Raw genomic sequence first — 99,099 nt, 5'->3', positions numbered from 1 at the left:
ATACGCCTTTACGATCTTATGTTTAAATTCAAAACTATATTTTGCCATTAAAAAAGACCCCCAGAAGTTAGATTTTAGGTCTAACTTCTGGGGGTCGGCGCAATAAGGTTCTCAGCTTTTTTTATTAATCAAGTAGTGTATTGGATTTAACGACAACTTTATCATTTTCCATATAAACTCGAGGGATTCTTTTACCAATTCCACATAAGAGTTCATAATGAAAACTATCGGTCAATTCGGCCATAGTATAAAGTGAAGGATAATCAGCGGATGGATCTCCGAAAAAGACGATCTCATCTTCTTCTGATATAGAATCAATATCTGTTACATCGAGCATAATTTGATCCATACAAATTCTACCGACGATCGGTGCTTTTTCTCCGTTAGTCGTTAGATACCAGCGGTTAGACAATTGTCTTGGAATACCATCAGCGTAGCCTAACAAAATCGTAGCGATTGTACGCTTACTTTCAGCAGTGTAGGTACGTCCATATCCCACCGTATCTCCCTTAGAAATTGTTTTGATAAAAGCAGCGTGAGTTGTTAACTTCATAATGGGTTTCAAATCAATGGTACTTTCCATACTTTTGTCAGGATGGTATCCATAAACAGAGATACCTGTTCGGATCATGTCCAGGTGAAACTCAGGGTAGGATAAAGTCGCAGCGGTGTTGCAGCAATGTTTAAGATTAAATTTGATATCATTTTCTTCCAAAAAAGAAACGATAGCCATAAAGGTTTTAAATTGAGCTTTTGTAAAAGAAGGATCTTCCAGATTTTCAGCGTCGGCAAAGTGTGTGAAAATACCGTCAAACAGAACAAATTCTGACTTCATAGTATGCATAACTTTCAAAGCTTCTTGATTAGAACGCACACCAATACGAGACATCCCTGAATCTACTTTTAGATGAACGGTCGCGACTTTCCGAAGATTTTCAGCAGTTCTACGCACTTGTTCAGCAACAGATTCAGTGAAAACAGTCATGGTAATATCATTTACAATGGCGGTCGCAATGGTTTGTTCTTCGACAGGGCCAAACATTAAAATTGGAACCTTAACGCCAGCTTCTCTTAATTCAAGTGCTTCATCTAGTACAGCTACTGCAAGATAATCTGTACCAAGTTCTTCTAATTTTTTGCCGACTTCAACGGCTCCATGACCATACGCATCGGCTTTTACAACAGCCATAAATTTAGTTTGAGTATCCAATAGACTTTTCATTTGAGTATAGTTGTAAGCGATATGATCGAGGTTGATTTCTGCACGGGTAAAACGATAACTTCCATAATCCATTGTTCATCAACATCCTTATGATTTGGTATTGTTTATTTTAACATGAATCAAAGCAGACATCGAAGTTATAATGCGTTAGAATCGTTATTCTCACAAAGTGTTGTTACAATAACCTTAAATAAGTTAAATAGATAGGAGAGTTGAATATGAAAAAAGGATTGAAAGGCTTTTTTATTATCATGCTCAGCTTGTTCATGATGGCTTGTTCAAATCAATCAGCTCCTGAAATTGCGCCTGGAGCAGATCGGGATGTGACGGAAGAGTCAACTGAAGAAACGGATGCTACGGGTACAGATGAACAGATGGCAGCCTTAGATGTGGATCTTTATAATGGAGATTCTCAAAGAGCAGGTAATGCGATTTTTGACGAAAGTGATGGCAGTGTGATGCTTACATTGAATTTAGAAGACGTATCGGCAGCAGAATTAAGTATTCAAATTCATAGTAGAGGTGAGGCAACACCGCCAAGCTTTGAAGATGCTGGAGATGATTTCCAAGAGTTTGAATTACCAGATCTTGAAGCTTCAGAAGGCGGGGCAGTGAATCAAACCTTTGAATTAGAAGGGTTATCGCTTCTACCGGAGGCTGAAGGGACACTGGCTACAGAAGATGGATCTTCAATCATTATTTTAAACGGTTCGGGTAGTCCAATCATTGGTGGAATCATATTTCCCCCACAATAAACGAAATCGAGCTAGTTTGTCTATCCAAGGCAAACTAGTTTTTCTTTATGTAGAACCTTGTTCTTGGAAGCACTCTTCGGTATGATAAGAACAATTCTATTTAAAAGGGGATACTCAGATGACAATCAATGAAAAGCTGTTAACAGCTTACAAGGAAAAATTTGACGCAGAACCTGCCAACCATGCGGTCAAGCAGGCTATTGCAAAAGTAGGGATTGCGGATGCTTCTATCGATAATAACATGCTTAGAAGACATTCTTTTGTTTTCTCAAATGAAACAACCCGCGGTGAAATTACAAATCAGAAATCTAGTGGACGCTGCTGGATGTTTGCGGCTTTAAACACAGCTCGAGTAGATACTATGAAAAAACTAGATGTGAAAACTTTCGAATTTTCACAAAACTATACGTTGTTCTGGGATAAACTTGAAAAATCTAATTATCTATTGGAAAATATTATAGATACAGTTGATGAGCCATTAAACTCTAGACTCGTTCAACATTTATTATTTGATCCTATACAAGATGGTGGACAATGGGATATGTTTTCTGGACTTCTTGAAAAATACGGTGCTGTTCCAAAAGCTGTTATGCCCGAAACTTATCATTCTTCAAACACAAGAGAATTGAATACACTTTTAACAGCGAAATTGAGAGAATTTGCTGCTAAAATACGTGAAGCACATAAATCAGGCGCATCGATTGAAGAATTATTGGAAATAAAAGAGACATCGCTTTATTTTGTTTACAATTTACTAGTGAAAACACTTGGAGAAGTACCAGAAACGTTTACTTATGAATATAGAGACAACCAAAATGACTTCCACCGCATTAAAGACATTACACCTCAAGACTTTTTCAAAGAGTATGTTGAATGGGATTTGAACGACAGAGTTAGTCTGATCAACGCTCCTACTGAAGATAAACCTTACGGAAAAGCCTATACGGTCAAATATCTTGGGACTGTAAAAGAAGCGAAGCCAGTCACTTATATTAATGTACCGATTGATGTCCTTAAAAAAGCTGCTGTTGCAGCCATCAAAGATGGAGAACCTATTTGGTTTGGTTGCGATGTCGGCAAAATGTTAGATCGTAAAGCAGGGATTATGGATCACCATGCTTACGATTACGAGGCAACACTAGGAGAAACCGTTGAATTAACGAAAGCCCAGAGATTGGATTACGGAGAAAGTTTATTAACACATGCAATGGTATTCGTTGGAGTCGATCTAGATGAAGACGGGTCACCAATCAAGTGGAAAGTAGAAAATAGCTGGGGAGATACTTCAGGAGATAAAGGAATTTATTCAATGAGCGATCAATGGTTCGATGAATACAATTACCAAATCACTGTCAGCAAAAAATATGTAGAGGAACAATGGTTGAAAGCACTAGAAGAACCTGTTACCGAACTTGAGCCTTGGGACCCAATGGGCGCTCTCGCTATGATGCAGTAAGATTATTGAATCAACTTTATTGTTTAAATTAAAAGAGGCACGTTAAAATGTTCAAAACATTTAACGTGTCTCTTTTTTAGAAGAATGCTATATATAAATGAACGGAAGAACCAATTGCCCCACCAATTACAAAATACATAATCATTTGAATAGGAACAAACCATTTGATTTCGGTTAGGTCCGTTTTATTTTCCATGGAGACTCTTGATAGAAAAAAGTACCCGATACCAACAGTGATTCCAAGCAGCGGCAACATCATCTGAACTTGTTGCGGACGCCACAATCCAAAAGATATACCTATGACAAATCCCAATAACTGTAGTAATCTACGATTCTTTTTAGAAATCATTTCCCAACCTCCTCTATTTTAATATGCTCACAAATTGTATCACATAATGAAATAGAATAAAGGCATAGAAAAAATAAAGATATAAAGCTTGTAATTTCATACTATGTAATATATAGTATTGCGTATAAGGAGGTGTCGAGTTGGACACGCAGTTAAAAAAAGGGTTAATTGAATATTACATTTTAGCAAATTTGAATTATGGAGATTCCTACGGATACGAAATTGTAAAGACTGTTTCTTCTCATTTACCAATCACCGAGTCCACGCTATATCCTATTTTAAAAAGGTTAGAAAGTCAGGGGAAGGTAACTACCTATTCCAATGCATATAACGGGCGACTGAGAAAATACTATCAGATTCAGCCAGAAGGACTCAAAAGTATTCAGGGATTCTTAGATTCTTGGGAGAAAGTTCAAGCGATACATGAATATATTAAAAGGAGTGTAGAAGATGAATAGAATTGAATTTATTAAAACATTGAGCAGCCAGTTATCTTACATTATGAGGCCAGAAGAAGTTCGAGAATTAGTGGATTATTATGATGAAATGATCCTTGATCTTATGGAAGAAGGAATGACAGAAGAGCAAGCAGTCAGTCAACTAGACACACCTGAACAAATTATTGAGTCGGTTAAAGGTACACCTCTTGAATGGGATTTACCAGTATCTAAAAAGTTTAGTCCATATCTTGTGATTCTATTGATTTTAGGATTTCCGCTTTGGGGATCACTGGGGTTGGCAGGTGTCTTACTGGTATTTAGCTTTTATGTTGTGATTTGGTGTATTCCAGTTATGACTGGAGCCCTTGCCTTCGCAGGAATCGCGGGTGGATTGGCGAGTGCAATCTTAAGTCCACTAGCTTTAATGGATGGATTTCATATAGGATTGACGCAGCTTGGAATTGGTTTGATGCTATTTGGAGCAGGCTTATTGATTACATTAATAACAATAAGTATTAGTAAGCGGTTCGTTAGATACAGTCAGAAAACAACAAATTACTTTAAAGAAAAAGTATTTCGTCAAAGGGGTGCATTAAGTCTATGAAAATCGGGAAAACTTTTTTAACGAAACTAAGTGTTGCATTTATGGTTATTGGTTTATGTATTTCTTTTATAGGGTATGCAATAAGTGGATTTGATACTGAAAACTATATAGATAACCAAAATAGCTGGTATAGAGTCGTTCATTTCGAGTAAACGACTTGAAATCGTTGACAATAAAATAATGGTAAGGTATCCTATACACATCTTAAAAAAGATCGAGGTGTATTCTGGGCCAATGCGTAACTAATCCTATAACAAATCAATAAGACAAAAATAGGTTCTTTTAGAACTCTATTTAGCTATGTCTTTATTAGATGGAATGGGATCAGGCGATTGTGCATACAGAGGACCAGACTAAAAACAATTGAGTGTTTTTGGTCTTATAGATCTCTATCACAAATTCAAACCTCCCATTCCGAAACAGTGGAATAGGAGGTTTTTTTCATGTTTCTTAAATCCTAATGACGAAAACGAATGGATAAGAGAAAGGGCGAAATCAGCATGTCTTGGATAGAATTAAATCAAATCACATACTCGGTTAAAGATAGAACATTATTTAATATAGAAAACTTGAAAGTAGAACCAGGAGATAAAATAGGTTTAGTCGGAAAAAACGGTAGTGGGAAAACAACCTTACTAAATATTTTAAAAGGAACGCTCCAACCGGACACGGGTACGGTTAAACGCAATCAGGAAATCTCATTTATTCCGCAATTAAAAGAATCAATCGGGACAAAAAGTGGAGGGGAAATCACAGCTACTGCGATTGTTAAGAGTCTGAATGAAGCGTCCGGCGTGCTCTTTGCAGATGAACCTACGACACATCTCGATATTGAACATGTGGAGTGGTTAGAAAAACAAATCAAGGCTTATAAAGGTGCCTATATCATCATTTCGCATGATCGTGACTTTCTTGATCATACTTGTACTAAAATTTGGGAGCTCAATCACGAAAAAATCTCGGAGTATACCGGGAACTATTCAGAATATGAAGCATTGAAACAAAGTGAACTTCAACGTCAACAAGTGTCTTACGACGCCTATAAGAAAAAGGAAAAACAGTTAACAGAAGCTTTAGAAAGCAAAAAAGATAAAGCGGACCGTATAACAGATGAATCTAGCCATTTTTATTTCAGAAAAAAGGCACAGAAATTCTATAAATCTGCGAAGTCTATGGAAAAAAGAATTGAACAACTGGAAACAGTAGAGAGACCAGAAGAACAGGAAATCATCAAGATGAAGTTAACCAATGCTAGAGGATTCGTAAACAAAAAAATTATACGGGCAAACGACTTTGGATTGGCGTTTCCTCAAAAGGTTTTATTTAAACCGACAAGTTTCTTTATTAAAGGTGGAGAAAAAGTTGCCATTGTGGGAACGAATGGTAGTGGAAAGACAACGTTATTAAAAAGTATTCTATCAGAAGCAGAAGGTATTAAACGATCAGAAGCGATGAAGCTTGGTTATTTTGCTCAAAATCTTAGTGTACTCAAGGAACAGAAGACCATTTTAGAGAACGTTAAAGAAGGTTCGTTACAGACAGAAACTCTGATTCGAATCGTTTTAGCGCAATTACTATTCAAAAATGATGATGTCCATAAACCAATACACGTACTGAGTGGTGGAGAGCGCGTCAAAGTAGCGCTAGCCAAGTTGATTGTTGGAGATTACAATACCTTAATACTAGATGAACCAACAAATTTTTTAGATACGCAGGCAATTGAAGCGCTAGAAGTTTTACTGGCAGAGTACAAGGGGAGTATTTTATTCGTGTCTCATGACCGTCGGTTTATGCATAACTTAGCAGAGAGAGTGTTAATCATTGAAGACAAGACTCTTAAAGTGTTTGAAGGTAAGTATGACGACTATAGACAATCAAAAGATCAGATAGGACCAGATGCATTTGAAGAAGAAAGAATACGCCTAGAGAACGAAATCGTAACTGTCTTAAGCCAACTAAGTATCGAATCAACAACAGAACTTGAAAACCAATTTCAAGAGTTACTGAAATCAAAAAAACAGTTGATGGAACAAATCGATAAAAGTTAACGACAAAAAGCTTTTCTACTTCAAATCAAAGTGGAAAAAGCTTTTTAAGCTAGTAACGAGTTTTTTTCAATCTGCATAGTAGAGAGGATATTATCATGAAGAGTTATAATATGGTATACTTGATAAGGAAAACATTTAATATGAAGAAACACGTTCGAAAAATACTTTTAAGCAAGGGTATTTTTAAGAGAAAAAAGGCGATTTAAGTATGAACAGCAAACTGACTTTGAAAGTTCCTAAAGGTTCAATCGTAACGATAAGTGAAAAGGAGAGGGCTAGATGCACAATGAATATGAAACAGCTATGGAATTGATTGTCTGTATCACAATGCCGAATGAAGGCGATCATATTATTAAGCTAGCGAACGAAGCAGGCGTAGAAGGTGGTACGATTTTCTATGGGGAAGGAACCTCTGGGAAAGGTCTTTTAAAAGCCTTAGGACTGAATTCCATCAAACGGGAAATTGTACTGATGGTGACCTCTGAGACTAAAGCATCTCGTGCATTGAAGCATATCGCGAAAGCTAAGGTCATGAAGAAAAAAAGTAACGGAATTGGATTCAGAGTATCTTTAAGCGATGTTTTGGGGATACACGAGAATATTGAAGAAAAACTAACTGATTTTAATGAGGAGACTAAAAATATGCATCAAGCTATTTATGTAATTGTAAATAAAGGAGAAGCGGAAGATGTAATGGAGTATGCTCAAGATGCGGGGGCTCAAGGAGGGACGATCATTCAGGCAAGAGGTGCAGGTAACGCAGAATCCAGAACTGTCTTCCATATGGATATTGTTCCAGAAAAAGAAATCATCTTGATTATTGCTGAGAAATCAAAATCTCAAGAAATCATCGATACAATCAGTGAAAAGCTGCATATCGAAGAACCCAATAAAGGGATCTTATTCGTCACAGACTTAAATGAAACCATAGGACTTAATTAATTAAAACGAAAGGAGGTCTTTATTTAAGTGAATATTCTTAAAGAAAAATTCTTAGAAGTTATTCGCGCTGTTACACCCATCGTTGTTTTAGTGTTGATTATCCACTTCCTATTTGTTCCATTACCGACGAGCTCTCTGATAGGCTTTCTGTTCGGTGCAATCATCATTGTTATTGGACTTGCAATCTTTCTTATGGGGATTGATATTGCACTCGAACCTATAGGATCTCATATGGGGAAAGGTATAGCAAGGTCCAATAAAATCGTTGTAGTTATTATTGTCGGCCTGCTGCTCGGCTTCTTTATCTCATCTGCAGAGCCAAGTTTAACGGTACTAGGTAATCAGATAGGACTCGTAACAGGCGGAGATATCACCAGTTCCTTTATCGTTATTGTAGTCTCCCTCGGCATAGCTGTAATGGTGGTTGTTGGATTACTCAGAATTGTTTATAGTTTATCTATCATTCCTATACTCACAATCGCCTACGGGATAATCTTGTTACTTTCATTCTTTACCTCAACGGAGTTTCTATCGATATCCTTCGATGCTTCTGGAGCAACAACCGGTTCTATAACCGTGCCTTTTTTACTCGCCTTATCAACTGGGATTGCTTCCTTGAAAAAAAGCAGTAAAAACTCAGGAGAGGATAGTTTTGGACTAGTAGCGATTGCCTCCACGGGTGCCATCCTATCAGTTATGGTCGTTAATGTCTTTTCACCTACAGAACAATTATCCGGTTCCTTGGATATCGTAATGGGAACGGAAAATGGCTTTTTCCTTGATTTGATCAGAGAGATTTTCAATCAAGTTGGAGAAGTGATCATCGCGATATTACCTATTATCATTCTCTTCGGTCTATACCAAATATTTTGGCTTAGATTGCCTAAAAGAAAATTAAATAGAATTTTGATTGGTCTATTATATGTGTTTATTGGACTTGTATTATTTCTTTCAGGTGTGAATGCTGGATTTATGAGTGTAGGAAGCTTAATTGGATATACTTTAGCTGCTCAGGAGTCTTACGGTCTACTATTTATATTAGGTTTTTCGCTTGGCTTCTTATCAATCCTAGCAGAGCCAGCAGTAAGCGTTCTAACTAAACAAATTGGCACCGTAACTTCTGGGGCCATCAAACCAGTAGCGGTACTCTCGACCTTGTCTATTGGTGTAGGATTAGCTATCTTACTTTCTGCTATGAGACTGGTTATATTTGATTTAGAACTTTGGCATATCCTACTACCCGGATATATATTAGCCATTTCAATGAGCTATATCGTTCCGAAGAGATTTGTGGGTATGGCATTTGATGCAGGAGGCGTTGCTTCAGGTCCAATGACGGCGACCTTTATACTAGCCTTTATACAAGGAGCTGCGGAAGCTATTCCACACGCGAGTGTCTTGATTGATGGATTTGGTATGATTGCATTAGTTGCCTTAATGCCCATCCTCAGTTTACAGATCTTTGGATTGATTTATCATTTGAAAGCAAAACAAACTAAAAAAATTGTAAACTAAAAAAATCCCCTTTAAATCAACGGAAGTGTTGATTTAAAAGGGGATTTAATTTTACGCTTTTACAGTGTTGCTGGTGCCCCTGGTCCTAAAGGAAGTCCGAATACATACCAGATAACAAGTAAAACTGACCATGCAATCAAGAAAGCGATGGTATAGTAAATCATTGTTGAAATGATCGTTCCCAGGCCACTTTTCTTGTCGTATCTCTGAGCAAATACCAAGATCATAGCGAAATAACTCATCAATGGAGAAACAACGTTTGTGGAAGAATCCGCAATACGGTAAGCCATCAAAGTCATTTCAGGTGCAATATTCAAGTTGAACATCATAGGTGCAAAAATTGGCGCCATGATGGCCCATTTGGCACTTGCAGATCCCATGAAAAGATTGATAAATGCAGTGAACAAGATAAAGGCTAGAATCAGTGGTAAACCAACAAATCCGATATTTTCTAACAAGTTCGCTCCGTTACTAGCAATGATTGAACCAAGATTTGTATAAGCAAAGTAATTGATAAATTGAGCAGCAAAGAAGGCTAATACTAAGTATCCACCCATTGAGCTCATAGATTCAGACATACCTTTTACAAAATCATGAGAAGACTTGATCTTACCAATTGTGATTCCGTAAGCTAGACCAGGAAGAACAAATAGTAGGAAAATCATAAATAGCAAACCAGAAGATAAGAAGGTACTTAAAGTCATATCACCGTTTGCGTCTAGTGCTCTAAGCGCAGCGTCTTGTGGGACCATGAGAAAGGCCATAACAGCTAGAAAAGCAAGTAGCGTGATCAGAGCATAAATGAGACCTTTGTTTTCTTGTGACGATAAAGGTTCTTGTGTAGGTTTATAATCTCCATCGTAGACACCCAGTCGAGGTTCGACGAATTTGTCGGTAACGAAAGCCCCGACCCCAGTTAATACAAATGTAGAAACAAAGATAAAGTACCAGTTACCAGTTGTTTCAACTGAATAGTCAATATTAGCAGATGTTAGTGCATCGTTTGTAATTCCTGCAAGTAAAGCATCTGTTGGTCCAAAGATCAGATTGGCAGAGAAACCTGCGGATACACCGGCAAAAGCAGCAGCTAAACCAGCGATTGGATGTCGGCCAGCAGCAGCAAACATAATGGCACCTAGTGGAACAACCACTACATAACCGGCATCGGAAGCGATATTTGAAATAATACCGGCAAAGACGACCATGGCAGTCAGTAACCATGTAGGCACATTACTTAACAATTTCTTCAAAGCAGAAGAAATTAATCCAGTCCATTCTGCAACCCCAACACCAAGCATTGCTACCAGAACTGTACCTAATGGTGCAAATCCTGTGAAGTTGGAAACCGCATTGTTGAAAATATAGGCAATACCCTCTTTGTTCATTAAAGAGATTGCTTCAACAACACCAGGTTCTCCAGTTTCCGCATTGATCATTGGCGCGCTTAAGCCTAGACGAACCGAAATTTCTGAAATAAATATAATACCAACAGCAAAAATAATGAAAATGACAACGGGGTGAGGTAATTTATTTCCTACACGCTCAACCATGCCAAGCAAACCTTTATTTGTGTTCTTTTCAGAATCACTCATAAATTTAAATCCTCCTTAGTTGATTGTAAGCAATATCTAAATAAACGTAAAAGCTAAAATGATATCGTTACTCTATAGATTTTAATACAAATAGAAGAGAAAATTCAATATATTTTCATAATTAAGGTTATATTTTTAAAAATTTTACCCCAATTTTCTCATATTTAGAAAGTGCAGGCAATTGTAAGCGGATAACTTTTTAAATGATACAATGTACAGAACAATCTGTGCTAAAATCATTAACGTAGAACTAAATGAAAGTAGGAAAAATCCATGGTAGCAAAAAGATATCGTAATACAAAAGAAATTAGTTATTATATGTGCGATCGGACGCATACACTCACACTCCCTATGCTTATCAATCTGATATTAGAAGTTTCAGGAGAACAATCGGATCAGCTTGGTCTGGGAGAAAAAGTGATGGAGGAGAAGGGGTATTCGTGGATTATTTTACAATATGAATTCCATATCACTAAATTTCCAGAAAACAAAGAAAAAATAGAAATCGAAACTTACGCGACAGAATATAACAAGTTGTTTTGTTATCGAGATTTTATCGTCCGAGACGAAGCAGGAACAGAACTAATCAAAATACATTCGACATTTGCTTTGTTTGATCTTGAGAAGCGTAAAATGGCCAGACTTCCAGAAGAAATTGTGGCTCCTTACGAAGCGGAGTTCACTAAAAAAGTGAAAAGAAACCCGAAACCTACGGAATTGGATGAAGAAACGGCTCGTTCACAACCTTTCCACGTCAGATATTTTGATATTGATACCAATCAGCATGTAAACAATTCAAAATACCTGGATTGGACTTTAAACACTTTAGGTGGCGCGTTTTTAACTGAACACAAATTGGTTTATGCCAATGTGAAATATGATAAAGAAGTACATGAAAATCAGATGATTCAAAGTCTCGTCAGTATTGAAAAAACAAAGGACAAGACCATTACTGCGCACAAGATTAGAACTGAAGGCGTAGCGAACTGTAGTGCCAGTTTTGAATGGAAACTTCAATCCTAATCCTTTTTAGAAAGTAGTGAAATCAGTGGTCACCATCAAAGATATCGCTCAAAGAGCAGGGGTAGCTAAAAGCACGGTATCTAGGTATTTGAATAATGGATCCGTTAGCCAGAAGACTCGAACGAAACTAGATGAGATTGTGAAAGAGACAGGCTACACACCAAATACATTTGCAAGAAGTTTGAAAGCAAACAAAACGAATATGATTGGCGTCATCATTCCGCGTCTGAATTCTGCTTCTACTAATGAAGTGTTGAACGGTATCGATGAAAAGGCTAGAGAAAATGGATACGAGCTGATCATTACAAATGCGAATCAAGATAGAAATAGAGAATTAGGCAACATCCAAACGCTCGTTAAACAAAGAGTAGAAGGAATTATATTGCTTGCCAGAGAAATTACGGATAGCCACCAATCACTTATCCAAGAAGCCAATCTACCTTTTCTTGTACTGGGACAAAGAGCGGAATCGATTCATTCCATCGCTTATGCAGACTATGAAGCGGGACAAAAGATTGGTCGTTACGCGGTTGAATTAGGGCATAAATCGTTCTTGTTTTTTGGTGTATCAGAACAAGATAAGGCAGTAGGCTTAGAGAGAAAACAAGGATTTATGGATAGTCTTAAAGGAGAAGAGGAGACATCTGTTGAGATCATCGAAACAAGCTTCTCCAAACCAGTCGCCTATCAAGATGCCCTTAAAGTTCTTCCTAATACCAGTGCTTCCTATATTGTCTGTGCAACGGACAATATTGCAATTGCTGTACTGAAAGCAGCCATAGAATTGGATTATGCTGTTCCGGAAGACTTTTCTATCAGTGGATTTGGTGGATACGAAGAAACCGATTATGTTCAACCAAGTATTACGACAATGAGTTACCCTTATAAAGATATGGGTATCCAAGCAGTAGACTATTTAACGGAACTGATTAATGGAACGGAAATCCCTTACGAAACGTTACTGCAAAACGAATTAGTGGTTAAACATTCAACTAAAACAAGAAAGAAAGCCTAAAGAAAAGGGCTTTCTTTTTTTCGCTTGCAAAAGAAACCGGTTCCTGATATGATAGACTCAAATAAAAGGAACCGGTTCTGATTCTCTTCAAAAAACTTTTAGCATTCAGCACTTTTTTATTTATCTATTAATGGAACCGGTTGCCAAAAAGAAAAGGGGAATGAGAAATGAAATATGACGAGACGATTGATAAGTTAATTGAAGTTGTGGGTGGAGAAGACAATATTCGAAATTTTGAACATTGTGCAACGAGACTTCGAATTATTCTAAAAGATGACAGTAAATTAAATAAAGATAAAGTAGATGAGGTTCCAGAGAGCAAGGGATACTTTTTTAATACCGGTCAACACCAGTTTATATTCGGGACAGGAAAAGTGAATGCTGTTTATAGTGAAATGGAACAGAGGTTAGGAGACAAATCTTCTGAAAACTCTTCTGGAGGATTTAAAGATGATGTTTATCAGAATCTAAGTCCTTTACAAAAAGTTGTGCGTACATTGGCAGATATTCTAGTTCCTTTGATTCCGGTGCTTGTTACGACTGGTTTATTGATGGGGATTAGGGGCTTTATTCTCGAACTAGGCGTTGAAATGAGTCCGGACTGGTTAACGATGTTCCAAATGTTGACAGATACAGCTTTTGCGTTCTTACCGGTACTGATCGCTTTTAGTGCAACGCGTAAATTCGGTGGAAATCCGATTTTAGGGATTGTAGTAGGGTTAATGTTAGTTGCCCCGCAATTACCGAATGCTTATGCAGTAGCCGGGGGAGAAGCGGAGCCGTTGACCTTGTTAGGGATTGATATTATCGGCTATCAAGGATCTGTTATTCCAGCAATCTTAGCTGGTTGGATGATTTCTAGACTAGAGCGTTTGTTCAGAAGTTTTGTACCACAAATGATGGACTTGATTGTTACACCGTTTTTGACAATTACAATCACGATTGCAGTTATGCTGTTTCTACTAGGACCGATTGTTCAGATTGCTGAATCTGGGGTAATCAATAGTATTATTTATCTAATAGAAGCACCATTTGGAATCGGGTATATTATTTATGCTGGCTTCCAGCAAGTGATTACCATTACAGGTCTTCACCACTCCATCAGTATTATCGAAATCAGTTTATTGAATGATGGTGGGACAAATGTATTGAACACACTTGGAACTGCTAGTATGGCTGGACAATTCGGAGCAGCAGTGAGCGCGGCCTTACTGATGAGCAGCAAATTGAAACGCTCCAATGCCTTGAGTGCAAGTGCATCTACCTTATTTGGAATCACTGAACCACTCCTATTCGGTGTAAGCTTGAGATCCATGCGCGTATTTGGTTCTGGTATGGTCGGAGGAGCAGCTGGAGGACTCGTAACTTCTCTTTTAGGTCTTTCTGCGACAGGTATGGGCATCACTTTTATCCCAGGACTGTTACTGTATACAAATAGTATGAGTAGCATATTGCAATATCTACTCGTGATTGCTGTTTCATTTGCTGTAGGATTTGTATTGGTTAAAGTTCAAAGTCGACCAGTACAAGCAGAATTAAATGCAAAGTAAGATGCAAAAAGTTAAATAAGTCAAAAAGGATGGACAAATGAATCATATAAAAGAAACCCTACAAAAAGAGATAAAAGCAAAGCAACCGAATCTGGTTGAAAAAGTAGCAACGGATCCATGGAGACTTCATTTTCATCAGCAGCCACCTACTGGATGGCTCAATGATCCCAATGGTGTCTATCAAAAAGATGGATTGTACCATCTATACTATCAATACTCTCCGTTAGACCCAAAAGGTGGAGTGAAATATTGGGGGCATAAGACATCTACAGATCTTGTGCATTTCAAAGAAGAAGAAATCTTTTTGTATCCTGATCAGACCTTCGACAAAGATGGGGTTTACTCAGGTAGTGCATTTGAAAAAGATGGCGTAACCCATTTCTTTTATACTGGAAATGTAAAGCATTCTGGAACACACGACTATATTACCAGCGGTAGAGAACATAATACCGTTCATATGACAAGTCAAGATGGCTTCCACATTGATAGCCGAGAAGTGGTAATTGATTCCAGTGAATACCCAGATGGATTCACGCAACACATAAGAGATCCTAAAATTCTTGAAAAAGATGGTTTATTCTATATGGTTCTCGGTGGCCGTACAAGTGAAGATAAAGGTGCCATTTTGCTATACGCATCGAAGGATCTGTCTATTTGGGAGTATAAAGGAAATCTTTTGGAAAAAAGACCTGATTTAGGGTATATGTGGGAATGCCCAGATTTCTTCGAACTCAATGGACAAGATATTTTACTGATGTCTCCCCAAGGTGTAGAGCAGTCAGGACATGAATTTGAAAATGTCTATCAGTCTGGTTCAATTATTGGACGAACAGATTGGGATACTTTGAAGTTCGAACCGACAGCTGAGTTTGTAGAATTAGATAGAGGGTTTGATTTTTACGCACCGCAAACTTTTTTGGATGAGCAAGGACGTAGAATTCTCTGGGGATGGATGGGGCTTCCAGATATTGAGCCTGATTATTCAAATCCGACAATCGAAAGAGGCTGGCAACACGCTATGACCCTTCCGAGAGAACTCACAATTGAAGATGGAAAACTGAAGCAAAGACCTCTACCCGAATATCAAGTACTTCGAAAAGAAGTGCAAAGTAGGGGTGTTGAATTAAAAGAAGTAGTTGAAGTTTTAGAGGAAACAAGTGATACCTACGAAATGATCATTGAGGTTGAACAACCAACAAAAGCTTTAAAAATAAATCTTTCTCAAGACACTACCCTAGAATATACTGGGGAAGTTTTCACACTAAGTCTAGGCGCTTCTGGATTTGGGCGTTCAAAAAGAACGATCGAATTATCTAAATTGACCAGTATTCATTTGTTTTTAGATACATCGTCTCTTGAAATTTTCCTAAATGATGGAGAATATGTGCTAACGACTAGAGTGTATCCGACAAGTCAGTTAAATAGCATTGAATTTAGTGGCGATACAACTGTTCAAATTAGTAAATGGGATTTAAAAAAAGCATAAATAAAAGCCCGAGTTGGATCGTACACAAGTACAAATCAGCTCGGGCTTTTCCTTTGGTTAACTTGTCACTTAGACTTTTTCAAATACTTCCGTTATATAATCTAGATCAGTTGATTGTTCCAGTACAACAAGTAACTTTAGACGTGCTTTCGGTCCGCTGAGACCTGGAGCGAAAATGACACCAGCGTTTTTAAGCTGCTTGCCGCCGCCTTCATAATCATAAATGTCTTGAGCGATCCCATTAAAAGCTCGAGATGTCAAAACGATGGGGACACCTTTTTCAATCAAGGCGTGTAACCCTTTTAATGTAGCAGGAGGCATATTTCCAGCACCAAGTGCTTCAATAACCAGACCATCAATGGAACTTTCGACAAGAGACTCTATGAGGAAACCGTCCATTCCAGCATAAGCTTTCAGTAGAGGAACCACTTTGTTCACACTATCAATAGGGAAACATTCTTTTTTGATGAGTTTTTGAAAAAACATCACTTCTTTTTTAGAAACAATTCCGATAGGTCCAAAAGTTGGGGTTCTAAATGTCGCTACATTCGTCGTATGCGTTTTAGTAACATACCGCGCTGCATGGATCTCTTCGTTCATAACGACGAGTACACCTTTATCAGCAGCGTCGTCTGACATGGCTGTCCAGACCGCGTTCTGTAAATTTCTTACACCGTCAGATCCAATCTCATTGGTGGGTCTCATAGCACCCGTCATAACGATTGGAATCGAAGAGGGGACGGTTAAGTCTAAAAAATAAGCTGTTTCTTCTAATGTATCCGTTCCGTGTGTAATCACAACGCCATCAATGTCGCTTTCATGTATGGCTTCAAGAATGCGATTTTTAACAATCAGCATATCCGCAGGCGTCATGTGTGGAGAAGGTAATTGCAGGATATCTTCTTCGGTTAATTTAACTTCTTGATCAAATACATATTTGTATTCATTTAATGGATGTTCAGAACTTGGCTTGACGACTCCGGTACTCTGATCTGTACTCATGGAAATCGTACCACCAGTGTGCAATATGAGTATATGTTTCAAATTTTTGCCTCACAATCATTTAAAATAAGGATTTGTATGTTTTTCGTAACCAATCGTTGTATCCGGTCCATGGCCTGGATACACTGCGTAATCGTCAGCTAGTATAAACAAGTGTTTTCTGATGCCATCAAGTAGGACCGAAGGCTCGCTTCCGGGTAGATCCGTTCTTCCAACACTACCTTTAAATAGAGCATCGCCAGCAATAACAAATGCATCTTCATGGAAAATAAAACTGACACTACCAGGCGAATGGCCAGGAGTTGGTACAACATCAAAAGCAAAGCCTTCGATGGTCAGCGTTTCAATCGGATCAAATAGGTATTCAGCAGGACTAGCTGTTACACTGAAAGGTTTATGATTGGATAGATTCAATTCTGGATCTCCTAGCCATTCCTGTTCTTCGGGACTTACGTAAACTGGGATATCATAGTCTACTCGAATGGCTTCCAATGAACCAATATGATCAAAATGAGTGTGCGTTAAAAGGATGGCTACAGGTAACACACCTAATTCTTCAATCTCGTTTTTAATTTTGCTGGTTTCGTCACCGGGATCAACGATTAGGGCTTTGTCTCCCTGATAAATAATATAACAATTCTCTTCGATCGTTCCTGTAATGACTTGTTTGACTTGAATCAAAATAATGACCTCCGGATACTAGATTTTAAAAGTCTAACGCTTCTTATGTATTATAGCGAAATATAGACTGGCTGTCTAAGGAAGCCGAATTAGTAGACATGTAGTTATAGAAGTTCTATAGTTAGATTAGAATGATTATTAAATAGGAGGAAGATTTATGGTAAGTGAAAAATCAAAAGCATATTTAAATACATTGGTAGCTACACAAGGTTTATTCTATATCAAATTGCATCAGGCACACTGGTATATCAAAGGACCGAACTTTTTCTCTCTTCACCCTAAATTGGAAGAACTATATGATGATTTAACGGAACAAATGGATGAAACAGCAGAGAGACTACTAGCTCTCGGTGGGAAACCTTATTCAACGTTACAAGAATTTCTTGAGCATTCGCTGATTTCTGAATCCGTTGAAGAAAGAACCTTATCTGAAGAAGAAATGATCCATAATGTGATCACGGATTTTGAGGTTTTAAGAGATGAACTTTCAAACGGTATTAAACTAACAGATGAAGAACATGATGATGTATCAAATGACATGTTGATTGCTCAGAAAACACAAGTGGACAAAACCATCTGGATGATGCAAGCATACAGAGGACACACAGCACTAGACGATAAAAAATAAATACAAAGAGCCCTTCAAAGAGAAAAACTTTGAAGGGCTCTATTTTTAGATGAATTGTCCATCTAGTTCCATTTGTTGACCAATTTGTAAAAGAAGATACTCCTGACCTTTTGGTGCAGTCAATTGAATCCCGAGCGGAAGGCCTTCTGGTGTCAAGTGTGTAGGCAGGCTAATTGCAGGTTGCCCGGTTAAGTTAGCATGCTGCGTAAAAGGAGTAATATCCCAGCTCTGTGTAAACATATCCCATATGATCTGTTGAGCTTCGTCAGAAGAATGGTCTTGTGTGTATTCCATCCGACGTTTCAGTGAATCAGACCAATAGGGACGATCTACCTTTGGTGCAACATCAGCTGTGGCTGGCTCTAGCAAGATATCGTACTCTTGATGGAAATAGTGGTAACTTTCTGCAGCACTGTCCCATTCAGCAAGTGCACGAGCGTAAGTCGCGGCGGGGAGTTTCTTTCCAGCTTGCAGTATAGTCCAAGTCATTAATTCCATATCCGTTAAAGAAAAAGATGTTCCAAAACTTTGCTCCAATTCTTCAAAAACGGCGGCTGTCTCCCCAGCGTTCATGGCATAATAACTTTTCATCAGGCTAAGAGTATCGATATTGGGCTTGGCTTCAACAACTTGATGACCTTTGGCTTCAAACCAGTTTGCCGCAGCTTTAACAGCTTTTATGGCTTCTTCAGAAATTGCATGCTGGCTTGGAGCTGTTAGATTAACAGCGATTTTTAAAGGACTTGCGAACGAATCGTTCAAAACGGAACGATAACCTGCTTCAAATAAAGGAGTCTGAAAGGCTGCTTGTGGTTGAACAACTTGAACGGCATCTAGTAAAGCAGCTGTATCACGAACTGATTTCGTTAAGGCGAAACTAATAGAAGCTCCTTGCCAGCCACGACCGCTACCGGGACCGACTGCTGTACGTCCACGCGTTGGTTTCAAGCCGACTAGTCCGGTAAAAGAAGCTGGAATCCGAATCGATCCGCCGCCATCACTAGCACCAGCGACAGGAGTCATATTGGAAGCGACCGCCGCAGCTGCACCACCACTTGAACCACCAGGTGTTCGGTCCTTAGACCAAGGGTTTCTAGCTGGTCCATACAATTCAGGATTTGTGATATTCGTGAATCCGAATTCCGGTATGTTGGTATGTCCAATGGGAATAAAGCCAGCATTTTCCAGATCAGTAACGAAATGAGCCGTTCTTTTCGCCTTGACGTCTTTTAGAATACGCGCACCAGACGTAGCCGGCTCTCCCTCAAGGTTTTGTCCCAGTCCTTTTAAAAGAATCGGGACACCTCCAAAAGGTAAACCAGCGAACTTTCTAGAGCGTGCTTCTTTAAGCGCAGCTTCTTTTCTAGTTGAAATAACAGTATTTAAAGTGGGATTCTGTTGTTCAATTTGTTTGAAGCTTTCTTCAATAAGCTCCTCTGGAGAGGCGTGTCGTTTGCTTATAAAATCTGCGAAGTACAGTCCGTCTTGCGTACGGTCAAATGGTTTCGTCATAAGTCAACCTCTTTCTCTTGTCTATAAGTATGTCTAGCATACTGTACATATAGAAATTGTTAAAGAAATCCTGCAAAATTTTAACAACGAATCAGTACAGGTAACGTAGTCAAGCCAATTATTCAAAAAATTAAATACAACATTGTCTTTATATTGGAATAGGGGACAGGATAGGATTTCAGATATAGATATGGTAAAATAATTTCAAATTATGTAAAGGAAGAAGCGAAATCATGGAGACTGTCAGAACGAACAATGAAATCGAAACAAAAAAACTAGCTTCCACACTGGCTACTCTCGTGAAACCAGGGATGACAATTTTGCTAGAAGGTGAATTGGGTGCTGGTAAAACGACTTTCACAAAAGGCTTTGCAGAAGGTTTGGGAATTGATCGTGTCATCAAAAGTCCGACATACACTTTGATTAGAGAGTATACCCAAGGACGTCTACCCTTGTACCATATGGATTTGTATCGTTTAGAAGATACAGGAGCAGAAGAAATGGGACTAGATGAATATTTCGAGGGGAATGGCGTCTGTGTGATTGAATGGGGATCTGTTGTAAAAGAAGAATTACCAGAAGAACATTTGTTGATTCAGCTAAAGACATCATTGGAAGATATAAACAAAAGAGAACTGAAGCTGACTGCTGTTGGGCAGGCTTACGAAAGCTTATTAGAGGGGTTGAAACATGAGAGAAGAAATTGAAATCAGTATTAGAGAAGCTATTCCATCAGACGCAGAATCTTTACTGAACTGCCTTGAGAAAACAGCACTTCAAACGGGCTTTATGACAATGGGCGAGGAAGGATCTGGTCTTACAGTTGAAGAAGAAAGCCATCATATTGCTGAAATCTATGAATCAGATATCAACTGTTTGATTGTTGCGATACTTGGAGAAGAAATTATTGGTATGGCGACGATTCATGCTGTAGACAAACCCAAGATTAGACATATTGGAGAATTGGGTATTGTCGTAGATAAAGAGTATTGGGGATTTAAAATCGGAACAGAATTGTTAAGAGAAGTACTGAAATGGTCTGATGAGTCTGAAGTCATCAAACGAGTTGAATTAAAAGTTCAACAAAGAAATGAACGAGCAATCCATTTATATAAAAAATATGGATTTGAACTGGAAGGTGTTATGCAAAGAGGCGTGAAAGATAATGGAGAATTCCTTCCGGTTTGTATGATGGGGAAACTCGTATAGAAAAAGAACAATCGGTTAGAAGCTCAGCTTCTCCGATTGTTCTTTTTTATGCTAACTTAACGAGACTTCTTAATGAAGCCGTGCCGTATTCTTTTTCTTGATTGATTAGAATTTTTGCACTTGCTCTGGCATCATCCAATGCATGGTGATGATTCAAAGGAATATCGTAATGTGCTGCTACTGTATTCAATTTGTGATTAGGAAGTTGTTTAAGCAGTCTTCTAGAAGACTGAACCGTACATAAAGTTTGAAAACGCGGATGCTGAATCCCGTAATAATCTAGTGTGCCTAGGAGAATTCTTTTATCAAACGACATATTGTGTGCAACAACGAGCTGATCGTCTGTAAAATAAGCAGACATTTTTTCCCATACTTCCGGAAAATAGGGAGCATCTATAACGTCATGTTCTCTTATACCATGGACGCGAATATTTCCAGCATCAAACCAAGTATCCGGATTGATTAAAGTATAAAATTCATCAACAATTTGATTGTTTCTAACAACAGTAAGGGCCACAGAACAGGCGCTATGGGTCTTGCGATTGGCTGTTTCAAAATCTAATGCAGTAAAATTCATGATAAGCCTACTTTCTTTTAAGAAATCATTTCGAAAAACGAACGTGTATTCTTATAAAGTATACCATGAAATAAACGGTATTCAATGATAGAGATTGGATATTGTCTGATTTATTGAAGATTGTTTCAGAAATTTGACGAGACTTTCTATACACGAATAATTGGATATTTTATAAAAGGAATTTCAAAGATCATGCGTTTGTTCGGCTTGAGCTGTGCTATACTCTTTCTATACCAAAGTAGTTAGAGGAGTTGTATGCAGTGAGTTTTGACCAAGAGGTATTTGATGCAATAGAACAAGAAAAAACAAGACAAGAAGAAAATATTGAATTGATCGCTTCCGAAAACTTTGTATCTGAAGAAGTTATGCAAGCACAGGGAAGCGTACTGACAAATAAATATGCAGAAGGTTACCCTGGGAAAAGATACTACGGCGGCTGTGAATTCGTCGATATCGTCGAAAATTTAGCCATTGATAGAGTGAAAGAATTGTTTGGCGCAGAATATGCTAACGTTCAACCGCATTCTGGTTCACAAGCGAATATGGCGATTTTTCAGACATTCTTAGAGCCTGGCGATACGTATATGGGAATGGATCTGAATCATGGTGGACACTTGACTCATGGGTCACAAGTGAATTTCAGTGGAAAACTCTATAATGTTGTCCCTTATGGCGTAGACAAAGAAACTGAGACGATTGATTTTGAACAAGTTCGCGCGTTGGCACTAGAACACAAACCTAAATTGATCATTACAGGCTACAGTGCTTATCCAAGAGAAATCGACTTCCAGAAATTCAGAGAAATCGCTGATGAAGTAGGCGCAATCTTGATGGTCGATATGGCGCATATCGCTGGTTTGATTGCTACCGGAGAACATCCAAATCCCGTGCCTTATGCAGATGTTGTAACGAGTACAACGCACAAAACACTTAGAGGCCCACGAGGTGGATTAATTCTGGCAAAAGAGGCATATGCAAAACGCTTGAATAGCGCAATTTTCCCTGGCATTCAAGGTGGACCCCTTGAACATGTGATTGCTGCAAAAGCGGTTGCCTTCAAAGAAGCCTTACAACCAAAATTCAAAGACTATACAAAACAAATCATTAAAAACGCCAAAGCAATGGCCGAAGTCTTTAATGACTCTAAAGGTCGCGTGATTAGTGGTGGAACAGATAACCATTTATTATTAGTAGAAGTAACGGATTTTGAGATGAACGGGAAACAAGCTGAAGCTTTACTGGATAGTGTGGGTATCACTGTAAATAAAAACACGATTCCTTTTGAAACGCTTAGCCCATTTAAAACAAGTGGTATTCGTATTGGTACGCCAGCTATTACAACTAGAGGTTTCGATGAAGCAGCGAGCAAGAAAGTAGCGGAATTGATTGTTCAAACCCTAGAAAACAAAGAAGATGAAGTACAATTAAGTGAAATTAAAAAAGCTGTTCGTGAATTAACAAAACAATATCCTTTATACCGTTAATCATAACTAAAAACACTCTTCATACAGTAAAAAGTAGGTGCTTGATAATCTACTCCTGTAGGAAGAGTGTTTTTTATAAAATAAAATTTTAGGCGAATCTTTCTGTACGTATTTTATTCTTCTATTGAAGTCATCATTTTTAGTGCACTGAGTGGTACTTCGGATGTCGTCATTTGATAAACCATCTCTTGGACCTGCCATCTTATATCTATTCCGACTTCATCTGAACCTAATGGATAATCAATATAGACCAAACCTGTGTCGTCCGGCGCAGGCAGATAATGCTGTTCTAAATATTCTACAATCTGCTTAGCAATATTAGGGAGATCCAACTGGTCTACACTAGAAGCTTGGATTAAGAACTGCCAGTTTCCTTCTGACCAGCCAAAATAATGAGTCCCCGCCGCACCTTCAGCGTAACCTTTGATACCATAACCTAAGTCCGTTTGATTTTCCTCAATTTTGCTGATGGTTTTTCCTTCAATAAAGGAAGTTATATCTTCGTGAGCCAATTGAGCTTCTGGATACAGTGTTCCTGAAATTTCTGCAAGTAATTGATTTTGATACGTCAAATAGTCTACCGTATACTGATTTGATTCGTTTTTTTTGATATTAGTAGATACCGAAGCGTTCTCTTTATTCGGGAACCTAGTCGGCACCAGTACCTTATCAGTATCCATTTTTAATTTGGAAATATCTGAGGACGGGTTATTAGAAGTAGGGGACTCATAATTTTTTGAACTTTCTTCCGTTGAATTGTCTACTTCTCCTGAAGAGTCCGCAGTTGAATCCTCTCCAGAATCTTTTGATTGGTCAGCTTTTTCGTTACCAGAGGTTCTCTTGTCTACTATTTCTGAAGATATATCTTCGCTTGCTTGCGAATCAGATGCACAGCTTGCTAATACCCCTCCGATTATACTAATAGCCATTATTCTACATACATATTTTTTATACAAATCAATCTTCTCCTTTCGATAAATTAATAATAACAAAAGTTATATAAAAAAATAATAATTTGATCTCGATAACCCTAAAAGATTGCACACAGTAAAAAGTGATATTTACACCTAAAGATAAACACATTCCATTAAGAAAGTGTAAAATTTATTTTCTTTTAATAAAACGCTTGCATGTAAACCATTACATAGAATAAGGTTAGAGATGTAAAAAGATGAAAGCGTTATATTAACAAAAGAGCCTAGGAGGAAGAAAAACATGTCAAAAGATGGATTGAAGATCGTAACCATTGGTGGAGGATCAAGTTATACACCAGAACTAATTGAAGGATACATTTTACGTAAAGATGAATTACCGATTAGCGAGATTGTATTGGTTGATATTGAAGATGGTAAAGAAAAACTGGATATCGTAGGTGCAATGGCAAAACGAATGGTCAAAGCTGCTGGTCTTGACTGGAAAGTTACTTTAACCCTCGACCGTAAAACAGCTTTAAAAGACGCTGACTTTGTAACGACTCAATTCCGTGTTGGCTTGTTGAATGCTCGTGTAAAAGATGAGCGTATTCCTTTATCTCATGGTATTCTTGGTCAAGAAACCAATGGAGCGGGCGGAATTTTGAAAGCGTTTCGTACAATTCCAGTTATATTAGATATTATCGAAGATATGAAAGTACAGTGTCCAGATGCTTGGTTGGTCAACTTCACAAACCCAGCAGGTATGGTGACAGAAGCAGCTATCAAACACGGCGGCTGGGAAAGAACCGTTGGATTATGTAATGTACCGATTGGTCACGTTAAAACAGCTACAGAAAAACTGAATTTACCAGCGGATGAGTTGTTTTTCAAATTTGCTGGAATCAACCACTTCCACTGGCACAGAGTTTGGGATAAATCAGGAAAAGAGCGTACAGATGAGCTAATCGATTTGATTTATGGGCCGAACCAAAATGAAGATGATAATCACTTGAAAAACATTCACAGTGCCTTATTCCACTACGAACAAATTCAAGATTTACACATGTTACCTTGTGGATATCACCGTTATTATTATATCGAAGATGAAATGCTTGAGCATTCTATTGAAGAATTTAAAAACGGCGAAACAAGAGCTCAAGTTGTTAAAGAAACAGAAGCTCGCCTATTTGAAATGTATAAAGACCCGAATCTGGACCACAAACCAGAAGAATTGTCACAACGCGGGGGAACGCATTATAGTGATGCAGCCTGTGAAATTATTGCTTCAATTCAAAACGACAAGCACACAGAAATGGTTGTTTCCACTAAAAATAATGGAACCATCACTGATTTACCATATGACTGTGCGGTAGAAGTTTCAGGTGTGGTTACAGCACATGGTTTTGAACCATACAACTGGGGAACCTTCGAAAACGATGGCGCTAGAGGTGTCATTCAAAATATGAAAGGCATGGAAGAAAGTGTCATTCGTGCAGCCATTGAAGGAAATTACGGAGCTGCTTTACAAGCCTTCACGGTAAACCCGTTAATTCCAGGTGGACGAATAGCGAAAACGGTCTTGGATGAATTACTTTATGCACACAAAGAATATTTACCTCAATTTGCAGAGAAAATCAAAGATATCGAAGAAAACCAACCAGAAACCGTTCAGTATGTTGATGAACTGATGAAAACAAATATAAAAGAAACGGTCTAGTCTATAAGCGTTAAAGATCAGAGATCAATAGATTTCTGATCTTTTTCTATGCAAAGAAATAAGACTATACTTTAAAAAAACATGTGTTAAACTATAGTCAAACATAAAAGTATGACCGTTGCGCTAACGTTTGAATTGATTATGGAGGGATTAACATGACAAAAGCATCGCAAGTAATTGTTCCTAGTCTCTGGTTTGACACGGAAGCATTTGAAGCCGCTGAGTTTTATACATCTATATTTCCCAATTCAAAAATCACCAACAAAATGACTTTACCGGATACACCTTCGGGGGATGCTGATCTAGTGTCTTTTCAATTATGTGGGTATGACTTTACAGCTATTAGTGGAGGGCCATATTTTACAGCAAATTCACTGATCTCCTTCATGGTTCGGTTCAAGTTATCAGAAGATCCTAAAGCGCAGAAAATCAGTGAGCTATGGGACGCATTAAAAAAGGGTGGAAAAGTAGAAACGCCTTTAGAAACGACTTCTTTCAGTGAAAAGTATGGGGTCGTTCAAGACCGTTATGGATTTACTTGGCAATTAATACTGGTAGATGAAGAGGAAGTAGAAGAAGAGAAACCAGCAATGATACCTTCCATTTTATTCTCAGGTGAACAATTTGGTAAGGCAGAAGAAGCCATGCGCTTATATACTTCTATATTTAAAAATAGTCAAATAGGAGAAGTATCACACTTTCCAGTTGAAGGTAAAGCTGGAGAAGTAAATGGAGTATATGCAGAATTTAAAATAGAGAATCAGTGGTTTGCAGTGATGGACGACGAAGAAGAACATGATTACAAATTCAACGAAGCCATTTCTTTAATGGTCAAATGTGAAGATCAAAATGAACTGGATGATTATTGGGATAAACTGTCTGCCTTTCCAGAGTCTGAACAATGTGGTTGGTTGCAAGATAAGTTCGGATTATCTTGGCAGATTATTGCAAAAGACATGGACAAAATGGAATCTGAAACGAGTAGTCCAGAACAAATCAAAAGATACATGGAAGCCTTGCTAAAAATGAAAAAACTGGATATCGCTAAATTGTGGGCGGCTTACAATAACGAATAAAAAATAGTGAAATGAATTCAGAAGCTATTACTCCGTAATTGAAACCCAATTTCTCCTTGTAGACTTAATTGGTTAAGTGTCAATAAGAATAAACGATTAACACATATCGGAGGAAGCTTAATGGTTATTCAGGATATTGAAAATATGGACGACAGTCCTATGAATTTAGAAACCTTAATGCATTGCTTGGAATGGGGAAGAGAAGTACAATTCGATTACCTTGGAAAAGAATACTTTCTCGATAGTCACTATGAAGATAAGCATGTGTTATGGAAAGAAACAACTCAGATAGGTGATGAATTTACTGAAGTTAGTGAAGAAACCTTAAGCAAATTATTTATAGAAGGTAAAAGTATTGCAGATATTTTTAAGGATGGCGAAGCCGAAGTAACACTCATTTTTTAATCATACTTAGAGGTATGATTAAAATAAAGTTGTAGACTTCAATCAGCAATCACCACTAAACGACAAAAAGAGTGGAATCTATTTAAAGAGTCCACTCTTTTTCGATTTATCTGTATTTGTACGCAATTTTTTATCTCAAGAATCAGTGATTACATTTGGATAAAATCTAGTAAAGCATTATTCAACTCTTCTGGTTGATCGTGGAAAATACCATGACCACTTTCTTCAAAAGTCTTCAATGTACTATTTGGAATTGCTTTGTCCATTAAATCGGCAAAGTCGTAAGGGCATATTTGGTCTTCTTTACCATGGCCAATCAAAGTAGGAACTGAAATTTTGGTCAGATCTTCAGAAAGATCTTCATCTCTTAACGCGATTGCTGAAAGAATCGTTCCGTAAGAAGAGGCTGTAAAGGCTAAACTTGCAACCCAATCTGCATAAGCATCACTTGGTTTTTTATTGAACAATTGTGATCCGAACTCAGTAACCATTTTAGGGCGATCAACTTTAGCTTGCTCAATCAGTTCATCTACGCCTGATTTTTCCATTCCGTATGGATAGTCAGGACCTTGCGTGAATCTTGGAGCCGCAGCACCTAATAGGACTAATTTTTTAACCCCAAATCCGTTATGACGTGACATGTATCTAACTGCAGCAGCACCACCCATTGAAAATCCAACAAGTGTAGCATCTGTTACGTTTAATTCCTCAATAACGGCTTTAACATCATCTGCAAAAGTATCATAACCATAACCTTCAACGCCTAAATCTGATTCTCCATAACCTCGTAAATCAATTCCAATCACACGATATCCATGTTCCAGTAAATGGTTGTATTGATATTCAAACATTAAATTATTTAATGGCCAACCATGAAGAAATACGACAGGTGAACCTGAACCCATATCCTTTACAGCGATTGAAACATCATTTTTACCTTTAATTATTTTATTCAACTTGCTTCCTCCTAAAGTTCAATTTACTACGATTTCATAGTAACGCTTTAAAAAGAATATCGAAAATAATATGCTTAAGGAGCAAAACCGTAAAAAGAAAGCATGAAAGGAGCGTATCCTAAAACACCCATTCCAATTAAGAGAACGCTAGGACTTAGAACCGCGATACTTCTTGTCACTAATGAAAAATCGCTTAACTTGAGTACCCAACGAACAAGTAGAAAAATCAAGGTAGCTAATAAAAGGACAACTAACAACAAATACAAAGCAGCCAAGCCCTCAAAATAGAGACCATAATTTTCATAGTCTATGGAAGTACTGAAGTAAATAGAAAATCCAAATAAAAAGGCTATAAAAAGTAAGCTGGTAAAAATTGAATAGAATCGGAACTTATTTTTATATAGTGCAGGTAATTTGAGACTAAAAGATATAGTAACATGTATTAAAGCGATGATAACAGCAACCACAACATTTAATGGAAAAGACAGTTCAATCAACTCCTTGCTATTTTTTTAACCTAAGGTACAATTGATTTTACCATACAAATTAAGAAAGAAGTTGTAAACATGACACTTAGTTTATTCGTTATGATAGTGGCACTACTATTGTTAAATATGAGCAAACAAAAAGAAATCACCCGATTGAAAAGCTTGTTTCAGTTTGATCGAAAAGAACTGGAAGACTTTGCAAAAGAAACGTTTAAAATTGAAAATGATCAGATAAAAACAATCAAATTACTTAGAAAAAAGTATTATCCTTTAGATTTACTGACCGCAAAAAGAATTGTAGATAAAGTAAAACAATAGTATGATGGTTTATGGATTATCGATATTATAAAGGTAACAAAACGAATTATTTACAAAAAAAGAGATCAGGAATTTTCTCCTGATCTCTTTTTGGTTTATGATAGTTAATTTAATCCGCTAATTTAGAAGGGAAGACAAGCTTTCTAATTTCTAGAATTGCAGTTGTAGCAAGTGCTAGTCCGGCAGCGATTCCCCAGTGTTCTAGTCCAAATTCTGCTGGGATATCAAATATTGGGCGAACAAACGGTAATATTGTGATGGCATATAACATCATACATACAGCAAATGCACCGACAACATATTTATTTGAGAAGAATCCTGCTTGGAAGACGGTTTGAGAATTCGAACGAGCAGGGAATACCTGTAACGTTCTAGCAAGGATCAAAGTTGTAAAAGCCATCGCTACACTAATTTCATCAGAATACCCTAAACCAATATACTGAGAAATAATAACAGCTACACCAATCGTCAAACCTCTGAAGATAACAGACTGTAGTGTCTGACCAGAGAAAATGCCTTCATTAGGATCTCTTGGTTTTTGTTTCATAATGTGCGGTTCACCTGGTTCCATTCCTAACGCAATTGCAGGAATAGAATCATTTACCAAGTTGATAAACAGTAACTGTAAGGCAGTGAATGGGTTGACCCAGTTCATAAGAAGCGCTGCAATAATCGCAGTAACAGCACCTAAGTTACCTGAGAAAAGATAAGCAATCGCTTTTTTAATATTACTATAAACAACACGGCCAACAGATACAGCACTAACAATCGAAACAAAATTATCATCTGTCAAAATCATTGCAGCGGCATCTTTTGAAACGTCCGTCCCACTCCCCATAGCAATACCAATATCCGCTTGTTTCAAAGCAGGCGCATCATTGACACCGTCACCGGTCATGGCAGTAATTTGATCTTTATCTTGCCATGCATCAACGATTCGAATTTTATTTTCAGGCGTAACACGCGCATATACAGTGATATGCTCAAGCTGATCCATCAATTCTGCATCAGATAGCGCATCAAGTTCCTGACCAGTCAAGGCAATATCGCCTTCCTTGAAAATCTCTAAATCTCTAGCAATTGCTCGTGCGGTTGTTTTGTGGTCACCGGTGATCATAACAGTACGAATACCCGCTTCAGCAGCTTCTTTGATGGCGTGATAAACTTCCTCTCTTGGAGGATCAATCATGGCAAGTAGTCCCGCAAAAATCAAATCATTTTCATCATCTAAATCAAGATCTGCTTTATCTAAAGGCTTATAGGCAAATGCCAGTACACGCATGGCTTGGTCAGAGAAATGTTCATTTTTTTCATTCAGCTCTTTTAAATGAGCTTCTGTCAGTTCTTCCACTTGTCCATTGATCAAAATGTGCGAACAACGGTTGAACACAACATCGGGACCACCTTTCGTCAGCATGAGCTGTTCGCCGTCGATATCGTGTAAAGTAGACATCAGCTTACGAGTGGAATCGAATGGCAATTCCGCTTTCCTAGGATAAGAAGCTCTTAAGTTTGAGAAAGGAAGATCTTGTTTATTGCTGTAGTCAATTAATGCAATCTCAGTAGGATCACCACTAGATTCACCAGCTTCATTGATAGAAGAGTCGTTTGCAAGAACGGCAATCTGCATTAGACGATTCTCGCCGAAGGACCATTGATCTGGTTGGTTGGAATAAGCTGTTTCTTGTTGACCAGCTAAAAAGGTATCAACAACAGTCATTTTGTTTTGTGTTAATGTACCGGTTTTATCTGTACAGATGACACTGGTAGATCCCAATGTCTCAACCGCTGGTAGTTTACGAATAATTGCGTGACGTTTCGCCATTTTGTTGGTCCCAACAGATAATACAATCGTTACGATAGACTGCAACGCCTCTGGAATAGCCGCAACTGCAACCGCGACCGCAAACATAAAGGCATTAAGTAGTGGAATTTGGATATCTTCTGTTCCACCTAAAAAAATGCGCGCAGCTTGTATTCCGAAAATCAAAATAGATAAACCAAGAATTACAAAGCCTAATTTTTTACTGAACACTTCTAGTTTACGTTGAAGTGGGGTTTGCTTAGAGGTTGCATTTTGAATCAATTTAGCGACTTTCCCCATTTCAGTTTCTGATCCGATTCCAGTAACAACGTATTTTGCACGACCATAAGTGACAAGTGTGCCGCTGTAAACCATATTTAATCGATCAGCTAATCCAGTTTCTTCTGAGATAGTAGAAGTATTTTTGTCTGATGGAACAGACTCCCCAGTTAAAGCACCTTCTTCAACTTGTAGTGACTCTGCTTCAAATAAGCGACCATCGGCTGGAATGTTATTTCCTGCTTCTAAAACAACGATATCTCCAGCAACAACTTCTCTTGCAGGTATACTTTGCGTACTATTGTTTCGAATAACCGTTGCGGTTGGAGCAGCCATATTTCTAAGGGATGCTAACGAATCTTCTGCTTTTCTGGTTTGTACAACACTAAGGATAGAGTTGATGACAAGTACAGCGAATATAATGATAGACTCAACGGTCTCGCCTAGTAGAACTTGAACGACCGCTACAATTAAAAGAACAATAACCATTGGATCTTTGAAGCTTTCTAAAAATAAAGATAGAGTAGACTGACGATCTTTTTGTTCAAGTTCATTTAAGCCATTTTCTTCTTGCCTCTTTTTTACTTCTGAGGAAGTTAATCCTTCTTCTGTAGTATCGAGCGAAGATAACACTTCTTCGGTATTCTGCTGATAATGTTGCATGTTTTTTCATCCTTTCTAAGATGAAGGAACTCTCAATAGAAAAAAAGAGACGTATACGGAGGCAAAAAGCTCCGCATACGTCTCACTATTTAATACAGCACCAGCAGATAAACAAGTATCTACGGTTGGTGGCACTGTAACAGCTTTCGCTGCAAGTTACTCCCGTAAGCTATTTTGTTGTCGAACTCATTATATAAAAGTAATGAAAGGATTGCAAGAAAATCATTTTTTATCTTTACCAATTCAATCCATCCAAAAATTTGAGAAGATCATATTGTTTTTCTTCAGGTAGAGATTGAATAATGGTGATTAGTCTTTTTTCAATCGGACTCGTCTCTTCATTGAAGAACTCAGCTAGACTAACGTCCAATACGTCACATATATGAGAAAGTGTTTTTAAAGATAGCTTTGTTGAATTATGTTCAATTGCTGAAATAAAAGAAGGAGAAATGTCTATCTTCTGTGCAAGTTCTTTGGCAGTCATTCCTGCAGCGATTCTTAAAGCTTTGATTTTAGGACCAAATTCCATAACGGCACCTCAGTGATTTTTTTATTACAAGAGTATCATAGCATGTTGAATGATTAAAAAAAAGGAGAATTTTAAAAATGAAAACACTTTAAAGTGCATAAATTAACTTATAGGTAAATTTTATATTGTAATATATTATTTATATGTTAATATATTTAATTGTGACTGCTAGTACAGGCAGGTAAAGAAGGAGAGAATAAAATGAGAAATAAAGAACAGTCGAAACAGGAGAAGTTTCGACCGATGCAATTTTTAAAAGACAAAAAAGGTGCGATCCGAGGAGATGTACTGTCAGGCTTAACAGTAGCGCTGGCGCTGATACCTGAATCTATCGCATTTGCATTTGTTGCAGGCGTTAGTCCGATATTAAGTTTACAGACAGCTTTTATGATTGGATTGATTGCGGCGATTTTTACTGGAAGACCTGGTATGATCAGTTCATCTACGGCTGCAATTGCAGTGGTTATTGCTTCACTGGTCGCAACACATGGACTAGAGTACCTTTTTGCAATGGTTGTACTTATGGGGATTATACAAGTCGCTATTGGGCTATTGAAATTAGGGAAATATGCTAGAATCATCCCTTATCCAGTTATGCTTGGCTTTTTAAATGGATTATCCATACTGATTTTTATAGCGCAATTGGATCAGTTCAAAATCAATCAAGTAGTAGAAGTAAATGGGAACATGGTTACACAGTCTGCGTGGATGCCGTGGACAGATTTAGCCGTTATGATTGGATTCGTCTTATTTACCATGGCGATGATTCACATCATTCCTAAATTCACTAAGTTGATTCCGTCTAGTTTAATTGCTATCGTTGTGATGACACTGATTGCTGTTGGGCTTGGAAGTTTTGGAATTCACTTAAGAAATGTTCAAGACTTTGCAGGAATGGAAATTGTTGGGGGACTACCAGAATTCCACATTCCTCAAGTTCCGTTAAACTTTGAAACGCTTAGAATCATTACACCTTATGCCTTTATAGGTGGGCTAGTCGGATTAACTGAAGCGGTATTGACCCTACAAGTCATTGATGAGATGACGAATACTCGAGGAAGAACAAACAAAGAAATTATCGCACAAGGTCTTGCGAATACAGTCAACGGTTTCTTTGGTGGTATGGGAGGAGATGCAATGATTGGTCAATCGATTATTAATATCAAATCCGGTGGACGTCACCGTTTATCGGGACTCGTTGCGGCTTCAGCTTTGATGTTTTTCATTATGTTTGGTTCAGCATTTATCAACGCGATTCCACTAGCTGGTCTAGTAGGGGTTATGTTTATGGTCGTTGTCGGTACCTTTAAATGGGAGAGTTTACGCTATAAAGGTAAAGTGCCGGCTCAAGATATTTTAGTTGTTATCGTTGTATCCGTAATCACAATTTTTGTGGATCTTGCAACAGCTGTTATCACGGGAGTAGTTGTTTCAGCATTGATTTTCGCATGGGAAAAAGGGAAAGTGATTTACGCCAATGTAGAAGAATCAGAAAATGGTTCGAAAACATACAAAATCAATGGAACGTTGTTCTTTGGTTCCGTCTTGAATTTCAAAGAATTATTTGATGTAGAGAGTGACCCAAATGAAGTGATCTTGGATTTGAAATACGCAAAAGTAACGGATTATTCTGCAGTAGAAGCAATCAGTTCTGTTACCAAACGATATGAAGAATCAGGTAAGACATTCAAGATTGTCCGATTAAGTGATGAATGTAAACGAATGTTCCACAATGCGAACGCCTTTACTTCTGTCATTATTGACGAAGGCGAAGATCAAATCATCGAATACCCTTATGTATAAAATAAAACGATTATCAAGACTGTTTTTATAAGCAGACTTGATAGTCGTTTTTATCACTTATAGTATTTTATAGTAAAGATGGAAATAGTAATCAAAGATAAGTGGAATTGTAAATGAGTTCATCCCGGGGTGGTTACTCTTACGACATCATGTCCTGACATTTTTTTAGTGTCAAAATAAAAAAATGATAACGGATTCAAAATGTGTTGTAGTACTAACTGAATAATGATATGCTTTGACTGTTATGGCGTATGATTATTTAAATCAATTAGAAATTTTGCGCTATTTAAAAGCCATTAGGGGGAAATGAACGGTGGAATATAATTATTTAGGACGAACAGGACTAAAAGTTAGCAAGATTTGTTTAGGAACAATGAATTTTGGCTCGCACACGAGTGAGGAAGATGCCTTTGCCATAATGGACAGAGCATTAGAAGCAGGAATCAACTTTTTTGATACAGCAAATGTCTATGGAGGTAGTGGTCAAAGAGGACAAACAGAAGAAATTATTGGGCGCTGGTTTGCACAAGGAGGGGGCCGACGAGAAAAAGTTGTCCTAGCGACGAAGGTTTATGGTGGTATGGATAATGAAGCGGATGGGCCCAATAAAGAAAATGGACTTTCCGCTTATAAGATCCGCCGACACCTAGAAGAGTCTTTAAAACGTCTACAAACAGATCATGTTGAGCTTTACCAGATGCATCATATTGAACGCCATGCACCTTGGGAAGAAATATGGGGTGTGTTCGAGTCAATCGTTAACCAAGGGAAAGCCTACTATATTGGATCCAGTAATTTTGCAGGGTATCATCTGGCCCTTGCGCAAGCCGCAGCTGAGAAGCGACAATTTCTTGGACTGGTATCAGAACAGCACAGATACAATTTACTTTGTAGACTACCGGAATTAGAAGTCCTTCCAGCTGCAGAAGATTTTGGTATAGGGATCATCCCGTGGAGTCCATTAGGTGGAGGGATGCTGAGTGGGAAGATTCTTAATCCAGAACCTGGTTCAAGAAGTGAAGGTCGCGCAGCTGAACTAACTGACCACGAACGTAGTCAGTTAGAAGATTACGCTAAGCTGTGTGAAAAACTTGGGGAATCTGAACCGAATGTAGCATTGGCATGGCTTTTAGCAAATCCAGCAGTGACAGCGCCAATTATTGGTCCGAGAACAATGGAACAATTAGAGCAAGCACTTAGAGCCGTTGAAATTAATCTTTCAGAAGAGACAATGAAAGAATTGGATAGAATTTTCCCAGGGCCGGGTGGACGTGCTCCAGAAGCTTATGCTTGGTAAGATAAAAAATCTACTTTTTACTTTAAACAATTGATTAAATAAGGTTAGCAGACATCAAACCTCTTGTGAAAGAGAGTAGATGTCTGCTATTTTAATATAGAGATAAAAGGAATCGGGAGTCTAATGGAAGAAAGTTAAAAGCCTTTAGATAAAAATTTAAAGCATACTGTAGATCAAATTAAATGAGAGAATCTATGAATAGAAAAGAGGGAGAAACTGTGAATATACATTTTGGAAGTGAGAAATGGCACCAAGCAGCTGCTTTATATGTCCGCATGCAAGTATTTGTCTTGGAACGCGGTATACATTTGACAGAAGAGTTTGATATAGACGATCATGATAAAACCAATTACGTTGTGATTTATGATGGCAATCAAGCGGTTGCCACCGGTCGTTATAAACAAAAAGATGTGGAAACGATTCGTCCTGGAAGAATCGCTGTACTGAAAGATTATCGAAATCGTGGACTTGGACAACAAATTATCGAAGAACTAGAGAAAGAAAGTCTAGAACGTGGAGTCAAACAATCGATTATCCACGGTGAACTGACAGCCGCCGCTTTTTATGAAAAACTTGGATATAAAAAATGCTCAGAAGAATACTTAGAAGACGGCGTACCCTGTGTTACATTAAAAAAACAGCTAGTTCAGTAGTACTGCACTAGTAAAAAACGCTTTTAGACTATTCAAATAAAATCCTAGTTTCTTGGCATATTCTATTTATGGTATAGTTGAAGGCGAGAATTAATGTAATGGAGGAAAAAATATGCTTGAAAGATTGAAAAATGGTCTGACCAACTTCAAAGGTGTGACATATAAAAAATATGAACAACTTTACCAAGATCTTGAACAAAAACAAAACCCGCACACATTGTTTATTGCCTGTTCTGACTCTCGTGTAGATCCGGAAAGACTGATTGATAGTGAACCGGGTGAAATCTTTATGATTCGAAATATTGCAAATACCATTCCAACTTACGAATTAAGCCAACGAGATCTCACAACGGTATCTTCTGTTGAATATGCAGTGGAAGTACTGGGGGTAAAAGAGATTGTTGTCTGTGGACATTCAAATTGCGGAGGGTGCGCTGCAGCACTTGGAGGACGAGAGAAATTAGAGCATCTTCCATTTACTCAGAATTACCTAGAACCTTTAGAAGCTGTGAAAGAAAAAATCGAAAAGAACCATAACCATGAAGATGATGACTCAAAAGCTAGATTGATGGAGCAAATGAATGTAATTGAACAAGTTGAACACCTTAAAACATATCCTTGGATAAAACAAAAAGTAGAAAATGGCGATTTGGAAATAGAAGGCTGGCTTTACGATATCAAAACAGGAAGCGTATTTGTCTATGATGAAGCTACCGAAGCATTCTGCGAATCAGAGGAATATCAAAACGTACACAAATAAGTTACTCAGTGAATAAAAAAACTGACCTCAGTTCTAAACTGAGGTCAGTTTTTTTAGTGTGCAATACTTTTATAAAGCAACTTGAAGTTCAATAGGACAGTGATCAGAACCAGCGTAATCCGTATGGAGTTTAGCATCTATTAGCCGGTCTTTTAATCGTTCTGAGACGACGAAGTAATCAATACGCCAACCTGTCTTACCGTCTCTCGTATCATAGAGATCTTTCCACCAAGAATACGTTTCTTTTTGATCGGGGTAGAAATATCGGAACGTGTCAATAAAACCGTTATCCAAAAAACGTGTAAATTGGGCACGCTCTTTATCTGAAAATCCTGCACTCGTACGATGACTTTCAGGATCAGTTAAATCAATGTCTTTATGGGCAACGTTCAAATCGCCACAAAGGATCACTGGTTTGCTCAAATCAAGAGATTGGATATGCGCCTGAAAATCTATTTCCCATTGCATTCGGTAATCCAACCGGTTCAGTTCTGACTGTGAAGTTGGGGTATAACAAGTTACCACAATATAATCTTTATACTCCAAAGTAATCACACGACCATCAGTATTATATTTATCAATATTAATACCATAGGTTACATCCAGAGGCTCATGTTTCGTAAAGACGGCTGTACCAGAGTATCCATCTTTTTCCGCATAGTTCCAATAAGAGTGATAGCCTTCAAATTCTAAGTCCATTTGATTTTTTTGAAGTTTAATATCTTGTAGACAAAAAAAGTCAGCATCAAGTTCTTTGAACTGAGTTAGGAAGTCTTTTTTCGTGATTGCACATAATCCATTGACGTTCCAAGAGATTAGTTTCATAGGTGACTCCCTTCAAATATTTGTCACAATCATATCTGATATCATGAGAAAGTCAAAACAATAAGTTCTAGGCTCCAAAAAGTCTTTCCACGGGGAAATCTGCTCGAATTATGCTAGTGTATGATAGAGCTCATATGAATAGAGAGATTTCGAATTGAGTCTACTACTCTTATTGTATTCGTGTTAGAATAAATATGATTTTGCATTGATGTATCTTTATTTATACGTTAAGCAGCCTACCAGAATTGAATAGATGAAAATTGAAAGGAACATTTAGAAAACATGGATATAAAAGAATTCAAAGAACTATTCAAAGAATCAATCATAAAGACCGACGAACCTTTAGCACAATTTACGTATACTGAAACTGGAGGACCAGCTGATGTACTGGTTTTCCCTAAAAGAAAAGAAGAAATTGCTGCAATGATTTCTTACATTAATGAAAGACAATGGCCTTTGACGATTTTAGGAAACGCGAGTAACTTGATTGTAAAAGATGGCGGAATCAGAGGCGTCACAATGATTTTGACAGAGATGGATCAAATTACTATAGAAAAAGACCAGGTTATAGCTCAAGCTGGAGCGGCATTGATTGAAGTCAGTAAAAAAGCTTATCACGCAAGCTTAACAGGATTGGAATTTGCTTGTGGTATTCCAGGTAGTATTGGCGGAGCAGTTTACATGAATGCTGGAGCGTATGATGGAGAAGTAAAAGATGTGATTAAAAGTGTCACATTACTAAGCTTAACGGGAGAAATTAGAGAAGTTAGTAATGAAGATATGGCATTTGTTTACCGTAACAGTTTAATTCAAGAGACGGGCGATATTGTTATAGATGTCAGTTTCCAGTTAGAAGAAGGCGACCAAGATGCAATCAAAGAGCGTATGGATGAATTAACGATTCTGCGTACGACAAGACAGCCTTTAGAGTATCCTTCCTGTGGATCTGTTTTCAAAAGACCAACGGGTTATTTTACTGGAAAGCTGATACAAGAAGCGGGTCTACAAGGATTGAAGTGGGGCGGAGCACAAATTTCGACTAAGCATGCGGGATTCATTGTGAACATCGATCAGGCAACAGCGACAGATTATATTGAGTTAATCGACCACATCAAAGAAGTGATTTTAGAGAAAAATGATGTACAACTTGAAACTGAAGTTCGAATCATCGGAGAAGACCCGGTGAAAAGTAACACAGAGAAAGCGAAAAGATTAATTCAAAAAGCTACAGATCAATTCAAACAAAAAATCGGCACGGAGCAATCTATAGGTTTTGCAGACGAAAGATAAAAGTGAGTGTACACTTAAGACTGAACATACGGTATAGTCTTAAGTGTACACTTTTTATCAAAAAAGATTTCCAAATTAACTAAACAAACTTGGAGGATTTGCAGATGAAAATAGGGGTAATCGGATTAGGCACCATCGCTCAAAAAGCTTATTTACCAGTTATGATGACAGAACACCAAACAGTGGAGTGGCATCTTTCTACTAGAAAACAAGACAAACTAAAGGAAATAGGTGAGAAGTACCGAATTCCTGCACAACAGTTACATACCAGTTGGGAAGATTTACTCGACATAGGTTTGGATGCCGTATTTATCCATACACCCACACCGACCCATGCTGAGATTATCGAAAAAATGATGGATAATGGTATTCATGTATTTGTAGATAAACCAATCAGCGCAGATCTTGAAGAAACAAAAGCCTTGATCGAACGTTCTCGTAAAGCAAATGTCCTATTAACAGCGGGATTTAATAGAAGATTTGCTCCAAGAGTAAAAGAACTCAAAGCCATTGAAGATAAAAATATGGTTTACTTCCAGAAAAACCAAGGAAATTATACAAAACATTCTTCCAGATATAGAATTTACGATATGATGATTCATCCTGTAGATACAGCACTCCATATGATTGATGAGCCTGTAAGAATCATCAATTCAGGACTTGTAGGGTCAGACGATTATTTTAAACGCGCATGGGTTATTCTGGAATCTGATTCTACGCATATTATGGTCTCGATAAACGCTGAGTCAGGCGCTAGACTGGAAACGATGGAAGTTCAAAGTCCAACGCAAACAGCACGAGTAGAAAACCTTTCAGAGTGGACAAGATATGATGAAGAAAAAACAGTCAGCAGATCTTTTGGTGACTGGGATCATACTCTTTATAAAAGAGGATTTTCTTCTATGATCGAAGCTTTTCTTGAAGCTGTTCGTACAAATGGAGACAATCCAGTATCGCTTGAATCTTCTTTAGTTAGCCATGAAGTTTGCGAAATGATTTTAAGAAATGCCAATCTATAAGATAAAGTAAAAGAATTACAGAATAGATAGAACTGCGATCGTTCATTTTGAACGGTCGTTTTTCATCCAAAAAGAAGCAGGATAGTATCATGAAATCGAAAAAGATTGAACTTATGAAAGGGCAAGCTATAATAAAATAGGTTTCAATCTAATTGAGAAAAGATGTAAAGGGAGTGTAAAACTGTGACGGAAAAGACTATTATTTCGTTTAAAGACGTTCAAAAACAATATGATGAAAGTATAGTATTAAAAGATGTTTCGTTCGATTTGGAAAAAGGAAAATTTTATACCTTGCTAGGTCCATCAGGGTGTGGTAAATCTACAATCTTGAATTTGATCGCTGGCTTCACTCAAGCCACTTCAGGTTCAATTATATTAGATGGTAAAAAAGTGAATGAATTACCTCCTAATAAACGTAAAGTCAATACTGTTTTTCAGGATTATGCTCTATTTCCTCATATGAATGTATTTGATAATGTAGCATTTGGATTAAAAATCAAAAAACTGCCTAAAAATCAGATAAAAGAAAAAGTAACGGAAGCACTGAGATCCGTTAGATTAACTGGTTTTGAGACGAGAGAAATTTCTGAAATGTCAGGCGGACAACGCCAGCGGGTAGCCATTGCAAGAGCAATTGTAAACGAACCGGAGATTTTACTTTTAGATGAACCGTTATCTGCTCTGGATTTAAAATTAAGAACAGAGATGCAGTACGAATTAAGAGAACTACAGCAACGACTAGGGATTACTTTTATTTTTGTGACGCATGATCAAGAAGAAGCATTGGCTATGAGTGACAAGATCTTTGTCATGAAAGAAGGCGAAATTGTTCAAAGTGGTACACCAATTGATATCTATGATGAGCCACTTAATAATTATGTGGCTGACTTTATCGGTGAGAGCAATATTGTGGCTGGTAAGATGATACAAGACTATAAAGTGGAATTCGCCGGAAAAGTTTTTGATTGTGTTGACGGTGGGATGCCAGAAAATGAAGAAATTGAAGTCGTGATTAGACCAGAAGATCTTGTTGTTACAAGACCAGCTCTTGGGAATCTCAAAGTGATCGTTCAGTCCCAACTATTTAGAGGTGTGCATTATGAGATCATTGGAGAAGATTCAGAGGGAAATGAATGGATGGTCCATACGACGCGTAAAGCAGAGGTTGGAGACGAAGTCGGGCTAGCATTTGAGCCTAGAGATATCCATATTATGAGATTAGGAGAGACCGAAGAAGCGTTCAATCAGCGTTTAGCAGATTATGCCGTGAATAATGGGACGAGCGTACAAGAAGCGATCGACCGTGAAAAAGGAGTGGAGCTGAATTATGACCTCTAAACAGAATAAATGGCTCTTTTTTCCTTATTTTATCTGGATAGGATTGTTTGTATTTATTCCAATCGGTTTACTCATTTACCAATCATTTATTGGTTTGAATGGAACCTTTACGGTATCTAATTTTGTTACTTACTTTACTTCAACAACTTACCTTAAAATGACGGCACAATCTTTTCTTTATGCATTTATTATTACCTTCATCACACTTTGTATCAGTTATCCGACAGCCTATTTTTTAACACAAACAAGACGAAAAGATTTATGGATGCTCTTACTAATTTTACCGACTTGGATCAATGTATTATTAAAAGCCTATGCTTTTATTGGCTTACTGAGTCAACAAGGAAGTGTGAATACGTTTTTTGACTGGATAGGGATAGGACGTCAACAACTTTTGTTTACAAATGCTAGTTTTCTTTTAGTGGCTACCTATATTGAGATTCCTTTTATGCTACTACCAATCTACAATGCGATTGAAGAGATTCATCCTTCTGTGATTCATGCGAGTAGAGATCTTGGGGCGAATACTTGGGAAACCTTTAAAAACGTTATTTTCCCATTATCCCTCTCAGGTGTCCGAAGTGGCATACAAGTAGTCTTTATCCCGTCTCTTTCACTATTTATGCTGACTAGATTGATTGGTGGAAACCGGGTAATTACTTTAGGGACAGCAATTGAACAACACTTCTTAGTGACACAAAACTGGGGAATGGGATCAACGATTGGGATTGTTTTAATTGTATTGATGATCCTAACAATGGTTCTAACTTCGAGCCGTAAGAAAGGGGTTCGTAGATCATGATCAAGTCTAAATTTAGTTGGGGAAATCTGTATCTGATTTTTATCTTTGTTTTGTTATATGTTCCAATTTTATATTTGATTTATTACTCTTTCAACCAAGCGGGAACAATGAATGAGTTTACGGGATTTACAACGGAACATTATGAAGCGTTAGCGGGTGATACGAGATTGATTCGTATTGCGCTAGATACATTTAGAGTCGCTTTGCTCTCTTCCTTGTTAGCAACCATTATCGGTACTTTGGGGGCGATTGGAATCTTCTTTGTTAGACAAAGAAGAACACAGTCGACCATACTGGGTTTGAATAATGTTCTACTCGTGTCACCGGATGTTATTATTGGCGCAAGTTTCTTGCTCTTATTTACGATGGCTGGTTTTCGCTTAGGGTTTTATTCTGTATTGTTTTCACATATCGCATTCAGTATTCCAATTGTGGTCTTAATGGTCTTGCCTAAACTGCAAGAAATGAATACAAACATGATTACTGCAGCAAAAGATCTAGGAGCAAACAATTGGCAAGTGTTAAAAAGTGTGATTATTCCGAGTATTAAACCAGGCATACTTGCTGGATATTTTATGGCTTTCACTTATTCTATCGATGATTTCGCTGTTACCTTTTTCGTAACTGGAAATGGCTTCGCAACCTTATCTGTTGAAATTTATTCAAGAGCTCGACAAGGGATCAGTTTAGAGATCAATGCGTTGAGTACGATTCTATTCATTGTTGCTCTAGGACTAGTCAGTGGCTACTACTTTGTTCAACAGCAACAGCGTAACCGTAAACGGAAACTAACCGATGTTGATCCAACGAACCACCAAAAGGCGGTGACACCTTAATGAAACAATTGATTCAATTGGCTTTAGCTGTGTTGGGGGTATCGAGCGTACTCTATTTGGGTAGTTTTTTCATTGAACATTCCCAAGGTGCAAGCGGAGCAGATACGCTAAATATTTTTAACTGGGGAGATTATATCGATCCAGAATTGCTTGAACAGTTTGAAGAAGAATCGGGTTACCGAGTTGTTTATGAAACCTTTGACTCCAATGAGTCGATGTATACAAAAGTTCAGCAAGGCGGAACAGCATACGACCTGACGATTCCAAGTGAATATATGATTGAGAGAATGATTGAAGAAGATCTCGTTTTACCAATAGACTATTCAAAAATTACTGGTTTAGAAAATATTGATTCAGAATTTCTCGATCAACCATTCGATCCTAATAATCAGTTCTCAATTCCTTACTTCTGGGGGACTTTGGGGATTGTTTATAATGAACAGATGGTTGATGAAGAAGATATTACGTCTTGGAGTGATTTATGGAATCCTGAATTCAGAGAAAGTATTCTGTTTATTGATGGAGCGCGAGAAGTTATCGGAATTGGCTTGCAGACTCAAGGCTATTCATTGAACTCGAAAAATGATGAAGAATTGAATGAATCTTTTGAATTGCTTCGTGATCTTGCGCCGAATGCTAAGGCGCTAGTTGCAGATGAGATCAAAATGTATATGATTCAAGAAGAAGCGCCCGTTGCGGTGACGTTTTCTGGAGAAGCGGCTGATATGATGTGGGAAAATGAATCTCTACATTATATTCTGCCTGAAGAAGGATCCAACTTGTGGTTTGACAATATGGTGATTCCTAAGACAGCGCAAAACACAGAAGCGGCATATGCCTTTATAAATTTCATGCTGCAGCCAGAAGTTGCTGCTCAGAATGCTGATTATATTGGGTACAGTACTCCAAATAAAGCGGCCATGGATTTGCTTCCGGAAGAAACAACGGAAGACGAGCAATTTTATCCATCTGCTGAAACCATTGAAAAGTTAGAAGTGTACGAAAATCTTGGACCTGAATACATTGAAAAATATAATGACTTGTTCCTGGAATTCAAAATGCTTAGATAATAAAAAGGAGCTGCTGATGCAGCTCCTTTTTATGTTACAATACAGTTGAAAATGATAGCGGTACATAAATTTTATCTGGAAGGGAAATGGGTATGAATCTCAAAAAATTAGTAGGATATAAAGCGGCAGAATTTATTGAAGACGGCATGACGGTTGGTCTTGGGACAGGTTCAACGGCTTATTACATGGTAGAAGCCCTTGGTAAAAGAGTAAATGAAGAAGGATTAAATATCGTTGGTGTAACTACATCTATTCGAACAACAGCGCAAGCAACTGATTTGAATATTCCCTTAAAGGGGATAGATGATGTTGAAAAAATTGATATAACCATTGATGGAGCAGATGAAATTTCAAATACTTATCAAGGGATTAAAGGTGGTGGAGCGGCTCATTTGTTTGAAAAAACAGTGGCCAATCTTTCTGATAGAAACATCTGGATCGTAGATGAAAGCAAACTAGTAGAAGAGCTTGGTGCTTTTCCATTACCTGTAGAAGTAGTTCATTTTGGTTCTGGCCAATTGTTCAAAAAGTTTGAACAAAAAGGCTACAAGCCTTCTTGGAGATTAGATGAAGAAGGAGAAAAATTAGTGACGGATTCAGGAAATCTTATTATCGATCTTCACATGGAAATTATTAAAAATCCTGAACCGTTAGCGACTTGGTTGGATTCTTTAACAGGTGTAGTGGAGCATGGATTGTTTTTAAATTGTGTCGATACAATCATTGTAGGGACGCAAGAAGGTGTGACTGTAGAGCAAGTTGATAGAGGGTAAATTAAAAACGATCAGACGCTACTTGAATAGTAGAATCTGATCGTTTTTTTTAAATAGAAAAAAGTTAAGATAGTGATTTTTCTTTTAGTTTTTGTAGCATATCTGCTGTCATTTTTTCAAGAGTATATTCAGGGCTGAAATCCCATTCTTTACGAGCTTGTATCGTATCGATTGAATTCGGCCATGACTCCGCAATCGTCTGACGAATGGGATCGACTTCAAAGTCCAAAGTGAATTCTGGTATATGAGCTTGAATCGCTTTTTCAAAGTCTTCTGGACATACACTCATTGCACTAACATTGAATGCGTTACGGTGAATGAGGTTCTCCGAAGGTACTTCCATTAAACGAATAATGGCGTCTACCGCATCTGGCATGTACATCATATCCATATAAGTGCCCTTGTCGATAAAAGAGGTGTAGGCTTGTTTTTTTAATGCCTCGTAGTAGATATCTACTGCATAATCAGTTGTTCCGCCACCAGGTAGTGCTTCGTAAGAAATGAGTCCAGGGAAACGAACGCTTCTCGTATCTACTCCAAATTTCTGGAAGTAATAATCACAAAGCAATTCTCCGCTTACCTTCGTTACTCCATACATAGTCGTTGGACGTTGTAAGGTTACTTGCGGTGTCTGTACTTTAGGCGTTTGAGGACCAAAAGCACCGATTGAACTAGGCGTGAAGAATTTCAAATCATGAATACGCGCTACTTCTAGTGCGTTCATTAATCCACCCATATTCAATTCCCAAGCTAACTGAGGCTTTTCTTCCGCTACCGCAGACAGCAAAGCTGCTAAATGAATAATTGTATCAATTTGATATTTTTCGACTAATTGCTCTATAGCTAATTGATCCGTTACATCCAGATATTCAAAAATGCCATTTTCAACAACAGTCGACTGTTCTGGTCTTTGAATGTCTGTTGCGATAACGTGCTCTACTCCAAATTTTTCTCTCAAGCGTGCTGTCAGAGCAGTTCCGATCTGTCCCAGTGCGCCAGTAATTAAGATGGTTTCCAAGATTCTTTCCTCCAGTAATGATTCAATCATATCGTTTACTCCAAAAGAAAAAGCAGCTGACTGAGTTATGCGCTCAAATACTCTTGATAGGAACTCGGTCTAGTTAACTGCTTTTTATAAAAGATTTATATAACGTTTAATTCGTTTCCGACTTTTTCATAAATCGAAAGGACTTTATCTAACTGCTCTTTAGTGTGTGCCGCGCTTGGCATGTTTCTCACACGTCCAGTACCTCTTGGAACAGTAGGGAAGACGATAGATTTAGCATAAACGCCTTCATCTGTTAATCGTTTTGAAAATGTCTGAGTCAGTTTTTCATCACCAATAATACAAGGGGTGATCGGTGTTTCAGAATTTCCGATGTTGAAGCCTAATGCATCTAGTCCAGCTTTCAGGTAACGACCATTTTCCCATAGGCGGTCATGCTCTTCAGTGGAAGCAGACATGATATCGATTGCTTCAATACAGGCAGCTGCAGCACCAGGTGTTAGTGAAGTAGAAAATAAGAATGGACGGGCGCGTACTTTTAGCCAGTCAATCAAGTTCTGAGTTCCTGCTACATAACCACCGACAACACCAACAGCTTTAGAAAGTGTGCCCATTTGGAAGTCGATTTTGTCTTGTAGTCCGAAATGCTTAACTGTTCCGGCACCTTTGCCCATAACACCTGAACCGTGAGCGTCATCTACGTAAGTGATCAAATCAAATTCTTCAGCGATTTTGACAATATCCGGTAAGTTGGCTACGTCTCCATCCATTGAGAAGACACCGTCCGTAATGTACATAACTTTTTCATATTGTCCACTTTCAGTAGCTTCTTTTGCTTTAGCACGTAAGTCTTCCATATCCTGATGTTTGACTCGAATAACTTTAGCACCAGACAAACGACAACCGTCAATAATAGATGCGTGGTTTAATTCATCTGATAAAATCGCATCTTTTTTGTTCATAACGGCTGAAATCGCACCCATGTTACAGTTAAATCCTGACTGGAAAGCAACGGCTGCTTCGGTTTGCTTGAAGTCAGCAATTTTGGCTTCGAGTTCATCATGGATACTTTGTGTCCCATTAATTGAACGAACAGCACCCGCACCTACACCATATTGATCAGTAGCGGCGTTCGCTTTTGCTTTCAATCGTTCATCATTAGAAAAACCAAGGTAATTGTTTGAAGACATATTGATCAGTTGCTTTCCTCTGACCGTGATTTCTGCTCCATTTGGACCTTCTAGCGTATCGATTTCATTGTATAATCCCATTTCTTTCAATTCGTTTAGATTACTTTCCAAAAAATGGTTCAGCGTTTTACTGGTCATCTAATCTCTCCCTATATAGTTGCTCATTACAGACAGAACCGCTATTAGATAAGCAAAACAGCGGTCTATCAGACGATTTTATTATAACATGTAATGTAGGGCGTTTGAAAGGAATGAAAAAGTGAAGTCGATTTAAACGAACAAAAAATGAACAATTTCTTAAAAATATCAAAATAGTGAGAGAAAAATTTAAAAATTAAAATAACCTGTTGTAATTATGATAGAAAGCTGATAAAGTATTCCAAGTGATCTGAATTATAATTTATTATGAAAATTAGTTATATATTTTGGGAGGAAACAACAGATGAAGAACAGTAAACTAGCACGTACTCTAGGGTTAACATTAACAAGTGCTTTACTATTAGCAGCTTGTGGTAATGGTGGAAACGACTCTGCCGAAGAATCAAGTTCAGAAGGATCAAACGATGAGCAAGTTCTACACTTAATTGAAACAGCTGAAATCCCTTCAATGGATTCTACTACTTCTACAGACTCAGTAAGTAATAACGTACTGAACAACGTAAACGAAGGCCTTTATCGTCAAGGACCTGAAAACGATCTACAATTAGGTATGGCAGCAGAAGAGCCAACTGTAAGCGAAGATGGCTTGACATATACATTTAAAATCAGAGAAGATGCACAATGGTCAAATGGCGAACCCGTTACAGCAAATGACTTTGTCTATGCTTGGCAACGTCTAGCAAATCCTGAGACAGCAGCAGAATATGCTTATATGATTGACGGTATTGTGACAAATGCTTCAGAAATCCTTACTGGAGAAATGGATCCTTCAGAACTTGGTGTGACTGCTGAAGATGAAACAACTTTTGTAGTTGAACTAGCAAAACCAGTTCCTTACTTCAAAGATCTATTAACACTATCAATGTTCTTCCCACTTAACGAAGAATATGTAACGGAACAAGGAAATGACTACGCAACAAACAGTGACACAATTCTTTATAACGGACCATTTGAATTAACAGATTGGGATGGCGCTGGACTTAGCTGGTCATTAGAGAAAAATGAAGATTACTGGGATGCAGACGTTGTAAAACTTGACCGTATTGATGTAGATGCCGTTAAAGAAACTTCAACAGCATTGAACTTATACAATGCCGGTGAAGCAGACCGTATGATCCTTACTGGAGAGTATGTTCAAACAAAACAAGGCGCTCCTGATTTACTATCACAAGCGACTTCATCAGTATTCTACTTCAAGTTCAACCAAGAACGTAATGGAGAAGAAACACCATTAGCAAATGAAAACATTCGTAAAGCTATTGCGATGGCATTCGATAAACAAAGCTTCTCTGATACAGTTTTACAAAATGGTTCTCTTCCAGCAAATGGTTTAGTACCTGCTGAATTAGCAGTTGGACCAGCTTCTAACGAAGATTTCCGTGCTGAAAATGGAGACTTGCTTTCTTTCGACGCAGAACAAGCTGTTGAGTACTTTGAAACAGGACTTGACGAATTAGGTGTAGATTCACTAACACTTGAAATGCTTGGAGATGACACTGAAAACTCTAAACGTTCATTAGAATTCATGCAGTCTCAATTAGAATCAAACTTACCAAACTTAACAATCAACTTGAGAAACGTACCATTCAAAGTTCGTCTGGATGCTAACTCTAAACAAGATTACGATATTCAACTAGCTGGATGGGGAGCAGATTATGCTGATCCAATCAACTTCTTGGAATTGTTTGAAACAGAAAACGGCAACAACAAATCTGGATTCAGCAACCCTGAATACGATGCTTTAATTGAAAGAGCACAAAACGATGCAAGTGATTTAGAAGGTCGTTGGGAAGCTATGCTAGAAGCTGAGCAAATCTTATTAGACTCTGCTGGTATCGCACCAATTTACCAACGTGCGTATGCAGTTCTTGAAAAAGATTACGTTCAAGATCTAGTTCACCACCTAACAGGTGCAGAATACTCATACAAATGGGCTTACATCGAAGGTAAATAATCTTTAGAAAATGAATAAAGATTAAAGGCTACAAAAAAAGAGTGGATATCCACTCTTTTTTTAAGCCCTATAATATAATTATGCATAAAAAGCACCATCATTTTTATACAAATTTTATCTTTCAAACAAATAAAATCCCATTAAAGATAGTAGAGAAATACTCATTAAAATCAGACCGATTTTGAGTAAAACGGTGTACCCTTTACCAAATTGATTGGATAAATGAGAGATTGGTCGCTCTTCGTCCTCTATTGAACTAGATTTACGAAAAAGGCGAGTAGCTTTATTAACGCTATAATGGAAAAAGTCAAAAGATCCGGAACGGATCACTAAACCAAAAACTCCAAGGATGAGAAAAAGTCCTGCAGGGTAAAAAAACAGGTTAGTTGTCTGAAGGAAACTGATTTCTCCATAAAGGATCCATTCAAGAATGAAAATCAACAAAATGATGGCACTAGCAAAGCTGACTAAATTTAGTTTTATGCGCATAGTAGATTCTCCTAAAGTTTTGAAAAGTCTATTTTATACTGTACCTTATATGTTGTAAAACCTCAATAAGAGAATCCGTGTAAATAGAGAAATTAGGAAAATTAAACGGAAATGATAGTAGAATGAAATAACTCCTTATATTTTTCTAATAGGAACCGTTTAATAGTCACATAATAGCAAAAAGATTTGCAATCAGTGCCTAGAGAGAATATTCTATATATTGTGCTTTTTTTAATATGAATAAAAAATAATAATACTGGAGGTGTAAAATCGATGAATCATTATTTGAAATATTTAGGAAAACGTGTATTTTACATGTTTGTAACTTTATTTCTAATTGCATCGATTACGTTCTTTCTAAGCAAGTTGCTGCCCGGAACACCCTATACAAATCAAGAAAAATTGTCCGATCAGCAAATTGAGATTATGAATGAACAATATGGATTAAACGAACCGGACGTTGTTCAATATGCCATTTACATGGGCGGACTCGTTAAGGGAGATTTAGGAACATCTTTTCAATACGATAATACGCCAGTTACAAAACTTTTATCCACTCGAATTGGTCCTTCTCTTCAATTAGGATTTCAAGCAGTTGTATTAGGAACATTCTTCGGAATTATTCTTGGAGTAATTTCAGCTATGAAACAAAATACTTGGATCGATACATCGGCAACCTTTGTAGCCATTCTTGGTAGATCTATTCCAAACTTCGTATTCGCTGTATTATTACAACTGATATTTGCTGTTAAATTAGGTTGGTTCCCGATTGCACTTTGGAACGGTGGATTTGAATCCTCTGTCTTACCAACACTGGCTTTAGCGATTGGACCGTTGGCAGATTCTGCTCGTTTTATCCGTACAGAAATGGTTGACGTACTCAGCAGTGATTACATTGAACTTGCCAGAGCAAAAGGTCTTAGCCGTTGGGTAGTAGCCTTCAAACATGGGGTTAGAAATGCCTTGATTCCATTGTTGACCATTTTAGGACCCATGGCAGTTGCGTTAATGACTGGTTCAATGGTTGTAGAGAACATTTATGCAATCCCTGGTATTGGTGAACAGTTCGTTAAATCAATCTTGTCAAATGATTATCCGACTATTATGGGTGTGACGATTCTTTACTCTGCTATGCTCGTATTTATCATTTTAGTAGTAGATATTATGTATGGCATCGTCGATCCTCGAATTCGTGTATCATCTGAAGGAGGAAAATAATATGGAAACTCATGATAATAACGCAACGATAAATGAGAAAACTAAATTTTCTCCTGATATGTTTGAAAAGGTCAGCGGAGCGAGTACTGAAGATAATGAAAAAATTAGCGCACCATCGTTGAGCTTTCTTCAAGATTCTTGGAGAAGATTAAAGAAAAACAAAGCAGCAGTTATTAGTTTGGGCGTACTGCTAGTCATTATGATATTAGCTTTTTCTGCACCACTGATCTCACCACACAGTCCATACACTCAATATAGTGGACAAACGAGTTTACCGCCGAAGATTCCCGGTATTGATATCAATGGCTTAAACGGAACAACTACAGCCGGTGGCGGAGAACGTTTTGATAAATATGCGCAAGTAGGAGCTGAAGAAGGAACTTACTATATTTTAGGAACAGACAGTCTAGGACGTGACTTGCTTTCACGTATATTATATGGGACACGTGTATCCCTGATTATCGCTTTTGCGGCAGCCTTCTTTGATTTGACCTTCGGAGTTGTCTATGGTCTGGTTTCAGGCTGGAAAGGCGGCAGAGTCGATAATGTCATGCAAAGAATTTTAGAAATCTTATCTGGTGTTCCAAACTTAGTGGTCGTTATTTTGACACTATTAGTATTGGAACCTGGTATCCAAGCAATCATTATTGCGCTTGCGATAACAGGATGGATTCCAATGGCACGAATCGTACGGGCACAAACGCTGAAACTGAAAAACCAAGAATATATTTTGGCCGCTCAGACATTAGGCGAATCTCCCATTAAAATTGCTATGAAACACTTAATTTCAAACTTATCAGGAGTCATCATTATTCAAACGATGTTTTCTATTCCATCTGCAATATTCTTTGAAGCCTTCTTAAGCTTTATCGGTATCGGTATACCGGCTCCGTTAGCTTCTTTAGGTACATTGATTAATGATGGATATAAAACCTTCCAGTTCTTACCGCATATTATGTGGTACCCGGCAGGCGTTTTATGCCTCTTGATGATTTCGTTTAACTTATTGGCTGACGGACTACGAGATGCTTTTGATCCAAAAATGAAAGATTAGCGAGGTGACTATAGATGAGTAACATTTTAGAAGTGAGAGATTTAAATATTACTTTCGACACTTACGCAGGTAAAGTACAAGCCATTCGTGGTGTCAGTTTTGACCTAAAAAAAGGTGAAACACTAGCAATCGTTGGGGAGTCAGGCTCAGGTAAATCCGTTACTTCCAGAAGTATCATGCGTCTATTATCTCAAAATGCCAACATCGAACAGGGACAAATCGTATTTAACGGTAAAGACCTCGTTCACGCATCGGAAAAAGAGATGCAGGCGATTCGAGGAAAAAGAATTGCAATGATCTTCCAAGATCCGATGACGTCTTTGAACCCTACAATGACAATTGAAAAACAAATCGTAGAGCCACTGAAAATTCATCAAAAGATGAACAAAAGTCAAGCACATGACAGAGCGTTACAATTGCTGGAATTGGTTGGTTTACCAGATCCAGAAAAAAGAATGAAGCAGTATCCTCACCAATTTTCTGGTGGTCAAAGACAGCGTATCGTTATTGCGATCGCGCTAGCTTGTAATCCAGATATCTTGATTGCGGATGAGCCGACTACAGCCCTTGACGTAACGATTCAAGCTCAGATTTTAGAGTTAATGAAAGAACTTCAAGAAAAAATCGATACATCAATCATCTTTATTACACACGATTTAGGTGTCGTAGCGAATGTGGCGGATCGAGTAGCTGTAATGTATGCTGGAAAATTCGTAGAAGTAGGGACTGTTGATGAAGTCTTTTATAATCCACAACATCCATATACTTGGGGATTACTTGCTTCTATGCCAACTTTGGATACAGCGAACTCTTTATATGCGATTCCAGGTACTCCTCCAGATTTACTGGATCCACCAATAGGAGATGCGTTTGCACCTCGTAATGAATACGCAATGAAAATCGATACAGAACTGGAGCCGCCAATGTTTAAAGTTTCAAAATCACATTACGCGGCAACATGGCTACTTCACGAAGACGCTCCGGCTATTGACCCCCCTGAGGAAATCAAAGGCCGTCAGCAGCTTTACAAAGAGAAGTTTGCCAAACGTCACAATGATGGAGGCGTGAAATAGTGGAAAAGTCAAAAGAAAAGATTTTAGAAGTCAAAAATCTGAAGCAATACTTCAACGAAGGTTCAAGGAATGAAGTACGCGCAGTAGATGACATTACCTTTGATATTTTCAGAGGTGAAACTTTTGGGCTAGTAGGAGAATCTGGTTCAGGAAAATCAACGACGGGACGTTCAATCATCCGCTTGTACGAACCAACTGCTGGAGAAATTGATTTCCAGGGAACGCAAGTACACAAAATCTCTAAGAAAAAAGATTTATTACAATTCAGACGCGATATGCAAATGATCTTTCAGGATCCGTATGCTTCATTGAATCCTAAAATGAAAGTTCGAGACATTATTGCTGAAGGAATCGATATCCACGGCCTTGCGAACTCTAAAGAAGAACGTAATGCACGTGTGATCGAATTGCTTGAATTAGTAGGACTAAACCCTGACCACGCAAGTCGTTATCCACATGAATTCTCAGGTGGACAACGTCAGCGTATCGGGATTGCTAGAGCGCTAGCCGTTAAGCCTAAATTTATTGTAGCAGATGAACCCATTTCAGCATTGGATGTTTCAATCCAAGCGCAAGTTGTTAACTTGTTGATGGATCTACAAAAATCTCAAGATTTAACGTTCTTATTCATTGCCCACGACTTATCAATGGTTAAATATATCAGTGATCGTATCGGTGTAATGAATTCAGGTAAATTGCTTGAATTAGCGCCAGCAGAAGATGTCTATAACAAACCACTACATGCTTATACTGAAAGCTTGCTCTCTGCGGTTCCTTTACCGGATCCAGAATACGAGCGTGCTCGTAAACGTACAACGTATGTAGCTAGAATCGCAAATGACGAAGAAGAAGAACTTCGTGAAATCGTTCCAGGACACTATGTATATTGCCGAGAGTCAGATGTCCCTCGCCTGAAACAAAAACGTGCTGCTTACGATAACCAAAACAACTAATACTTGATCATAAAGAATCTAAGATAGTAGTCTTAGGTCATGCTCAAATATCATTAAATCCAGAAAGAATTGTATTCATTTACAATTCTCTCTGGGCTTTTTTGTTTGAGACACTAAAATTGATGAGTACTCGCGTTTGGATTTCGGATATGTGAACCAATTTAATAATGTGATAATCGTATCTCTTAGGAAATTCAGCTTCTATTATAGAATTAAAAGTCAACTTTTATTAAAATTGAAAGAGATTACAATTTTGTTCAAACTTGATTCGTGAAATATGATAAGATGAAGGAATAGAAGCAATCATTATGAAATTTGTTTTTTGGAGGAATATAAAATGAGAATGATCGATTTAATTGAAAAAAAGCAACATGATCAAGAATTGACTGAGCAAGAAATTAAATGGATGATTGAAGGATATACAAATGGAACGATTCCTGACTATCAAATGAGTGCAATGAATATGGCGATTTACTTTAAAGGGATGACAAAAGATGAACGTAGTGCTCTAACAATGGCGATGGTTGAATCTGGAGATCAAATTGACCTTTCTGCAATTGCAGGTGTCAAAGTTGACAAGCATTCAACAGGTGGTGTAGGGGATACAACAACCTTAATACTTGCACCACTAGTCGCAAGTGTTGGTGTACCTGTAGCGAAAATGAGTGGACGAGGATTAGGTCATACGGGTGGAACGATCGACAAACTTGAAGCAATCCCAGGATTTCACGTTGAAATTTCAAAAGAACAATTTGTGGAACTGGTTAATGAAAACAAAGTTGCTGTCGTTGGTCAGTCAGGAAACCTGACGCCGGCAGACAAGAAATTGTATGCTTTGCGTGATGTAACAAGTACAGTTGAATCCATTCCATTGATTGCGAGTTCAATCATGAGCAAGAAAATTGCTTCTGGAGCAGACGCAATTGTACTAGATGTAAAAACGGGTGCCGGCGCATTCATGAAGAGTGTGGATCAAGCTAGAGAATTAGCGGAAGCTATGGTGGAAATCGGCAATTCAGTTGGTAGAAACACGATGGCAGTTATTTCAGATATGAGCCAGCCGCTTGGAAATGCGATCGGAAATGGACTTGAAGTAAAAGAAGCAATCGAAACCCTAAAAGGAAATGGACCGGAAGATTTAACGGAACTTTGCCTCGTCTTAGGAAGTCAAATGGCCTTCTTAGGTGGCGTAGGTAGCTCGTTAGAAGAAGCAAGAACACTACTAGAAGAAAACCTGCATAACGGGAAAGCACTAGAAGCCTTTAAAGTCTTTGTGAAATCTCAAGGTGGAGATGATTCAGTTGTTGAACATACAGATGAAGTTTTACCTTCAGCTGAATTTACGACAGAAGTAACGGCTGAGAAAGATGGTGTGATTTCTAAAATTGTTGCTGACCAAGTTGGTTTAGCAGCTATGAGACTCGGTGCCGGAAGAGAAACAAAAGAAAGTAAGATTGACTTAGCAGCAGGGCTCTACTTAAATAAAAAAGTAGGCGACACTGTGAAAGCTGGAGAATCTCTAGCAACACTCTACTCAAACAAACCAATCGCAGAAGAAACAAAACAAACGATTCGTCAGAGTATGGAAATCAGTGAAACAGCAGAACCACTAACACTAGTCTACGATATTATTAAATAGTTGTATAAATCAGAGTCAGAAGAGTATGCAGATGCGGTCTTCAAAAGGCCATTCCAACTCTTCAAAGACTCTTTTTTTTATTTAGAAATATTACCAGTTATTCATAGGTATGAAGTCATTAGTATGAAGGAAGTGAATGAATGTATCTAACAGAAATAAAAAGTGGATTAAAGGCCAGTGCACCAATCATGATTACTTACGTAGCGCTAGGGTTGGCTTGTGGAATTGTCTTATATGACGCTGGTATTTCTATCATAGGGATTTCTTTTATGAGTGTGCTTGTTTATGCAGGAGCTGGACAGTTTCTGGCAGCTAGTATGCTCGTTTTAGGCGCTTCTATTCCATCGGTTATAGTGATGGTCTTTTTCCTGAATCTAAGGCATATTTTGATGTCTGCCAGTATGTCTACTTATGTAAAAGAGCGGTCTCTTGGATTTATCGCGCTATTCAGTCACGTATTGACGGATGAATCTTACGGGATTAATTATACTAAGTTCAGAGAAGGTGACTGGTCTCCTGAGGAAGCCATGGTAACAAGTGTGGCTAACTATTCAACTTGGGTGGTCAGTACAATCATTGGTGGTATGATCGGAAGTCAAATTCAAGTCAATACGATTATTATGAATTATGCGTTGATTGCGATGTTCTTATATATGATGGTCCAGCAATTTGTTTCAAAAGAACATCTTATCGCAGGAATCTGTTCCATCGTACTGACGGTTGTCTTAACCATTGTCTTGAAACATAACATTGCGCTCGTCATTGCTACCGTTATCGCTTCTTTTATAGGGTATTATCTAGAAGTTAGGAAAAATCGTCATACAAAACCGAATCTCAAAGGGAGTGAAGCCAATGAATAATGTGTGGGGACTGATTTTAGGAATGGCCGTTGTGACCTATATTCCGCGCTTCTTACCAATGCTTCTGTTAAGCAAAAAAGAGATTTCACCTTCCTTTAGTCGCTGGATGACGTATATCCCGGTATCAATCTTTGCAGCTCTTGTGGCCTCAGACATCTTTTTCTGGGATGGCTCCTTTAATCTACAACCAACAATCAATATCAAACTAATTCCATCTATTGCTGTTTTTTTAATTGCTTATAAAACGAAAAGTTTATTGTGGTCTATGGTTGTCGGTATAGGCGGAATTACGGTTGTCTGGTTTTTATTTTAAAATCACTTCCTTAAAGACGGTTGTTTCAGTATACTTTCGCCAAGTACATCTGCCCATTGTTCGACCCAGCAAAAAGAGTAAGGAACGTGATAGGTTGTTCTCAATTTTTTATATCGTGGATGTCTTGCCCAGGTAAAAGAGATCAAACCGATGATGGGAAGATATAAAGGCCCAAGCAGCAAAGACTGAAAGGTATGACCATATTCATGTACAGCCATTCTACTACAGGAATCTGCAAATTTTGTGATATCTCGATTTTTCAGTAATCCAGTATCTGACTCGTCTGGTGTAAAGATAAATAATCCGAGTGAGACGCCATCCAGTCGATTCCATTTTGTTCGAATAGCACCATGAAAATAACTATGGGGTTGCTTATAATAAAGAAGAAACAGGAAAAATCCGACAGTAGTCTGGAAGAATCCCCATGTAGACTGCATTAGAAAATATAAAAATTTCAGTACAATCAACAACCCTTTAGATTGAAACATAAGAACCGACTCCTTAAATAGATAGTAAAAAATACGTTTCTCGTTATCCACGAGAAGCGTATTTTTGTATGGAAATATTTCGAGCAGCACACCAGTCAGCTGCTTGACCTGATAAAATCAAATCCGTTTTATTTAAATCAGCAATATTTTTCGTACCCAGAAGTGTCATGATACTGGCAATTTCTGCTTTCCAGGCGTGAACCGTTTCGATTGTCTGATCCACATCTTCAAGAGCCATATGCATGAATTGACTGGATAAACCAGTTAAAGAAGCGCCCATAGACAAAGCTTTAACCATTTCCATAGGGCGACGAATACCGCCTGAAGCGATGATACGAGCCGACTGAACGACCTCGTGAGCTTCTAGCAAAGATTCTACAGTTGTTTGTCCCCAAGATTCCAAATCATCCAGTTTCTGTTCGGGTCTTCTATAGTTTTCAATTTGAGCAAAGTTTGTTCCGCCACGACCACTGATATCGATCATTTGAACCCCAACGGATTCAAGTAATTGAACCGTTTCGCGGCTCATACCGAATCCCACTTCTTTGGCAATGACCGGTACACCAAGACCTTGTACAATTTCTTGAATATTTTCAATCCAACCGGAAAATTCCCGGTCGCCTTCAGGCATAACGATTTCTTGCGGAGCATTGATATGAATCTGCATCGCATCAGCTTGAAGTAAGTCAACGACTCTTTTTGCATTCTCTAAACCGTGTCCTGCACCCAAGTTTGCAAATACAAGACCATTTGGATTCGTTTCTCTGACAATTTTAAAAGTGCCTTCTTGTTCAGGATCTTTTAATGCTGCACTAACAGAGCCCGTTGCAATCGCAAGACCAGTTTCTCTAGCAATGGTTGCTAATTTTTCATTTACTTTTCCTGTCCAACGACTTCCACCAGACATGGCATTGATAAAGAACGGAACATGAAAAGTCAGCCCATCTAGTTGGACAGACATATCCACATCTTTTACATCCATCTGTGGAAAAGAATGGTGGACAAATCGGACATCATCAAAAGAGGATTGCCCGTGATCATAAAATTTTTCAGAAAGAGAGACGTGCTCATTTTTTCGGTTGTTTTGTTTTGGCATAGTGTTGTCTCCAGTATGTCAGTTTTAGAAGAATCCAGTATGGATAGACTCTTTTTTCAGTTCATAAATGATTATAGCAAACAATGATGTAAAATGGACTAAGAACGAGCATAAACTTTTAAAGGGAGTAAGGTAATATCGTGTGTCTGCCATCTCGAAACCAAGTCGTTTAAACTTGAAGAACGGTCAAATAAAGCAATACCACAGTCGCCACCACCAGCACCAGAAGTTTTAGCGGCACCATGAAAGGCTTCTGCGTCTTCACACAATTGTTCGAGCGTTTCAGTCTCAATGGAGACACCCGTATTTTCACTCATTTCTTTCAAAATCTGGCGATTCTTACGGATTTCGGTTTGAATGTCCGCTAATGAACCTTTTCTAAAAGCTTGAATCATATTCTCTACGCAAACTTTACTTCTATTTAAAAAATCTTGATAGTTTTGTTTTTTGGCTTCTCGGTTTGCTTTCACTTGATCAACTAGATTAGTAGTGGAAGCAGGGGAGCCTGTCCATCCAATCAGTAGTTTTAGTTCTGAAGGAGGGGTCAGTTTCTCAACCATAAAAGCTGGCCAGTCGAGTTCAACAATGGATTTGATGCTATGTGTGTTCAGACGATCCTTAACCCATTTGCGGTTAAAACTACTGTAAGCTAGCCACCCAGTGTAAGTTGCCGCCGCAATATCTCCAAACGATCCATTACTTTTTACGGATAAATGTGCTAGAACAGATAGTTTAAAAACCAGTTCATCTGTTTCAGCGAGCTCATAATACTTTAATAGCGCTCGTACAGTAGCGACGGTAACAGCTGCGCTAGAACCGAGGCCATATTTCAAACCGTTAGCACTATCTAATTCACTATCCACAACCAGATGAAAGATGGATAACTCTTGTCCACATTCTTTTGCGTAACGTTCAGTGTAATCAATTGCTGCGAGCAGGTAGTGAAATGGATTTTCTCTTTCATCGATCATCAGTTTCCCGTTTTCTCTTGTCCATTGAAGGGGAATACTAGAATAATGAGATGAGTGAATTGTTCCAACTGTATCAGATGGACTGACTTTAACGGTTAGAAATTGGTCGACCGCAACAAGAATAGCTGGGTGCCCAGGTTCAACAACAGCGTACTCGCCAGCTATATATAATTTTCCGGGAGCCGAGGCTTCTACTTGATTCATTCAATTCGTTCCTTTTTTAGGATCTGTTCTGTTCGAATCAGCATCCTTTGGATTTTTAGTGGTATGTAAGTAGAAAACAAACAATCAGTTTTCTAGAAGATGAATGGCAGGTCCCGGTTTCGCGGAAATAATCTGTTCTTCATCGAAATATTCAGCTAATTTCAGTTTAATTTCTTTCATTTGAGATTGTCGGCAAATGACTTTTACATTCGGACCAGCGTCCATAGTGAAGTAAACCGTGTATCCTTGTTTTCTTAATGTACGTACAGCGTCCATTGCAAGCATACTGTCAGCTGTCCAATAAGTGAAAGGTGGATTCGCACCAAGTGTAGTCGCATGCATTTTCAAAGCATTACGTTCTGCAATGGAGCCTACTTCTTCAATATTTTGTTCTTCTATAGCTTCTTTCATATCTGCTAAGTCCTGGTCGAGTGTTGCTAGCCAACCGTCATAAAATGGAGAAGTTTCAACGGTTCGGCGCATACCGTCTCTACTAGAAACATCTTTTTGAGCCTGTTTTACGATAATAAACAGCATGCCGATATCCCAGTTTGCATCATCGACTGGAGAAGCAAAAGAATCTTCGTCTGTTGAGCCTTTTTCCCATTCAACGAATCCGCCGAAGATACTTCTAGAAGCAGATCCTGAGCCTCGTCTTGCTAGGCGTGACAAGTCTTTTGGCGACAAGTTCAAGCCCGCAGCTTCATTTGCAGCACCAGCTAGTGCTGCAAGTCCTGATGCAGAAGAAGCGAGACCCGCTGCTGTTGGAACATAGTTGATACTTTCAACATGAGCACGATCCGTTATCCCAGCTTGTTCTCTAATTAAATCGAGAATCGTCACGACTTTGTTCAATACACCTGATGCTTGTTTTTCGCCATCCAAAATCAGTTCGTCCTCTTTTAATGAAGGATCAAAATTCACTTTAGTGTCTGTATAGAAAGCATCTAGCGTTAAAGAAAGGGAATTGTTTTTTGGAATAATCAGAGCTTCATTTTCTTTGCCCCAATATTTGATTAATGCAATATTTGTATGTGCGCGAACCCATTTACTCATTTGTATCTGCTCCTAGTGAATGGACCCAAGTTTCTACGGCTCCATTTTTCATTAATTCATTTGCAATATGTTTTGCTTGATCAAAGGTTTTAGCTAAGGCAATCATACAACCACCACGGCCACTTCCTGTTAGCTTAGCACCTAGTGCACCTTGTTCTAAAGCCACTTGAACCAGTTTATCTAACTTTTCGTTACTGACAGTCAAGTCGGAAAGATGGTGATGTGCTTTAGATAAAATCTTGCCTAGATCAGTGATATTATCTTGTTCAATCGCTTCTTTTGCCTGATACGTCAATTTTCCAAGCGAACTGAGTAGATGTTTTGTTTTTCTTCTAGATTTCTTTAGCAAATTCGCAACATCTTGAACGGCTTCTCTAGTTTGACCTTTTAAACCAGTGTCTGCCGCAATGAGATATCCTGTTAAATGAAGATCAAATCGTTCGGGAAGTTTGGACTTCATATAAAATAGAGGTTGATTGCCACTTGTGACACGTGCATCGAGCCCACTTGGGTTCCCGTGAGCGATTTTTTCTGAGATACCAATGTAATGAAGCAGCACATCGTATTCTAGTGGCTGTTCAAAAAAGTTGAACAATGCTCGAACGAGGGCTGAAGCAACAGCTGCACTAGATCCCATACCGCGTTCAGCAGGAATCAGACTGGAAATGGTAATCTGCATACCAGAGGGCTCGTAACCTAAATCTTCGCAAATAGCTTCGATCGTTTTCGTTAAATTGTTTAGTGATTCAGGAGCATTAGAAATGGACCCCTCATAGTAATTCGAGCGGATCTGGCTGTGTCCTTGAATGGCTTCAATGGTGACTTCAACATGAGCCGCCGGGAAAGGGAGCGCAATCGCAGGGTTATTATACACTACGGAATGCTCTCCAATTAATATAATCTTTCCGTGAGCCGTTCCAATGGCCTGATCGGAGAGAGTTTTCATCCTGTCAACTCCTCGTTGATACTGTTATCTATAATCTTACCTTACTCTGTCATTCCTGTATTACAATCGTACTATACTTGACTGTTAGACTCCACTATATCGTATCAATATTAATTTAAAAATACATAAAGAAAGCTTTCATAATCAAAGAGCTCTATTTCACATGAGATTTTTCAAGGATAAAAGCAGGCGTTCAAAAAAGCGTTTAGAATTTAGATAGTCAAAATCTGTTTATTTTGGTAAACTTGAACACGACTAAAGACTAAGAGAAGCGGAGGTTTATACCGCATGCAAGAATCCGACACATTTTATATTATTGATAGAGATGAATGGAAAGAACTGAATGAACATACTAGGCTGACCCTGACTGATGAGGAACTAGAATCGTTGAGGTCGCTGAATGACCGGATTTCAATGAAAGATGTTAAAGAAATTTATGTACCTATCTTGCAGATATTGCATACGCACATCAAGCACTATGACGAACGTCAGCGTGAAATGAAAACGTTATTGAATCAGCCAGCTAGAAAAGATCCTTACATTATAGGGATCGCAGGAAGTGTGGCTGTTGGAAAAAGTACTTTGGCGAGACTCCTTCAGATGATGATGGACCGAGCATATCCTGATAGAAAAGTGGATTTGATTACAACGGACGGCTTTTTGTATCCTAATGAAACTCTACAAGAAAAAGATATTTTGAACCGTAAAGGATTTCCAGAAAGTTACGATATGCAACGTTTGATTCGCTTTATGGGAGACGTGAAAAGTGGGCACCGAGATATTGAAGTTCCCGTGTATTCACATAAATTCTATGACATTATTCCGGATAAATACGCCGTGATTGATCAGCCAGATATTTTGATAGTAGAAGGGATCAATGTTTTACAACTACCGGCAAATGAGAAAATTTTTGTCAGTGACTTTTTTGATTTCAGTTTCTATGTAGATGCTGAACCAGAACGAATCGAAAAATGGTATCTAGAACGATTTGGCTTACTGTTGGATACAGCTTTTCAAGATCCGACCAACTATTACTATGAACTTGCAACTGGAAATAGAGAAGAAGCATTTGATACAGCACGTAAAGTCTGGAAAGCGGTCAATCTGACAAACCTAGAAGAGTATATTCTTCCGACAAGATTCAGAGCAGATATGATTGTCCATAAAACGACAGATCACTTTATAGATCAGCTTTTACTAAAAAAACACTAGTATTTAAAAGAGTTAGCAGATTCGGTAAACTAAAGAAGTGGGTGCAGAATGGCAAAAATCAAAATTTTTGTTCAAACCGTTTTGAATTTCCTAGCGTTGAATTTATTGTTAAATCCGATAATGAACACACTGTTACCCATTAGTGCAGTAAGTGGAATGTTACTCATTGGCTCATATGCCTTATCCATTTTTTTGATAGAGTCAAAATGAGGATGCAGTTTCGAGTTGCAAACAATATTTAAATGAATTCCTATTTGCGAGAAAGATACTGAAAGGAGGTTTTATCATCTTTTATACATTTGATATCTTTTCGATTATACTCATATTAATTTTTTATGTTGGTATCCCAGCAGTCGTAATCTATTTTATACTGATGTGCCGTAAGATGGTTATGTTGACTGAAGAAAAAAATAATAAGTTAGAACGTATTGCTAGTGTACTTACAGATATGCGAGATTTTAAGTCAGTGGATAGATAAGAGTTAACTTAATAAAAGCCGGTTAAAAAGTAGTGGATATGGGCTACTTTTCAACCGGCTTTATTTGTATATTTAGATGGATCGACTGAATTGCTCAATCCAATCAATCAGACAGTGAACATTTTGTTCTAAATCATTCAATCTGATATGTTCATTTGAAGAATGAACATTGCTTCCGGAATAACTACAACCTAAAGCGACTATGGGAATGTTCAAACGTTCTCCAAAGAGCGCCATAGGACCGCCACCAGCAAAGTTTGGCATCAGTTGGTAATTGTCTTCTCCGTATATCTTTCTAACACTGTCAATAAGACGGGAGACATAAGGACTAGATAGATCAGATCGATAAGCTATTTCAGAATGTACATTTTTAATCACGACATTCTCAAAGTCATGTTCTTTTAAATGAGTTTCAATTAACTGAATAAGTCTATCTGGGCTTTGTTTAGGAACGAAACGACAATCAATTCTGGCAGATGCACTAGCTGGTATACTGTTGTTGCTGGATTGATCACCCACTTTGATTTGACTGATATTCAAGGTAGGTTCGCTGATCAAAGTTTTCTGGTAATTCCCTTCAATCAAAGACGCATACAGCTTTAAACTATCGCTGAACTTTTCAACGTCAAAATCTAGTTGTTCAATCATTTCAACTAAGTAATCATCAAGAGGTTCAATGTCATCGTGGAATCCATTTATCGTAATATCATTTTTATGATTTTTAAGACTAGCAAGGCATTGGACTAATTGCCAGCCTGCATTTTGGATAATACCTGCATAAGAAGAATGAATAGCTTGTTGTGCTGTATGTACTTCCAAGTCGAAGGAGAGAATACCTTTCACTCCGCAACTGATTTCTAACTGTTCGTTTTCATTTTTCCATCCACATTCCCACAAAGAAACATCCGCTTTGAGTCGTTCTTGATACTTCTCAATGTAATGCTTTAAATTGGGACTGCCAATTTCTTCTTCTCCCTCTATGAAAAAAACAATATTACAGGGTAAACCACCAGTATTTTGGAAATGATCTATCATCATAAGTCGAGCAATAATCTCCCCTTTACAATCACTTGCACCGCGACAGAATAATTTTTGATCTTTAATAGTAGGTTCAAAAGGTACAGTGGTCCATGCTTGAGCATCTCCAATGGGTTGAACATCATAGTGATTGTAAATCAAAAGTGTTTGATCTGAATTTCCGTAAAATTTAGTCATAACGACAGGGGAATCTCCAAAGTCATTCCAGACTTCGATTTCTTGAGCGTGCATACGATTAAATGCTGCTTTCAACCAAGTAATGGATTCTTGAATTCCAGTCTTTTCGATTGAAACAGAGGGGATTCTAAGAAACTCACTATACTGTAGAAGATTTTCTTGTGTAATGTTAGGGGATATCAATCATTTTCCTTCTTTCTTTAAAAGTCATTTGATAGATTACAGTGTCTCCATTAATTATAGCGTTTATTCTCCTGATTTGTTGATTATTCAATATACAAAAAAGCACAGACAATGATATCTGTGCTTTGCAATCTAATAAATTGACTGTCTATAAGGTTTTTAGATTTTACGAAGTAGCTTTAGGTAAATGACAACCTGATTTTATCTTGCAATTTTTACCCATAGATACACAAATGGTGAAAAAATAAACATCCCTGATAACGTTCCATTCAATATAAACTTGCTGTCGTTTTCTAAATCTGCTATCACACTTTCAAGATAGGAAAATGCCCATATACATGACGATAGATATACAAAAAACGTCAGTCTAAGCCAGTTCTCGAAAAAACTTCCAACAATAAACATATAAATAAAAGCATGTATCAAAAATAGAAAACACCCGAAGAAAAAACCATGTCTTGAGAATTTCATATCTTTTCCATATTGCACAATAAACAGCTCTTTTCAATAATAAACTCATTTAAATAGCTGTCGCAAGCCAACTGTAGCTGAAGCGACAGCACCTACAGTTTTACTAAGAAAAACCGAAAAGTAATGTTATCGTAACTTTCCTTTTTAGCTATATGTTTACTGTAACAAATGAAAGGAAGTTCTCAAAATAACACGACAAACTTTTGAGATTTTTTAAACGGGAAGCTTATAATTTATTCCCTTGCATATAGAATTGTGCTTCTTCGTAGTGATATTTGATGACGGAATAATCAAAAGGATGTCCGTTGTTTAAGTAATAAATGGATTCAATATCAATAGAAGGGTCTTGAGGTTTCAAATCAAGGTAACCAGCTTGCTCTTCATTCAATTTTCCAATACGCATAAAAAAATCAGAAAAGTTGATATCGATTTTCAAATCATTTGTTAAATAGCTGAACACAGAGTTTTGAACGATGTCTTCATTCAAATAAGGAACGTACGATTTATTATAGTATGACTCCTCAACACATAGCGGACGAGACTCGATCTGACGGATTCTTTTAAGATAGTAGACGGTTTCGTTTTCTTTTAATTTCAATACTTCCACAATGTTTTCATCGGGTTCGATTTCCTTTAATTCAATGACATCAGAAGTTAAGTTAAATTCTTTTAGTATCCCTTGAAATCCATGCACGTCTGTTAAATTGACATACCCTTTTCTATGTCGACCGCGGACATAAGTTCCACTGCCTCTCACTTGGTAGACAATACCGTGAGATTCGAGCATTTCAACGGCTTTGATAATCGTATTTTTACTGACTTGGTATTCTTCAGCTAAATCATTCAAAGTAGGGAGCTTATCTCCTTGAGATAAATTATTTTGTTGAATGAACTGATTGATTTGCTGAGCAACCGCTTGGTATTTGTTCACAGCGTACTCTCCTTTTCCTGAGGTGTCCTTAATTTCCAGTATACCATATTTATATTATACGGGTATTGACAAATTGTACGGGTATAATTATAATATTAAAGGTAATGATTATACCCATACAATTTTATATTTTGTAAGCGCTCTTTTAAGAAAGACAGCTATTCAAGCTACTAGGAGGAGAAGACAGGTTATGAAGGAGAACAAGAACCACGAATTAGCAGCAAAAATACTAGAAGAAATTGGTGGAGAAAGTAACGTATCCAATTCAACGCATTGCGCGACAAGATTGCGACTAGTATTGAATGACGAAAACGAAGAAATGGTTAATCGTGTAAAAGGAATTTCTGGTGTTATCGACGTTGTCCGTAAAGGTGGACAATTCCAGATTGTTATTGGAAACTCTGTAGATAAAGTCTACGAAGAGTTTGCCGACCTGTCAGGTACTTCTGAAGGAAATAACAATAATGAAAACCCCAACAAAGAAAAAGAAAGTATTATAAATCGTATTATTGCAACGATGTCTGCAGTTTTTGCCCCATTTGTTTACATTCTAGCAGGCGCAGGGATGATTCAAGGTTCACTGATTATCCTGTCAAGTATCTGGCCATCTATTGTAGATTCAGGAACGTACCAAGTATTCGATGCGATGTCTTGGGCACCATTTACATTTTTACCAATTTTTATTGCCATAACAGCATCCAAGCATTTTAAAACAAATACCTATATTGCTGTTTTTGCCAATGCCGCTTTGGTAGCACCTGGTTTTACAGCTTTAGCTGAACGAGCAGGCGCAGGCGAAGCGATTAACTTTATCGGTATGCCTTTGAGTGAAACCGTTTATACATCAACAGTTATTCCAGCTATTTTACTGGTCTGGTTCCTTTCATACTTGGAACGCTGGATTGAAAAGATTCTTCCAGATGTTGTCACTCGACTATTTACACCATTACTAGCCGTTATCATTGCAGTACCACTGACGATTATGGTTATTGGACCAGTTTCTACAGCCGGTGCAAATGCAGTTGCTGCAGGGTACACTTGGTTATCTCAAACATTCCCACCATTAGCAGGTATTTTAGTCGGTGGATTCTGGCAATTCTTTGTATTGCTAGGCGTTCACTGGGGAATTACACCAGTTGTTTTGGCAAACCATGCACAATACGGAATGGATACATTCCAGGCTTATCAAACAATTGCCGTTGTTGCACAAGTAGGTGCAGCTTTAGCGGTCTTTATTAAAGCGAAAAAACAAGAAGTTAAAAGTGTCAGTCTTTCTGCAACCATTACAGGGATTTTCGGAATCACTGAACCAGCGATTTACGGCGTAAACTTACGCTTCAAAAAACCATTCATAATCGGTATCGTTTCTGGTGCAGTCGGTGCTTTTGTAGCTAGTTTCTTTGATGTTTACTCTTTTGTTTATACAGGGATACCAAGTATGATCACAATCATGAATAACTACAATCCTGACTACCCAGGTTCGTTCTGGGGTGTTTTAATTGGGATTATTATCGCCCTTGTTTTACCAATTATCTTAATTCAAATCTTTGGTTACGGAGATGACGAAGTTGCTCAAACAGAAACAGGGAAACATTCAGATGCAGCTAAAGAAATCAAAAACGATTCTGCGCCAGTTGTAGCAGAGCCTAAAAATGGAACAATCGCAAATGTTTATCCACCAATCAAAGGAACCCTTGTACAATTGTCAGATGTTCCAGACCCAGTATTTGCTTCTGGTGCAATGGGACAAGGGATTGCCATTGAGCCAATGGACCAAAAAGTTTATGCACCATTTGACGGAGAAGTTAAAATGATTGCCAAAACAAAGCATGCGATTGGTCTAACGTCAACGGATGGTGTAGAAGTACTGATTCACATTGGCTTAGAAACGGTTGAATTAGAAGGTGCACCTTACACCGTGCACGTTGAAACAGGACAAAAAGTTTCTCATGGTGATTTACTAATGGAGTTTGATATCAATGCTATTGAACAATCTGGTCGTTCAACAGTGACACCGATCATCGTAACAAATACAAGTGATTTTGAAGAAGTTTCTGTTGCTGAAACAGCTGAAACAGAAGATGCAATCATAAAGGTTAAAAAATAGGAGGAAGTAAAAGATGAATACATTTCCAAAAGATTTTCTATGGGGCGGCGCATTAGCTGCTCACCAATTTGAAGGAGGATGGAACCAAGACGGTAAAGGACCAAGTGTTATCGATGTTGTAACCGTTGGAGGACCTAAAAAAGCCCGTCGCATCACAGAGACGGTTGAACCTGATGAGTTTTATCCGAACCACGAAGCGATTGATTTTTATAACCGTTACAAAGAGGACGTTCAATTGTTCGCTGAGATGGGCTTGAAAGCTTTACGTACATCTATTGCTTGGTCTCGTATTTTTCCTAAAGGAGACGAACTTGAGCCAAATGAAGCAGGACTAAAGTTCTATGATGACCTATTCGACGAATTACTGGCAAATGGTATTGAGCCAGTCATTACGTTAACGCACTTTGAAATGCCTTTACACCTTGCTCGTGAATATGGTGGATTCCGTAGTCGTGAAGTGGTTGACCACTTCGTGCGTTTTGCAGAAACTGTACTGGAAAGATATAAAGATAAAGTCACGTATTGGATGACATTTAACGAAATCAATAACCAAATGGACTACAACAATGATTTATTCTTATGGACGAACTCTGGGCTTGTAGCTAAAGAAGGCGAGAACCGTAAAGAATTAATGTACACTGCGGGTCACCACGAATTAATTGCCAGTGCACTAGCCGTTTCAAAAGGAAAAGAAATCAATCCGAATTTCCAGATTGGTGCCATGGTTTCTCATGTACCAGTTTATCCACTAACCTCTAATCCAGATGATGTTATGCTGGCAGAAGAATATATGCGCTTGCGCTACTTTTTCCCAGATGTACATGTTAGAGGAAAATACCCAAATTATACGCTGAAAGAATTTGAGCGTGAAGGGTTGAATATCCCGATTCTTGAAGGCGACAAGGAAATTCTGGAAGAAGGTAAAGTAGATTATTTAGGCTTCAGCTACTATATGTCTACAGCAGTAGATAGCACGAAAGATACTTCTAACCTAGGTGAATCTGCGGTTCACGGATCACTAGCACACGATATTGAAAATCCATATATCAAATCCAGCGATTGGGGATGGGGAATTGATCCAGTTGGCTTACGTTACACACTGAACCGTCTATGGGATAGATACCAAATTCCATTGTTCATTGTAGAAAACGGATTTGGCGCAGTGGATACAGTGGAAGAAGATGGTAGTATCCATGATGATGAACGTATTTCATATATGCGTGAGCACATCAAAGAAATGGAAAAAGCGGTAAACTATGATGGTGTTGAACTGATGGGCTACACACCATGGGGCGTTATCGATATCGTTTCCTTTACTACAGGTGAAATGAAGAAACGTTACGGCATGATTCACGTAGACCGTGACAACGAAGGTAAAGGAACAATGGAACGTAGCAAAAAAGATTCATTCAACTGGTTCAAGCAAGTGATTGAATCAAATGGTGCAGAACTATAAGCTAGTCGTTCAAAAATAAGAAAAGTAAAAAACCTTATCGTCATCCAAAGTGGGTGACGATAAGGTTTTTTGAGTCGCTAGACAAGGTTCTTTTATTTACTTAGTTCTTGTTTGATCTTTTAAATCATCTGATTCTAGAGTACGATTAATTAATATGCGTATGCTTGAAGGCATCTGAGTATTTTAATCCAAATCCAAAAGTTCTATCCAAAAAGATATGAATAAATAATATCAAAGAACTATAAATCAAAGGATTCACTTGAAAATACAAGCCTAAAGTGAGAAGCAGACAAGGAATGATTAAATTATGCGCTGAATTGTATATGATGGCTCCGACTTTATTGTCTTTTATATAACCGACCATTGATAAATCAATTAAAAAGAAAAAGAGTAGAAGTATAGGCACCGAAAAGTGAAAGACGAAAAAGTAAGTGTATATAGCCGCTATTAGTAAAAAAAGTTTTCCGATTTTAAAAGCAATTTCATTTTGTTTTTCCTCCAAGGTCACTGATTTTATCTAGTAAATCAAGAATATCTCTTTCATTATCTCCCGTACTAGCTGTTACAATATGCTGAATCTTTTGAAATATTTGATTGACCTTCGTTAAGGTATCCAAATTTTCGCTGATCAAGTTTACCTGCTTATCAATAAACTGTTTGATATCTTCCTGACACTCTACAGAAGTTTCTCTATTCTTTAATGAAATCATCTGTCGAATATCTTTAAGTGATAACCCCGATTTTTTCAAAGCTAGAATCAATTGAAGGTCTTTTAAATCTTTGATTGTGTAGTGTCTGTAGCCATTTTCATTTCTAACCGGTATTAAGATATTTTGATCCTCATAATATCTGATTTTAGATTTACTAGCCCCGGTAGCGGACGACAATTCTCCTATATTCATGTTATAACTCCTTCCTTTAAATAGACTATAACATTAGACCATACTTTAAGGTCAATCACTATATTTGGATATTTTGAAAAAGTTTACGCAAATAGAGAAAAAACACCTTTATATTCGCGTGAGATACTTCATGATTTCTTTTGAACAAACATAATATTAGATAATCATTTCTTTATATGTCACAATTCAGATAACAAAACTTTTAGGAGGAAGATTATGTCTATTTTTTCATCTGATGTATTTAAAGGGAGACATGCTCTGGTTACAGGAGCGACCGGAGGCATTGGCCGTGAAACAGCGAAGGTATTAGCCGCTATGGGTGCCAACGTTACGATTACGGGTAGAAAAGAACAAGTTTTGAGCGATTTAAAAAAGGAAATCGAAAACGAGTCGCCGAATGCTAAGGTTTTGATGTATGTTGCGGACCTGACAGATGCAATAGACAGAGAAAAATTAGTGTTAGTCGCAGAAGAAACGTTTGGAACGATTTCATTACTGGTAAATTCAGCGGGGATGACCGGCGGAGGCATCTTGGAAGAATTAACGCAAGAAGAGTTGGAGCGCGTGATGCACTTAAACCACACAGTGCCAATTCTCTTAACGCAAAGAATTTATAAAAATATGAAAAAAGACAAAAAAGGCTCCATTGTAAATGTTTCTTCTCTTTCAGGTGTGAGAGGAACGTATGGTGGAACGGCGTACACTGGATCTAAGTTTGCACTGAATGCCTTCACTCAATCCTTTGCACTAGAAGCGATTGAACACAATGTTCGAGTGAACGGAGTTTGCCCAGGATATGTAGATACTGAAATGGGTAGAAATGGTATTCGTTCTAAAGGTGAGCGAGAAGGTCGTAGCTTTGAAGAACAATTCAAGATTGAAAGCGAAAAGTTACCAACTGGACGCATTACCAATACAGATGAAGTAGCGAACACAATCGCTTATTTATTATCAGATGCTGCAGAGAATATTATTGGAGAAAACATTAACCTTTCTGGTGGATCGGTGATGCGTTAATAAGCAAATGATTATTGAACAAGTATAAAAAGATTCTAACCATATAAAAAAGGGCAGAAGTGTATTCTGCTCTTTTTCTATGTAAAGAAATAGGTGAAGTGGAATCTTTAACCCTTTCTAGGAGTCTTTTTCTAGCTGTGTTATACTAATCAAAAATCGATCAACTAGGAGTAATGGAATGAAAGTCGTTATTGTAGGCGCATCTTTTGCAGGAGTAGCTGCTGCTTTAGAAGTGCGAAAAAAACACCCTCATTTAGAAATTATCTTGCTGGAAAAGCAAGCTACTTTAGGATATATTCCAAACGGCCTGCACTTATACTGGGAAAAGAAAATCGAGCATCTAGATGAAGCGCGATTTATCACAAAAGAACAACTTGAAAATCATAAAATCCAGTGCTATTTAGGTGCAACGGTTCAAAAAATCAATACTACTCAAAAAATTATTCACTATGATTATTCAGAACAAGAAGAATTGATTTCCTACGATAAGCTCATTATCGCCACAGGTTCAAGACAACTATCTGAGAAAATTGACGGTAGTGCACATGAAAGTGTGCTGAAATATAAACGGTACGGAGAAGCACAAGCAGCACTTGCTAAAGTGGAAGAGAGCCAGCACGTCACAATTATTGGTGGCGGACAAGTTGGCGTAGAGGCGGCGGATCTACTAAACAAACAGCGAAAACAAGTCACGTTGATTGAAAGTATGGATTATGTTTTATTTAAATATTTAGATGAAGAAATGATTCAACCAATCGAACAGAAAATGTTGGAAAAAGGGGTCAATTTAAAACTAAGACAAACTGTTTCTTCTATAGAAGAAACGGAAGATCAGAAAGTGACGGTTCACCTTGGTGAGGAGTCTGTTACCAGCGATGCGGTTATTATGGGTGTAAACGTTAGACCTAATCTCCATTTTTTAGATGCACAAGTTGAACTGCATATGGATCAGACGATTGCGGTCGACCGTTACCTCAGAACCTCTGTGAAAGATGTCTTTGCAGTAGGCGATTGTATCCAATTAGCCGGTCCGGGAGAAGATATGGTTTATATCCCACTAATCAATAACGCAGTGAGGACAGGTATTGTAGCAGCAGCTAATTTAATGGAGCCAACAGTCACTTTCAATGGATCCTTAAGAACAATCGGCACGTCTATTTTTGGCTACTATATTGCCAGTACCGGTATGACTGAAGCAGAAAGTTTATTTACGAATCAGACAATCGAAACGCGTCGACAAACCGTACGCTTAAACAGTCTACCCAATTCAGATACCGCTACGCTGAAATGGGTTTATAACGCCGACACTCAAGTGCTATTAGGTGCGCAAATGATCTCAACAGCCAATATTTTAGAAAAAATCAACACACTTGCTCTAGCGATTCAAACAAAACAAACGCTAGAAGACTTACAACAAAAAGATTATTTTTTCCATCCTGCTTATTCTCCGATGGTTTCAACAACGAACTTGGTTTCTTGGATGGAAGAAAGGGTTGACGAAGATGAAAGTTGAACACTTCCTTGAAAAAAATGAAGTCAGAGAAATCACGATTTTCAAGCAACTTGTTTTGAACAATGGGATTCTGTCGTACGGTAAGATGCTGGATCACTTGGCCGTTTCAAAAGCGTCTCTTGAAAATGATCTGGAATCCATCACGTCTCGGATTGAAGTTTTCAACGATCAGGTTCAAGTAGAATATGACGGTCAAGAGATCAAGCTGACCATGAGTGATCATATCTCATTGCAGCATATTTACCGAATCTATTTAGACCAGTCGATTAAAATAGAGATCATCAATTTCTTGTTCAAACACCAAGAATTTTCAATCACTCAATTAACCCAACAATTGGCCATTAGCGACTCATCCTTGTTCCGCAAAATCAAAGAACTGAACACGCACCTAAAAGAGTTCGGACTCAAGATTCGCAATGGTCAACTACAAGGAGAAGAACTACAGATCCGCTATTTTTATTTTCAATTCTACTATTATATAGAAGATAAATCAGCCTTGATCAATTTGCGTTCCGATCAGCAAATCACGCAAGCCGTACAATCTGTGGAAAATTTCTTACAAGTGAACGTGGTTCCTGAAAATCGTCAGCGCTTGAACATTTGGCTGATTATCAGCAAATCACGCATCACCAACAAAAATAAAAACTACAAACAACTACGGAAGCAAATGCAACCTTATTTAAAAGACCCCTTGTATCATAAAATACATGTCATGGTCTTGCGCTATTATAGTCGGTATTCAATAGAGGTAGATGAAGAAGAAGCGATGCTTCACTTTGCTTTCTTACTCGCTTTTCCCATTCTGACGGAACATGACTTTCATGAGTATACGCTAATTCGTGACCGGCATGCCCCAATCGCTTCACTGGACACTTATATAGTAGAAACGATTATCATTCATTTCAAGTTTCGCAAACTGCCTTATATGCTAGAACGAGATATGTATTATCATTTAACCCATATTCATACGAGACTCTACTTTTTCCAAGGAGATATTGAAATTTATGAGTACGAGGAAATGTTGGCGAGAGAAAAGCAAGTGGTTGGAAAGAATCTTGTGCCACTGGCTCGAACCTTACTCACGACCAGTACAGATAAATTTATGAGCACAGAAGTGGACGACAATAGTTTGCTTAAGATGGAATTACTCAAGTACATTAGCTTACTGACGCTGATTTCATTTAAGATGGCCACAGTGATCCAGATTGGTATTGATTTGAAAATGGACGGTCTCTACAAAGATACCCTCAGTCAACTGTTGATGCTTAAAATGCGCCCCATTAATGGGATTCAAATTGAAGTGTATCAGCCCGGTAAATCCTACGATCTAATTCTGACAAATGAAAAACCTGCAGAACAAAATTATTACAACGATGCCAAAGTCTATATCCTCTCAGAAATCTTGTCCTCCTTTGATATGGCAAATATCCAAAGAATTATTCAAGAGATGAATACCTAGAGCAAGCACAGCGTCTATCCTGTAGCTTGTTCTTTTTTCAATCTTAAAAATAACATCGAAAAAATTTCTTTTAGACTTCAGAGTGCTATGTGATATATCATTTTAGTATCTTTCTGATAGGTTTTCAATGAAAGCAAGCTGTCAAAAGGAAAACGGTATCTTTGTTGGTACTAAAGCGTTACTGAAATCACAAAATACTTCCAACCGATATTAAAAACTCTCAAAAAATTTAAAAATCCAAAAAAAGCTGACATTTTTAATTGATGAAAAACGGTTACAATAATAAAGTAAAGAAATCGGTTGCAACAATCGATTATAAATAGGAGGATTTAAATTATGACAGAGACTAAGTACATTATGGCCATTGACCAAGGAACAACAAGCTCAAGAGCAATTATTTATGACAAACAATTAAATACAATTGGAAGCTCACAAAAAGAGTTCACACAAATTTTCCCTCAAAGTGGTTGGGTAGAACATAACCCTAACGAAATCTGGAATTCCGTTCAATCCGTTATTGCGGGTGCATTTATTGAATCCGGTGTTAAACCAGAAAATATCGCTGGTATCGGAATCACAAACCAACGTGAAACAACCATCGTTTGGGATAAAGAAACTGGATTACCTATCTATAACGCAGTTGTATGGCAATCTCGCCAATCAGCTCCAATCGCTACAAAACTGCATGAAGAGGGTCATTCAGAAATGATCCACGAAAAAACAGGTTTGATTATTGACTCTTACTTCTCAGCGACTAAGATTCGTTGGATTCTTGATAACGTAGAAGGCGCTCAAGAACGTGCTGAAAAAGGAGAATTACTATTCGGAACGGTTGATACTTGGTTAGTATGGAAATTAACAGGTGGAAAATCATTCGTAACAGATTATTCTAATGCAAGTCGTACCATGCTTTATAACATCCACAAATTAGAGTGGGATCAAGAAATCTTAGATCTACTAAACATTCCAATGGCAATGATGCCAGAAGTTAAATCAAACTCAGAAGTTTATGGTGAAACAGCTAACTATCACTTCTATGGCGCAAACACTCCAATTTCAGGAATGGCCGGAGACCAACAAGCAGCGCTATTCGGTCAAATGGCATTTGAACCTGGAATGGTTAAAAACACGTATGGTACAGGTTCATTTATCGTAATGAATACTGGTGAAAAACCACAACTATCTGAAAACAACTTACTAACAACAATCGGTTACGGTATCAACGGTAAAATCTACTATGCATTAGAAGGAAGTATCTTCGTTGCTGGTTCATCTATCCAATGGTTACGTGACGGACTTAAAATGATTGAAAACTCTGCAGATTCAGAAGCGTTAGCGAAAAATTCTAAGAGTGATAACGAAGTGTTCGTTGTTCCTGCCTTCACTGGATTAGGTGCACCATACTGGGATTCAGATGCACGTGGATCTGTCTTTGGCTTAACGCGTGGTACAACAAAAGAAGACTTTGTTAAAGCGACTTTACAATCTATTGCGTATCAAGCACGTGACGTTATCGACACAATGAACAAAGATGCTGGAATCGATATTCCATTGCTAAAAGTAGATGGTGGAGCAGCGAACAATGACTGGTTAATGCAATTCCAAGCAGATATCTTAGGTACAAAAGTACAACGTGCTCACAACTTGGAAACAACTGCATTAGGTGCAGCTTATCTAGCTGGTTTAGCGGTTGGATTCTGGGAAAGTATGGACGAAATCAAAGATATGTACGAAGAAGGCGGAACATTTGAGCCACAAATGTCAGAAGAAGAACGCCAAAAACTTTACAAAAACTGGAGATTAGCTGTTAAAGCAACTCAAGTATTTAAACCAGAAGCATAGTAGGAAGAGCAGTACAGGAGGAAGAAATTATGGTTTTCTCAATTGAAAGAAGAAAGCAAGACATTAAAGCTTTAAAAGAAGAAACACTAGATGTACTCATTATTGGTGGCGGGATTACAGGTGCGGGGTCTGCTTTGCAGGCCAGTGCTTCCGGTCTTAAAACCGGACTTGTAGAAATGCAGGATTTTGCGGAAGGAACCTCTTCTCGTTCAACAAAACTTGTACACGGTGGCTTACGCTACTTGAAAAACTTCGACGTTGAAGTGGTAGCGGACACGGTACAAGAACGTGCGGTTGTTCAAGGAATTGCACCGCATATTCCAAAAGCGGATCCAATGATTCTACCAATATATGACGAACCAAACTCAACGTTTTCAATGTTTTCATTGAAAGTTGCAATGGATCTATATGATCGCTTAGCGAACGTTACAGGCACGAAATACGCTAACTATACACTAACAAAAGAAGAAGTTCTAGAACGTGAACCACAACTGAAGAGCGAAGGCTTATTAGGTGCTGGTGTATACTTGGACTACCGTAACAACGATGCGCGTTTAGTTATTGAAAATATCAAACGTGCCGCTGAAGACGGTGGACACATGGTTAGTCGGATGAAAGTTGTGAGCATTACCCACGACGAAAACGGCAAAGCAAATGGTGCAAAAGTAGAAGATCTATTAACCGGTGAAACATTCAGCATCAAAGCCCGTGTTGTGATGAATACGACTGGTCCATGGTCAGATACGATTCGTCAGATGGATGACAAGCTAGACGTTGCGCCACAAATGCGTCCTACAAAAGGGGTCCATTTAGTAGTAGACAACGAAAAATTGTTTGTTCCTCAACCAACTTACTTTGACACAGGTAAACAAGACGGCCGTATGGTCTTTGTGATTCCTCGTGAAGAAAAAACGTATTTTGGAACAACCGACACAGACTACAAAGGCGACTTCTCAAATCCACAAGTGGAACAAGAAGATGTGGATTACTTGTTAGAAATCGTGAATGGTCGTTACCCATCAGCGAATATCACACTAGATGATATTGAATCAAGTTGGGCAGGTCTACGTCCACTGATCGCGACAAATGGTGGTTCTGACTATAACGGTTTAAGTAACAAGACCGTTACAGATGAAAGCTTTGACGAAGTGATCTCTATCGTTGAACAATACCAACAAGGTAAAGTGGAACGTTATGAAGTTGCGGACGTACTCAAAAATATCGAAAGCAACAGTCCAGAAGCAGAAGAAAGTCCTTCTAAATTATCTCGCGGAAGCTCACTCGAGACAGATGAAGATGGTTTAGTAACTGTAGCCGGTGGTAAAATCACAGACTACCGTAAAATGGCTCTTGGCGCGATTAAATTGGTTATTGAAATCTTGGATAGAGATTTCGGAAAATCATATGAATTAATCGATTCTGAGAAATATGCAGTATCTGGCGGGGACATCGATCCTCAAAAAGTAGACGAAGCAACAGAAGCTTTAGCAAAAGAAGGTATAGAAAAAGGCTTAAGTGAATCTGAAGCAACTTACTTGGCTAATCTTTATGGATCAAACACGCCTAAAGTTTATGCACTACTTGATGAAGTTGAACAAGTAGAAGGCTTAACGATGGCAGACTCAATCAGTCTACGTTATGCAATGCAAGAAGAAATGGCTTTAACACCAAGTGACTTCTTGATTCGCCGTACCAATCATATGTTGTTTATGCGCGACACATTAGACAGCATTATCGAACCAGTGATCTCTGAAATGGCTCGCTATAATGAATGGTCAGATGAAGCAAGAGCACACTATACAGAAGAATTAGAAAAAGCAATTGCTGAATCTGATTTAAAAACATTAAAGGGAGTCTGAGTTAGATGAGTGGAGATATGTTAACAATTTTTAGTGAATTTTTAGGAACAATGTTTTTGATTTTACTAGGTGATGGTGTAGTAGCTGCCGTTAGTTTGAAAAAAAGTAAAGCTGAAGGCGCTGGATGGGTTGCCATCACAATGGGATGGGGAGCAGCAGTAACCATGGCTGTTTACATTGCAGGGTTTATGGGACCTGCTCACTTGAACCCTGCTGTAACACTAGGTATGGCCATTATTGGAGATTTCGAATGGGCAATGGTAGTACCGTTCATTATCGCTCAAGTAGCTGGAGGTATTGCCGGAGCAGTTCTAGTATGGTTGACTTATCTAGCACACTTCAGAATCACTACTGATCAAGGCGCAATTTTAGGTACATTTGCAACAGGTGCTGAAATCGAAGATACTACAAGCAACATTCTTTCAGAAGTGATCGGTACATTCGTACTTGTATTTGGTCTAATGATGTTTGGACAAAATACCTTTACTGAAGGGTTGAACCCACTTGTTGTTGGGGTACTGATCCTTTCAATTGGTCTTTCACTAGGTGGATCAACAGGATATGCAATCAACCCTGCTCGTGACTTGGGTCCAAGAATTGCACACCAATTCTTGCCAATCGCGAACAAAGGTGGTTCTAACTGGGGATATGCTTGGATCCCAGTTGTCGCTCCAATGATCGGTGCAGTTCTTGCAGGATTGCTTTACTTGGTTATCGTTTAATTTAGTCCCCTTTATGCGCTTCACAAGTGAGTCGAAAGACTCACCTGTGAAGCGTTTTTAATTTGTTTAGAATACATAAAAAAGCTTTAGGGCTATAGTAAAATTTAAAAACTACACGATATAATACATTTGAATTATATAGCATAGATTACGATGCTAGCAGTGAGGAGATCAATAGGGTTGTCGACTTTGTTCAGAATGCAGAAGTAGTCAGTAGATTCAAAGGTTATATCTCATAAGGTAAGAGCTAAAGGTAACAAGTATCCAACTATATAAACAAGAAAGAAGGATAATTTATGAAGTTTGATTCCAAAGAATTTAATAAGCTATTGGACGTGACCTTAATTATCTCGGTTTTATGTATATTAATAGGCTTTTTCCTATGGATGATATTTGTACCTATACCAGATATTGAGTTATCATCTGCTGAAGAGTTGAGAGTAGCTCATCGGGAAGCAGCATTAAACTATCCATTAGGAAGATTTCTTCTGTATGTCGGATGGACTGGGTTAAGCTTATGGGCGGCTGGATTTATAGCAAGATTAGTTCAAAAAATAAAAATGAAAAAGCAAAAAAAATAAGTTTTATTGTATTTGGTGAAATATACTTTATAAAAGTATTCTACAATGATGTACATAGAACTTAACCAGAATAATCTTTGCTATGTATTTCTAGTACGTTGTAAATGATTAAAAGTAATACAAAAACTCTTAGAACATTTCAAGAGCAAATGCAATTCTTGTTAAAAAAAAGATTAGTCAGTATACTGAGAGTAAATGATAAGGAGTGGATAACATGTCAAACTATGAAATTCCAGAAGTATGGGAATGGGAACCAGACGAAAAAAGCAAGACAGGTAACCAGCCTACAGCCGGAAGCCGATTCGAACAAAAACTACCAGTAGGAGATCAACCTCTACAAGTATATTCTCTTGGTACTCCAAATGGCGTAAAAGTAGCGATCATGCTTGAAGAAATAAAAGAAGCCGGCGTTGAAAATGCTGGATATGATTTATATAAAATCAATATCATGAAAGGTGACCAATTCGGAAGTGACTTCGTTAATATCAATCCGAACTCTAAAATTCCAGCAATGATGGATCATTCAGAAAAAGAACCGATTCGTGTATTTGAATCTGTATCAATCTTACTTTATTTAGCTGAAAAATTTGAGACATTCATGCCAACGTCACTTGCTGAGCGCACAGAACTGATGAACTGGTTGTTCTGGCAAACAGGAGCGGCACCATTCTTAGGTGGCGGTTTTGGACATTTCTACAACTATGCACCAACAGCACAAGAATACCCAATCAACCGTTACACAATGGAAGCGAAACGTCAGCTAGATCTTTTAGACAAACGTTTAGCAGACAATGCGTACATCAACGGTGACGAGTATGGAATTGCAGATATGGCAATCTGGCCATGGTATGGTCGTTTAGTTCAAGGCGAACTGTATGGCGAAGCGGACAAATTCTTGAAAGCTGACGAATATACAAACTTAAAAGCATGGGCAGACAAGATTCTTGAAAGACCAGCTGTTAAACGTGCGCTTGAAGTAGAGTACAAAGAAATCTAAAACTAAATATATACATTTAGCCCAAAAACTAGACACTCAAAAAAGGAGTGATTTGGTTTTTGGGTTATTTTTTATTTAATTAGATGAACTGTGTTACTGAAAAGACTGTTTTAACCGATAGTGTAATAGTATGATACAATTTAATATGAAAACGGACTAATTTAAAACATTTTTATTATAACAAAGGAGAATTTATTTAATGAGTTTTTTCAATAGACTGAAAGAGCCAGTCTTTCTTAAAGAGAATAGCAATACTCAAGACCAGCTAACTCTCTTAAAAGAACTAGAACCGTCTCTTAATGCGGAAGGCGTTAAATTATTAAGACAAGATATAAGGAATCTAGAGTATGGAATGATAGGGGAAAAGAGTATAGAATATGAGCTGAAAAATAGCCATATGCCGATGTATATCTTACATGATGTCTATTTAGAAGATGGAGATTTAAGTGTTCAGATTGATTATCTGGTCTTTACAAAGAAGCTATGTTTCGTGATAGAAAGTAAAAATCTATATGGGAATATCGAAATCAATCATGCTGGAGATTTTGTAAGGACAATAGAATTTAAAGGACGTAAAAAGAAAGAAGGCATTTATTCACCAATCACTCAAAATCAGCGTCATATGGATTTGATGAAAAAATTGAGGATAAACAATAGAAACAATTTCTTGACGAAGTTTCTTACAAAAAGAAATTTTGAAGAAGGTACTAAATCCATAGTCGTGCTTTCAAATCCTAAAACTGTATTGAATGCCAGATATGCTAAAAAAGAAGTGAAAGAAAAAGTGATCCGCGCTGATCAACTTGTCAAATACATAACGGATGCTCATAAACAATCTAGTTTGCCCGCGCTGTCTGATAAGAATTTACTGCAGTGGGCAGAATTTTATAAGACATTACATAAGGAAAGCGTAAAGGATTATACTAAGAAGTACGAAGCTTATAAAGTGAATACATATCACCAAAACATCAAGAAAGTCAGTAGTCAAGAGCCTATAGACAAATCTATGCCTAAAGTACAAAGAACAACGCCAGTAAATAATTCAGATTTATATGAAGAATTGAAAACGTATCGTTTAAATAAAAGTCGTGAAGAAAACTTTAAGGCATACACTATTTTACGAATAAGCAGTTAGATGCCTTAGTTGAAAAGATGCCCACAACCAAAGATGGCCTTTTAGCTGTAGAAGGCTTCGGAGAAACTAAAGCCAATAAATACGGGCTTGATATTATAAGAATGATTCGAAAGTACGTTTAAAAAGTAAGTTTTAGTTTCTTATATTAAGTTAACGTTCATTCGGTTGGGTAGATGATCAAAAGTCAGAATTTCCTTGTTCGCTAATTGAATACGGTTTAGCGAGTTTGGAAATATGGGTATTATTCGTGTTTTAGAATGAACTTATTCTTTTTATAAGTGTGATGTACGTATTTTAATAGCTTTTCTCGAAGACAGTCATTTTATAGATGACTGTCTTTTCTTTAATTTTAGAAAGAAAACGGTGAAAAAGTGAAATTATGGTACATAAAAGCGAACAATCGTGATACACTATATAAAATCATGTTGTACCCAGTCGGGAACACATTATACTAGATAAGAAAAATTTAAAAGTAGAGGTGCAGTCTTAGTGAGTGAATCAATTGCGCAACAAGTGGAAAAAATGGCCGTACTGGACTTTGGGAGCCAGTTCAACCAATTAATTACGCGTCGTATTAGAGAGTTTGGCGTCTTCTCAGAGCTTTTACCCCATACGGTTTCAGCACAAGAATTAAAAGATTCAAACGTAAAAGGCATTATTTTCTCTGGTGGACCAATGAGTGTCTATGATGAAGAAGCTTTTTCAATTGATCCAGAGATTTTTGAATTGGGTATTCCGATTTTTGGGATTTGTTACGGGATGCAACTGATGGCGCACAAACTAGGTGGGAAAGTTGAACCGGCTGGTACTCGTGAGTACGGTAAGGCAACTCTTGAAATCAAGAACCGCTCAGCAGAGCTTTTCACAACTCTTGAACAAGAAGAGACCGTTTGGATGAGTCACGGAGACTATGTAACAGAACTTCCAGAGGGATTCGAAACGACAGCGGTGAATCCACATTGTCCAATCGCCGCAATCGAAAACAAGGCAAAGAACTTCCATGCTGTTCAATTTCACCCAGAAGTGCGTCACACAGAGCATGGAAATGAAATCCTACGTAACTTCGCATTTAACGTATGTGGTTTTGAAGGCAACTGGGATATGGGTCAATTTATCGATTTAGAAGTGGATAAGATTCGTGAGCAGGTTGGCGACCGTAAAGTGTTGCTTGGGCTTTCAGGTGGGGTAGATTCGAGTGTTACGGGTGTGCTGCTGAACAAAGCGATTGGTGACCAGCTAGTATGTATCTTTGTGGATCACGGCTTGTTGCGTAAAGATGAAGGCGATCAAGTGATGGGTAGTCTAGAGAATAAATTTGGACTGAACGTGATTCGAGTGGATGCTAAGGACCGCTTTATGAGCAAATTGGCAGGTGTGAGCGATCCTGAGCAGAAACGTAAAATCATCGGAAATGAATTTATTGAAGTCTTTAATGATGAAGCAACAAAACTAGAAGGCATCGATTTTCTGGCTCAAGGTACATTGTATACAGATGTGATTGAAAGTGGCACAGCGACTGCTCAAACGATCAAATCACACCATAATGTTGGTGGGCTGCCAGAAGATATGCAATTTGAATTGATTGAACCAATGAACACGCTGTTTAAGGATGAAGTGCGTGCGCTTGGAGAAGAGTTAGGTATGCCATCAAGTTTAGTATGGCGTCAACCCTTCCCAGGACCAGGACTTGCGATTCGTGTACTTGGTGAAGTCACAGAAGAAAAACTAGAAGTGGTTCGTGAAAGTGATGCGATCTTGCGTGAAGAAATCGCAAATGCAGGACTTGACCGCGATGTATGGCAATACTTCACTGTCTTACCAGGCTTCAAATCAGTAGGCGTTATGGGAGACGGCAGAACGTATGACTATACAATCGGTATCCGTGCCGTAACGTCAATCGACGGTATGACATCAGACTGGGCAAGAATTCCATTCGACGTACTAGAAAAAATCTCAACAAGAATTGTAAACGAAGTGGATCACATTAACAGAGTAGTGTATGACATTACGAGTAAGCCACCTGCTACAATTGAGTGGGAATAATGTAAAATTGATTTGATAAAGTTTCCTTCTGCATTTTTACTGATGGTTCGGAACTGAAGACCGTATAATTTCAAAATTAAGAGAGTATATTTTATAAAAAATATGCTCTCTTTTTTTGTTTAAATTACTAATACTTAGGGAGGATAGGGTACGTAAATTGAGTATAACCATATAATAGGAAAGTGAGGTTAAAGAACATAAAAAATTCATTTTTAAGTTAAACTATAGGGTAAGATATATTGTTGACGAAACCTTTTTTATTCTCAATACTTATATGAAGTAGATTACAATATAACGTTTACTTTCAAAAACACTTAGGCTTGAGATATAAAATAAGTCAACATTTGAATAACTAATGAGGGCTAAAAAGAACTACTTTTAGATTCTAACTTTTGACTAGAAAAATCCGCTCTTTATTTGATATTATCTAGAACTATCTTTCTACAAAGATAGAAGAGGTATTGGATTGTTCTTAACTTATTTGTGAAATTCACTGTACTCCATATAAGTTTCAAATTCTAATAAAAAATAGAACTTTCTCTATTTACAGACTCTTGATTAAACTTTTCTCTATGGAATTCCAAATCGATTTTTTTGTAATCATTATATGTTTCAAAACTTAATCCGATGTAATATATTAGGGATAAGAAAACAGAAGCATTACCTGCGTAGTTACCAGTTTGAATAGTCCAGTATATATCTTTTCTATCTATAAAAACATTAGCAACTTTCTTATATAAATTAAACTGACTTTCAGTTAAAACAAACCATTCTTTAGACAATATTCGGAGTTGACTAATACTCACCTTTGTTTCTTCCTTATCCCAATCTTCTAAATGTTCATCTTCAATAGCTTTTATTATTCTTCCAATAAAATTACTTAAAATATCTGCTATTCGTACTCCTACAAAATCTTCTGATTCTACACCTTTCACTTTGTTGAAATTAAGTTTTTGAGCTGCTGCCACTGTTTCCTTTTCATTATCAATAAATAATAAAACTGACTTTTGTTTTATATTTAATTCATCTAATAATAGGGAAATTCCTTCAATAGATCTAGAATAATCCCAATGATATTTTTGGTTTGTCTGAATAGTAAGACGGCTATTTTTTAGAATCGTTTTTATTTCTTTAATTGCACGAACTTCTTCAGTCTTTCGAGGAACATCTTTAATATGATTCAGTACTTCATCAAGCAAAGAAAAAATCACATCAATCGCTTGTCTAGAAGTTGCTGTATCGTCAAACAATAATGAAATTAATCTCTTATTTTTGTACTGATTCATAAATTTGATGATAGAATACATGAAATTTTCTCTATTTGCCATTTCATATAATTGAACATCCTTTAGTATTGAATTGATTAGTAGTTCAAATTTGTTCATTATCGATATTTGGATTATAAAATTCATATCTATAATATCAAAAAAATCTGTATATATTGTGATTGCATCCTTATTGAAACTATGAATTCCATATTTAAAATTCTTTTTTTTAATTGTAGTACCTTTAAATTCTTTTTCAAACTGAATACCTAGTAAACTTTTCGTACGTTCTTCGAAAGCAAGGTAATTCTTTAAATAATGGTCAACCTGATGTTCTTTAAAACCTATTGCTACGGATATAAAATTATCAGCTTGCTCATCATTCTCAATATTTAACTCACCTTTTATTTTTTTGTTTTCAGTAAGTTTTCTATCGTGAAAAGCTTCATCATAATAAAAATGGTACTTTTTTTTTCTTTTTACCATGTTATGTCCTCCAATATAATTTTTATCAATAACTATTAATTTGTCTAACAGTTACTATAATAAATATCCATATGTATATAAGCTGAAGTCGGATTTTAAACCGACTTCAGCCATTTAACTATTTTACTCTTGGTTTAGCAATGCTTGTTCTACTATATACTGTAAGTCAAATGCACCTGAAGATTTGTTTGAACAAACAATAATAGATAGATTTTCATTTGGATAATAAACAGAGTGATAATTAACTCCTGGATCATATCCTAACTGAGCGTACTTGATAACTTCTTGATCGTTAACTTTCATAAAACCACCGTAACCATAATAAAAGTCATCTTCTTCATGTACTTGTGGTTTCAATAAAGTGTCTGTCATAGTCTTTGTAAGCAATTGATGATTCATTAATGCTTTCCAGAAGCGTTCCATATCTTCTACAGAAACATAGGCGCCACCGTCTGAACCGCCTTTGGCTGGTATAGAGAAAATATTTGATTTCCACGTTCCATCTTCTTCCTCTACATAACCAGTTGCTACATTAGCCTGCAGCTTATCTAGTGAAAAATACCCTGAATCATTCATTCCGGCAACTTCAAATACATGTTTTTCGACATAATCAGAAAAAATCATACCACTAACTGCCTCGATAATTAATCCTAAAAGTACGTATCCAGTATTATTATAATTAAAGTCACTACCGACTTTGTCGACCATCTTCTCATATTGAAACATCGGTAAAAAATCTTTTAGATTTCTTATATGATACATCGGTCGATCAATCCACAATTCTTCAAAATCATCCATCACGTCTTCATCAAAGTAATCAGGAACACCTGAAGTATGAGTCAGTAAATGATGAACCGTAATACTCGGATCGAAATGCGGAAAATCGATAGAGAGACAATCACGGAGTTTAGTATCAAAAGTCAGTTTACCTTGTTCCACCAACTGACAAATCGAAATAGCTGTAAAGATTTTACATCCTGAAGCAATACCGAACCGGGTATATGCTTTATTAGGGATTTTTTCAGCCATATTAGCATAACCATACTGACGGGAAATGATGCACTCCCCATTTTGGATTACTCTAATATTTCCAAAAAAACCGAGTTCTTCTTGTTTAGCATTTAACTGTTCTACGATTAATTGTGTATTCATTTTTGTTTCCTCCTAATTGTAAGTTACTAGTAAACATAAAAGTAAATTACATTAGGCTTAACCTTTTCACATCATGAAACGAAACATAGTCATCCCCTCCTAATAAGCATAGTATAACAATAGTTTTCTACTTTTGTAAAACGGTTTCTTATTACTCAGTAAGCGGATTGTTCTCGTTTTAAATATAAGAGAATAGTTGACCAATCTATTATAATAGTAGATACTTTTAATCATAAAGAAATAAAAGAAGGAGAGTATAACATGGATAAAGTCAGTGTAACACTATTTTATAACGATAGCTTTCCAAAAAAACATAAAATGTCTAACGAAGAAGCGGTAGACCTAATTCAAACAATCAAAGAAGAAGTACAGGAATTTATCATTAAAGAAGAGACATATAAAACGAAAGATTTAAGTTCAATTTCATTTTCAGATGTGGATTATAATGGGGAGGTACAATCGATTGCAATCCCATTGAAGGAACGGTAAAAGGAGAGCTTACTGATGGAAAACATTGATGTTACTCTAACTTACAAAGATAACTTTCCAGAAGAATATATGATATCTAACGAAGAAGCGGTAGAGCTCATTAATATCATCAAAAAAGGACCTGAGGAGTTTACTATTAAAGGAGACACCTATAGAGTAGTAGAGTTGGGCGGAATCGTATTTCCAGATGTGGATTATGAGGGACAGATGCAGACGATTGGTATTCAATTCTAAGAAGACTCAACACAATAAAGGAGCATCATCATGGATGACATAGTAAATAGTCTACTGTTTTTTTCGCTAATTGGTTCGGGCTTAATCGCAGGGATGTTTTTTGCTTTTTCAAACTTTATCATGAAGGCTTTTTCCAAGGTGTCTCATTCAAATGGGCTGGCTTCTATGCAGGAAATCAATAAGACCGTTTTGAATCCTTGGTTTTTCTTGTTCTTTTTAGGAACAGCTTTAACTAGTTTAGTGCTTGTGTTCTTATTTTTCTTTACTCCGTTGGTCACTTTATGGGGGCTTCTTGGAGCGGCATTTTATTTCTTTGGATGTTTTATGGTTACAGGAACCCGGAATGTACCGCTCAATAATGAACTAGCAAAAGTCGATGCTCAGGATAAGGAAAGCGAAGTATGGAGAAATTATCTTAAAACTTGGACTATATGGAATCACGTTAGAACGCTAAATAGTTTAGTAGCGATGATTTTATTCTTAATCAATCTGTTGTCTTCTATAAATTAAAACAAGTAAGCCCACTTAGGTTCATTAACTTAAATGGGCTTACTTTGCTTAAGGTATAAGCATTAACGCTTCATACGTTTAATCTTCATAGATAAGTTTAACCACAGTTTTACGTAAAGGATAATCGCGACACTGAACAGAATGACCATGGGAATACTAAGGAAAAGAATGCCTCTTGGTAACGTTGCAGAAAGGCTGAATGGAATCAGTATCATTAACATAAAACCATATAAAGTCCAACGGTAGCGTAATTTTTCAAAAAGAGCTATTTTAGATTCGTTATCTGTAAAAATTTCATTTACTTCGTTGTCTTGTGCAGTTTTTTTGAAGTAGCACCATTCACCGTCGAAAATGGTATATGTAGTTACAAGTGTCCAGCCGCTATCTTCAAACAATTGGATATAATCGTCTTTTTCATCTTTTTTTCCGTCAAAATAATCTATACGGTAATCAATATTTTCTTGTTCACTTTGCTCAAAGTGGTATTTTAATCCTTTATATTCAGTAAACTGCCAGCCTTTGAGTGCCATTTCTTTCAAGAATGCTTCTTCTTTTTCGTAGTTATCAACAGTAATAAATTTATAAACAGACTTTTTCATCATTAATCAATCCTCTCAGAATTTTTATAAAGTTCTTCAATACGGTTTTTTTCTAGTAGTAAAAATTTCTTTCCTGTTGGTGTAATTTGATAAATTTTTCGTTTGCCTTCTTCTTTAACAATGTCGATCAGACCATCTTTTTTCAGCTTGGACAAACTACCATATAATGTTCCGGCACCGAAGCTTAGACGGTTATTGGTCAGTTCTTCAACATCTTGCATAATGCCATATCCGTGTCTTTCTTCTTGCAAGGATAGCAGAACGTAAAAGGCCGTTTCTGTCATAGGGTTGTATACTTTGTGTAAATCTTCATCACTCATTTTGTATCGCACCTCGATATACTTTTATTTGAGATTAGTATATCGAGGTGCGATGTAAAAGTCAACAAAAAATAAAAATAAATTGAAACTTTTTTTAGCATAATTACAGCTACGGTGACTAAAAATAATGAGGTGGAAAAAGCAGAAGCAAGCACGTTTAAAGCGTATAATAGAAAATGAACAAAGGGACAGTACAAAAAATGGTCATGTTTCTTTATCCTTTGACCATTTCTATGTAAGCATGAACAGTCTAGTGGTAAAAGAACAAAATACTAATAAAAGAGGTGTTTTTATGAGTAATGAAGAATTCGACGTAGATGAATACGAAAAAGGAGCCGAATATGCTCCGCTACCATTGGAGGGCTTAATATATTATCTTAAACATGGAAGAGAAATAGAATTCAGTTACCAAGGTCAATCCTATTTTATTGACCATAGTCGAAAAGGGCGTACAGTATGGATTGATAAGACTGCAGTAAGTAAAACCTTTGAAAAGAATTTTGAAGATCATTTAAGCGAAATCTTCTTAAAAGGTAAAAGTCTCTCTGATATATTCAGAGATGAAGAAGGATTACTTGAATCTCTTTATTAATTGGAAATAACGGCTCAAAAAAGCCATCAAGTTTAGGACAAACAGTCCTTCATTTGATGGCTTTTAAAGTATCTTATAAGTTTACATAGTAACTATTCCCAAACAGGGATAGAAGAGTTTTGTGTCACTTCCGCGATGATTGCGGCAGTTTCATCTGTTTGATAAGCGTCTACGATTTTTTGGAACACTTCATTGTCGACTTCATCAGGACGAACAACGATTGCATTTGTATAAGGTTCTGATTCTTCATTTACGGGTTCCAAGAAGATGGCATCTTCAGAAGGAATGTATCCTGCATCTACAGCCATTCCAACATTGATCACCGCAGCGGCAGCGTCTGTTAGAGAACGTGCTGTCTGGTTTCCAGCAACTGTTACAATGTCTAGGTTCTGCGGATTTTCTATGATGTCATCAACGATAGGGTAATTGCCTTTTTCAGGATCAACCGTGATCAAACCAGCTGATTGCAAAAGAATCAACGCGCGTCCTTCATTGGATGCGTCATTTGGAATCACGATGGTGTCGCCATCTTGGATATCTTCCACTGAAGTCACTTCTTCAGAATAAATACCTAAAGGATTTAGTGTTGTATCCGCGATAGGGGTCAAATCATTGCCCGTATCTGCATTGAAATCTTCCAGGAATATAACCGTTTGAAATGCATTCAAATCAATATCACCATCTGCTAAAGCCACATTTGGTGTTTGATAGTCAGAAAAGGTAACGATTTCTAAATCAATATCTTGATCAGCCAAGCGGTCTCTAACGTCTTCCCAAGCTTCATTGTTTTCTCCAACGACACCCAGCTTAACGGTTTCTCCGTTACTTCCACACGCTGCCAATAATACTACACCTACAAAACTAAATAATGCCAATACAATCTTTTTCATCTTTTTTCCTCTTTTCAAATTTATAATTTTAGTCAATACAATAAATGTTTTTTTAATGAGCTGTTTTACGAATTAGGATGCGTCCAATCCATTGGGTGAAAAAGACAATTAATATAATAATTAGAGTAGAAACGATGGTCACATCAATTTGATATCGGTTATATCCTCTTGCAATCGCAAGATCTCCAAGACCACCACCCCCAACAACTCCAGCCATGGTTGTCAGTCCAATCAAATTGATGATTGAAACGGCTGATACACGAACAAGAGAAGGGAAGCCTTCTTTTAAATAAACGCCGAAAATAATTTCAAGTGGCGAGGAGCCCATTGATTCTGCGGCTTCCACAATACCAGGATCCACTTCAAGCAAAGCATTTTCCACTTGTCTAGAATAGAATGGAATAATTCCGATAACGATTGGAACGATTGCGGCAGTGGTTCCGATGGTTGTTCCAACGATGATCCGTGTAAAGGGCGCGAGTAGGGCCATCAAAATGATAAACGGAATCGAGCGTCCAGTATTAACGAATTGGTCTGAAACGTTATAAAACTTTGGCCGTTCTAAAATACCTTGTTTGTTTGTGACGACTAAAGTCACCCCGAAAATGATCCCAATTGTTCCGGCGATGACGGCGGCAATCAATGTCATATAGATGGTTTCCCAAGTACTTTCAAGAATACGGTCTTGAATACTCCAAGCGTTAGGTGCGATGCTTTCTAAAAATGCGGCTATCTGATTCATCTCTTTGCTCCTTTTTTATCCTTATAGTATGTGTTTTTCTCTGTTGATCGATACGACTTTTGGTTGATTGTTTAAGCGAATTTGTTCAAGTTGTTGGACTTTTACATCTTGTGATTTCAAATAGTGAATCGCTGATTTTCGTTGTGCGGTTGTTCCACTTAAAGTGACAATCAAGTTTCCGATCGGCGTATCATGAAGAATCTCGATATCTCCATAAAGAATATTTGTGGTCACAGTGAATTTGGAATAGAGACTCGAAATCAATGGACTATTGGTGCTTTCTCCTACAAAAGAGAGACGAACGATTGTGTCTTCTTCACTGATATTCAGTACAGAAGGGTGTTTAGCTAGTTTTGCTAGTGCCTGATCGATATGTGTTGCGGTATTGATAAATTCTTGTGTTAATGGTTCTTTTGGATCAGTAAAAATAGAAACCACATCACCTTGTTCAACAACGGCTCCATTTTCCATCACCGCGACTTTGTTACAAATTTCCTTGATGACTTCCATTTCATGGGTGATGATGACAATGGTTAGTCCAAGTTTTTCATTTAAATCTTTGACGAGTTCCAGAATCGATAGGGTTGTTTTTGGATCTAGTGCACTTGTTGCCTCATCACAAAGCAAAACTTCTGGATCATTTGCCAATGCTCGAGCAATCCCAACACGTTGTTTCTGCCCACCAGAAAGTTGAGAAGGATAGACATCTTGTTTATCAGCCAACCCTACGAGCTCTAGTAATTCTGTTACTTTGCGCTTCTTTTCTTCGGCCGGAAGCTTGCTTGAACGTAAAGCGTACAATACATTTCCTGCCACGGTGCGTGCATTCATCAAGTTAAAATGCTGGAAAATCATTCCGACCTTTTTGCGTGCTGTTCTTAATTCTTTTGGATTCAAATCCAGTAGATTTTGACCATTCACTTGAACCGTTCCGTTAGTAGGTCGCTGAAGTAAGTTGATGGTTCGAACGAGCGTACTTTTTCCAGCTCCTGAGTAACCGACGATTCCGTAAATATCTCCCTGATCAATCTTGAGAGAGACATTTCGAACGGCATGGATAATCTTTTTATCAGATTCAAATTGGACATCGACTTGATTGAGTTCGATCATAATTGTTTCCTCCTAGTAAGTTCTTGACTGATTGTCTATACAAAAAAAGCGCTCGTCCTGACCAGGTAGCGCATAAACCAGTTTTTGGCTTACGGCTACTTGATCAAAGGACGAACGCTATCTTCGTGGTACCACCTTTGTTTGTATTTTTCTCGCGAAAAATACCTCCAAGAGAAAAGGAGACTATTAACTCTCTTTCTCATGCACGTTAACGGGTGCGACCGTGATAGCCTAATCTAATCGTAGACTTGGTATCCCACATTCACTCTCTTGAATCAGGAGTGAGGGGAAGAGACCATATTCAATGTCTTGAGGTAAACCTGCTTTCACCATGCACAGGGTCTCTGTTGTTACCTTAGTTTCATTTACTCATCTCTTCAGTGTTTAAGTTTGTATGGATAAAAAAAGTCCTTGAAAGAAACTCGCTTATTGCGAACTTCCTTCAAGGACGAAAAGTCATCTCGTGTTACCACCTTGATTTACAATGGAATTGCTTCTCATTGTCTCTACCAGTACGACACGTCTCTTTCTTGTGTTTAATACTGTGACACTATAACGGGTGTGACCGTAATAAGCTTATTTTGAAACTCGCCTATTCAACGTTAGTCTGAGCTCGAATCGATCATCCAGACTTTTAAAGACCATTTTCCTATCTTTCCATCTTACCCTTTTTCACCAGACCGGGCTCTCTATGAAGACTTTCGAATAGTACTTATCTTTACGCATTTCGTTTTGTTAGTAGTTGTTGGTCATAACTATAGCAAGAGAGTATATAGTCTGTCAACACATTTTTTAATTTTTATTTAATGGAAAGCTCATAAAGATCAAACCTCTTCAGTTAAGCTGATATGAAGAACAGATACTTCTATAGAGTTAGAATCCTTTTGATTCGTTTCTTTAACTGTCCAGATTTTTCCAACAAGCTTAGTCAGCTGGTCTAATTGTGTAGGGGTTACAACTAACCCTTCAATCTTTCTTTCATAAGCTGTATAATCAGCGTCTTCATCAAATCCAAACTTCATATCCAATAATTTTTTCAAACCATAAAGGGTAAGGTAGCTGATGGCATAACCTTCTTCTACCGCTTCTTTATACAAAGTTTCTTTTCCCATAACGGCTTCATTTAATTCTGTATAATCATAAGAATGATCAACATTTTTGAATTGATTCACGGTGTGATTTTGGATAGCTTGCGCTAACTCTTTTTTCTCAACGCCTTTAGACAAAAGCGTTTCAATCATATAAGCATCCATAAGTGAAATAGTTGGTGTCATTTTAAAACTCCTCAGTAACAAATTATCGTTTTACTCGTTGTTTATTATAACAGGTTTAGAAGTAGGAATACATACACCGGTAAATGGGTTCTCGATTGAATTGTGTATTTAAAATAGCAAAAAGAATTAAAATTTGAAAATGAAAAAGGCATCCATTCATGATCTTTTCATAGACGGAAGCTCTTTTTTCGGTAAAATGTCTATAGAAGATTCATATAATGGAGGATGAAGCATGCAAAATAAAGATAATATGATTTTTGATTTAGATGATACCATTCTGGATTTTAAAAAAGGGGCGCAAGAAGGACTAGAAAAAATTTTAAAACAATATCCGGTCCCAGACGTACGGTTCGGTGAATGGTTGAAAGTATTCAATGCAGTCAATCGTGACGTATGGCGTGAAATTGAAGCAGGTGGTTCGCCCAAAGAATGGCTAGATACTCGGTTCGAAAAAACGTATCAGAAATTTAATATCAAACAAGATGGCGTATATCTGGAAAAAACGTATAGAAGCTTATTAGATGAGAACTTCTACTTGATTGAAGGGGCAGAAGCCTTACTAACCCATTTAAAAGATCAGGGAGTCAGATTAATCGCCGGTACAAATGGACAATCATCTACCCAACGCAAACGACTAAAGGGAACAGGACTTGACCAGATATTTGATAAAGAGATTATTTCAGATGAAATCGGTGTAGCTAAACCTAATCCACTTTTCTTCAAAGAATTGTTCGACCAAAATGAAGAAATTACGCCAGAAAACACTGTAATGATCGGTGATTCCCTCCGTTCTGATATTCAAGGAGCGATCAATGCAGGAATAACCAATATCTGGTTCAACCCTTTGAAACTAGATAACCAGACGAATATCAAACCCGACTATGAAGTGCATTCTTATGAAGCGCTTGAACAGTTACTAGTTGCGGATAGTCTTCAGTACACAAAATGATTGAAAAGGTGTAGACCGCACTCAGACTTTCGAAAAGTGAAGGAGGAATATCGAGATGAAACCAGAACCGAATGAAGATCGTGCCATTTATTTTCTAGCCTTTGGTCCGTTGATTGGAACTGTGCTCGGATTAGTCCTTCATCTATTTTTTCGAGATATTCCACTGATCGTATTTATGAGCATTGGACCCGGAATCGGCTTACTTGCCGGTACAACAGGTTACGCTATCTTCAAAAACAAAGATTAGACATGATGCTGTAAGATAGTAATGCGTTACTAAGAAAACCTACTTAATATGCGAAGGAGATTCTATGAAAAAGGTTAAAGAAAAAGTATTTAATATCGATAACTTGTATATGATTCCTTTGCTTCTCGTTTTTTACTTTGCCAGCGAAGGATATTTAGTGGCTAGAATTATCCAAGCGGTCATTTATACGATCTTGTTTTCTGTTCTATTATATGCCGGTTATCGATTCTTTAAAGCCTTGTATACAGCATTTTCTAGAAAATAAGATGTATGTCAGTGTATGTATGATTTAAAGATTTATAAGTAAACAAATAAACAGTCCTCTCGAATCCATTGATCCGAGAGGGCTGTTTCGTTTTATATACCAGCAAGTGTAGTCAATGTAGCTCCAGCTACTCGGTAAACCGTCCAGTCTTCCATAGGTTCTGCGCCTAGTGATCGATAAAAATCAATACTCGATTGGTTCCAGTCCAAACAAATCCATTCCATACGTCCGCATCCTCGTTCAATAGCGATTTGAGCTAGTCTTTTCAAAAGCCCCTTACCATAACCATGAAAAAAATATACGTCAGCTTATCAATCGAATCAATATCAAGAAAAATCATTAAATAGGACTTAGGTCGGATTTCTAAAATGTGAATCTTAGATACAATTAATACAAGAGTATAAAAGGAGGAATGACGATGAAATTTAAAGTAATAGGTTTATTGATTACGAGCATCAGCTTATTCGCTTGTAGTGAAGTGGAAGATGCCCTAGAATCTGAAGATAAAGCAGAATTTCAAATGGCAACAGGGAAAGAGGTTGGGAATACAAATTTACTACTAATCACTTCGGAAATACATAAAGAGGATAGTCAGCTTGAAGTTCTCGCAGAGGAGGTTGACGAGAGCAAAACATCTTACTTCTATGTAGCAAATGAAAAGGTTTTTGAAGAAAAAATTCAAAATGGGAAATCGTATAAATTAGATATTGAAGGAATTGAAGGCGCTCACACAGTTGACTATAATCCTAAGCTACAGTTTATTCAATATACTGATGATACAGAAGATGGAGAGATCTCTGCCTTCAAACAATTTAGATATAACGTAATAGAATAATAGATAATGAAAGTTATACCCACACTGTGTATAACTATGTGGATAAAACTGTGGAAATAGAATGTTAAAACCCCTGTCGCCCTAGAAAACCTTAATCTAGAGGGCGACAGGGGCTTTTTCTCTTGTTAAAAAGATGTCCACAGGATAGCAATAACGAAGAAAATGATTTCAACTAAAGTAAAGACCAAGAAAGATTTTACAGAAGTAATAAAGGTTTCACTTTTTACTTGCTTTTGATTGAAGAGCTTAACTTGCTGGTGTGCGAAAATCAGTGTTGGATAAATGAGCAACATAATCATTGGTAACCAGCCAAAAAGAATCGGTATAGCCAAAGCGACATAACTTCCATAGGTCAACCAATTGTAGAGTCGGATACTTTTCTCTTTACCAAGATGATAAACGAGGGTGAAACGGTGGTTATCCACATCTTGTTCGAGATCACAGATATTATTCGCTAAAACAATGTTAGAAATCAAAAGCACTTGCGGTAACGAAACAAATACGATGGCAAGGATCATCAGCCAATCTCCAAGTAAGAGGAAAGTGTTGTCTTGAAAGGTCAGGGATAAAATTAGTTCTTCTCTATAATTAACAAAAATGGAGATAAAGATAATCCCAAGTCCAAGTGGTGGACCAGAAAATAATTCACCTAAGGGCATTCTTGATAAGGCAATCGGTCCGTATGTATAGGTGACCGCAATTATTGCAGAAATAATACCAAGTGGTAGCAAGACCAAATCTGTGCGGGCGACAAGAATGAATCCTAATATAAAGTATAGAAGGAGCATACCGAAAATATAGTAGACAACCAGTTTTTCAGGAATATTTTCCCTACCTATGATATTGGATTCTCTTTCCAAAGAGTTCACAGAAGCAGTCTGATAATCAACCAGTACATTAATAGCAGTCGTAGTGAAATCAAGTAGGACAGTTGCAACGAAAAAAATCAGCGTATTTAATAGGTTAAACGAATTAAAATAATAAAGAGTATACAATACACCTATACAGACTGGCAGCATACTGGTAAATTTTGTTCGAATATCAACGAATCGCATAAATTGTGAGATAGACATAATTAAACTCCTTTTAAATAAAAAATGAACATCACTTACAAATTCTTAGTCTTAGACTTTCATCCTTTTCAACGGTATAATGATAACAACTGTTTTACATAAAATATACCATACGGAGTCAAAAAAGAGGAGAGATTCAATTGAAAGAGAAAACGATCATCATAATTGGCGCTGGGTTTTCTGGAGTTTTTACAGCTATGTATCTTTCCCGAAAACTAAGTGGAAACAATCATATCAAGATTAAATTAGTGAATAAAGATCCATATTTTACTTATAAAACCAGACTACATGAGGTCATTGGTGGTCGGATTCGTCCAGAAGAAGCTATACATGATTTGAAAATCTTGTTTAAGCCCTATAATAATGTGGATATTATTGTGGATGAAGTGAAAAGGATTGATGAACGTGAGCAATTTGTGATGACAAAGTCACAAAAAATTTCTTACGAGTATCTCGTTTTAGCAATGGGCGGAGAACCTAATGATTTTGGCATCGAAGGTGTCAGCGAATACGGCTTTACGATGTGGTCTTGGAAAGAAGCGGTTAGAATTCGAAAACATATTTTAACGATGGTCGAACAGGCTGCCAAAGAAACAGATCCTAAAAAGCGTCAGGCGATGCTGCATTTTGTGATCTGCGGCGGAGGTTTAACAGGTATTGAAATCATGGGGGAGCTTATAGAGTGGAAACCTCAGCTAGAAAAAAACTTTGGGTTACAAACAAACGAAATTTCTTTATCTTTAGTCGAAGCCTCTCCGACAATTCTACCGGTATTGCCTGAAAAAGAGTCACAGCGAGTAAAAACTTATTTTGCTGAAAATCAGGTGAACTTAATGACTGAAGCTTCGGTTTCGAAAGTGACCTTTGACTCGGTGGAAATCAGAGATCAAGAACCCCTTCAGACGTATTCATTGATTTGGACAGCTGGTGTGAAAGCTACATCTGACGTTGCAGATTTAGCAGCTGAATTTGGAAAAGCCGGGCGCCTAAAAACGCTTGGTACGATGTCTGCTCAAAATATGGAAAACATCTATGTAGTCGGAGATTTAGTTCATTATGAAGATAAATTGGGCAATCCTTTACCTCAAAATGCTCAAACAGCTGAGCAGACAGCTAAAACAGCAGCGGAGAATATCGCAGCTGAGCTTCTTTTAGAAATGAAGTCGACTCTGCATCAAAATAAACAAAAAGGCACGATTGTTTCAGTCGGAGCAAAATATGGTGTTGGCTATTTAATGGACCTGGTACACATTAAAGGACCGATTGCAGTAACGATGAAACATCTTGTAAATCTAATGACATGGGGACAAATGAAATCTATGTCTAATCTTAGTAAGTATTTGAAACAGGAAATGACTGCTTCGAAAAGTGATCGATACCTATCTTAAATAAAGTTCGATTTAAGAGTATTGCAAGAGAATACGCGTCTTTTAAATGACGATTAAGGCGGAATGAGAGTGAGCATGCACCCGTTATGGGATGAATATCCAGTGTTAAAAGAAGAGTTGAGTGAGACAAAAAAGCTGATTTATAATAAAATTTTTATTCGAAATAAGCAAGTCAATGATGCAGCAAAACATATTTTTGAAGCAAGTGGAAAAATGGTTCGTCCAGCATACGCTTTGTTGTTTTCCCGACTTGGACCAGATAGTCAGGCTGAAAGAGCAAAGGTGGTAGCAGCATCTATCGAAATCTTCCACAATGCTACATTACTGCATGATGATATTGTTGATGAAGGAGCGATTAGAAGAGGTAGTCCGACTATTCAGGCGGCTTACGGGAAGAAAGCGGCCGTATATGCAGGAGATTTCTTACTATCGATTTGTTTTAGAATCACCCATCCTTACCGAATTGAATTAGATGTTCAAGGCATACTGACGCGAGCAATGGAGCGTGTGATTGGAGGAGAACTCCACCAGTTGAATCAATCTTTCAATGAAGAAATCACGATGAGGCGATATCTAACACAAATACGTGGAAAAACAGCAGAACTATTTGCACTGTCCTGCTACGCTGGTGCAATGGAATCCGGAATGTCTGAAAAGGATCAGTGGGTCAGTTACCGTATTGGTGTTCAAGTTGGTATGGCTTTTCAGCTACTGGATGATTTATTAGAATACACTCAAGAAGAATCCTCTTGGGGAAAGTCTTTATTCCAAGATTTGTCTAATGGCGTTTATACGGCTCCGATCCTCTTTGCGATGGAAAAAGATCCAGAGTTTTTCAAAGCTCAGTTTGCTAAAGAATCCTATACACAAGAAGATTTATCGTTGATTCGAAAAGTTTTAACGGAAACGAAAGGGTTAGATGCAGCCCTTAAACTGGCAGAACGATATACAGACAAAGCACTAAAACTCATCCAACAGTTACCTGAAGAAGAAAGTAAAAAAGACATCGAACAATTAACCAGAACCCTACTGTCAAGAGACGTTTAATGGTATGATAAAAAGCATCTTCTAGTAAAATAGGTTCTATAATAAATAACGTTGGTGAGAATTCACCAACGTTATTTTTCTTTGCTTAAATTAGAAAACAAGTGAGTTCTCCTGTAGAATAATAGTCGACCAAAA

At 37.6% G+C, this 99,099-nt stretch carries 96 protein-coding genes and 2 pseudogenes; 64 read left to right on the top strand and 34 right to left on the bottom strand.

All coding sequences use genetic code 11. The features are described 5' to 3' along the window. Window positions 1-124 precede the first annotated feature (124 nt). On the bottom strand, window positions 125-1,294 hold the full coding sequence (gene alr, locus ACFP65_RS01955; RefSeq protein ID WP_379915413.1) for an alanine racemase: 1,170 nt from the start codon (window positions 1,292-1,294) through the stop codon (window positions 125-127). A 146-nt stretch (window positions 1,295-1,440) separates the two neighbouring features. Between alr and ACFP65_RS01950 the strand changes: the two genes are divergently transcribed. Together ACFP65_RS01950 and ACFP65_RS01945 are read left to right on the top strand one after the other, a co-directional pair. Next, window positions 1,441-1,977, top strand: a complete 537-nt coding sequence (locus ACFP65_RS01950) for a hypothetical protein (protein WP_379915411.1) — start codon at window positions 1,441-1,443, stop codon at window positions 1,975-1,977. A 118-nt stretch (window positions 1,978-2,095) separates the two neighbouring features. After that, window positions 2,096-3,433: an aminopeptidase C gene (locus ACFP65_RS01945; RefSeq protein ID WP_379915409.1), complete on the top strand. Its 1,338-nt coding sequence runs from the start codon at window positions 2,096-2,098 to the stop codon at window positions 3,431-3,433. A gap of 76 nt (window positions 3,434-3,509) precedes the next feature. Here the strand turns inward: ACFP65_RS01945 and ACFP65_RS01940 are convergent, their stop codons facing one another. Next, complete coding sequence (locus ACFP65_RS01940) at window positions 3,510-3,782, bottom strand: hypothetical protein (RefSeq protein WP_379915407.1); 273 nt, start codon at window positions 3,780-3,782, stop codon at window positions 3,510-3,512. Between the two features lie 140 nt (window positions 3,783-3,922). On the opposite strand from ACFP65_RS01940, the gene ACFP65_RS01935 reads away from it, so the two are divergent. The 6 genes from ACFP65_RS01935 (at window position 3,923) to ACFP65_RS01910 (ending at window position 9,331) form a co-directional block, all read left to right on the top strand. Beyond that, a complete protein-coding gene (locus ACFP65_RS01935; RefSeq protein WP_379915405.1) occupies window positions 3,923-4,240 on the top strand; it encodes a PadR family transcriptional regulator in 318 nt (105 codons plus the stop codon). Continuing rightward, window positions 4,233-4,826 carry a DUF1700 domain-containing protein gene (locus ACFP65_RS01930; protein ID WP_379915403.1) on the top strand — a complete coding sequence of 198 codons (594 nt, stop codon included), beginning with the start codon at window positions 4,233-4,235 and terminating at the stop codon, window positions 4,824-4,826. The genes ACFP65_RS01935 and ACFP65_RS01930 overlap by 8 nt, the downstream gene beginning before the upstream one ends. Beyond that, window positions 4,823-4,978, top strand: coding sequence for a hypothetical protein (locus tag ACFP65_RS01925; RefSeq protein WP_379915401.1), 156 nt, complete (start codon window positions 4,823-4,825; stop codon window positions 4,976-4,978). Before ACFP65_RS01930 ends, ACFP65_RS01925 begins: the two co-directional genes overlap by 4 nt. A 348-nt stretch (window positions 4,979-5,326) precedes the next feature. Continuing rightward, window positions 5,327-6,874, top strand: a complete 1,548-nt coding sequence (gene abc-f, locus ACFP65_RS01920; protein ID WP_379915424.1) for a ribosomal protection-like ABC-F family protein — start codon at window positions 5,327-5,329, stop codon at window positions 6,872-6,874. Window positions 6,875-7,153: 279 nt separating this feature from the next. Next, window positions 7,154-7,816, top strand: coding sequence for a P-II family nitrogen regulator (locus ACFP65_RS01915; RefSeq protein ID WP_379915399.1), 663 nt, complete (start codon window positions 7,154-7,156; stop codon window positions 7,814-7,816). A gap of 27 nt (window positions 7,817-7,843) precedes the next feature. Then, window positions 7,844-9,331: a DUF1538 domain-containing protein gene (locus ACFP65_RS01910; protein WP_379915397.1), complete on the top strand. Its 1,488-nt coding sequence runs from the start codon at window positions 7,844-7,846 to the stop codon at window positions 9,329-9,331. Window positions 9,332-9,390: 59 nt separating this feature from the next. Here ACFP65_RS01910 and ACFP65_RS01905 read toward each other — a convergent pair whose 3' ends face one another. Next, window positions 9,391-10,923, bottom strand: a complete 1,533-nt coding sequence (locus ACFP65_RS01905) for an AbgT family transporter (RefSeq protein WP_379915395.1) — start codon at window positions 10,921-10,923, stop codon at window positions 9,391-9,393. Window positions 10,924-11,196: 273 nt separating this feature from the next. Between ACFP65_RS01905 and ACFP65_RS01900 the strand changes: the two genes are divergently transcribed. The 4 genes from ACFP65_RS01900 (at window position 11,197) to ACFP65_RS01885 (ending at window position 15,997) form a co-directional block, all read left to right on the top strand. Then, window positions 11,197-11,946 carry an acyl-[acyl-carrier-protein] thioesterase gene (locus tag ACFP65_RS01900; protein ID WP_379915393.1) on the top strand — a complete coding sequence of 250 codons (750 nt, stop codon included), beginning with the start codon at window positions 11,197-11,199 and terminating at the stop codon, window positions 11,944-11,946. Window positions 11,947-11,971: 25 nt separating this feature from the next. Beyond that, window positions 11,972-12,961 carry a LacI family DNA-binding transcriptional regulator gene (locus ACFP65_RS01895; protein WP_379915391.1) on the top strand — a complete coding sequence of 330 codons (990 nt, stop codon included), beginning with the start codon at window positions 11,972-11,974 and terminating at the stop codon, window positions 12,959-12,961. Between the two features lie 167 nt (window positions 12,962-13,128). After that, window positions 13,129-14,511 (top strand): PTS transporter subunit EIIC, encoded by a 1,383-nt coding sequence (locus ACFP65_RS01890; protein ID WP_379915389.1) that lies wholly within the window; start codon window positions 13,129-13,131, stop codon window positions 14,509-14,511. Between the two features lie 37 nt (window positions 14,512-14,548). After that, entirely contained in the window at window positions 14,549-15,997 is a 1,449-nt protein-coding gene (locus ACFP65_RS01885; protein ID WP_379915387.1) for a glycoside hydrolase family 32 protein, read from the top strand. Between the two features lie 69 nt (window positions 15,998-16,066). On the opposite strand, the gene ACFP65_RS01880 is transcribed toward ACFP65_RS01885, so the two are convergent. Further along, a complete protein-coding gene (locus tag ACFP65_RS01880) occupies window positions 16,067-17,041 on the bottom strand; it encodes an asparaginase (RefSeq protein WP_379915385.1) in 975 nt (324 codons plus the stop codon). A gap of 15 nt (window positions 17,042-17,056) precedes the next feature. Beyond that, window positions 17,057-17,677, bottom strand: coding sequence for an MBL fold metallo-hydrolase (locus ACFP65_RS01875; RefSeq protein ID WP_379915422.1), 621 nt, complete (start codon window positions 17,675-17,677; stop codon window positions 17,057-17,059). A gap of 160 nt (window positions 17,678-17,837) precedes the next feature. Here ACFP65_RS01875 and ACFP65_RS01870 point away from each other — a divergent pair, with 160 nt between their 5' ends. Further along, complete coding sequence (locus ACFP65_RS01870) at window positions 17,838-18,308, top strand: Dps family protein (protein ID WP_379915383.1); 471 nt, start codon at window positions 17,838-17,840, stop codon at window positions 18,306-18,308. Between the two features lie 45 nt (window positions 18,309-18,353). Here the strand turns inward: ACFP65_RS01870 and ACFP65_RS01865 are convergent, their stop codons facing one another. Further along, a complete protein-coding gene (locus tag ACFP65_RS01865) occupies window positions 18,354-19,820 on the bottom strand; it encodes an amidase (RefSeq protein WP_379915381.1) in 1,467 nt (488 codons plus the stop codon). A gap of 233 nt (window positions 19,821-20,053) precedes the next feature. Between ACFP65_RS01865 and tsaE the strand changes: the two genes are divergently transcribed. Continuing rightward, window positions 20,054-20,527 (top strand): tRNA (adenosine(37)-N6)-threonylcarbamoyltransferase complex ATPase subunit type 1 TsaE, encoded by a 474-nt coding sequence (gene tsaE / locus ACFP65_RS01860; RefSeq protein WP_379915379.1) that lies wholly within the window; start codon window positions 20,054-20,056, stop codon window positions 20,525-20,527. Then, entirely contained in the window at window positions 20,511-21,029 is a 519-nt protein-coding gene (locus tag ACFP65_RS01855; protein WP_379915377.1) for a GNAT family N-acetyltransferase, read from the top strand. The genes tsaE and ACFP65_RS01855 overlap by 17 nt, the downstream gene beginning before the upstream one ends. Window positions 21,030-21,075: 46 nt before the next feature. On the opposite strand, the gene ACFP65_RS01850 is transcribed toward ACFP65_RS01855, so the two are convergent. Then, entirely contained in the window at window positions 21,076-21,606 is a 531-nt protein-coding gene (locus ACFP65_RS01850; protein ID WP_379915375.1) for a 3'-5' exonuclease, read from the bottom strand. Window positions 21,607-21,866: 260 nt separating this feature from the next. Here ACFP65_RS01850 and glyA point away from each other — a divergent pair, with 260 nt between their 5' ends. Next, complete coding sequence (gene glyA, locus ACFP65_RS01845) at window positions 21,867-23,090, top strand: serine hydroxymethyltransferase (protein ID WP_379915373.1); 1,224 nt, start codon at window positions 21,867-21,869, stop codon at window positions 23,088-23,090. 113 nt (window positions 23,091-23,203) lie between these two features. Here the strand turns inward: glyA and ACFP65_RS01840 are convergent, their stop codons facing one another. After that, window positions 23,204-24,046: a hypothetical protein gene (locus ACFP65_RS01840; protein WP_379915371.1), complete on the bottom strand. Its 843-nt coding sequence runs from the start codon at window positions 24,044-24,046 to the stop codon at window positions 23,204-23,206. A 259-nt stretch (window positions 24,047-24,305) separates the two neighbouring features. Between ACFP65_RS01840 and ACFP65_RS01835 the strand changes: the two genes are divergently transcribed. The 3 genes from ACFP65_RS01835 (at window position 24,306) to ACFP65_RS01825 (ending at window position 27,202) form a co-directional block, all read left to right on the top strand. Continuing rightward, complete coding sequence (locus tag ACFP65_RS01835) at window positions 24,306-25,721, top strand: 6-phospho-beta-glucosidase (protein WP_379915369.1); 1,416 nt, start codon at window positions 24,306-24,308, stop codon at window positions 25,719-25,721. 155 nt (window positions 25,722-25,876) lie between these two features. Next, complete coding sequence (locus ACFP65_RS01830; RefSeq protein ID WP_379915367.1) at window positions 25,877-26,797, top strand: VOC family protein; 921 nt, start codon at window positions 25,877-25,879, stop codon at window positions 26,795-26,797. A gap of 120 nt (window positions 26,798-26,917) precedes the next feature. Further along, window positions 26,918-27,202, top strand: coding sequence for a hypothetical protein (locus ACFP65_RS01825; RefSeq protein ID WP_379915365.1), 285 nt, complete (start codon window positions 26,918-26,920; stop codon window positions 27,200-27,202). Window positions 27,203-27,351: 149 nt separating this feature from the next. Here ACFP65_RS01825 and ACFP65_RS01820 read toward each other — a convergent pair whose 3' ends face one another. Further along, on the bottom strand, window positions 27,352-28,158 hold the full coding sequence (locus ACFP65_RS01820; RefSeq protein ID WP_379915363.1) for an alpha/beta fold hydrolase: 807 nt from the start codon (window positions 28,156-28,158) through the stop codon (window positions 27,352-27,354). A gap of 566 nt (window positions 28,159-28,724) precedes the next feature. On the opposite strand from ACFP65_RS01820, the gene ACFP65_RS01815 reads away from it, so the two are divergent. After that, window positions 28,725-28,964, top strand: coding sequence for a hypothetical protein (locus ACFP65_RS01815; protein ID WP_379915361.1), 240 nt, complete (start codon window positions 28,725-28,727; stop codon window positions 28,962-28,964). Window positions 28,965-29,073: 109 nt separating this feature from the next. Here the strand turns inward: ACFP65_RS01815 and ACFP65_RS01810 are convergent, their stop codons facing one another. After that, entirely contained in the window at window positions 29,074-31,710 is a 2,637-nt protein-coding gene (locus tag ACFP65_RS01810; protein WP_379915359.1) for a cation-translocating P-type ATPase, read from the bottom strand. A 235-nt stretch (window positions 31,711-31,945) separates the two neighbouring features. Continuing rightward, a complete protein-coding gene (locus tag ACFP65_RS01805; protein ID WP_379915357.1) occupies window positions 31,946-32,239 on the bottom strand; it encodes a helix-turn-helix domain-containing protein in 294 nt (97 codons plus the stop codon). 201 nt (window positions 32,240-32,440) lie between these two features. Between ACFP65_RS01805 and ACFP65_RS01800 the strand changes: the two genes are divergently transcribed. The 4 genes from ACFP65_RS01800 (at window position 32,441) to ACFP65_RS01785 (ending at window position 36,752) form a co-directional block, all read left to right on the top strand. After that, a complete protein-coding gene (locus ACFP65_RS01800) occupies window positions 32,441-34,042 on the top strand; it encodes a SulP family inorganic anion transporter (protein WP_379915355.1) in 1,602 nt (533 codons plus the stop codon). Window positions 34,043-34,355: 313 nt separating this feature from the next. Continuing rightward, window positions 34,356-35,339, top strand: a complete 984-nt coding sequence (locus ACFP65_RS01795; protein WP_379915353.1) for an aldo/keto reductase — start codon at window positions 34,356-34,358, stop codon at window positions 35,337-35,339. 194 nt (window positions 35,340-35,533) lie between these two features. Continuing rightward, window positions 35,534-35,992 carry a GNAT family N-acetyltransferase gene (locus tag ACFP65_RS01790; protein ID WP_379915351.1) on the top strand — a complete coding sequence of 153 codons (459 nt, stop codon included), beginning with the start codon at window positions 35,534-35,536 and terminating at the stop codon, window positions 35,990-35,992. 112 nt (window positions 35,993-36,104) lie between these two features. Beyond that, window positions 36,105-36,752: a carbonic anhydrase gene (locus tag ACFP65_RS01785; protein WP_379915349.1), complete on the top strand. Its 648-nt coding sequence runs from the start codon at window positions 36,105-36,107 to the stop codon at window positions 36,750-36,752. A 69-nt stretch (window positions 36,753-36,821) separates the two neighbouring features. On the opposite strand, the gene ACFP65_RS01780 is transcribed toward ACFP65_RS01785, so the two are convergent. Beyond that, window positions 36,822-37,577: an exodeoxyribonuclease III gene (locus ACFP65_RS01780; protein WP_379915347.1), complete on the bottom strand. Its 756-nt coding sequence runs from the start codon at window positions 37,575-37,577 to the stop codon at window positions 36,822-36,824. Between the two features lie 282 nt (window positions 37,578-37,859). Here ACFP65_RS01780 and murB point away from each other — a divergent pair. The 7 genes and pseudogenes from murB to rpiA all read left to right on the top strand — a co-directional run. Then, window positions 37,860-38,783, top strand: a pseudogene (gene murB, locus ACFP65_RS01775) (UDP-N-acetylmuramate dehydrogenase); the annotation flags it as partial. 188 nt (window positions 38,784-38,971) lie between these two features. Next, window positions 38,972-39,886, top strand: coding sequence for a Gfo/Idh/MocA family protein (locus ACFP65_RS01770; protein ID WP_379915345.1), 915 nt, complete (start codon window positions 38,972-38,974; stop codon window positions 39,884-39,886). 183 nt (window positions 39,887-40,069) lie between these two features. Beyond that, entirely contained in the window at window positions 40,070-41,224 is a 1,155-nt protein-coding gene (locus ACFP65_RS01765) for an ABC transporter ATP-binding protein (RefSeq protein ID WP_379915343.1), read from the top strand. Continuing rightward, window positions 41,214-42,026, top strand: a complete 813-nt coding sequence (locus ACFP65_RS01760; RefSeq protein WP_379915341.1) for an ABC transporter permease — start codon at window positions 41,214-41,216, stop codon at window positions 42,024-42,026. Before ACFP65_RS01765 ends, ACFP65_RS01760 begins: the two co-directional genes overlap by 11 nt. Beyond that, on the top strand, window positions 42,023-42,862 hold the full coding sequence (locus ACFP65_RS01755) for an ABC transporter permease (protein ID WP_379915339.1): 840 nt from the start codon (window positions 42,023-42,025) through the stop codon (window positions 42,860-42,862). The genes ACFP65_RS01760 and ACFP65_RS01755 overlap by 4 nt, the downstream gene beginning before the upstream one ends. Next, window positions 42,862-43,932: an ABC transporter substrate-binding protein gene (locus tag ACFP65_RS01750; RefSeq protein ID WP_379915337.1), complete on the top strand. Its 1,071-nt coding sequence runs from the start codon at window positions 42,862-42,864 to the stop codon at window positions 43,930-43,932. The genes ACFP65_RS01755 and ACFP65_RS01750 overlap by 1 nt, the downstream gene beginning before the upstream one ends. Before the next feature lie 92 nt (window positions 43,933-44,024). After that, complete coding sequence (gene rpiA / locus ACFP65_RS01745) at window positions 44,025-44,705, top strand: ribose-5-phosphate isomerase RpiA (protein ID WP_379915335.1); 681 nt, start codon at window positions 44,025-44,027, stop codon at window positions 44,703-44,705. A gap of 64 nt (window positions 44,706-44,769) precedes the next feature. Here rpiA and ACFP65_RS01740 read toward each other — a convergent pair whose 3' ends face one another. Together ACFP65_RS01740 and ACFP65_RS01735 are read right to left on the bottom strand one after the other, a co-directional pair. Next, window positions 44,770-45,723 carry an L-threonine 3-dehydrogenase gene (locus ACFP65_RS01740; RefSeq protein ID WP_379915420.1) on the bottom strand — a complete coding sequence of 318 codons (954 nt, stop codon included), beginning with the start codon at window positions 45,721-45,723 and terminating at the stop codon, window positions 44,770-44,772. 125 nt (window positions 45,724-45,848) lie between these two features. Then, a complete protein-coding gene (locus ACFP65_RS01735) occupies window positions 45,849-47,039 on the bottom strand; it encodes a glycine C-acetyltransferase (RefSeq protein ID WP_379915333.1) in 1,191 nt (396 codons plus the stop codon). Window positions 47,040-47,343: 304 nt separating this feature from the next. Here ACFP65_RS01735 and ACFP65_RS01730 point away from each other — a divergent pair, with 304 nt between their 5' ends. Then, window positions 47,344-49,014: a peptide ABC transporter substrate-binding protein gene (locus ACFP65_RS01730; RefSeq protein ID WP_379915331.1), complete on the top strand. Its 1,671-nt coding sequence runs from the start codon at window positions 47,344-47,346 to the stop codon at window positions 49,012-49,014. 114 nt (window positions 49,015-49,128) lie between these two features. Here ACFP65_RS01730 and ACFP65_RS01725 read toward each other — a convergent pair whose 3' ends face one another. After that, window positions 49,129-49,503 (bottom strand): DUF3899 domain-containing protein, encoded by a 375-nt coding sequence (locus ACFP65_RS01725; RefSeq protein WP_379915329.1) that lies wholly within the window; start codon window positions 49,501-49,503, stop codon window positions 49,129-49,131. A 273-nt stretch (window positions 49,504-49,776) separates the two neighbouring features. On the opposite strand from ACFP65_RS01725, the gene opp3b reads away from it, so the two are divergent. The 7 genes from opp3b to ACFP65_RS01690 all read left to right on the top strand — a co-directional run bounded on the left by opp3b (window position 49,777) and on the right by ACFP65_RS01690 (window position 56,613). Further along, window positions 49,777-50,721 (top strand): oligopeptide ABC transporter permease, encoded by a 945-nt coding sequence (gene opp3b, locus ACFP65_RS01720; RefSeq protein ID WP_379915327.1) that lies wholly within the window; start codon window positions 49,777-49,779, stop codon window positions 50,719-50,721. A gap of 1 nt (window position 50,722) precedes the next feature. Further along, window positions 50,723-51,775, top strand: coding sequence for an oligopeptide ABC transporter permease (gene opp3C, locus ACFP65_RS01715; protein ID WP_379915325.1), 1,053 nt, complete (start codon window positions 50,723-50,725; stop codon window positions 51,773-51,775). 14 nt (window positions 51,776-51,789) lie between these two features. Continuing rightward, window positions 51,790-52,848, top strand: a complete 1,059-nt coding sequence (locus ACFP65_RS01710; RefSeq protein WP_379915323.1) for an ABC transporter ATP-binding protein — start codon at window positions 51,790-51,792, stop codon at window positions 52,846-52,848. Continuing rightward, a complete protein-coding gene (locus ACFP65_RS01705; RefSeq protein ID WP_379915321.1) occupies window positions 52,848-53,801 on the top strand; it encodes an ABC transporter ATP-binding protein in 954 nt (317 codons plus the stop codon). The genes ACFP65_RS01710 and ACFP65_RS01705 overlap by 1 nt, the downstream gene beginning before the upstream one ends. A 337-nt stretch (window positions 53,802-54,138) precedes the next feature. Further along, window positions 54,139-55,440 (top strand): pyrimidine-nucleoside phosphorylase, encoded by a 1,302-nt coding sequence (locus ACFP65_RS01700; protein WP_379915319.1) that lies wholly within the window; start codon window positions 54,139-54,141, stop codon window positions 55,438-55,440. A gap of 140 nt (window positions 55,441-55,580) precedes the next feature. Further along, a complete protein-coding gene (locus tag ACFP65_RS01695) occupies window positions 55,581-56,300 on the top strand; it encodes an AzlC family ABC transporter permease (RefSeq protein WP_379915317.1) in 720 nt (239 codons plus the stop codon). Continuing rightward, window positions 56,293-56,613, top strand: a complete 321-nt coding sequence (locus ACFP65_RS01690; protein WP_379915315.1) for an AzlD domain-containing protein — start codon at window positions 56,293-56,295, stop codon at window positions 56,611-56,613. The genes ACFP65_RS01695 and ACFP65_RS01690 overlap by 8 nt, the downstream gene beginning before the upstream one ends. Window positions 56,614-56,615: 2 nt before the next feature. Here ACFP65_RS01690 and ACFP65_RS01685 read toward each other — a convergent pair whose 3' ends face one another. The 5 genes from ACFP65_RS01685 to mvk all read right to left on the bottom strand — a co-directional run bounded on the left by ACFP65_RS01685 (window position 56,616) and on the right by mvk (window position 61,374). Then, a complete protein-coding gene (locus ACFP65_RS01685; protein WP_379915313.1) occupies window positions 56,616-57,101 on the bottom strand; it encodes a hypothetical protein in 486 nt (161 codons plus the stop codon). Window positions 57,102-57,144: 43 nt separating this feature from the next. Next, on the bottom strand, window positions 57,145-58,197 hold the full coding sequence (gene fni, locus ACFP65_RS01680) for a type 2 isopentenyl-diphosphate Delta-isomerase (RefSeq protein WP_379915311.1): 1,053 nt from the start codon (window positions 58,195-58,197) through the stop codon (window positions 57,145-57,147). Window positions 58,198-58,295: 98 nt separating this feature from the next. Beyond that, the gene (locus ACFP65_RS01675) at window positions 58,296-59,372 is read right to left on the bottom strand and encodes a phosphomevalonate kinase (RefSeq protein WP_379915309.1); all 1,077 of its coding nucleotides are present in this window, start codon (window positions 59,370-59,372) and stop codon (window positions 58,296-58,298) included. A gap of 84 nt (window positions 59,373-59,456) precedes the next feature. Continuing rightward, window positions 59,457-60,428, bottom strand: a complete 972-nt coding sequence (mvaD, locus tag ACFP65_RS01670; protein ID WP_379915307.1) for a diphosphomevalonate decarboxylase — start codon at window positions 60,426-60,428, stop codon at window positions 59,457-59,459. Next, the gene (gene mvk, locus ACFP65_RS01665; protein ID WP_379915305.1) at window positions 60,421-61,374 is read right to left on the bottom strand and encodes a mevalonate kinase; all 954 of its coding nucleotides are present in this window, start codon (window positions 61,372-61,374) and stop codon (window positions 60,421-60,423) included. The genes mvaD and mvk overlap by 8 nt, the downstream gene beginning before the upstream one ends. Window positions 61,375-61,662: 288 nt before the next feature. Between mvk and coaA the strand changes: the two genes are divergently transcribed. Next, a complete protein-coding gene (gene coaA, locus ACFP65_RS01660; RefSeq protein WP_379915304.1) occupies window positions 61,663-62,586 on the top strand; it encodes a type I pantothenate kinase in 924 nt (307 codons plus the stop codon). Between the two features lie 48 nt (window positions 62,587-62,634). Then, window positions 62,635-62,796 carry a hypothetical protein gene (locus ACFP65_RS01655; protein WP_379915302.1) on the top strand — a complete coding sequence of 54 codons (162 nt, stop codon included), beginning with the start codon at window positions 62,635-62,637 and terminating at the stop codon, window positions 62,794-62,796. Between the two features lie 340 nt (window positions 62,797-63,136). On the opposite strand, the gene ACFP65_RS01650 is transcribed toward ACFP65_RS01655, so the two are convergent. Further along, a complete protein-coding gene (locus tag ACFP65_RS01650; protein ID WP_379915300.1) occupies window positions 63,137-64,462 on the bottom strand; it encodes a M20/M25/M40 family metallo-hydrolase in 1,326 nt (441 codons plus the stop codon). A gap of 697 nt (window positions 64,463-65,159) precedes the next feature. Further along, entirely contained in the window at window positions 65,160-65,864 is a 705-nt protein-coding gene (locus ACFP65_RS01645; protein ID WP_379915298.1) for a GntR family transcriptional regulator, read from the bottom strand. Window positions 65,865-66,054: 190 nt separating this feature from the next. Between ACFP65_RS01645 and ACFP65_RS01640 the strand changes: the two genes are divergently transcribed. Continuing rightward, entirely contained in the window at window positions 66,055-67,971 is a 1,917-nt protein-coding gene (locus ACFP65_RS01640; protein WP_379915296.1) for a beta-glucoside-specific PTS transporter subunit IIABC, read from the top strand. Window positions 67,972-67,984: 13 nt separating this feature from the next. Next, window positions 67,985-69,427 carry a 6-phospho-beta-glucosidase gene (locus ACFP65_RS01635; protein WP_379915294.1) on the top strand — a complete coding sequence of 481 codons (1,443 nt, stop codon included), beginning with the start codon at window positions 67,985-67,987 and terminating at the stop codon, window positions 69,425-69,427. Window positions 69,428-69,572: 145 nt separating this feature from the next. Here ACFP65_RS01635 and ACFP65_RS01630 read toward each other — a convergent pair whose 3' ends face one another. Both ACFP65_RS01630 and ACFP65_RS01625 read right to left on the bottom strand, forming a co-directional pair. After that, entirely contained in the window at window positions 69,573-69,935 is a 363-nt protein-coding gene (locus ACFP65_RS01630) for a DUF4260 family protein (RefSeq protein WP_379915292.1), read from the bottom strand. Continuing rightward, window positions 69,910-70,329 carry a MerR family transcriptional regulator gene (locus tag ACFP65_RS01625; protein ID WP_379915290.1) on the bottom strand — a complete coding sequence of 140 codons (420 nt, stop codon included), beginning with the start codon at window positions 70,327-70,329 and terminating at the stop codon, window positions 69,910-69,912. Before ACFP65_RS01625 ends, ACFP65_RS01630 begins: the two co-directional genes overlap by 26 nt. 216 nt (window positions 70,330-70,545) lie before the next feature. Between ACFP65_RS01625 and ACFP65_RS01620 the strand changes: the two genes are divergently transcribed. The 11 genes from ACFP65_RS01620 (at window position 70,546) to guaA (ending at window position 83,497) form a co-directional block, all read left to right on the top strand. Beyond that, window positions 70,546-71,346 (top strand): SDR family NAD(P)-dependent oxidoreductase, encoded by an 801-nt coding sequence (locus ACFP65_RS01620; RefSeq protein ID WP_379915288.1) that lies wholly within the window; start codon window positions 70,546-70,548, stop codon window positions 71,344-71,346. A gap of 178 nt (window positions 71,347-71,524) precedes the next feature. Beyond that, window positions 71,525-72,859, top strand: coding sequence for an FAD-dependent oxidoreductase (locus tag ACFP65_RS01615; RefSeq protein ID WP_379915286.1), 1,335 nt, complete (start codon window positions 71,525-71,527; stop codon window positions 72,857-72,859). Beyond that, on the top strand, window positions 72,849-74,318 hold the full coding sequence (locus ACFP65_RS01610) for a helix-turn-helix domain-containing protein (protein WP_379915418.1): 1,470 nt from the start codon (window positions 72,849-72,851) through the stop codon (window positions 74,316-74,318). Before ACFP65_RS01615 ends, ACFP65_RS01610 begins: the two co-directional genes overlap by 11 nt. 336 nt (window positions 74,319-74,654) lie before the next feature. Next, window positions 74,655-76,160 (top strand): glycerol kinase GlpK, encoded by a 1,506-nt coding sequence (gene glpK, locus ACFP65_RS01605; RefSeq protein ID WP_379915284.1) that lies wholly within the window; start codon window positions 74,655-74,657, stop codon window positions 76,158-76,160. Window positions 76,161-76,189: 29 nt separating this feature from the next. Continuing rightward, window positions 76,190-78,019, top strand: coding sequence for a type 1 glycerol-3-phosphate oxidase (glpO, locus tag ACFP65_RS01600; RefSeq protein WP_379915282.1), 1,830 nt, complete (start codon window positions 76,190-76,192; stop codon window positions 78,017-78,019). Window positions 78,020-78,024: 5 nt separating this feature from the next. After that, the gene (locus tag ACFP65_RS01595) at window positions 78,025-78,741 is read left to right on the top strand and encodes an MIP/aquaporin family protein (RefSeq protein ID WP_379915280.1); all 717 of its coding nucleotides are present in this window, start codon (window positions 78,025-78,027) and stop codon (window positions 78,739-78,741) included. A gap of 296 nt (window positions 78,742-79,037) precedes the next feature. After that, entirely contained in the window at window positions 79,038-79,322 is a 285-nt protein-coding gene (locus tag ACFP65_RS01590) for a hypothetical protein (protein WP_379915278.1), read from the top strand. Between the two features lie 214 nt (window positions 79,323-79,536). Beyond that, on the top strand, window positions 79,537-80,319 hold the full coding sequence (gene yghU / locus ACFP65_RS01585) for a glutathione-dependent disulfide-bond oxidoreductase (RefSeq protein WP_379915276.1): 783 nt from the start codon (window positions 79,537-79,539) through the stop codon (window positions 80,317-80,319). 199 nt (window positions 80,320-80,518) lie between these two features. After that, window positions 80,519-81,454, top strand: a complete 936-nt coding sequence (locus ACFP65_RS01580; RefSeq protein WP_379915273.1) for a nuclease-related domain-containing protein — start codon at window positions 80,519-80,521, stop codon at window positions 81,452-81,454. Window positions 81,455-81,471: 17 nt separating this feature from the next. Next, window positions 81,472-81,576: an HRDC domain-containing protein gene (locus tag ACFP65_RS01575; RefSeq protein WP_379915272.1), complete on the top strand. Its 105-nt coding sequence runs from the start codon at window positions 81,472-81,474 to the stop codon at window positions 81,574-81,576. Between the two features lie 400 nt (window positions 81,577-81,976). After that, window positions 81,977-83,497, top strand: coding sequence for a glutamine-hydrolyzing GMP synthase (gene guaA, locus ACFP65_RS01570; protein ID WP_379915416.1), 1,521 nt, complete (start codon window positions 81,977-81,979; stop codon window positions 83,495-83,497). Window positions 83,498-84,015: 518 nt separating this feature from the next. Here guaA and ACFP65_RS01565 read toward each other — a convergent pair. Both ACFP65_RS01565 and ACFP65_RS01560 read right to left on the bottom strand, forming a co-directional pair. Further along, the gene (locus tag ACFP65_RS01565) at window positions 84,016-85,248 is read right to left on the bottom strand and encodes a hypothetical protein (protein ID WP_379915270.1); all 1,233 of its coding nucleotides are present in this window, start codon (window positions 85,246-85,248) and stop codon (window positions 84,016-84,018) included. Window positions 85,249-85,371: 123 nt separating this feature from the next. Further along, complete coding sequence (locus ACFP65_RS01560) at window positions 85,372-86,400, bottom strand: serine hydrolase domain-containing protein (RefSeq protein ID WP_379915268.1); 1,029 nt, start codon at window positions 86,398-86,400, stop codon at window positions 85,372-85,374. A gap of 261 nt (window positions 86,401-86,661) precedes the next feature. On the opposite strand from ACFP65_RS01560, the gene ACFP65_RS01555 reads away from it, so the two are divergent. The 3 genes from ACFP65_RS01555 to ACFP65_RS01545 are packed head-to-tail and all read left to right on the top strand — an operon-like array spanning window position 86,662 to window position 87,633. After that, window positions 86,662-86,889: a hypothetical protein gene (locus ACFP65_RS01555; RefSeq protein WP_379915266.1), complete on the top strand. Its 228-nt coding sequence runs from the start codon at window positions 86,662-86,664 to the stop codon at window positions 86,887-86,889. 15 nt (window positions 86,890-86,904) lie between these two features. After that, a complete protein-coding gene (locus tag ACFP65_RS01550; protein ID WP_379915264.1) occupies window positions 86,905-87,123 on the top strand; it encodes a hypothetical protein in 219 nt (72 codons plus the stop codon). Window positions 87,124-87,153: 30 nt separating this feature from the next. Next, window positions 87,154-87,633 (top strand): DUF1772 domain-containing protein, encoded by a 480-nt coding sequence (locus ACFP65_RS01545; RefSeq protein ID WP_379915262.1) that lies wholly within the window; start codon window positions 87,154-87,156, stop codon window positions 87,631-87,633. Between the two features lie 62 nt (window positions 87,634-87,695). Here the strand turns inward: ACFP65_RS01545 and ACFP65_RS01540 are convergent, their stop codons facing one another. Further along, window positions 87,696-88,235: a DUF2812 domain-containing protein gene (locus tag ACFP65_RS01540; RefSeq protein ID WP_379915260.1), complete on the bottom strand. Its 540-nt coding sequence runs from the start codon at window positions 88,233-88,235 to the stop codon at window positions 87,696-87,698. Further along, window positions 88,235-88,552, bottom strand: a complete 318-nt coding sequence (locus ACFP65_RS01535) for a PadR family transcriptional regulator (RefSeq protein WP_225743267.1) — start codon at window positions 88,550-88,552, stop codon at window positions 88,235-88,237. Before ACFP65_RS01535 ends, ACFP65_RS01540 begins: the two co-directional genes overlap by 1 nt. Window positions 88,553-88,844: 292 nt before the next feature. On the opposite strand from ACFP65_RS01535, the gene ACFP65_RS01530 reads away from it, so the two are divergent. After that, the gene (locus ACFP65_RS01530) at window positions 88,845-89,144 is read left to right on the top strand and encodes a hypothetical protein (RefSeq protein WP_379915258.1); all 300 of its coding nucleotides are present in this window, start codon (window positions 88,845-88,847) and stop codon (window positions 89,142-89,144) included. A 92-nt stretch (window positions 89,145-89,236) separates the two neighbouring features. Here ACFP65_RS01530 and ACFP65_RS01525 read toward each other — a convergent pair whose 3' ends face one another. The 4 genes from ACFP65_RS01525 to ACFP65_RS01510 form a co-directional block, all read right to left on the bottom strand. Next, complete coding sequence (locus ACFP65_RS01525; RefSeq protein ID WP_379915256.1) at window positions 89,237-90,034, bottom strand: MetQ/NlpA family ABC transporter substrate-binding protein; 798 nt, start codon at window positions 90,032-90,034, stop codon at window positions 89,237-89,239. Between the two features lie 52 nt (window positions 90,035-90,086). After that, window positions 90,087-90,767, bottom strand: coding sequence for a methionine ABC transporter permease (locus ACFP65_RS01520; protein WP_379915415.1), 681 nt, complete (start codon window positions 90,765-90,767; stop codon window positions 90,087-90,089). A gap of 30 nt (window positions 90,768-90,797) precedes the next feature. Continuing rightward, a complete protein-coding gene (locus ACFP65_RS01515) occupies window positions 90,798-91,886 on the bottom strand; it encodes a methionine ABC transporter ATP-binding protein (RefSeq protein ID WP_379915254.1) in 1,089 nt (362 codons plus the stop codon). A gap of 824 nt (window positions 91,887-92,710) precedes the next feature. Further along, on the bottom strand, window positions 92,711-93,160 hold the full coding sequence (locus ACFP65_RS01510) for a hypothetical protein (protein ID WP_379915252.1): 450 nt from the start codon (window positions 93,158-93,160) through the stop codon (window positions 92,711-92,713). 232 nt (window positions 93,161-93,392) lie between these two features. On the opposite strand from ACFP65_RS01510, the gene ACFP65_RS01505 reads away from it, so the two are divergent. The 3 genes from ACFP65_RS01505 to ACFP65_RS01495 all read left to right on the top strand — a co-directional run bounded on the left by ACFP65_RS01505 (window position 93,393) and on the right by ACFP65_RS01495 (window position 94,621). Further along, window positions 93,393-94,109 carry a YjjG family noncanonical pyrimidine nucleotidase gene (locus ACFP65_RS01505; protein ID WP_379915250.1) on the top strand — a complete coding sequence of 239 codons (717 nt, stop codon included), beginning with the start codon at window positions 93,393-93,395 and terminating at the stop codon, window positions 94,107-94,109. A gap of 55 nt (window positions 94,110-94,164) precedes the next feature. Further along, window positions 94,165-94,356, top strand: a complete 192-nt coding sequence (locus ACFP65_RS01500) for a hypothetical protein (protein ID WP_379915248.1) — start codon at window positions 94,165-94,167, stop codon at window positions 94,354-94,356. Between the two features lie 64 nt (window positions 94,357-94,420). Continuing rightward, complete coding sequence (locus tag ACFP65_RS01495) at window positions 94,421-94,621, top strand: hypothetical protein (protein WP_379915246.1); 201 nt, start codon at window positions 94,421-94,423, stop codon at window positions 94,619-94,621. A gap of 92 nt (window positions 94,622-94,713) precedes the next feature. Here the strand turns inward: ACFP65_RS01495 and ACFP65_RS01490 are convergent. Further along, window positions 94,714-94,899, bottom strand: a pseudogene (locus ACFP65_RS01490) (GNAT family N-acetyltransferase); the annotation flags it as partial. Window positions 94,900-95,039: 140 nt separating this feature from the next. Here ACFP65_RS01490 and ACFP65_RS01485 point away from each other — a divergent pair. Next, window positions 95,040-95,456: a hypothetical protein gene (locus tag ACFP65_RS01485; RefSeq protein ID WP_379915244.1), complete on the top strand. Its 417-nt coding sequence runs from the start codon at window positions 95,040-95,042 to the stop codon at window positions 95,454-95,456. Window positions 95,457-95,581: 125 nt separating this feature from the next. Here ACFP65_RS01485 and ACFP65_RS01480 read toward each other — a convergent pair whose 3' ends face one another. Further along, on the bottom strand, window positions 95,582-96,529 hold the full coding sequence (locus tag ACFP65_RS01480; RefSeq protein WP_379915242.1) for a UbiA family prenyltransferase: 948 nt from the start codon (window positions 96,527-96,529) through the stop codon (window positions 95,582-95,584). Window positions 96,530-96,669: 140 nt separating this feature from the next. Here ACFP65_RS01480 and ACFP65_RS01475 point away from each other — a divergent pair, with 140 nt between their 5' ends. Then, the gene (locus ACFP65_RS01475) at window positions 96,670-97,917 is read left to right on the top strand and encodes an NAD(P)/FAD-dependent oxidoreductase (protein ID WP_379915240.1); all 1,248 of its coding nucleotides are present in this window, start codon (window positions 96,670-96,672) and stop codon (window positions 97,915-97,917) included. Between the two features lie 75 nt (window positions 97,918-97,992). Further along, complete coding sequence (locus ACFP65_RS01470; protein WP_379915238.1) at window positions 97,993-98,964, top strand: polyprenyl synthetase family protein; 972 nt, start codon at window positions 97,993-97,995, stop codon at window positions 98,962-98,964. Window positions 98,965-99,099 lie beyond the last annotated feature (135 nt).

The organism is Marinilactibacillus sp. GCM10026970 (assembly GCF_042660675.1).
GTDB lineage: Bacteria > Bacillota > Bacilli > Lactobacillales > Carnobacteriaceae_A > Marinilactibacillus.
The sequence above is the reverse complement of the archived record's forward strand: the minus strand, read 5'-3'. Positions and strand labels throughout refer to the sequence as shown.

What these genes read in the sequence shown, in the direction of transcription:
- ACFP65_RS01535 (WP_225743267.1), bottom strand. Translation starts at nt 88,552, where the DNA reads ATGAGTGATGAAGATTTACACAAAGTATACAACCCTATGACAGAAACG.
- ACFP65_RS01890 (WP_379915389.1), top strand. Translation starts at nt 13,129, where the DNA reads ATGAAATATGACGAGACGATTGATAAGTTAATTGAAGTTGTGGGTGGA.
- ACFP65_RS01780 (WP_379915347.1), bottom strand. Translation starts at nt 37,577, where the DNA reads ATGAAACTAATCTCTTGGAACGTCAATGGATTATGTGCAATCACGAAA.
- ACFP65_RS01700 (WP_379915319.1), top strand. Translation starts at nt 54,139, where the DNA reads ATGAGAATGATCGATTTAATTGAAAAAAAGCAACATGATCAAGAATTG.
- ACFP65_RS01885 (WP_379915387.1), top strand. Translation starts at nt 14,549, where the DNA reads ATGAATCATATAAAAGAAACCCTACAAAAAGAGATAAAAGCAAAGCAA.
- ACFP65_RS01760 (WP_379915341.1), top strand. Translation starts at nt 41,214, where the DNA reads ATGACCTCTAAACAGAATAAATGGCTCTTTTTTCCTTATTTTATCTGG.
- alr (WP_379915413.1), bottom strand. Translation starts at nt 1,294, where the DNA reads ATGGATTATGGAAGTTATCGTTTTACCCGTGCAGAAATCAACCTCGAT.
- ACFP65_RS01485 (WP_379915244.1), top strand. Translation starts at nt 95,040, where the DNA reads ATGAAATTTAAAGTAATAGGTTTATTGATTACGAGCATCAGCTTATTC.
- ACFP65_RS01905 (WP_379915395.1), bottom strand. Translation starts at nt 10,923, where the DNA reads ATGAGTGATTCTGAAAAGAACACAAATAAAGGTTTGCTTGGCATGGTT.
- ACFP65_RS01750 (WP_379915337.1), top strand. Translation starts at nt 42,862, where the DNA reads ATGAAACAATTGATTCAATTGGCTTTAGCTGTGTTGGGGGTATCGAGC.
- ACFP65_RS01690 (WP_379915315.1), top strand. Translation starts at nt 56,293, where the DNA reads ATGAATAATGTGTGGGGACTGATTTTAGGAATGGCCGTTGTGACCTAT.
- ACFP65_RS01580 (WP_379915273.1), top strand. Translation starts at nt 80,519, where the DNA reads ATGAGTTTTTTCAATAGACTGAAAGAGCCAGTCTTTCTTAAAGAGAAT.
- ACFP65_RS01800 (WP_379915355.1), top strand. Translation starts at nt 32,441, where the DNA reads ATGAGAAATAAAGAACAGTCGAAACAGGAGAAGTTTCGACCGATGCAA.
- ACFP65_RS01945 (WP_379915409.1), top strand. Translation starts at nt 2,096, where the DNA reads ATGACAATCAATGAAAAGCTGTTAACAGCTTACAAGGAAAAATTTGAC.
- ACFP65_RS01725 (WP_379915329.1), bottom strand. Translation starts at nt 49,503, where the DNA reads ATGCGCATAAAACTAAATTTAGTCAGCTTTGCTAGTGCCATCATTTTG.
- ACFP65_RS01640 (WP_379915296.1), top strand. Translation starts at nt 66,055, where the DNA reads ATGAAGGAGAACAAGAACCACGAATTAGCAGCAAAAATACTAGAAGAA.
- ACFP65_RS01900 (WP_379915393.1), top strand. Translation starts at nt 11,197, where the DNA reads ATGGTAGCAAAAAGATATCGTAATACAAAAGAAATTAGTTATTATATG.
- ACFP65_RS01530 (WP_379915258.1), top strand. Translation starts at nt 88,845, where the DNA reads ATGAGTAATGAAGAATTCGACGTAGATGAATACGAAAAAGGAGCCGAA.
- ACFP65_RS01675 (WP_379915309.1), bottom strand. Translation starts at nt 59,372, where the DNA reads ATGAATCAAGTAGAAGCCTCGGCTCCCGGAAAATTATATATAGCTGGC.
- ACFP65_RS01940 (WP_379915407.1), bottom strand. Translation starts at nt 3,782, where the DNA reads ATGATTTCTAAAAAGAATCGTAGATTACTACAGTTATTGGGATTTGTC.
- ACFP65_RS01685 (WP_379915313.1), bottom strand. Translation starts at nt 57,101, where the DNA reads ATGTTTCAATCTAAAGGGTTGTTGATTGTACTGAAATTTTTATATTTT.
- rpiA (WP_379915335.1), top strand. Translation starts at nt 44,025, where the DNA reads ATGAATCTCAAAAAATTAGTAGGATATAAAGCGGCAGAATTTATTGAA.
- ACFP65_RS01915 (WP_379915399.1), top strand. Translation starts at nt 7,154, where the DNA reads ATGCACAATGAATATGAAACAGCTATGGAATTGATTGTCTGTATCACA.
- opp3C (WP_379915325.1), top strand. Translation starts at nt 50,723, where the DNA reads ATGGAAACTCATGATAATAACGCAACGATAAATGAGAAAACTAAATTT.
- ACFP65_RS01930 (WP_379915403.1), top strand. Translation starts at nt 4,233, where the DNA reads ATGAATAGAATTGAATTTATTAAAACATTGAGCAGCCAGTTATCTTAC.
- glpO (WP_379915282.1), top strand. Translation starts at nt 76,190, where the DNA reads ATGGTTTTCTCAATTGAAAGAAGAAAGCAAGACATTAAAGCTTTAAAA.
- ACFP65_RS01545 (WP_379915262.1), top strand. Translation starts at nt 87,154, where the DNA reads ATGGATGACATAGTAAATAGTCTACTGTTTTTTTCGCTAATTGGTTCG.
- ACFP65_RS01855 (WP_379915377.1), top strand. Translation starts at nt 20,511, where the DNA reads ATGAGAGAAGAAATTGAAATCAGTATTAGAGAAGCTATTCCATCAGAC.
- ACFP65_RS01620 (WP_379915288.1), top strand. Translation starts at nt 70,546, where the DNA reads ATGTCTATTTTTTCATCTGATGTATTTAAAGGGAGACATGCTCTGGTT.
- ACFP65_RS01610 (WP_379915418.1), top strand. Translation starts at nt 72,849, where the DNA reads ATGAAAGTTGAACACTTCCTTGAAAAAAATGAAGTCAGAGAAATCACG.
- ACFP65_RS01695 (WP_379915317.1), top strand. Translation starts at nt 55,581, where the DNA reads ATGTATCTAACAGAAATAAAAAGTGGATTAAAGGCCAGTGCACCAATC.
- ACFP65_RS01550 (WP_379915264.1), top strand. Translation starts at nt 86,905, where the DNA reads ATGGAAAACATTGATGTTACTCTAACTTACAAAGATAACTTTCCAGAA.
- ACFP65_RS01870 (WP_379915383.1), top strand. Translation starts at nt 17,838, where the DNA reads ATGGTAAGTGAAAAATCAAAAGCATATTTAAATACATTGGTAGCTACA.
- ACFP65_RS01495 (WP_379915246.1), top strand. Translation starts at nt 94,421, where the DNA reads ATGAAAAAGGTTAAAGAAAAAGTATTTAATATCGATAACTTGTATATG.
- yghU (WP_379915276.1), top strand. Translation starts at nt 79,537, where the DNA reads ATGTCAAACTATGAAATTCCAGAAGTATGGGAATGGGAACCAGACGAA.
- ACFP65_RS01480 (WP_379915242.1), bottom strand. Translation starts at nt 96,529, where the DNA reads ATGTCTATCTCACAATTTATGCGATTCGTTGATATTCGAACAAAATTT.
- glpK (WP_379915284.1), top strand. Translation starts at nt 74,655, where the DNA reads ATGACAGAGACTAAGTACATTATGGCCATTGACCAAGGAACAACAAGC.
- mvk (WP_379915305.1), bottom strand. Translation starts at nt 61,374, where the DNA reads ATGAAAACTCTCTCCGATCAGGCCATTGGAACGGCTCACGGAAAGATT.
- ACFP65_RS01805 (WP_379915357.1), bottom strand. Translation starts at nt 32,239, where the DNA reads ATGGAATTTGGTCCTAAAATCAAAGCTTTAAGAATCGCTGCAGGAATG.
- ACFP65_RS01710 (WP_379915323.1), top strand. Translation starts at nt 51,790, where the DNA reads ATGAGTAACATTTTAGAAGTGAGAGATTTAAATATTACTTTCGACACT.
- ACFP65_RS01810 (WP_379915359.1), bottom strand. Translation starts at nt 31,710, where the DNA reads ATGCAACATTATCAGCAGAATACCGAAGAAGTGTTATCTTCGCTCGAT.
- ACFP65_RS01830 (WP_379915367.1), top strand. Translation starts at nt 25,877, where the DNA reads ATGACAAAAGCATCGCAAGTAATTGTTCCTAGTCTCTGGTTTGACACG.
- ACFP65_RS01565 (WP_379915270.1), bottom strand. Translation starts at nt 85,248, where the DNA reads ATGGTAAAAAGAAAAAAAAAGTACCATTTTTATTATGATGAAGCTTTT.
- ACFP65_RS01575 (WP_379915272.1), top strand. Translation starts at nt 81,472, where the DNA reads ATGCCCACAACCAAAGATGGCCTTTTAGCTGTAGAAGGCTTCGGAGAA.
- ACFP65_RS01510 (WP_379915252.1), bottom strand. Translation starts at nt 93,160, where the DNA reads ATGACACCAACTATTTCACTTATGGATGCTTATATGATTGAAACGCTT.
- tsaE (WP_379915379.1), top strand. Translation starts at nt 20,054, where the DNA reads ATGGAGACTGTCAGAACGAACAATGAAATCGAAACAAAAAAACTAGCT.
- ACFP65_RS01615 (WP_379915286.1), top strand. Translation starts at nt 71,525, where the DNA reads ATGAAAGTCGTTATTGTAGGCGCATCTTTTGCAGGAGTAGCTGCTGCT.
- abc-f (WP_379915424.1), top strand. Translation starts at nt 5,327, where the DNA reads ATGTCTTGGATAGAATTAAATCAAATCACATACTCGGTTAAAGATAGA.
- ACFP65_RS01815 (WP_379915361.1), top strand. Translation starts at nt 28,725, where the DNA reads ATGACACTTAGTTTATTCGTTATGATAGTGGCACTACTATTGTTAAAT.
- ACFP65_RS01785 (WP_379915349.1), top strand. Translation starts at nt 36,105, where the DNA reads ATGCTTGAAAGATTGAAAAATGGTCTGACCAACTTCAAAGGTGTGACA.
- ACFP65_RS01850 (WP_379915375.1), bottom strand. Translation starts at nt 21,606, where the DNA reads ATGAATTTTACTGCATTAGATTTTGAAACAGCCAATCGCAAGACCCAT.
- ACFP65_RS01790 (WP_379915351.1), top strand. Translation starts at nt 35,534, where the DNA reads ATGAATAGAAAAGAGGGAGAAACTGTGAATATACATTTTGGAAGTGAG.
- ACFP65_RS01590 (WP_379915278.1), top strand. Translation starts at nt 79,038, where the DNA reads ATGAAGTTTGATTCCAAAGAATTTAATAAGCTATTGGACGTGACCTTA.
- ACFP65_RS01755 (WP_379915339.1), top strand. Translation starts at nt 42,023, where the DNA reads ATGATCAAGTCTAAATTTAGTTGGGGAAATCTGTATCTGATTTTTATC.
- ACFP65_RS01470 (WP_379915238.1), top strand. Translation starts at nt 97,993, where the DNA reads ATGCACCCGTTATGGGATGAATATCCAGTGTTAAAAGAAGAGTTGAGT.
- ACFP65_RS01595 (WP_379915280.1), top strand. Translation starts at nt 78,025, where the DNA reads ATGAGTGGAGATATGTTAACAATTTTTAGTGAATTTTTAGGAACAATG.
- coaA (WP_379915304.1), top strand. Translation starts at nt 61,663, where the DNA reads ATGCAAGAATCCGACACATTTTATATTATTGATAGAGATGAATGGAAA.
- ACFP65_RS01925 (WP_379915401.1), top strand. Translation starts at nt 4,823, where the DNA reads ATGAAAATCGGGAAAACTTTTTTAACGAAACTAAGTGTTGCATTTATG.
- mvaD (WP_379915307.1), bottom strand. Translation starts at nt 60,428, where the DNA reads ATGAGTAAATGGGTTCGCGCACATACAAATATTGCATTAATCAAATAT.
- ACFP65_RS01555 (WP_379915266.1), top strand. Translation starts at nt 86,662, where the DNA reads ATGGATAAAGTCAGTGTAACACTATTTTATAACGATAGCTTTCCAAAA.
- ACFP65_RS01515 (WP_379915254.1), bottom strand. Translation starts at nt 91,886, where the DNA reads ATGATCGAACTCAATCAAGTCGATGTCCAATTTGAATCTGATAAAAAG.
- fni (WP_379915311.1), bottom strand. Translation starts at nt 58,197, where the DNA reads ATGCCAAAACAAAACAACCGAAAAAATGAGCACGTCTCTCTTTCTGAA.
- ACFP65_RS01735 (WP_379915333.1), bottom strand. Translation starts at nt 47,039, where the DNA reads ATGACCAGTAAAACGCTGAACCATTTTTTGGAAAGTAATCTAAACGAA.
- ACFP65_RS01950 (WP_379915411.1), top strand. Translation starts at nt 1,441, where the DNA reads ATGAAAAAAGGATTGAAAGGCTTTTTTATTATCATGCTCAGCTTGTTC.
- ACFP65_RS01625 (WP_379915290.1), bottom strand. Translation starts at nt 70,329, where the DNA reads ATGAATATAGGAGAATTGTCGTCCGCTACCGGGGCTAGTAAATCTAAA.
- ACFP65_RS01500 (WP_379915248.1), top strand. Translation starts at nt 94,165, where the DNA reads ATGAAACCAGAACCGAATGAAGATCGTGCCATTTATTTTCTAGCCTTT.
- ACFP65_RS01835 (WP_379915369.1), top strand. Translation starts at nt 24,306, where the DNA reads ATGTCAAAAGATGGATTGAAGATCGTAACCATTGGTGGAGGATCAAGT.
- ACFP65_RS01560 (WP_379915268.1), bottom strand. Translation starts at nt 86,400, where the DNA reads ATGAATACACAATTAATCGTAGAACAGTTAAATGCTAAACAAGAAGAA.
- ACFP65_RS01525 (WP_379915256.1), bottom strand. Translation starts at nt 90,034, where the DNA reads ATGAAAAAGATTGTATTGGCATTATTTAGTTTTGTAGGTGTAGTATTA.
- ACFP65_RS01505 (WP_379915250.1), top strand. Translation starts at nt 93,393, where the DNA reads ATGCAAAATAAAGATAATATGATTTTTGATTTAGATGATACCATTCTG.
- ACFP65_RS01865 (WP_379915381.1), bottom strand. Translation starts at nt 19,820, where the DNA reads ATGACGAAACCATTTGACCGTACGCAAGACGGACTGTACTTCGCAGAT.
- ACFP65_RS01770 (WP_379915345.1), top strand. Translation starts at nt 38,972, where the DNA reads ATGAAAATAGGGGTAATCGGATTAGGCACCATCGCTCAAAAAGCTTAT.
- ACFP65_RS01655 (WP_379915302.1), top strand. Translation starts at nt 62,635, where the DNA reads ATGGCAAAAATCAAAATTTTTGTTCAAACCGTTTTGAATTTCCTAGCG.
- ACFP65_RS01635 (WP_379915294.1), top strand. Translation starts at nt 67,985, where the DNA reads ATGAATACATTTCCAAAAGATTTTCTATGGGGCGGCGCATTAGCTGCT.
- ACFP65_RS01540 (WP_379915260.1), bottom strand. Translation starts at nt 88,235, where the DNA reads ATGATGAAAAAGTCTGTTTATAAATTTATTACTGTTGATAACTACGAA.
- ACFP65_RS01825 (WP_379915365.1), top strand. Translation starts at nt 26,918, where the DNA reads ATGGTTATTCAGGATATTGAAAATATGGACGACAGTCCTATGAATTTA.
- opp3b (WP_379915327.1), top strand. Translation starts at nt 49,777, where the DNA reads ATGAATCATTATTTGAAATATTTAGGAAAACGTGTATTTTACATGTTT.
- ACFP65_RS01730 (WP_379915331.1), top strand. Translation starts at nt 47,344, where the DNA reads ATGAAGAACAGTAAACTAGCACGTACTCTAGGGTTAACATTAACAAGT.
- guaA (WP_379915416.1), top strand. Translation starts at nt 81,977, where the DNA reads ATGGCCGTACTGGACTTTGGGAGCCAGTTCAACCAATTAATTACGCGT.